The following is a 111124-nucleotide window of genomic DNA, read 5'->3' as shown; positions in this document are numbered from 1 at the left end:
CAGGCCCTCGACCACCTGCAGGTAGATCACCGAGTCGCCCTGGCGCTTGCCGAGGATCACGGTCTCGCGCGTGGCGTCGCGCAGCCGCTCGAGCACCGGCGTGGCGCGCTCGATGAACGGGTCTTTCGCGCTGATGTCGTGCATCACGTCGAACATGCGTCGCGTCGGGTAGAGCGCGCGCGGGCGACTCAGCGTGTACAGGTAGCCGCGCGCCGTCAGCGTCGAGACGATGGCGTGGCAGGTGCTCTTGGGCACGCCCACCGCCTCGGCCAGTTCGGTGAGCGACAGCGGGCGCTGGCTCGCCTGGAAGGCTTCGAAGATGTCGATCACCCGCGCGATCGCGGTCACGGTGACGCCAGTCATGGGCGCTTCTCCTGAACGGTGGAACGAGCCGGGCGACGAAATTCAGCCGCCTGAACAAACGGGATCGGCGAGCACGATCCGCGCGGTCATTCTGTCATTTGTTCGTAATGCTGAACATAGGTTCTTGTTCTCGAATAAGTCGATTCCTACGATGGGCCCACGACAGTTCGACGGAGACATACCAAGGTGCAGCAAGCCAGCCAGGACATCACAGTGGACGCACACGCCGACGGCGTGGTGTGGATCACCATCGACCGCGCCGCCAAGCACAACGCCCTCGCGGGCCGCGTGCTCACGGCGCTGGCCCAGGCGGTCGCCGCGCACGGGGCCCGGCCCGACACGCGGCTGCTCGTGCTGCGCGGCGCCGGCGAGCGTTTCTTTGCCGCCGGCGGCGACCTGGTGGAACTCTCGGAGGTGCGCGACGAGGCCGCGACCCACGCGATGGTCGAGCGCTCGCGCGGCGCGCTCGACGCCGTGCGCCGCTGCCCGGTGCCGGTGCTGGCGTACCTCAACGGCGACGCCATTGGCGGCGGGGCCGAGCTGGCACTGGCCTGCGACATGCGCCTGCAGGCCGCACATGCACGCATCGGTTTCATCCAGGCCAAGCTGGCGATCAGCACGGCCTGGGGCGGCGGGCCCGACCTGTGCCGGCTGGTGGGCGGTGCGCGCGCACTGCGCATGATGGGCCGCTGCGAAATGATCGATGCCGCGCAGGCGCTGCAGTGGGGCCTGGCCGATGCATCGATTGCAGACGGCGCCGACGGCGAAGACCTGCGCGCATTTCTCGCGCCGCTGCGCGCGCATCCGCCACAGGTGCTGCGCGGCATGAAGGCGCAGCTCATCGCGTGGCGCGAAGGGGCGTCGTACAGCGCGCGGCGCGAGGTCGAGCATGCGCAGGTGCTGGCCACCTGGCTGCACGACGACCACTGGCAGGCCTCCGACCGTTTTCTTGCGAAGGCCGCCCGATGAAGCGCGACGAGCTCATGCCCAGCGCTGCCAACGAGCCGCGCCTGTACCCCACGAGCCCGACCGGCCTCGAGGTGCCCGCCAGCGTCGGTGCCGGCGCCGTGCGGCCCGAGCACATCGGCGAGCCGGGCGCGTACCCCTTCACGCGCGGCATCTTCCCGGACGGCTACCAGGGCCGGCTGTGGACCATCCGCCAGTACTCCGGCTTCGGCACCGCCGAGGAATCGAACGAGCGCTACAAGTTCCTGCTGGCCAAGGGGCAGACGGGCCTGTCGGTGGCGCTGGACCTGCCGACCCAGTGCGGGCTCGACCCCACGCACCCGATGGCGCGCCCCGAGATCGGCAAGGTCGGCGTGTCGCTGTCGAACCTCAGCGAGGCGGAGATCCTGTTCAAGGACCTCGACCTCTCGCGCATCTCGACCTCGTTCACCATCAACGGCACGGCCGCGATCATCTATGCGATGTACCTGGCGGTGGCCGACAAGCAGGGCGTGCGGCGCGACCAGCTCACCGGCACCATCCAGAACGACATCCTCAAGGAGTACGTGGCGCGCGGCACCTGGATCTTTCCGGTGCGCCCGTCGATGCGGCTCATTGCCGACACCATCCTCTATTCGAACGAGGTCTCGCCGCGCTTCAACCCGATCAGCATTGCCGGGGCACATGTGCGCGACGCGGGCGCCACCGCTGCCGAAGAAATGGCCTACACGCTGGCCAACGGCCTGGCCTATGTGGACGAGCTGCGCGCGCGCGGCGGCGACGTCGAGAAGTTTGCCAAGCGGCTGTCGTTCTTCTTCTACGTGCACATGGACTTCTTCGACGAGATCGCGAAGTTCCGCGCCGGCCGCCGGCTGTGGGCGCGCCTCATGAAGGAGCGCTACGGCGTGCAGGACCCGAAGGCCCAGCACTTCCGCTTCGGCGTGGTGTGCGGCGGCTCGTCGCTGGTGGCGCCGCAGCCCTACAACAACGTGGTGCGCGTGGCGGTGGAAACCATGGCCGCGGTGTTCGGCGGCGCGCAGTCGATCTTCACCTGTGCCTTCGACGAAGCCTTTCAGATCCCGACCGAGTTCTCGGCCGAGCTGGCAGTGCGCACGCAGCAGATCCTGGCCTACGAAAGCGGCATCGGCCGCACCGTCGATCCGCTGGGCGGCAGCTACTTCCTGGAGCAGCACACCGACCGCATCGAAGAACAGATCGTGCGCGTGATGGACGAGATCGACGCCTACGGCGGCGTGGTGCGCGCCATCGAGGAAGGCTGGATCCAGATGCGCCTGGCCGAGCGCGGTCTGGAACGCAAGCTCGACAACGACGCCGGGCGCACCGTGGTGGTGGGGCAGAACCACTTCAAGAAGCAGAACGAAGAGGTGAAGGTCGGCGAGGTCTTCACGCTCGACCCCACCGTGGCGCAGCGCGCGCTGGAGAAGTTCCAGCGCACGCTCGACACGCGCGACAACGCGGCGGTGGCGCGCTCGCTCGCGCGGCTGTCGGCCGCATCCGCCAAGGACCGCGAGAACGTCATGCCCTACCTCGTGGAGTGCTGCCACGCCTACGCCACCGTCGGCGAGATGGTGGCCTGTCTCAAAGCCCAGTGGGGCGAATTCAAGGAGCCGGTGAACCTATGAGCACGCAGCAACCAGGCACCGCCGCGCTCGCGGCCCGGCGCATCCTGATCGGCAAGCCCGGCCTCGACGGCCACGACATCGGTGCCAAGATCATCGCCCTGACCCTGCGCAACGCCGGCGCCGAGGTGATCTACACCGGCCTGCGCCGCAGCCCGCTGCAGATCGCGCAGGTGGCGGTCGACGAAGGCGTCGATGCGGTGGGCCTGAGCATCCTGTCGGGCAGCCACAAGGAGCTGGTGTCGGAAGTGATCGCGCAGCTGCGCGAACTGAAGGCGCACGACGTGAAGGTGTTCGTCGGCGGCACCATCCCCGCCGAAGACCATGTCCACCTGCGTGCGCTCGGCGTGAGCGCGGTCTTCACGGCGGACATGCCGCTGGAGCTGGTGGTGGCGTTGCTGGCGGAGTGCCTCGCATGAGCACGGCCGGGCCGCTCGATGGCATCCGAATCATCGAAGTCGGCCACATGCTGGCTGGACCTTACTGCGGCCTGATGCTGGCCGACATGGGCGCCGAGGTCATCAAGATCGAGACGCCCGAAGGCGACATCGCCCGCAGCGTCAGCCCGCACTTCATCGGCCCGCACAACGCCTACTTCGCCAGCCTCAACCGCAGCAAGAAGAGCGTGGTGCTCGACCTGGCCAGCGTCGAGGGGCAGGAGGCGCTGGGCCGCATCGCCGAGACCTCGCACGCGGTCATCACCAACCTGCGACCGTCCGCGATCCGCAAGCTCGGCCTCACGTACGACGCGATGCGGCAGTGGAACGAGCGCATCGTCTGCGTCGCGCTCACCGGCTACGGCCTGGACGGCCCGCACGCCGACAGCCCCGCCTACGACTACGTGATCCAGGCGCTGACCGGCGTGATGGCGCTCACCGGCGACCCCGATGCACCGCCCACCAAGGCCGGCTATTCGGCCGTCGACAACTCGGCGGGGCTCGTGGCCGCGGTCGGCTTGCTGGCCAAGATCGTGCAGGGCCAGGGCGGGCAGGTCGATGTCGCGATGTACGACGTGATGCTCTCGCAGCTCAACTACCTGGCCGGCGCCGTGCTCAACGCGGGCGAGACCATGGCGCGCCAAGCCGACTCGTCGCACCCGTACGTGGTGCCGGCGCAGATCTTCCCGACCGCCGATGGCTGGCTCACGCTGTTCATCACGCACGACAAGTTCTGGAAGATCTTCTGCGACGAGGTCGGCCATTCCGAATGGACCACCGACGCGCGCTTTTGCACCATGGCCGGCCGGCGCGCGCACCGCACAGAGGTCATCGCCGCCATCGCGCAGCTGTTGCGCGGCGCGCCGGCGGCCGAGTGGGTGCGGCGGCTGGTGCCGCTGGGTGTGGTGGCGGCCGAGGTCGGCACGCTGAACGACGCGCTGTGCGGCGACATCGCCACCGCGCGGCGGCTGGTGGTGTCGCTGGGTGACGGCAGCCTGCCGCTGCAGGCCGTGGCCAGCCCGATCCGCTTCGACGGCTTCACGCCGCGCTACGGCCTCCCGCCGCTGCTCAACGAGCATGCGGACGAGGTGCTGGGGAAGGTGATCGCATGAACGTGACGCCGCTCGACCGCTGGGCGCTGAGCCGCGAACTCACGCGGCTGGCGAACGCCGACCCGATGGCGCTGGCGCGCGAGCCGCTGCGCGATCCGCCGGCACATGCGGCGCGGCGCGTCGGCATCACCGGCGCCCCCGGCGCAGGCAAGAGCACGCTGGTCGGCCACCTCGCGCAGTTACGGGCGCCGCGCGGGCGCCTCGGCGTGCTGGCCGTGGACCCGAGCAGCCCGAAGAGCGGCGGCGCCATCCTCGGCGACCGCGTGCGCATGGACGAACTCGCGGGCAATGCGCAGCTGTACATCCGCTCGCTCGGCTCGCGCCGCACCGGCGACGGGCTGGCCGACAACCTGCCCGAGATGCTGGAGCTGATGGACCGCTTCGGCTTCGACGATGTGCTGCTCGAAACCGTCGGCGTCGGCCAGGCCGAGCATGCAGTGCGCGCGCAGGTCGACACGATGGTGCTGGTGCTGCTGCCCGACAGCGGCGACATCGTGCAGGCCATGAAGGCCGGCATCATGGAAATGGCCGACATCTTCGTGGTCCACAAGGCGGACCTGCCGGGCGCGCAGCGCATGGCGACCGACATCCGTCGCATCGCCACGATGGCGCGCCACGCGCCCGGCGACTGGGTGCCGCCCATCCTGCTGAGCGCGGCCGGCGACCCGGCATCGCTGCAGGCGCTGTCGGACACCATCGACCGGCACCAGGCCTGGCACGCGCAGGCGCCCGGGGTGCGCGCGCTCGCCCGCGCGCGGCGCGCACGCTACCGGCTGCGTCGCCTGCTGGAGCTGCGCATCGGGCAGTTCATCGCGCAGCAGGACGGTGCTTTTTTCGATACGCCCATCGCCGAGCAACTGGCGCAGGCCGTGGCTGCGTTGCCGCATGCGGAGGAGACCCCATGCTGAGACGTGACCTGATGCTTGCAGCCGGTGCGCTGCCCTGCGGCCTGCTGTCGGCGCCCGCCGCCGTGGCGACCGAGACCGCCTTTCCGTCCAAGCCCGTACGCATCGTCGTGCCGCAGACGCCGGGCGGCGCGTCCGACGTGCTGGCGCGCATCGTCGGCCAGAAGCTCGGCGAGAAGTGGGGCCAGCCGGTGATCATCGAAAACCGTGCGGGTGCGGGCGGCAATGTCGGCATGGAAGCCGTCGCCACCGCACCGGCCGACGGGCACGTGCTGCTGATGAGCTACGTGGGAACCCAGGCCATCAACGGTGCGCTGTACCCCAAGCTGCCCTTTGACCCGGTAGCCGACTTCGCCCCTGTGGCCATTCTTGCCACGCTGCCCTTCGTGCTGGTGACGCGTGCCGATGCGCCCTGGCGCAGCGTTCCCGAGCTCATCGAGGTCGCGGGGCGTGAGCGGGTTACCTACGGCTCGGCGGGAAATGGCTCGGTGAACCACTTGCTGGGCGAGATGTTCAACACCGCGGCCCATCGGCAGCTGGTCCACATTCCCTATCGGGGTGCGGCGCCGGCCCTGCAGGGGTTGATGGGCGGACAGATCGACCTGGTGTTCGCGAGCCTGCCATCGGTGGCCGCGATGCTGCGTGCCGGAACCTTGCGCGCCGTGGCCGTCACGAGTGCGCGCCGCGCGGCGGCCTTTCCCGAGATCGCCACGGTCGCCGAAGCGGGCCTTCGCGATTTCGACGTGAACCCGTGGTTCGGCCTGATGGCACCGAAGCGCACACCGGCCGAGACCGTGCGCCGCCTCAACGCCGACGTGAACGAGGTGCTGCGCAACCGCGAGATCGTGGCCAGTTTCTCGGCGCAGGGCGCCGAGCCTGCGCCGACCTCGCCCGAAGCGTTCGGCCAGCGCCTGCGCACCGATGCGGTGACGTGGAGTGCCGTAGTGCGTCGCTCCGGCGCACGCGTGGATTGAGGAAGCCGCATGAAGCGCGAAGCCATCCGCACGCTCAAGAAGTCGCTGCGCACCGGCGGAGAAGCGCACGCATCGCCGCAGCAGGCCCAGGACGCCCGCGCGGCGGCGCTGGCGCTGCTGGAGCGCAGCGTCGCCATGCGGCACGACCGTCTGGCGATCCAGCGGCTGCTCGATGCCGTGCGCCTGCGCGCGCCCGTCGCACCCGCGCTCTGGGCGCACTGCGAGGCCGTGGCGGCCCGCATTCGGGGGCCCGTGCGGCCGCAGATGTTGCAACTGCTGCGCCACCAGTCGGCGCAGCACGCCAGCCATGGGAGCCCCGCAGCGGACCGATAGCGTTCGAAACCTACGACAGAAGAAGGAGACAAAAAAATGCAAAAGCATTCGAAGACGACGACGACACGAGAGTTTCCGTTCACTCAGCCACTGCGCCGACGCCTCGCGGCGGCCGTGCTGGCTGCCATGGCCGCACCGGCCTTTGCGCAAGGCAACGACGACGTCGTGCGCATCGGCGTGATGGCCGACATGAGCGGCCTCTACTCCGACATGGGCGGTGCCGGCCTGGTAGAGGCCGTGAGGATGGCCGTCGCCGATGCGGGTGGCACCGTGAACGGCAAGAAGATCGAGGTGATCACCGCCAACCACTCGGCCAAGCCCGACATCGCCGCGACCAAGGCGCGCGAGTGGTTCGACACGCAGGGCGTGGACATGATCATCAGCGGGCCCAGCTCGGGCACCAGCCTGGCCATTGCCAAGATCGCGGCCGAGAAGAAGAAGGTCGTGATGGTGACCGGCGGCGTGGCGGCGCAGCTCACCAACGAAGAGTGCTCGCCCTACACCGTGCACTACCTGTACGACACCGTGGCGCTGGCGCGCGGCACCGGCGCTGCCATGACGCGACAGGGCGGCAAGAGCTGGTACTTCCTGACGGTGGACTACGCCTTCGGCGACTCGCTGGAGAAGGAGACGACGCAGGTCGTGCTGGCCAACGGCGGAAAGGTCGTCGGCAGCGTGCGGCATCCGCTGTCGGCCACCGATTTTTCGTCGTTCCTGCTGCAGGCGCAGGCCTCGAAGGCGCAGGTGCTGGGCCTGGCCAACGGCGGCGGCGACACCATCGGTGCCATCAAGGCCGCGCAGCAGTTCGGCGTCACCAAGACGATGAAGATCGCGGGCCTCATGCTCTTCATCACCGACGTGCACGCGCTCGGCCTGAAGCTCACGAGCGGCATCAACCTCACCGAGGCCTGGTACTGGGACACCGACGAGCGCTCGCGCAAGTGGTCGGCCCGCTTCTTCGAGAAGATGAAGAAGATGCCTACCAGCATGCAGGCCGCCAGCTACTCGGCCGCGCTGCAGTACCTGAAGGCCGTGGGCGCCGCCCGCACCGACGGCGCCGACGCGGTGATGACGCAGCTGCGCACGCTGAAGATCGACGACATGTACACGTCCAGCGGCCACATCCGCGGCGACGGCCGCATGGTGCACGACCTGCAGCTCATGGAGATCAAGAGCCCGGCCGAATCGAAGCGCCCGTGGGACTACTACAAGCCGGTGCAGCGCATTCCGGGCGAGCAGGCCTTCGCGTCCAAGGCGGAATCGAAGTGCAAGAACTGGAGTTGAAGCGGCGCGATGCTGCTTTGCAAGACGACCCTTTCCAACCTCACGACCCCACCACAGGAGACAAGACCATGACAGCCAACCCCCGTGCCATTCCTCCCACCGTCGCACCGTCCGAGCAGGTGAAGGCCGCCATCGCCGCCGCGAAGGAACTGCCGCTGCTCGATGTCGGCCCCTACCTCGCCGGCGAGCCCGGCGCGCTGGAACAGCTGGCCGCCGACGTGAAGCTCATTCAAGAGAACCTGGGCTTCTTCGCCATCGTGAACCATGGCATCCCGCAGTCGCTCATCGACGAGTCGTTCGCGCAGACCGCGAAGCTGTTCGAGCTGTCGATGGAAGAGAAGCTGCGCCACCGCGTCGGCTACCACCACCAGGGCTACCTGCCGCCGAAGTCGTCGATTTTGAAGTCGACCGCCATCATGGAAAAGATCGCGGTCAACACCAAGAAGGACACCAACGCGGCCTGGCTCTTCATGCGCAACCGCGACGCCGACGACCCGAAGGTGCGTGCCAACGTGCGTCACCGCGGCCTGAACCAGTGGCCCGAGAGCCTGCCGGCCTTCAAGACCGCGCTGCATGCGTACCAGACCGCGATGGAGAAACTGTCGCTCAAGCTGCTGCCCATCTACGCGCGCGCACTGGGCCTGCGCGCCGAGCACTTCGACCCGATGTTCAAGGCGCCCGAGTACTACCAGCGCTGCGCCTACTACCACCCCGAGGCGCACATGGACGAAGGCCAATACGCATTGGCGCCGCACTCCGATGGCAGCTTTCTCACGCTGCTGCCGATGACGCCGGTGCCGGGCCTGCAGGTGATGACGCCGGCCAAGGAATGGCTCAAGGTGAGCTACGTGAAGGACGCGCTCATCGTCAACACCGGGCAGGTGCTCAACCGGCTGTCGAACGACCACTTCATCGCCACGCCGCACCGCGTCGTCAACCCGCCGATGAAGCGCTACGCGCTGACCTTCTTCTTCTACCCCGACGACGACGCCAGCGTGGCGCCCATTCCCGAGTGCATCGCACCGGGCGAGCAGGCGCGCTACGACACGCGCTCGTTCTACGACTTCTTCGTGCCCTACCTGGACGACCTGTACCACTACAACGACCCCAACTTCATGAAGGAGGTCGAGCCCGCCGGCGTGACCGCACAGGCCTGAGATGAAGCGCCAGATGTTGATCGACGGCCGCTGGGTCGATGCGCTTTCGGGCGAGACCCTGCCGGTGCTCGACCCGTGCAGCGCACAGCCCTTCGGCACCCTGGCCCGCGGGCGGGCCGAAGACGTGGACCTGGCGGTGGCCGCCGCGCGCCGCGCGCTCGACGGCGCGTGGGGCCGTATGACGGCCACCGAGCGCGGGCGCATATTGCAGCGCCTCGCGCAGCTCATCCTCGCCAACGGCGAAGCGCTGGCGCAGCTCGAAGCGCGCGACACCGGCAAGCCGATGGCCGTGGCGCGCGCCGACGCGGCGGCGGTGGCGCGCTACTTCGAGTTCTACGGCGGCGCGGCCGACAAGGTGCACGGCCAGACCATTCCGTACCTCAACGGCTACAACGTGAGCGTGCTGCGCATCCCGCATGGCGTGACGGCGCACATCATTCCGTGGAACTACCCCGCGCAGATGATGGGCCGCACGCTCGCGCCCGCATTGGCGATGGGCAACGCGGCGGTGGTCAAACCGTCGGAAGACGCGTGCCTCAGCGCGCTGAAGCTGGCCGAGCTGGCGATGGAAGCTGGCCTGCCGCCGGGCGCGCTGAACATCGTGACCGGCCTGGGCACCGAAGCCGGCGCCGCGCTCACCGCGCACCCGGGCATCAACTTCGCGACCTTCACCGGTTCGCCCGAGGTCGGCATGCAGGTGCAGCAGGCCACCGCGCGCCACCACGTGCCCTGCGTGCTGGAGCTGGGCGGCAAGTCGCCGCAGATCGTGTTCGACGACGCCGACCTGGCCAAGGCCGCGCCGATCATCGTGCGTGCCATCGTGCAGAACGCGGGCCAGACCTGTTCGGCCGGCAGCCGCCTGTTGGTGCACAAGGGCATCTACGACCGCTTCGTCGACACCATCGCGACGCACTTCGCGGCGCTGAAGGTCGGCACCCCGGAGCAGGACCTCGATTGCGGGCCGATGATCAACGCGCGGCACCAGGCGCGCGTGCAGGCCATCGTGCGCGACGCGGTGGCCGAAGGCGTGCCGCGCCTGGCTGAAGGCAAGCTCGCCGACGGCCTGCCGCCCGGAGGTTTTTTTGTCGCGCCCGTGCTCTTCGGCCCGGTGCCGCGCACGCACCGGCTGGCAAGCCAGGAGATCTTCGGCCCCGTGCTCGCGGCGATGCCCTTCGACGACGAGGACGACGCGGTGCAGCTGGCCAACGCCACCGAGTACGGCCTCGTGGCCGGCGTGTGGACCGAGAACGGCAACCGCCAGGCACGCATGGCGCGGCGGCTGGCGAGCGGGCAGGTGTTCATCAACTGCTACGGCGCGGGAGGCGGTGTCGAGCTGCCCTTCGGCGGCGTGAAGAAGAGCGGCTACGGCCGCGAGAAGGGTCTGCTGGCGCTCGATGAAATGAGCACCACCAAGACCGTGGTCCATCACTACGAATAAGGAGACTCACACCATGTCGATGCTCAACCAGAAGACGGCGATCGTCACCGGGGCGGGGAGCGGCTTCGGCGCCGCCATCGCCCGCGCGTACGTCGCGGCGGGCGCGAAGGTCGTGCTGGCCGATATCAACCTGGAGGCCGCGCAGGCGGTGGCCTCGGCGCTGGGCGACAACGCGATGCCCGTGGCCTGCGACGTGACGCGCTTCGACCAGGTGCAGGCGCTGGTGGCGCAGGCCACGGCGCGTTTCGGCGGGCCCGACATCGTCGTCAACAACGCGGGCACCACGCACCGCAACCAGTCGATGCTCGACGTCGACGAGGCCACCTTCGACCGCGTGTTCTCGGTGAACGTGAAGTCGATCTATCACATGGCGCGCGCCGTCGTGCCGGTGATGAAGGCGAACGGGGGCGGCGTGATCCTCAACATCGGCTCGGTGGGCGCCATCCGGCCGCGGCCCGGCCTCACCTGGTACAACAGCTCGAAGGGCGCGGTGCGGGTCATGACGAAGTCGATGGCGGTCGAGCTCGCGCCCGACGGAATCCGCGTGAACCTCATCGCACCGGTGATGGCCGCCACCGGTCTGCTGCAGGATTTCATGGGCGTGGCCGACACGGCCGACAACCGCGCGCGCTTCGTCTCGACAATTCCGCTCGGCCGCATGTGCGACCCGGAAGACGTGGCGAACGTCGCGGTGTTCCTGGGCAGCCCGCAGGCGAACTTCCTGACCGGGGTCGAGATGCCGGTGGACGGCGGGCGGTCGATCTGAGCGTGCTGTTGCTTCAATAGGTCACCGTCACCGTGATCGTGCTGGCGTAGCCGCCCGGCGCCACGTACTGAGCCGCGGGAATGCGGCCGTAGACGGTGTAGTTGCGCGTCACCGTCGTGCCTATCACGGAGGCGGTGATGTTGTAGCTGTCCGGGACGCTGTTGAGTCCCCAGACGGCGGTTCGCGCGTTGTCGGTGTAGAGGTTGTAGCCCAGCGTGCCGCCGACCGGGCCCGTCATCTGCCGGTTGGCGATGGAGCCGGTCGGGCCCGCGTCGAGGCTGACCGTGTAGGACAGGGTCACCAACAGAGCGACCAGGGCGGTGACCTTGCCGACGACGGTGATGGTCGTGGTGTTGTCCTTGGGCGTTGCGACAGCGGGGTCGTAGTTGCCGAATGCCAGCGGCGCTGCCACGCTGACGGTGGCGGAGCAGGTGAACGCGCCCACGCCCGTGCATCCGGCCAGCGACGCGCCCGGGGCCAGCGCCAGCGCCAGCGCGGCCGTCAGCGCGGAGACGACGACACGGGTTCGCATCGGTAAGGTCCCATTGAAGGCAGTGCGCCGGCAGCGCGGTCGGGCGCGCCCAGCGTGAATCGGCAATGCCCGCTCTTCCATCGCGCCTCGAAGCGCTCGTTCGGTTGCGGGTCGTCCACCGACACGAGGCCGTTGAAACCCGACAGCAACGACGTGCCGCGCGCCGGCCGCATCACATCGATGCCCGGCGGCAGCGGCGTGCCGTCGGGCAGCAGCACCGTCACGTTTGCCACCATGTCGCGTGCGATGTCGAAGCTCGCCTGCGCCACGCCCTTGTAGCGCGGCACCACGCGCAGCACGTCGCTGCGCACCTGGGCCTCGATCGGCAGGTCGCCGTTGTCGATGCTGATGTGGTTCGGCTCGTAGGCGCGCAGGCCCGAGACGACGGCGCGGCCTTCGCTGTCGGTGGTGGTCCAGGGCTGGTTCTCCCGGTACACCTTCACGCCGGCCGCGCCGGGCACGGTCACGAGCGCGAAGGCGTCGTCCGAGGGGCGCGTGGCAAAGGGCACGCCGCCCGCGAGGCCGACCGCGCCGCTGGCGCGCACGCGCGCCGCCGTCTGGCCTTGGGCGCGCGCCACCTCGGCCGCGAGCAGGCCGTAGCGCCCGCGCAGGTCGACACCGGCTTCGCTGCGCGCGTTCTCGCCGTCGGCGGCGCGCAGCCGGTAGCCCCAGCCCGTGTCGCCGGGCGGCTGCTGCACCCACTCGGCCACGGCCGAGTGGCCGCCTGGTTTCTGCTGCTGGACAGAGAACGTGGCGTGCTGGCGCTCGCCGAGCGTGAAGGTGAGGCTCACGCTCACCGAGGTGATGGAGGGCTTGCCGTTCTGGCGCGTGTGGGCCACCGAGGTGCCGAGCCACGCATTGCCGCCGATGCCGATCGACCAGCTGGCGGTGGTCACGCCGATGTGCTCGCCAGTGGTGTAGCGCAGCCGCGTGTGGCTCGCGCCCAGCGTGCCGTAGCGGCCCAGCGAGCGGCCCGCGAACAGTTGGGTCTGTGCGTCGGTGTGCACCGGGCTGTCGTGCCAGGCGATCTGCGTGAAGCCGCGGCTCGCCACCTGCCGGCTCACCGAGAAGTTCCATTCGTCGCTGGTGCGCGTGTAGGCCGCGCGCCAGAGCCGGCCGCTGTCGCCGTCCTTGCTGCGGCTGGCGGCGCCGTGCAGCGACAGCTCGCCCAGCGTGCCCCAGACCCAGGTCACACCGGCGCCCGCGGTCTGGCTGCGTGCGCTGGCTTCGCCGCGCGCTTCGACGGTCACGCTGTCGTTCACGCCGTGGCGCCAGGTGCCGGCGACGAAGGGCGGGCCGTAGTCGAAGCTGCGCTCGCCGTAGCGCAGGCGCGTCCATCCCGCTTCGAGCGAGTAGTCGGAAAGCCCGGCGCGCAGCAGGTTCGAGCTCACGTAATAAGGCGTGGTCACCATGCGTTGCACGCCCAGCGCGTCGGTGACGGCGAAGCGCATCTCGCCCGCGCCGGTGAGCACGGGCACGTCGCTGATCGCGAACGGGCCGGCGTCGACGCGTCGCTGGTAGCGCAGCGTGTCGTTCACGTACACCTCCACCGCCGACGGCACGGCCGCACCGCCGCGCAGGCTCGGCATCGGGTAGCTGATGAAGCCGGGCTGCAGCCCGAAGCGGGTGCCGAACTGCACGCCACCGAAGCGAAAGGGCGTGGACCACGCGGCCGCCTGTGTGACCGTGTCGCCCACCGTGAGGCGCGTGAGCTGCGCGGGGTCGTCGCGGCGGAAGTAGCTGTCGAGCCGCGTCGTGCCGCGTCCGCCGAACGCCGACTGTCCGGCGACGACGCTCGTGCCCACCATGCCCCAGTCGGCCGACGCCGCCGCATCGAAGTAGCCCGAGGCGCGCGTGCCTTCGCGGTCGTGCTGCAAGGCCAGGTCGTAGTTGAGAAAAGCCCCGAAGGCCGAGGCCGACAGCGGCGGGCGGTCGTTCAGGTGCGCATGCACGGTGCCGACCGTGAACGCCTCGGCGGGCACGCTGAGGTCCACGCGCTGCGCACCTTCGTCGAGCTGCAGCTGCGCGCCGGGCAGCGCGCGCAGGTCGTAGTAGTCGGTGCCGTCGCGCTGCAGCGCCGGAGCGGCGGGCCGCACCAGGCGCCAGGCTGCGAAGTCGGCCTCGGCCGCCAGCAGCTGCGTGCCGCGCCGCAGCAGCGGGCGCGGCGCGGGCTGGGTCAGGCCGTTGATGCGCACGTCGAGGACGGCCGGCTGCACGCCATCGACCGCCTCGGCGGCGGCGGTGCTCTGTGCGCAGGCCACGCGCAGGCCCAGCCAGCCGCAGCAGACCCAGAGGCTAGCGCGGCGTGGCAGGCGCACGGGGAACGCGCACGGTGGCGGTGGATTGGGCCTCCGGCGCATCGGTGGCGGCCTCGATCTGCAGGCGGGTGTCGGGGGGCAGGGCGGGCAGCTCGATGTCGATGGCGGCCGACTGCCCCGCCAGCGCGTACTGCGACAGGCTCTTGCGCAACAGCTCGGTGCCGTCCTCGCGGCGCACCACGAGTTGCGTGACCTGGATGTGCTCGCTGCCCTGGTTCTCGAACACCAGCCGCCACGTAGCACCCGTGCTGCGCCCGGACGGCTGCAGCGACCATTGCAGCGCGCGGCGCGGCTGCAGCGGCGGCACGAATACGGGCACGCCGATGCGCAGCAGCGTCTGCACTTTCGCGCCCTCGCCGCCGTCCGCCGGCAGGGCCTGGTCGCGCGGCAGTTGGCGAAGAAAGACGCGGTAGCTGCGCTCCGCGGCGTCGGCCGGCACCTGCAGCCCGAGGCGCACGATCTGCCGTCCGCCCGGCGGCAGGCGGAAGATGGCCGGGTTGACCAGCACATCGCGCGTGGGCTCGTAGGCATCGCGTCCGTCCTGCTGCGACCACGCCACCACCTCGGCCTGCACGGCGACCTCGGTGTCTTCGGCGTTGCCCATGGTGAGCGAGGCGACCGGGCGCTGCGACGTGAGCACGATGCGCAGCGGCGCCACGCTGAGGCTGGTCGCGGCAGCGGGAAGAGGCGCCAGCAGCAGGCCCGCCCACAGGGCGGACCCCAGCAGGAAGGTACGGCGCATGCCGTGGAGGCTGGGAGTCAAGCCGGTCAGTAGGTCAGCGTGACCGTGATCGTGTCGCTGTAGTCGGTGGCCGGCGCCGCGGCGTACTGCGCCGTGGGAATCAGGCCGTAGATCGTCTGCGGCTGGATCACCCCGTTGCCGACGTAGCCGGTGCCGGCGATGCTGTCGTCCCAGTTGTTCAGGTGTGCGCTGTCCTTGAACAGGCCATAGTTCAGCGTGTTGTTGCCGGCGGCCGCCAAGGTGCTGGTCATCAGGCGGTTCGTCACCGTCCCGCCGCCCGCGCTCAGGCCGATCGAGTAGGGCGTGCCGAAGGTGCAGGTGACATTAAGGCTGGTGGTGCCGGCCAGCGCGGTGGCCGAGGCCGGGTCGTAAGGCCCGAACGCCAGCGTGGCCGGCGTGCTCATCAGGCAGGCCTTGAGCACGGTGGCCGTGACCTGGAAGGTCGTGGTCGCGCTGGCTGCTTGCGCGGACGGTGCCAGTGCGAGCAGGGCGCCGACGGGCAGCACGGTGCGGGCCAAGGCGCGAAGGAGAGGGTGAGACAGGTGGCGCATCGGACGGGACCTTTCATCGGTGGACTGGAAACCCAGGAACGACAACGAAAATCCACCCACCGGTTTCGGTAGCGGGCAATCCCTTTCTAACCAATCTCCCCCCCGTGGGACAGGGGACATACATCAGCGTCCCAAAGTGGCTACAGATTTTTCTGATACCGGGAAAACCCACGAATGCTTTCAGCCTACAGCCCGCATGCCGGCACGCGACGCCATCTGTTGTCTGCGATTTGTTGTCTGCGTGCGGTTGTGCGCGCTGTGTATAGAAGGGTTTACATTTACGCCCTGGAAGGCGCCCGCCGGCGCCATTGCAACCTTGCCCGCGAGGTCCACGAACCGTGATCGCCGAAACACATGCTGACGCCGCGCCTGCGAGCCTCGCCTCGGGGTTCACCATGGCGTTCCAGCCCATCGTGGACCTGGGCCGCCGCGAGATCTATGCGCACGAGGCGCTGGTGCGCGGCCTGTCGGGCGAAGGCGCCGCCGAGGTGCTCGGGCGCGTCGATCCGGTCGACCGCTTCGCCTTCCACGAAGCCTGCCGCGTCAAAGCGATCGAGATCGCCGCGCGCCTGGGCATGAAATCCCGCCTCAGCCTCAACGTCATGCCCAACGACGTCGCGGGGCAGACCGAGTGCTTCCGCACCGCCATGGCCGCGGCCAAGCGCTGCAAGTTTCCGGTGCGTCAGCTGATGTTCGAGATCACCGAGGGCGAGCGCGTGCGCGACCTGCACGGCCTGGCCGCCACCTTCAACAGCTTCAAGCGCCACGGTTTCACCTCGGCCATCGACGACTTCGGCGCGGCCTACGCGGGCTTCGAGCTGCTGGCCGCGTTCCAGCCCGACGTGGTGAAGATCGACCTGAGCCTGATTCGCGGCATCCATGCCGACCCGGTGCGGCTCACCATCGTGCGGGGCTTTGTCGCCACCTGCGACGAGCTGCAGATCCGCGTGATCGCCGAAGGCGTCGAGGCGGCCGAAGAGGTGCGCGCCTTGCGCGAGATCGGCGTGGAACTGTTCCAAGGCTACCTGTTCGCACGCCCGGCCATTGCCACGCTGCCGGCGGTGGCGTGGGACGCCGCCGCCTGAGCTGAGCCTCCTCCCGCGTCAGACGTTGCTCGTCGCGCGCACTTCTTCGAGCGTGGTCCGGCCCGCCAGCACCTTCTCGATGCCGTCCTGACGCAGCGTGCGCATGCCTTCGCGCATGGCGGCGTCCTGCAGTTCCTCGGCGCGCGCGCCGCCCTGCACCAGCCGGCGCAGGCCCTTCGACATCACCATGAGCTCGTGGATGCCCACGCGGCCCTTGAAGCCGGTGTCGTTGCAGTGCTTGCAGCCGGTGCTCGTGTAGGTCTGCAGCTGGCCGTCGCGCCCGTAGCGCTGCAGCCATTCGGCGCGCACAGCGTCGCGTGCGGCGGGCGTGTCTTGTGCGCCGAAGGCGTGCATGTAGTCGGCCAGCAGTTCCTCGACCGCCTCGCGTGTCGCGGGGCGGCTCTGCACGCACTGCGGGCACAGGCAGCGCACCAGCCGCTGCGCCAGCACGGCCAGCAGCGAGTCGGCGAAGTTGAACGGGTCCATGCCCATGTCGAGCAGGCGCGTCACGGTTTCGGGCGCGCTGTTGGTGTGCAGCGTCGACAGCACGAGGTGGCCGGTGAGCGAGGCCTCGATGGCGGTCTTGGCGGTCTCGGCGTCGCGGATCTCGCCGACCATGATCACGTCGGGGTCGGCGCGCACGAAGGCGCGCAGCGCCTTGGCAAAGGTCCAGTCGATGCGTGGGTTGACCTGCACCTGGCGCAGGCCCGGCTGCGTGATTTCAATGGGGTCTTCGGCCGTCCAGATCTTGCGCTCGGGCGTGTTGATGCGCATGAGCGCCGAGTGCAGCGTGGTGGTCTTGCCCGAGCCGGTGGGGCCCACGCACAGCACCATGCCGTAGGGCCGGTCGACCGCCTGCGACAGCTGCGCCAGGTTGCGCTCCGACAAGCCCAGCGCGTCCAGCGCGATGGGCTTGGCCGAGGCCAGGATGCGCATCACCACGTCTTCCAAACCGTTGTTGGTGGGGATGGTCGCCACGCGCAGCTCGATGCGGTGCTGCGGCGAATACTTCGAGAAGTTGATCTTGCCGTCCTGGGGCTTGCGCTTTTCGCTGATGTCCAGGTCGCACATGATCTTCACGCGCGCGATCACCGCGTTGCGATAGCTGGGCGGCAGCTCCAGGTAGGTGTAGAGCCGGCCGTCGCGCCGAAAGCGGATGCGCGTTTTTTCCTGCCCCGGGTCGCTCTCGATGTGGATGTCGGAGGCGCCCTCGCGGTGGGCCTCCAGGATCATGCTGTTGATCATGCGCACCAGCGAGTTGTCCGACTGCTCGACGGGCGCCTCGCCGGCGGCGGGCGCGGCGGCCGATTCTTCCTTCTCGAGCGTCTTCAGCAGCGTGCTGGTGCCCGTCATGTCGAACTCGAGCGGACGCGCCGGGTCGTTCATGTCGATCACCGGGCGTTCGGCCGCCACCTGGCCGAGTTTCTCGTAGGCCTTGTGCAGCACGCCGTCCAGGTCGAGGCACTGGCCCAGCACGGGGAGCACCTTCATCTGCGCGATGAACTCCACCTCGTCGATCACCGCGTGCTGGTTGACCGGGTCGTCGAGCGCGAGCACCAGGCGCCCGCCGTGCAGCATGAGCGGCATGACCTGCAGACGCCGCGCGGCCTCGTGGCTGACCTTGCGCAGCGCGTCGGCCGCGGCCGGAAACACATGCAGGTTCACGAGCGGGTAGCCCATCTTGCGCACCAGCGCGGTCTGCAGCTGGCCGCGGCTTACGACGCCCATGCGCACCAGCGTTTCGCCCAGCGGCACGGTGGGCTCGCGCTGCTGCTGCTGGAGCGCCGCGTCGAGTTGCGTCTGCGTGACCATGCCCAGCGACATCAGCGCCTGGCCGATGCGCGCGATCGGCATGCGGCTTTGCAGGTCGAGCTCCTGCACGAGCTGTTCGGGCATGACGACTTCGGTGGCTGCCATGGATCGATCTCCTGGTGGTTGTAGGGGGCGCGGCGGGTGGGGTGTGTCGACGCTAACGGAAAAACGCGAAACGGTTGCGGCCCTGCGACTTGGCATCGTAGAGCGCCGTGTCTGCGCGCGCGAGCAATTCGCCGGCGCCGACGCTGGCATCGACCGTCTCGAGGAACACGACGCCGATGCTGGTCGTGACGTCCAGCCGCCGGCCGTCCACATGGAACACCGGCGCCTCGATGTGCGCGACGATCTTCTGCGCCACGCCCGCCACCGCGTCCGTCGAGTACACGTTCTCGAGCACGATCACGAACTCGTCGCCGGCCAGGCGCACCACGGTGTCGGTCTCGCGCACGCTGGCGCGCAGGCGGCGCGCGTACTCGGCCAGCACGCCATCGCCGATGGCGTGGCCGAGCGTGTCGTTGATCGATTTGAAATGGTCGATGTCCAGGAACATCAGCGCGATGCCGCCTGCGGTGCGGCGCGCGCGCAGCATGGCCGCGGGCAGCTGTTCGTTGAAGGCCAGCCGGTTCGGCAGGCCGGTCAGCACGTCCATGCGCGCCAGTTCGATGAGCTTGCGCTCGGCCTCCTTCAGCGCCGTCACGTTGAAGGCCATGAGGTAGAAGCCCACCACCTCGCCCGCCAGGTCCTTGTCGGGAATCAGGTTCACTTGGAAGTGCCCCTCGCGGTCGTGGATGGGCGCCTGCACCGGATAGTGCGTTGGCTTGCCGGCGAGCACCGTGGGCAGGTGGGGCAGGTGCTGCGCATACATGGCCTCGCCCAGGGCAGAGCGCATCGTCACGCCGTCCAGCGGCTGGCGTTCGCCCAGGCCGGCCATCTGCCGTGCGCGGCTGTTGCCGTACAGGCAGTTCTCGTCGCGGTCGAAGTAGCCCACCAGCGCCGGGATGTTGTCGGTCACGTCGCGCAGGCGCTTTTCCTGCTGCGTGAGGGCGCGGCGGATGTTCACTTCGTCGGTGATGTCGAAGGTCATCGCGAACACGCCGTGCACCATGCCCTCGGCATCCTGGTCGGGGATGTAGTGGGCCTTGAAGGTGCGCTCGCCGATGCCCAGCGCCGCGTCGCCGGCCTTTTCGATGATCACCGTCTCGCCCGCCAGCGCGCGCTCCATGTAGGGCCGCACCACCGCGAAATCGGCCTCGCCCCGCACGGCCGGCATCCAGCGGCCGACCAGCGCGGTGTCGCGGTGCAGCGCCTGCACCTTGGCGTTGACGAAGGTGTAGTACAGCCCGGCATCGACATGCGAGACCAGCGCGGGGATGTTGTCGGCAATGGTGCGGATCTGCGCCTCGCTGTGCGCCAGCTCGAGCTCGATGTGCTTGCGCTGCGTGATGTCGAAGGTCATCGCGTAGTAGCCGCACACCTGCCCCTGCGGGTCGAGCTCGGGAATGAAGTCGGTCTGGAAGAAGTGCTCTTCCTCGTCGCGGTGCGCGGCGCCGCGCCGCTCGAAGGACACGGCTTCGCCGGCCCGCACGCGCCGCAGGTTGTGCTCGAGCATCGGGTCGTCGTGCAGCCCGCTCATGCTCTGCACGGGCTGGCCCACGAGCTCTTCGGCGCTGTAGCCCAGCTCTTCGCACAGCCGCGCGTTCACGAAGGTGTAGCGGCCCTGCGCGTCGGCGTGCGAGATCATGGCCGGCAGGTTGTCGGTGATGTCGCGCAGGAACTTCTCGCTCGCCTGGCGCTGCTGCATGAGCCGGTCGAAGGTGCGCGAGAGGTCGCCAATCTCGTCGTCCGGGTGGGTGCGCGCCTCGGTCGCCCGATCGGGGGCCGCGTGGGCGTCGAGCATGTGGCGGTGCAACTCGGTGACCGGGCGCAGCAGCCGCCGCACCACGGCCAGCGCCAACGCGCCGGCCAGCAGCGCCAGCACGATGGCGCCGATCCACGCGGTGCGCTCGATGGAGTCGATGCGCGCAAAGGCCTCGTGGCGCGGGTACATCGAGCCGATGATCCAGTCGGCCTGGCGGATGCGCTTGAAGGCATACAGGCCGGGCACGCCCGCGTGGTTGACGCCTTCGAGGGTGCCTTCGAAGCCCGAGAGCGCGCGGTCGAGATCGGGTGCGTCGTCGGCCATCGCCACGTTGGCCTGCTTGAGCACGCGGTCGGCCAGCGGGTGGTCGAGCACGACGCCGTCGGCGGTGGTGATGAACACGTAGCCGGTCTGGCCGAAGCGCACGTCGGCCAGCTCGCCCAGGATGTTGCGGTCCTTCAGGTTGATGGAGCCCGAGATCACGAACTGCACCTGGCCGTCGCGGTCGCGCACGGGCTCGGTGATGGCCACCTGCGCCAGGCCGCTGAGCCGGTTGCGGTAAGGCTCGGAGATCACGCCCGTGCGGGACGTGAGCGTGTCCTTGAAGTACGCGCGGTCCTTGATGTTCAGCTTGTGCAGCTGGTCGGGGCCGTTCATGTTGGCGACCAGGTCGCCGTCGGTGTCAAGCATCGCGACGTTGTCGAAGGCCGCGCGCAGCGAGGGGTGCTGCGTCAGAAAACCCTGCAGCGGCACGTCACTCGTGAAGTCGTGCGAGGCCACGCTCTCGGCCAGCGTCTTCAGCAGCACGCGCCGGCTGGCGAACTTCTGGTCCACCGCGCTCGCGATGGCCGACAGCCGTGCGAACTCCTCGTTGGCGATCGAGGCCTGCATGCGGTCCTTGACCAGGTGCAGCGCCACCGTGGCGATGATGAAAGTGGTGGCCAGCACGATGGCTGCAACGCCGACGCTGAGGCGCGTGTTCAGGCTGATGCGGGGTTTCCCGGTCGCGAAAAATTTCATGGGCGTCGTGCAGGCAGCGCAGCGAAGCGGGGGCCACCGGCCGGCCAAGAGGGCACGGCTCACACCCTTCGCGCGTTGCGCAGCTAGTGTGTCAGAAAGTGCGCGAAATGCGCGCCATTCAGGTGCATCTCGCGGGGTTCCAGGGCGCCGGACTGTCGCGCAGGCGCACGACAGAAGCCAATGGTATTACTCGACGCGCGGCGGCGGCTCCGACCGGGCGGCCGCGGGCGAGCGGGTCGGCGCAATGAGCACCATCGCGCCGTCCTGCCCGCGCCGCACGCGCAGGCGGGTGCCGTCGAGCAGCCGGTCGAGTGCCGCGTCGGCGGCGATCTTTCCCTTGATGCCCCGGGTCGAAAGGTCCTTGACGTCTTCCATCTTGTAGATGAGCTGCACGCCCGACTGCGCGATGTAGGCGTCGAGCGCGGGCCGCAGCTCGCCGCTCTTCACGTCGAACTCGCGCGCGTGGGCGAAGGCCAGCCCCGTCGCCAGCAGGCCGGCGGCGGCAACGAGGGCAAGGCGAGGGCGGTTGATGAAGAGGGCAAGGAGGGTGGGGGTCTGCCTCCGGATTCGAATCATGTCGGTCTGTTTTCCGCGTATTGGTTTTTCTTCTGCCCCCGGTGAGACGAGTTCGCGGGCACTTTCCGGTAACGGGGCAAGGGGGAAAAGCCCTTGGACCCGGCCTTCTAGAATTTGGGGAACCACCGCCGGGCACGGAAATTGGAAGAAATTTCGCCGGCGGGCCTGTGCGCGTTACCGGAAATCTTCGGGCCGTTCGTCTCACTGTCTGTCGCCAATCCCGGCGGCCTGCCGTTCTCCTTTCGGCCCTTCAATTTCCAGGAGCGCTTCGTGGTTCTCAGTGACTTGGATGCCTGGTTCGTCAGCGAGGTGCTGCCGATGGAAGCCGCGCTCACGCGTTTCCTTCGCCGCAACTGGCGCGACGACGCCGAAGTGCCCGACCTGCGGCAGGACGTCTACGTGCGCATTTATGAGTCCGCCTCCAAATCCATGCCCGACCAGGTCAAACCTTTCGTTTTTGCCACCGCGCGCAACCTGCTGATCGACCGCGCCCGGCGCGCGCAGATCGTTTCCATCGAGATCATTGCCGACCTCGACGCGCTCGATTTCTCCGCCGACGAGCTCACGCCCGAGCGCCACGCCGCCGGCCGCGGCGAGCTGCGGCTGTTGCAGACCGCGCTCGACGCGCTGCCGTCCAAGTGCCGCCGCGTGATCGAGATGCGCAAGATCGACGGGCTCTCGCAGCGCGAGGTCGCCACCCAACTGGGCATCACCGAGGACACGGTCGAGCGGCAGGTGTCGCGCGGCGTGCGCGCCCTGGCCGACGCGCTACTGTCGGGCGGCGTGCAGCTGGACACCAAGGCCTTCGGGCGAGCGCAGAACGAGCGGAGGCTTTCCACATGAGCGACGCCCAGCGCATTGAATCTTTGGCCGCCGACTGGCTGGCCCGCCGCGACAGCGGCGCATGGACCGACACCGACCAGCAGCAGCTGGACGCCTGGATCGCCGCGTCGATCGCCCACCGCGTGGCCTGGCTGCGGCTGTCCAGCGCCTGGGAGCGTGGCGACCGGCTGGGCGCACTGCGCACGCCGGAGATTCCCATCCCCGCGCCGGCGCCCGCACCCGCGCCGGCGCCCGCACCCGCACCGCAGGCCGCACGTCCGCCTCAACGCCTGTCGCGCTTCTCGCTGCAACGCATCGCCGCCGGCGTGCTGGTGGCCGCCGCCGGCACCGCCTGGCTCGGCTGGCAGTACACGCAAGAAGAACGCGGCCAGCACTACGCCACGGCCGTGGGCGCGCGCCAATCGGTCGCGCTGTCCGACGGCTCCAGGCTCACGCTGAACACCGCCACGCAGCTGCGCACGGCCGTGAACGACAGCGGGCGCAAGGTGTGGCTCGACGCGGGCGAGGCCTACTTCGACATTGCGCACGACAAGGACCATCCCTTTGTCGTCATGGCCGGCGACCGGCGCATCACCGTGCTGGGTACACGCTTTCTCGTGCGGCGCCAGGGCGACCAGGTGAACGTGACGGTGGAAGAAGGGCGCGTGCAGATCGCCGCGGCCAGGCCCGATGCAAAAAGCGCCGAGCCTACCGTGCTCACGCGCAACCAGGCGGCCGTCACGCATGCCGACAACGTGCTCGTGATGTCGAAGGCGCCCAAGCAGGTCGACGACGAACTGCGCTGGCGCGAAGGCAAGCTCGTGTTCGACCAGACCACGCTGGGCGACGCGGCGGCGCAGTTCAACCGCTACAACCTGCGCAAGCTCGTGATCGCCGACCCGGTCGTCGCACAGGTGCGCATCGGCGGCAGCTTCGATGCGAACAACATGAGCGGCTTCGTGGCCCTTCTCAAGCAGGGCTTCGGCCTCGCTGCGCAAGAGAACGGCAACGAAATCAGAATTTCGAATTAGAAAATTACCGGAATGTGACGGGGCATTCGTCTCAGTGGGTACCCAAACAAATAACCACGCTGGAGAGACACCCATGAATCGCATCGCGCCCCGCACCGGTCTGCCGTCCAAGAAGAAGCGAACGTACGGGGCCCTGCGCCCATGGGTCATCGGCGGCGCATGGGCGCTGGCGAGCGGCATGGCTGCACACGCGCAGACGCAGGCTCCGACGCAAGGTTTCGATGTGAGCGGCGGCGATCTCAAGACCGCACTCGACGCCTACATCGCGCAGGGCGGCGTGCAGCTGCTCTACAAGGTCGACGACGTGAAGGGCGTGGCCACACGCGGTGTGAAGGGTGCGCTCTCGCCGCAGGACGCGCTGGCGCAGCTGCTCGAAGGCACGCCGCTGCGCACGCGCCGCAGTGACGACGGCGCCATCGTGATCTACACGGCCGCCGCGGCAACGAAGCCGGTGGCCGACGAGGCACCGCAGTCGCTCGACAGCGTCACCATCACCGCCACGCGCCGCCGCGAGCCGGTGCGCGAAATTCCGATGCAGGTCAACGTGATGAAGGCGCAGGCGCTGGAGCGCGCGGGCGCCAAGAACCTGGCCGACTACGTGGCCGAGCAACCGGGCGTGAACCTCACCAGCAGCGGCAGCGTGGGCGGCACGCTCACCATGCGCGGGCTGACCACCGGCCCGGTGCAGGGCATCGCGACCGTGGGCGTGTACGTGGACGACGTGGCCACCGGCCTGAGTTCGGCCGGCGCCAACGGCGGCAACACGCCGCTGGACATGGGCATGCTCGACCTGAGCCACATCGAAGTGCTGCGCGGCCCGCAGGGCACGCTGTACGGCGCCGGCGCCATGAGCGGCGTGCTCAAGTACGTGACCAACCAGCCCGACACCATGGAGTTCGCCGGCTCGGTGAAATTCGGCACCTCGTGGACGCAGGGCGGCGGCCCGGGCTTCATGACCGGCGCCGTGCTCAACGTGCCGATCAAGGAAGACGTGGCGGCCATCCGCTTCGCCGCCTTCACCGACCAGGTCGGCGGCACCTACGACGCCACGGGCCCGGCGCGCGGGCGCAATGTCGACCGTGGCCATACCGACGGCGGCCGCGTCTCGCTGCTGCTCACGCCCACGCGCGAACTCACGGTGCGCCTCACGGGCACGGTGCAGGACGTGCATCGCAAGGGCCTGGGTTTCGAAGAGATGGACAAGCGCACGCTGCGCCCCTGGAACCGGGAGCGCTCGCGCCAGTTGTCGGCCAACGAGTCGTACAGCAACCTCACGCAGCTGTTCGGGCTGGACGTGGAGTACGACTTCGGCTGGGCCCGCCTGAACTCGATCACCTCCGCGCAGGACGTGAAGATCAACAACACCGTCGACGTCACCGGCCGCTACGGGCCGATGCTGAGCGCGCTGCGCATTCCCGTGGCCTCGGTGCCGATCAACAGCACCGTGGAACAGCACCGCGTCAGCCAGGAGTTCCGCCTGACCTCGCGCTCGGGCACGACCATCGAGTGGCTGGCGGGCCTGTACCTGAACCGCGAGCGCGGCAGCAACAACGGCGTCATGGACGCTAACCTGATCGGGGGACGCAGCCTCGGCCTGTTGACGTCGACGCAGTCGTCGCGCTACCGCGAAGAAGCGGCCTATGGCGACATCACCTGGAACGTGACGCCCAGGTTCTCGCTCACCGGCGGCCTGCGCCTGGCGCGCAACAAGCAGGAATACGCCAGCCGCCAGACCGGCCAGCTCGTCGGTTCGGTCGCCGCCAATGCCGCCGGCAACTCGTCGGAAAGTCCGACCACCTACCTCGCCGCCGCCAAGTACACACTGTCGGACACGAGCACCATGTACTTCCGCGCGGCCAGCGGCTACCGCCCCGGCGGTCCCAACGTGCTGAAGCCCGACACCGACCGCCGCGTCGTGCAGCCGGCATACGACTCCGACTCGCTGTGGAGCTACGAGCTGGGCTACAAGGCCGACCTGCTGGACCGCACGCTGTCGCTGGAAGCGGCGCTGTATGACATCGAGTGGAGCGGCGTGCAGCAGCCCACGCGCAGCGGCGCCTTTGTGTTCGTCACCAACGCGGGGGCGGCCCGCATCAAGGGCAGCGAGCTCACGCTCAACTGGAAGCCCAACAAGGAGTGGCGCTTCACCGCCAATGCCGCGGCCGTCGATGCGCGCCTGACCGAGGATGCCAAGGGCCTGGACGCCAAGGCCGGCACGCGGCTGCCGCACACGCCGCGCTTTGCGGCCACGCTGGGTTTGACGCGCAACTTCAGCCTGGCCGACCACCCGGCCTATGTCGGCATCAGCGCGCGCTACACCGGCAAGCGCGATGCGGGCTACCGCGGCAGCGCGGCCCTGCCGAGCATCACCATGCCGGCCTACACGCTGGTCGACCTGCAGGCGGGCATCGACTTCAAGCGCTTCAGCGTCTCGGCTTACGTGCGCAACCTGACGAACAAGCGCGGCATCGTGTCGATCGAAACCGGCCTCAACGTGAACCCGAACCTGGTGACTGCGGCGCTCGTGCCGGCGCGCACCATCGGCGTGAACGTCAACGTTCCGTTCTGACATGTCGGGCCTCCCACCGTTCGCGGCACCGATGCCGCTGGATGCGGCCGCCCCTGCGGCCCTGGAAACGACCCGCAAGGCGCCCACCAGCGCCTGGTATGCGCTGGTGGTGCTCATCATCGCGACGGTGCTGGGCTCGATCGACAAGGTCATCCTCACGCTGCTGACGGAGCCGATCCGCCAGACGCTGTCGCTCTCCGACACGCAGCTCGGGCTGCTGCAGGGCGCGGGCATCGTGCTGTTCACCGGCATCGCCACCTTGCCGCTGGGCTGGCTCAGCGACCGCTACGACCGGCGCGTGGTGCTCGCGGCCTGCGTGGTGCTGTGGAGTGCCGCCACCGCCATGCGCGGCACGGCCATGGACTACGGCGTGCTGTTCGTCGCCTCCGTCGGCCTGGGCGTGGGCGAGGCGGGCCTCACGCCCATCACCAACAGCATGATCCCCGACCTGTTCCCGCGGGCGCAGCGGGTGCTGGCGAATGCGGTGTTCGCGCTGTCGGCCATCTTCGGCAGTGCGCTCGGCGCGCTGCTGGGCGGCACCATCGTGCACCTCACCGACGACCTGCGGCCCTGGCTGCCCGTCGCGATGCAGCAGCTCGAAGCCTGGCGCCTGACCTTCTTCGTGCTGGCCTCCGCCGGCATTCCGGTGACGCTGCTGGTGCTGTCGATCCGGCGCACGCCGCGCGGCGGTGTCCAGGAAGCCAAGCCCGGTGCGCCGGCCACTGCGAGCGCCGATGCGCCCGGTGCCACGACCCTTCGCGAGCACCTGCGCCGGCACTGGCGCACTTTCGCGGGCCTGGTGGTCGGCGTGGGCCTGACCAGCGTGGGCCTGAGCTCGCTGGGCACCTGGCTGCCGATCGTCACGGCGCGCACCTACGGCGTCACGCCCGTGCAGATGGGGCAGGGCATGGGCCTGGCCTTCCTGTGCGGCACGGTGGCCGGCGGCCTGCTGGGCGTGCTGTCGATGCGCTACGTGCAGCCGCGCATGGGGCCGGCCGCGGCGCTGCGCCTGATCATGCTGGGCAATCTCTCGGCGGCGCTGATGTCGACGCTGCTGCTGTTCACGAGTTCGGCCAACCACAACTTCGCGCTGCTGGGGCTGCTGGTGGTGCCGCTCATCGGCAGTGCCGTGCTGCTGCCCAACGTGCTGCAGGACGCGGCGCCGCCGCACCTGCGCTCGCGCACCATCGCGCTGCTCACGATGGCCAGCCTGCCCTTCGGCGTGGTGGGTCCGTTGATGGTCGGCATGTTGTCGGACGCCCTCAAGTCGATGCCCAACGGGTTGGCGGTGTCCATCGTCGCGACCACGCTGGTCGGCGGCAGCCTGGGTGCCATGGTGCTGCGCGCCACCGAAGGCCCCTTCGTTCGCCTGATGCGCGAAGCGAAGCCGAACTGAGCCGAGCCTGCTGCTTCGAGATTCCGCTCTTCCCTTTCATCGTTCGTTGTTCCTCCATGTCACAACCACACCTTTCCGCCTCTCTTCCTGACACCGCGTCCGCACTGGCCGCCATCGATGCGCTGGTGGCGCCCCTGAACCGCAGCGACGCGCCCGGCCTGGTGCTGGCCATCGCACAGCATGGCCGCCTGCTGTACCGCCGCGCCGTCGGCATGGCCAGCCTGGAGATGGGCGTGGCGCTCACGCCGACCACGCGCATGCGCATCGCCTCCACCAGCAAGCACTTCACGGCCATGGCCGTGCTGCTGCTGGCCGAAGACGGCCTGCTCGACGTGGAAGACCCGGTGCAGAAGTACCTGCCCGAGCTGCCGCAGCTGAGCGCCAACGGCCCCACGCTGCGCCACCTGCTCACGCACACCAGCGGCTGGCGCGGCCACGACGAGCTGTGGGCCATTGCGCACGGCCTCACGTTCACCTTGCCCGGCCCGGGCCTGCCCGCCATGGCGCGCCAGAGCGAGCTCAACTTCGAGCCCGGCACACACATGGTCTACAGCAACGGCGGCTACTTCCTGCTGGCCAAGATCGTCGAGCGCGTGAGCGGCCTGAGCTTCAACGACTTCCTGAAGGCGCGCCTGTTCGGCCCGCTGGGCATGCCTGACACCTCGTCGGTGCAGACCGACCTCGACGTGGTTCCCGGCCTGGCCGGCCTGTACATGCCCGCGCCCGGCGGCGGCTGGCGCCGCGGCCTGTACCCGTGCGAACTCGACGGCGGCGGCTCGCTGGTGTCGACGGCGGACGACATGCTGCGCTGGCTTGCGCACATGCACGGCAGCGAAAAGATCGTGGGCAGCGCGAAGAGCTGGGCACTGCTGTCGGCGCCCACCACGCTGTCGTCGGGCTCCCAGGTGAACTACGGCTTCGGGCTGGCGCGCCACCCGTACCGCGGCGTTGAAATCGTCCACCACGCGGGCGCCGTGCTCGGCGCGCAGTCGCAGATGATCAGCGTGCCCAGCCACGGGCTGGACATCATCGCCATGGTGAACGGCGCGCCCGTGTCGCCGGGGTCGCTGACCCTCAAGGTGATCGAGCTGCTGCTGGGCGACGCGCTCGCGCCGCCCGAGGTGCGCCCGCTGGCCAGCGCCTTCCCCGCGCTGCCCGGCCAGCGCTACCACGCACCCTCCACGGGCGGCTTGCTGAGCTTCTCGGACGTGGGTGGCAAGCTGGCGATGTCGTGGCAGGCCGGCGAGGCCAAGCCCTTGAACCAGGGCGACGGCAAGCTGTGGCTGGGCCTGCAGGACCTGCCGACGAACGACCTCGTGCTCGACACCGCCGACCTCGACCCGCAACGCGCACCCGATGCCTTCGTGCTGCACGAAGGCGGCCAGCCGCGCCGCTTCGAGCGCCTGCCCGAGACCGCGCCCGATGCCGTGTCGCTCGCCGAGCAGCTGTGCGGCGACTACACCAGCCCCGACCTCGACGCCACCGCGCAGATGGCGCTGGTGGACGGCAAGCTGCGGCTCACCGTGCAGGGCCGCCACGGCCAGCACGCGTGCGTGCTGACGCCGCTGTCGGCCGACGTGATGACGCTCGTCTCGGTCGACCCGGTGCTGTCCCAGATGGGCAAATCGGTTCTCAACGTGGAACGCAAGGGCGGCCGGGTCGTGGGACTGCTGTTCGCCACGACGCGCTCGCGAAACATCCACCTTGCCCGCCAGGAGCCCCGCGCATGAAGTTCTTCACCACCCTGTTCGCCACCGAGACCAACACCTTTGTCTCGGCCCCCACCGGCCTGGGAAGCTACGAGGAATACGGCATCTTCCGCGGCGATGCCAGCACGCGCGACGCGGCCGGCTACGGCCTGTATGCGGTGGAAGTGCGCCGGCAGCTCGCCGCCGAAGGCCATGAAACCGTCGAGAGCCTGCTGGCCTTTGCGCAGCCGCTGGGTCGCACCGTGCGCAGCGTGTACGAGCGCCTGCGCGACGAAATTCTGGACGACCTGCGCAAGGCCGGCCCGGTCGACGGCGTGATCCTCGTGCTGCACGGCGCGATGGTGGCCGACGGCTACGACGACTGCGAAGGCGATGTGATCTCGCGCGTGCGCGACATCGTCGGGCCGAACGTGCCGATCGGCGTCTCGCTCGACCTGCACTGCCACTTCACGCAGAAGATGCTGAACGCGGCCGACGCGATCATTTGCTACAAGGAATATCCGCACACCGACGCGTTCGATCGCCTGACCGAGCTGATCCGCATCGTGGTCGACACCGCGCAGGGCCGCGTGCGGCCCGTGACGGCCGTGCACGACTGCCGCATGGTCGGCAAGTGGCACACCACGCGCGAACCGATGGCCGGTTTCGTGCGCCGCATGCAGGACGCCGAAAAGCAGCCGGGCGTGCTCTCGGTGTCGCTGGGCCATGGCTTCCCGTGGGCCGACGTGCCCGAGTCGGGCGCCAAGATGTGGGTGGTGACCGACAACGACCCCGCGCTGGCCGCGAAGCTCGCCGAAGAACTGGGCCACGCCTTCTGGGACCTGCGCCACGAAACCGGCGTGCCCTCGCTCTCGATCGAGGAAACGCTCGCCCGCGCCATGGCCACGCCCGACGGCCCGGTCGTCATTGCCGACACCGCCGACAACCCCGGCGGCGGCGCCACCAGCGACAGCACCTTCATGCTGCGCGCCGTGGTCGAGCGCGGCATCGGCGACGTGGCCTTCGGCGGCGTGTGGGACCTGGGCGCGGTGCAGCTGTGCCGCGACGCGGGCGAGGGCGCGAGCTTCGAGCTGCGCCTGGGCGGCAAGTGCGGCCCGGCTTCGGGCGACCCGATCGACCTGCACGTGACCGTCAAGCGCGTGGTGGAGGCGCATTCGCAGGGCGGCCTCTCGGGCGTGCGCACGCCCATGGGTCCGTGCGTGTGGGTGCAGGCCGCCGACGGCGTGGACATCGTCCTCATCAGCAAGCGCAACCAGGTCATCGGCGCCGACCTCTTCACGGGCCTGGGCATCGACCTCACGGCCAAGAAGCTGGTCATCGTGAAGTCGGCGCAGCACTTCCATGCGGAGTTCGGCCCCATCGCCAAGTCGGTGCTGTATGTGTCGACGCCGGCCTCGCTGAGCACCGACTTCGCCAACCTGCCGTACCGCGTGCGCGACCTTGACTACTGGCCGCGTGTGGAGCAGCCCGGACGCCCGTATCACATGGCCGCGCCCGGCGAGCTCTACACCATCGACGGCCGTGCGATGCACCTGCAGCGCAGCGGTCCCGTGCCCGCCAGCGCCGCGCAGCCCACGCTCGTGATCGAAGCCGGCGGCGGCTGTGCCTCGCCGACCTATGCGCGGCTGCAGCAGGCGCTCGCGGCGAAGCACCCGGTCATCAGCTACGACCGCGCCGGCATGGGCTGGAGCGAAGCCGACGACGCACCCTTCGACGGCGAGCGCAACGCGCACCGCCTGCATGCGCTGCTCGAAGCGGCCGGCGTGACGGGCCCGATCGTGCTCGTCGGCCACTCGCTCGGCGGCCTGCTGAACCGGGTCTACGCGGGCCTGTATCCGCAGCAGGTGGCCGGCGTCGTGATGCTCGATGCGAGCCACCCCGAGCAGTTCACGATGTACGAGCACCCGCCCGAAACGCAGTTCGCGGCCGAGCGCGAGAAGCGCGCGAACTTCCAGGCCGGCGGCCCGCCGCCGCCGGAGCAGGCGCCCATCGAGGCCCTGTTCGCCGACATGCCGCAGGTGCTGCGCCAGATGAAAGCGACCTACACGCCCGAAGCGCTCGACGCCATGCTGGCCGAGGTGCGCGGCCTGCCGCACGTCGCGCGCCAGGCCGCCGCGTCACCCGACTTCGGTGCGCGTCCGCTCGCCGTGCTGTGGGCCAAGCAGCAGCCGCTGCCGGCCGGCGCCGACCCGGCGATCGCCGCAGTGCAGGCGCGCTGGCCCGCGTTCCAGGAGGCGCATGCGGCGCTGTCGACGCAACGCCGCCTGGCCTGCATCGAAGGCGCCGCGCACATGACGCTGGTGCTGCTGCCGCCGCTGGTGCAGCGCGTGGCCGAAGAAATCGACACCGTGATGGCGCAGGTCGCGTCCGGAACCGGCCGATGACGCCCCTGGCCGAACTCACCACGCCCGCGCTGCTGCTCGACGTCGGCGTGCTCGAACGCAACTGCGAGGCGATGGCGCAGCGCGCGGCGCGCCACGGCGTGGCGCTGCGCCCGCACCTGAAAACCGCCAAGTCGGTCGAAGTGGCGCGGCGCGCCACGCGCGGGCAGGCCGGCGGGCTCACGGTGTCGACCGTGGCCGAGGTCGCCTACTTCGCGCGCCACGGTTTCACCGACCTGACCTACGCCGTCGGCATCGACGCCAACAAGATCGAAGCGCTGCACGACATCCAGCGCACGCACGGCGCGCGCGTGACGCTGCTGGCCGATTCGATCGAGGCCGTGCAGGCGGCCGGGGCGCGCGCACGAACGCTGGGCGCCAGCTTTCGCGTGCTGCTCGAGATCGACACGGGCGGCGGCCGCGGCGGCGTCGGCCCGCACGACGACGAGCTGCTCTCGCTCGCGCGCGAAGTGCAGCGCAGCGAATCGCTGCTGCTCGCCGGCGTGCTCACGCATGCGGGCCACAGCTACCACGTGCAGGGCGGCACGGCGATCCGTGCCATCGCCGAGGCCGAACGCGCCGGCGCCGTGCATGCGGCCGAGCGGCTGCGCGCGGTCGGCATTCCGGTCGAGGTGGTGAGCGTGGGCTCCACGCCCACGGCCGTGTGCGCGCAGACGCTCGAAGGCGTCACCGAGATGCGCCCCGGCGTCTACACCTTCTGCGACCTCGACCAGGTGGCGCGCGGCATCTGCGGCGTGGAAGACATCGCGCTGTCGGTGCTGGCCACCGTGATCGGCCACAACCCGCGCTCGCGCCGCGTGCTGATCGACGCGGGCGCGCTCGCGCTGTCGAAAGACCAGTCGGCGGCCGAGTTCCGCAGCGGCCTGGGCTTCGGGCTGGTGTGCCAGGCCGAGGGCACCGTGCCGCTGCCCGGCCTGTGCGTGGCCGAGCTGCACCAGGAGCATGGCCTCATCGCCTGCGAGGGTGATGAAGAAGCAGAGGCGATGTTCCGCGCGCTGCCCGTCGGCGCCCGCGTGCGCGTGCTGCCGCACCACGCCTGCATGACGGCCGCGCCCTACGACCGCTACCACGTGGTGGAAGGCGCCGGCAGCGGCGTGCAGGCGGTCTGGGACAAGGCGCGCGGCTGGTACGCCGGCGCCTGAAGCGAATCCATTTTTTTCGGAGAAGACAACGATGACGAAGACATTCCTTGCACGGCTGGCGGCGGTGGCCGCGCCTTTCGTTCTGGCCTTCGGCCTGGGCAGCGCGCCGCAACTGGCAGGCGCCCAGACGCCGGCGACACCGCAGGCTACCGCGAGTGCTGCCGCCGCGCCGGCGCCCGTGGCGGTGCCCGAGAAGCCCGCCGCACCCGCTGCCGCACATGCCGCCACGGCCAAGGTCGACAACCCCTACGGCGTCGGCGCGCTCTGGTCGCAGAGCGATGCCGTCGCCAAGGCCGTGCTCGCCATCCTGGCGATCATGTCGATGGGCAGCTGGTACGTGATCGTCACCAAGCTGCTCGAGCAGATGCGCATGGGCCGCCAGGCGCGCGCGGTCGACAACGAGTTCTGGAACGCGGGCACCGTGCAGGCCGGCACCTCGCGGCTGGCCGAGGGCAGCCCGTTCCGTTTCATTGCCGACGCCGGCATGCAGGCCACGCAGAAGCACGACGGCCTGCGCGGCAAGGTCGACTTTGCCGACTTCGTCGACCTGTGCATCCACCGCGCCACCGAGCGCGTGCAGCGGCGCCTGAGCAACGGCATGTCGCTGCTGGCCACCGTGGGTTCGACGGCGCCGTTCGTCGGCCTGTTCGGCACGGTCTGGGGCATCTACCACGCGCTCACCGCCATCGGCGTGGCCGGGCAGGCATCGATCGACAAGGTGGCCGGCCCGGTGGGCGAGGCGCTCATCATGACCGCCATCGGCCTGGCCGTGGCCGTGCCCGCGGTGCTGGGCTACAACTGGCTCCTGCGCCGCAACATCACCGTGATGGACGACGTGCGCGAGTTCAGCGGCGAGCTGCACTCCGTGATCCTGGCCGGCAGCGCCGCGGCCTGACGCCCGCACGCACACGCAAGCGGACTGCGCCATGGCGATGAACATCCCGGCTTCCGGGGGAGACGAGGAACAGGCCATCGCGGCCATCAACACCACGCCGCTGGTCGACGTGATGCTGGTGCTGCTGATCATCTTCCTCATCACCATTCCGGTGGTCAATTACTCGGTGCCCGTCGCGGTGCCGAAAGAACGCAACGAGGTGCGCGAGAGCAAGCCCGAGACCGTCGTGATCTCGGTGGATGCCAGCGGCCGCACCTACTGGTACGACACGCCGGTGCAGGGCACGCCCGCGCTGGTCGCGCGGCTCACCAAGGTGGCGGCCCTGAACCCGCAGCCCGAGGTGCACATCCGCGGCGACTGGCATTCCGACTACGAACCGGTGGGCCGGATCATCTACGCCTGCCAGGCGGCCGGGATCGCCAAGGTGGGCTTCATCACCGAGCCGCCGGCGCGCAACTGACGAGCAGACAGCGAGACAAGCCATGCCAAGAAAAGAAAAGCAGGGGCGGCGCAGCAGCGCGCCCTCCGACGAGCCCCTGATGGACATCAACACCACGCCGCTCATCGACGTGATGCTGGTGCTGCTGATCATGCTGATCATCACCATCCCGATCCAGCTGCATTCGGTGAACCTGAACATGCCCACAGGCAACCCGCCGCCCAGCGACCTCAAGCCCGAGGTGCTGCGCATCGACATCGATGCGCTCAGCGTCGTGCAGTGGAACGGCGAGCCGCTGACCGACCGCACGGAGATGGAACGGCGCTTCGAGCAGGTCGCCGCGCAGGCCGTGCAGCCCGAGGTGCATCTGCGGCCCGACCGGCGCGCCAAGTACGAAGTGGTGGCCGGCGTGATGGCCTCGGCGCAGCGCACGGGCGTGAGCAAGCTGGGCATCGTGGGCGCGGAGCAGTTCATCCCATGAAGCGCTCCCGCAAGGATTTCAACCCCAAGTCCCGCTTCGGGCCCGTCGGCATCGCCGTGATGGTGCTGTTCCACGTCGGCGTGGGCTATGCGCTCGTGTCGGGGCTCGCACGCCAGACGGTCGAGCTGATCAAGAAGCCGATGGACGCGACCATCATCAGCGAGATCAAGCCGCCACCGCCGCCCCCTCCACCGCCGCCCCCGCCGCCGAAGAAGATCGTGCGGCAGGAAACGCCCAAGCCGCCGCCACCGCCGCGCCCGGCCTACGTGCCGCCGCCGGCCGTGACGCCGCCCGCCACCTCGGCGCCCGCGATCACCGCCGTGCAGAACACCGAGCCCACGCCGCCGCCGCCGGCCGCACCGCCGGCGCCTCCCGCGCCGCCGGCCCCGCCGAAGGCGACCACCACCGACATCGCGGTGGCCTGCCCGCGGCAGGTCAAGCCCGAGATGCCGCGCAAGGCGATGGACGAAGGCATCGGCGGCGTGGTCAAGGCCGAGGTTCGCATCAAGGGCGGCCATGTGCAGGAGGTGCGCTTCCTGTCGGGGCCGCGCGTGTACCACTCGGCCGTGCGTGCCGCGGTGATGCGCTACGAGTGCCAGACCACGGGCGATGCCGAGGTGCTGGCGACGCAGGAGTTCGTCTTCCGCATCGAATAGCGCGCAGGAGTCGAGCCGGTCTCACTTCTTCAGGGAGGCCGGCCCATGGCGAGCGCGCGCAGCACGGCGGCCGTGCGCGTCTCGACGCCCAGCTTCACGTAGACATGCTCCAGGTGCTTGTGCACGGTCCGGGGGCTGATCGTGAGCAGGGCGGCGATTTCGGCGTCGGTCTTGCCTTGCGAGAGCCAGTGCATGACATCGCCCTCGCGCGGCGTGAGGCCGGCGGGCAGGGCATCGGGCAACGGCGCCGGGTCGCGGCAGGCCAGTTGGTACAGGAAGGCCACCGCCATCGCATGCTCCAGCCCCACGCGCCGGCAGTAGTCGGCCTGCAGGGCGGCGCGGCGGAATTCGCGCCGGCCCGGCGCCTTGGCGATGCGGCGGGTGGTGCGCAGGCGATGCGCGTCAGCGCCGCGATGCCGCACGGGTGAATCCCCGGACTCCAGCTTGTCCAGCAGGCGAAGTGCGCTCGCCCAATCGTTGCGCGACAGGTGCGTCATGGCATGCCTTTCACGGTGCATACGCATTGCTGCGTATGGCGCCCGCACGCATCGAGAGACAGGATGCTCGCAGGCCCTTTGCCGCGAATTCAGTATAGGCACGCAAGGGCCGCGCAAGTCGCCTGCCGACGAAGGGGATACACATGGCCATCGACGAAACACGGCTTAACGCCTTCATGGGTAACTTCGTCCACGACCTCGGGGCCGTGATGCACGCGGCCACCATCGTCGTCGGCGACCAGCTGGGCCTGTACAAGGCGCTGGCCGAAGGCCCCTGTACCGTGGAGGCGCTGGCCCGCCGCACCGAGACCGACCCGCGCTACCTGCGCGAATGGCTCTCGGCCCAGGCCGCCAGCGGCTACGTCGAATACGACCCGAAAGGCGAGCTGTTCTCGATGACCGAGGAACAGGCCTTTGCGCTGGCCGAAGAGGGCAGCCCGGCCTTCGTGCCCGGCGCCTTCCAGATCGCCGTGGCGCAGTTCAAGGTCATTCCCAAGATGCTCCAGGCCATGCGCACGGGCCTGGGCATCGGCTGGCACGAGCACGACGCGGCCCTGTTCCATGGCACCGAGCGCTTCTTCCGGCCCGGCTACGCGGCCAACCTGGTGAGCCAGTGGATTCCGGCGCTCGAAGGCATCGAGCCGCTGCTGAAAAGCGGCGCGCGCGTGGCCGATGTGGGCTGCGGGCACGGGGCCTCGACGCTGCTGATGGCGCAGGCCTATCCCGAATCCAGCTTCGTGGGCTTCGATTACCACGCGCCGTCGATCGAGCGCGCGCGCGAAACCGCGCGCAAGGCCGGCGTCGACGATGAAAAGCGCCTGCGCTTCGAGGTCGCGAGCGCCAAGGATTTCCCCGGTGAAGACTACGACCTGGTTGCCGTCTTCGACTGCCTGCACGACATGGGCGACCCGGTCGGCGCGGCGGCGCACGTGCGGCAAGCCCTCAAGCCGCAGGGCACGTGGATGATCGTCGAGCCCTTTGCCAACGACCGGCTGGAGGACAACATCAATCCGGTGGGGCGCGTGTTCTATTCGGCCTCGAGCTTCATCTGCACACCGGCCTCGCGTTCGCAGGAAGTGGGCCTGTGCCTGGGTGCGCAGGCCGGCGAAGTGCGCCTGCGCGACGTCGTCTCGCAGGGCGGCTTCTCGCACTTCCGCCGCGCCAGCGAAACGCCCTTCAACCTGATCTTCGAAGCACGTCCATAAGGACACATGAAGGAGCCGCCATGTCACGCCAATACATCGACTGCCGCGAGTATCCGAGCACGATGAACTGCAGTGTCGCGCTCTGCGCCGATTCCGAAGGCGAACTGCTCGATGCCGCCGTCCAGCACGCCGTGGCCGTTCACGGCCACACCGACACGCCCGAACTGCGCCAGCAGCTGGCGAGCATGTTCAAGGCCGGCACGCCGCCGGTGGAGCTCGCGAAGACGCCCGCCTGACGGACTGACTGAAGGTCCTGCGCGGCCCCGGCCGCCGTCACGAACCTTGATGCAGATCAAACGCTTGCATCGGCAAGGCCCTTAGCCTGCCCCGATGCAAGCTTCCGCCGCGCTCGCGCCGTTTCCGTCCCCGCCATCGTCCGCCAGCGGCGACGCCCGCGCGGACGCGTGGCAGCTGCTCGACGACCCCGCCGAGTGGGCCATGTTCGGTCGCCTCGTCGATGCCGACACGGGCCGCTGGGAATCGCATGTCGCGGTCGAGGGCATGCACTGCGCGGGCTGCGCCTTCACCGTCGAGGCCGCGCTGGCGCAGGTGCCCGGCGTGGTCGAGGTGCAGGTGAATGCTGCGAGCCGGCGCGCGCGTGTCGTGTGGTCGGCCGCGGCCACGCGGCCTTCGCGCTGGTTCGAGGCCAGCGCGCGCGTGGGCTACCCCTTGCTGCCGGCCGGCAGCCGCACTGCGCGCGAGACGCGCACGCGCGAACTGCGCATGGCGCTGTGGCGCTGGCTGGTCGCGGGCTTCTGCATGATGCAGGTGATGATGTACGCCTACCCGGCCTACGTCGCGCGCCCCGGCGACATGACGGCCGATGCGGCCCAGCTGCTGCGCTGGGCCTCGTGGGTGCTCAGCCTGCCCGTGGTGCTGTTCTCGTGCGGGCCGTTCTTTCGCAGCGCCTGGCGCGACCTGCGCATCGGGCGCATCGGCATGGACCTGCCCGTGACCTTCGGCGTGGTCATCACCTTCGTGGTCAGCACCGCCGCCACCTTCGACCCCACGGGGCCGCTGGGGCACGAGGTCTACTTCGACTCGCTGACGATGTTCGTCTTCTTCCTGCTCACGGGCCGCTGGCTCGAGGCGCGGCTGCGCGACCGCACGGCCGGCGCGCTCGAGGCGCTGATGCACCGGCTGCCCGACGGCGTTGAACGCCTCGGGCCCGACGGTGCGTGGACCCGCGTGGCGGTGCGCCGGCTTGCGACGGGCGACGTGGTGCGCGTGCGACCCGGCGAGGCCTTTCCGGCCGACGGCACGGTGATCGACGGCGACACCACCGCCGACGAGGCGCTGCTCACCGGCGAGTCGCGCCCCGTGCCGCGCCCCTGCGGCGACCGCGTGCTCGCGGGCAGCCACAACCTCTCGGCCGTGGTGCAGGTGCGCATCGCGTCGGTGGGCGAGGGCACGCGCTTCGCGCAGATCGTGCGGCTCATGGAAAACGCCGCACTCGACAAGCCGCGCCTGGCCCGGCTCGCCGACCGCATCGCGCGCCCCTTTCTCATTGCCGTGCTGGCCTGCGCGTTCGGCGCGGGCGCGCTGTGGTGGTCGGTCGATCCCGGCAAGGCGCTGATGGTCGCGGTGGCGGTGCTGATCGTCACCTGCCCCTGCGCGCTGTCGCTCGCCACGCCGGCCGCGATGCTGGCGAGCGCGGGCGCCCTGGCGCGCGGCGGCGTGCTCACGTCGAACCTGCAGGCGCTCGAAGCATTGGCCGGCGTCGACACCGTGGTGTTCGACAAGACCGGCACGCTCACGGGCGACACGCCGCGCCTGGAACGCGTGTACTGCCGCCAGGGCCTGCGCCCCGGCGATGCGCTGGAGATCGGCGCGGCGCTCGGCACGCTGTCGCTGCACCCGGCCGCGCGCGCGCTCGTGAATGCGTGGCAAGCGCAGTTCCGCGCGCCGCCGGCCTGGTCGGCGACGCAGCTGCGCGAGACGGTGGGGCAGGGCGTGGCTGCGCTGCTGCACCGGCGGGACGCAGTCGATGGCCACGGCGCGCGCCCCGTGCGCCTGGGCTCCGCGTCGTTCTGCGAAGTGCCGCCGCTGGACGTCGATGCGGCGCAGATCCACCTGAGCGACAACGAAGGCTGGATCGCCAGCTTCGTGCTCGCTGAAGAGCTGCGTCCCGATGCGGCGCAAGCCGTGGCCGCATTGCAGGCGCAGGGCCTGTCGGTGCGCCTGCTGTCGGGCGACCGCGAGAACGCGGCGCGTGCCATCGGCGCGCAGGCCGGCATCGCGGCGGTGCAGGGCGATTGCGCACCCGAGGACAAGCTCGAGGTGCTGTGGCAGCTGCAGGCGGCCGGGCGCGAGGTGGCGATGGTCGGCGATGGCTTGAACGACGGCCCGAGCCTGGCGCGCGCCAACGCCTCGTTCGCCTTCGGCCATGCCGTGCCGCTGTCGCGCGCACGTTCCGACTTCGTGGTGCTCGGCGATGCGTTGCAGGCCATTCCCGCGGCCGTGGCGCAGGCGCGCCGCACGCTGCGCGTGGTGCGCCAGAACCTGTTCTGGGCCGCGGCCTACAACGCCGTGTGCGTGCCGCTGGCCGTGGTGGGCTGGCTGCCGCCCTGGCTCGCGGGGCTGGGCATGGCCGCGAGCTCGCTGCTCGTGGTGCTCAACGCGGCGCGCCTCGCCGCGCCGGCGAAAGTGGCGAAAGCGGCGGTGGCCTGATGGACGTGCTGTTCCTGCTCGTGCCGCTGTCGGTGGTGCTGGTGCTCGCGATTCTGGGCGGGCTCTGGTGGGCTATCGAGCGTGGCCAGTTCGAGGACATCGAGGTCGAAGGCGACCGCATCCTGAACAACGACTGATGGTTTGATCTGCATCAAGCCTGCCCGCGTGATGCCGGCAGACACTGCCCGGAAACCACATTCACGGGCACCACGATGCAGCAGACCACGCACCCTCCAGCGGCCATCTACGACGACACCGTCGTCCGGCAGTTCGCACTCATGTCGGTGGTCTGGGGGGTGGTCGGCATGCTGGTCGGCGTGATCATCGCCTCGCAGCTGACCTGGCCCGATCTCAACTTCGGCATTCCCTGGCTCAGCTACGGTCGCCTGCGTCCGCTGCACACCAACGCGGTGATCTTCGCGTTCGGCGGCTGCGCGCTCATGGCCACGAGCTTCCACGTGGTGCAGCGCACCTGCCAGGTCCGCTTGTTCGCACCGGCACTGGCTTCTTTCGTGTTCTGGGGCTGGCAGCTGGTGATCGTTGCCGCGGCCGTCAGCCTGCCGCTGGGCTACACCAGCGGCAAGGAATACGCCGAGCTCGAATGGCCCATCGACATCCTGATCGCGGTGGTCTGGGTGGCCTACGCCATCGTGTTCTTCGGCACCATCGGCCTGCGCAAGGTGCGCCACATCTACGTGGCCAACTGGTTCTACGGCGCGTTCATCATCGCGGTGGCGCTGCTGCACATCGTCAACAGCGCGGCCATTCCGGCCGGCTGGATGAAGAGCTATTCGGCCTACGCCGGCGTGCAGGACGCGATGGTGCAGTGGTGGTACGGCCACAACGCCGTGGGCTTCTTCCTCACGGCCGGCTTCCTGGGAATGATGTACTACTACATCCCCAAGCAGGCGGGGCGTCCGGTGTACTCATACCGGCTGTCGATCGTGCACTTCTGGGCGCTGATCTTCACCTACATGTGGGCCGGCCCGCACCACCTGCACTACACCGCGCTGCCCGACTGGACGCAATCGCTGGGCATGGTGTTCTCGCTGATCCTGCTCGCGCCCAGCTGGGGCGGCATGATCAACGGCGTGATGACGCTGTCGGGCGCCTGGCACAAGCTGCGCACCGACCCGATCCTGCGCTTCCTGATCGTCTCGCTGTCGTTCTACGGCATGTCGACTTTCGAGGGCCCGATGATGTCGATCAAGACCGTCAACGCCCTGAGCCACTACACAGACTGGACCGTGGGCCACGTGCACTCCGGCGCGCTGGGCTGGGTGGGCTTCATCACCATGGGCTCGCTGTACTACCTGATCCCGCGCATGTACGGCCGCATCGCCATGTACAGCGTGCGCGCCATCGACCTGCACTTCTGGATGGCCACCATCGGCATCGTGCTGTACATCGCCGCGATGTGGATCGCCGGCGTGATGCAGGGCCTCATGTGGCGCGAGATCAATGCCGACGGCACGCTGACTTACACCTTCGTCGAGAGCGTGAAGGCCACCTTCCCCTACTACCTGGTGCGCGTGATCGGCGGCGTGCTGTACCTGGGCGGCATGCTGGTCATGGCCTGGAACGTCTGGATGACCGTGATCAGCGGCCGCTCGGTGCGCGCCGAGATCCCGGCCGTTGCCGCCGCCCACGCCTGAAGCCACTGAGGACGCACGATGAACGCACCTGACAACAAGACCCCCGCGCCCGCCGCCACCGGCTTCACGCACGAGAAGGTCGAGACCAACAACCTGCTGATGATCGTGCTGATCCTGCTGGTGGTGGCCATCGGCGGCCTCGTGGAGATCGTGCCGCTGTTCTTCCAGAAGTCGACCACCGAGGCGGTGCAGGGCGTGAAGCCGCTCACGCCGCTGCAGCTGGCCGGGCGCGACGTGTACCTGCGCGAGGGTTGCTACAACTGCCACTCGCAGATGATCCGCCCCTTCCGCTCGGAGACGCTGCGCTACGGCCATTACTCGGTGGCCGGCGAGTTCGTGTACGACCACCCCTTTCAGTGGGGCAGCAAGCGCACCGGCCCCGACCTGCACCGCGTGGGCGGGCGCTACAGCGACGAGTGGCACCGCATCCACCTGAACAACCCGCGCGACCTCGTGCCCGAGTCGAACATGCCGGCCTACCCGTGGCTGGAGAAGGGGCTGGTCGACGGCGGCAGCATCGCCACCCACATGCGCGCGCTGCGCAAGGTCGGCGTGCCCTACACCGACGAAGAGATCGCCAAGGCCGCCGACGAGGTGGCCGGAAAGACCGACATGGACGCCACCGTGGCCTACCTGCAGTCGCTGGGCCTGGCGCTCAAGTAAGAAGAAAGAACAGGCAACGCCCCATGACCGACATCACCACCCTGCGCATCGCCGCGACCATCGCCTGCTTCGTCGTCTTCATCGGCATCGTGGCCTGGGCCTGCGCGCGCCGCAACACGCAACGCTTCGCCGAAGCGGCCCGGTTGCCGTTCGAGCAGGACTGAAGGGACACACCGCGATGAGCGATTTCATTAGTAACTTCTGGTCCAGCTATGTGGCCGTGGCCTCGCTGCTGAGCATCCTCGGCTGCGCGCTGCTGCTGTGGCTCACGGCGCGCAAGCGCGTGCCCTCGGACGCCGACAACACCACTGGCCACGTGTGGGACGAAGACCTGCGCGAAGCCAACAACCCGTTGCCGCTGTGGTGGGTGGGCCTGTTCGTGCTGACCATCGTCTTCTCGCTCGGCTACCTGGCCGTGTTCCCGGGCCTGGGGAGCTTTCGCGGCACGAACGACTGGAGCTCGCGCGGCGAGTACCAGGCCGACGTGGCCAAGGCCACGCAGGCGCTGGAGCCCGTGTATGCGCGCTACACACCCATGTCGATCGAGGAGGCCGCGCGCGACCCGCAGGCCCATGCCATCGGCGAGCGCTTGTTCATGAACAACTGCGCGCAGTGCCACGGCTCCGACGCGCGCGGCAGCAAGGGCTTTCCGAACCTCACCGACGCCGACTGGCTGCACGGCGGCACGCCCGACAAGATCGTCGAATCGATCACACACGGCCGCACCGGCGTCATGCCGCCGGCCGCCGCCATGGTCGGCTCGCCCGACGACGTGAAGAACGTCGCCAACTACGTGCTGAGCCTGTCGGGCGAGCCGCACGACTCGCTGCGCGCGGGCCTGGGCAAGTCGAAGTTCGCGGCCTGCGCGGCCTGCCACGGCATCGGCGGCGTGGGCAACGCCGCGATGGGCGCCCCGCGCCTGAACGACCGCATCTGGCTGCACGGCTACGGCGAGACCGCCATCGTGCAGATCATCAACGAGGGCAAGCACAGCACCATGCCCGCGCAGGACGGCCGCCTGACCGAGGCGCAGATCAAGCTGCTGGCCTCGTACGTGTGGGGCATGTCCAACCCACCTGCCGCGACGCCATGAGGCGCAAGACCGTCATTCCCATCGTCAGCGCACCGCCTGCCGCTGCGCCGGAGGTCGGTCTCTACGAGGCGACGAAGAAGATCTACCCGCGCAGCGTGCAGGGCCTGTTCGCGCGCTGGCGCTGGGCCATGGTCTTCCTCACGCAGCTGGTGTTCTACGGCATGCCCTGGGTCGAATGGGGCGAGCGGCAGATGGTGCTGTTCGACCTCGCCGCGCGGCGCTTCTACATCTTCGGGCTGGTGCTGTACCCGCAAGACCTGATCTACCTGTCGGGCCTGCTGGTGGTGAGCGCGCTGGCGCTCTTTCTCTTCACCGCCGTGGCCGGCCGCCTGTGGTGCGGCTATGCCTGCCCGCAGACCGTGTACACCGAGATGTTCTTGTGGGTCGAGCAGCGCATCGAAGGCAACCGCAGCGCACGCATCCGCCTCGATGCCGGCGCGCTCTCTGTCGAGAAGCTCGGAAAGAAGGCCCTCAAGCACAGCGTCTGGATCGTCATTGCGCTGTGGACCGGCTTTACGTTCGTGGGCTACTTCACGCCCATCCGCGAGTTGGGCTCGGCCCTGCTGCAGCTGCAGATGGGGTCGTGGGAAGTGTTCTGGGTGTTCTTCTACGGCTTTGCCACGTACGGCAACGCCGGCTTCATGCGCGAGCAGGTCTGCAAGTACATGTGCCCCTACGCGCGCTTTCAGAGCGCGATGTTCGACCGCGACACGCTCATCGTCAGCTACGACCCGCAGCGCGGCGAGCCGCGCGCACCGCGCCGCAAGACCGTCGATCCGCGCAGCGTCGCATTGGGCGACTGCATCGACTGCAGCCTGTGCGTGCAGGTGTGCCCCACCGGCATCGACATCCGTCAGGGCCTGCAGTACGAGTGCATCGGCTGCGGTCTGTGCGTGGACGCCTGCGATTCCGTGATGGACAAGATGGGCTACGCGCCGCGCCTCATCCGCTACGACACGCAGAACGGCATGGAGGCCGGCTGGTCGCGCCGCCAGCTCTGGCGCCGCGTGCTGCGACCGCGTGTGCTCGTCTACACGGCGTTGCTCGCGCTGCTGGTGGCGGGCCTGCTCGCCAGCCTGGTCGCGCGCACGCCGCTGAAGGTCGACGTGGTGCGCGACCGCGCCTCGCTGGCGCGCATCGTCGAGGGCGGGCGGCTGGAGAACGTCTATCGCCTGCAGATCATGAATGCGACCGAGCGCACGCAGCACTACCGCATCGCCGCGCGCGGCATCGACGGGCTGAGCGTTGTGTCGCCCGAGGAAGCCATCGAGGTCGAGCCCGCGCAGGCGCGCTGGGTGGCTGTGCGGCTGCAGGTGCCTTATGGCGCCGCGCCGGCCGGTTCGCACACGGTGCACTTCGACATCCGCGAGGCGGATGGCGCGGCGCAGGTTTCCGAAAAAGCGGTCTTCCTGGTGCCGCGCTGAAAGGTCTTCCCATGAACGATGCCCTGCCGATGAACGAGCCCGCGACCTCCGGCCCCTGGTGGCGCTACCCGCTGGTCTGGCTGGTGATTGCGGGGCCCGCAGCCGTCGTGCTTGCCAGCATCGCGACCGTCTGGCTGGCGCTGCGCACGCCCGAGGTGCTGGTGTCGGAGGACTACTACCGCGAAGGCATCGAGATCAACCGCACGCTGGCCGACAAGAAGCGCATGCCGGCGCAGGCCGGGCGCAACCACGCGGCCACGCCCGAGAGCGACGTGCCGGTTCCCAAGCGGGGTGCGCAGTGAGTGCCATGCGCCGGGTCGCCGGCATCCTGTGGCCGTCGTTCCTCGTCGCCTGTGGCATGGAGGTGCTGGTGTTCGCGATGATCGATCCGGTCCACACCTACTGCGGTGCAGACGCGCTGAGCCTGTCGCGCCAGGGCATCTACACCGTGTCCTTCTTCGTGTTCTGGCTGATGGCAGCGGCATCGAGCGCGTGCACCACGTTGCTGGCCCTGCCGTCAGAGAAAGAGACTGCTTCATGACGCTTCCTCTCGCGTGTGTTCCCGATGCCCCATCCGTGCTGCCCGTCGAGCTGCTGCGCCGCTTCGACGTGCCCGGGCCGCGCTACACCTCGTACCCGACGGCCGACCGCTTTGTCGACAGCTTCGGCGCCGGCGACTACGCGCAGGCGCTGCACCAGCGGCGTGATGCGGACACGGCCGGCGAGCCGCTGTCGCTGTACGTGCACATCCCGTTCTGCGAATCGCTGTGCTACTACTGCGCCTGCAACAAGGTCGTCACCAAGCACCGCGAGCGCGGAGGCGCGTACCTCGACTACCTCGCGCGCGAGGTGGCGCTGCAGGTCGCGCAGCTGGGGCCCGATGCACCCGTCGGCCAGCTGCACCTGGGCGGCGGCACGCCGACTTTCCTGGACGATGAAGAACTGGGCGAGCTGGTCGCGATGCTGCGCCGCGCGTTCACCTTCGTGCCGGGCGGCGAGCAGTCGATCGAGATCGATCCGCGCACCGTCGATGCGAAACGCCTCGCGGCACTGGCCGCGCTCGGCTTCAACCGCCTGAGCTTCGGCGTGCAGGACTTCGACCCCGCCGTGCAGCAGGCCGTGCACCGCATCCAGCCGGCAGAACAGGTCTTCGCGCTGATGGACACCGCACGCGCGCTGGGCTTTCGCTCGATCAATGTCGACTTGATCTACGGCCTGCCGCGCCAGAACGACGCCTCGTTCGAGCGCACGCTGGTGCAGATTCGCGAACTTCGGCCCGATCGCATCGCGCTGTACGCCTACGCCCATCTGCCGGAGCGCTTCAAGCCACAGCGCCGCATCGCGGCTGACGAGTTGCCCGATGCGCCCACGCGCGTACGCATGCTCGGCCGCGCGATTGCCGCGCTCACCGAGGCCGGTTATGTCTACATCGGCATGGACCACTTCGCGCTGCCCGACGATCCGCTGGCCGTGGCCAAGCGCGAGGGCCGCCTGCACCGCGACTTCCAGGGTTACAGCACCCAGCCCGACGGCGACCTCGTCGCGCTCGGCGTGTCGGCCATCGGCCGCGTGGGCGCCACCTACAGCCAGAACGCGAAGACGCTGGAAGCGTATTACGCGCTGCTCGACCAGGGTGAGTTGCCCGTGGTCAAGGGGTTGGCGCTGTCGGACGATGACGTGCTGCGCCGCGAAGTGATCATGGCGTTGATGTGCCGGGGCCGCATCGACTTCGACGCCGTCGAGGCCGCGCACGGCATCGCTTTTTCGGACTACTTCGCTCCCGAGCGCGCCGCGCTGGCGCCGATGGCCGAGCAGGGGCTGGTGCGGCTGTCGCCGCGCGCCATCGAGGTCACCGACGCTGGCTGGTTCCTCGTACGCGCGGTGGCGATGGTGTTCGACCGCTACTGCGCCGCCACCCGCACGCGCTTCTCGCGCGTCGTTTGATTCGATGGACTCACCCGCACTCGCCGGTGCCGCGCTGCTCATGGGGCTCGCGGGCGGTCCGCATTGCGTGGCGATGTGCGGCGCGGTGTCGAGCGCGGTGATCCGCATCGTGCCGGTGGGCGGGTCCTTGCAGGCCACGCACGCCATCGCACCGGTCGCCTTTCACCTCGGCCGCATGGCGAGCTACGCCGCGGCCGGCGCCATCGCCGCCGCGAGCCTTCACGGATTGGGCGCAGCGAGTGCTCAGGTCGCGGCCTGGCGCCCGCTGTGGGTGATGCTGCATGTGTTTGTGCTCGCCTGGGGCGTGATGCTCGCCGTCGCGGGCCGCCAGCCGCTGTGGGCGCAGCGCGCCGGGCGCGCGCTCGAAGCGCGCCTGCGGCCGATGGCTGGCGGCTCGGTGTTGGGTGTGCTGGCCACGGGCACGCTCTGGGTCGCGATGCCCTGCGGCCTGCTCTATTCGGCGCTGATGCTGGCCGCGTTAGGCAACGGCCCGTGGCAGGGCGCATCGACGATGGCGCTGTTCGCGCTGGGCAGCAGTGTGTCGTTGCTCGCCGCGCCATGGCTGTGGCAGCGCCTGCGCGGGTGGGGCGACAGCGGCACGCGGCAGGCCTGGGGCGCGCGGCTGGCGGGGGTGCTGCTGGCGGCGGTGGCAGCGCAGGCGCTGTGGATGGACCTGAGCCATCGCATTGCCGACTGGTGCGGCTGAGGCGCTGTCGCGCGGTCTCGTCAGGCGATGCTCTCGATCAGCAACGCCTGCAGCACAAAGCGTCGGTTGTCCGCCGCGGCCGTTCGCTCGCCGAGCAGGCCCGCGAGCGCGGCCGTGGGATGGCTGTCTGCCGCTGCGCCGTCGTGCACCGGAATGCCCGCGTGCTGGCCGATCTGCCGCACCAGCGCCGCGTCGATGCCCTCGCAGGCCACGGCGTCGTACAGCCGGCCGAGCATGCGCGCCGTGTGCTGCAGCTCCTGCACCGGCGTGGCGGGTGACAGGCTGGAGCGCATCGTCGCCACCTGCGCGCCCAGCTCCTCGGCGGCCTGACGCAGCAGGGCCAGCGCGGCGCTGTCGCCGGTCTCGCTGAGCAGGCCGAGGTTCTTGCCGCGCAGCAGCCGCGGCGGCGCGGTGCCGTCGAGCGCGGCGCGCTGGAGCAGGCGCGCACGGCCCAGCAGGCTGGCTTCTTTCTGGGGCGACAGCGCAGCGGCGAAGGGGTGCATGGCAAGGTTCGACATGTGTCTCGCGGAGGCTAGCCAGCCTTGTCTTTCCTGCCTTGACGCACATCAAGGCCGGCGCCGCTGTTACACGCCGGACACAGAGCATTCACCCGACGTTACGCACCGATGCGGGCCGTTGTCACTGCGGGGCCTCGCGCTTCCTAGCATCGAGACATCGCCTGATCGCAGGCGAAAAAGATACACAAGACAGAACGCCGAGGAATCCCCATGCTCACGAGTGCCCGCCCCAATCCCCTCCTGCCGCTTCGGCCCCTTCCGACGGTGCAGAAGGAGGACGCGGGCCGGCGCACGGCCGAGCGCCTGCGCGTGCTGGCCGAGCAGCTGCAACCGCAGCGTCGCATGGTGCACACGGGCGACGTGATCTACCAGGCCGGTGAGCGCTTTGGCAACCTCTACATCCTGAACTCGGGCTTCTTCAAGATCGTGAATCTCTCGGCCGACGGCCGCGAGCAGGTGGTGGGCCTCAAGTTCCGCGGCGACTGGCTGGGCTTCGACGGCATCGCGGGCCAGCGCTACGTGTGCGACGCCGTGGCGATGGACACGGGCGAGGTCTGGGTCGTGCCTTACGAATCGCTGCTGACGGCCTGCACCGCGCACCCCGCGCTGCTGCAGATGCTGCACGCCGCGATGAGCCGCGAGATCGCGCACGACCGCGACTCGCTGATGTCGGTGTGCACCTTGCCGGCCGACGCGCGCGTGGCCGACTTCCTGCGCTACTGGGCCGAGTCGCTGGCCGACCGCGGCATGCGCACCGACGAGATCACGCTGCGCATGACGCGCGCCGAGATCGGCAACTACCTGGGCATGACGCTCGAAAGCGTGAGTCGCGCGCTCTCGCGCCTGGCGCGCGACAAGGTCATCGGCTTTGCCACCAAGGGCCGGCGCGAAGTGCAGATTCCCGATGTGGGCGCGCTGTCGGCTTTCGTGCAGCGCTGCCTGGCGCCGGCACCTGCAATGCTTCAGTAACGAGCGACGTTCCTCACTCGCGCGCAGCCAGCAGCGCCCGCGCCATCGCACGCGCCAGCTCGCTGCGTGAATACGGCTTGCGCAGCAGCTCCCAGCCCGGGGGCGCTTCGCGGTCGGCGTCGAGCAGCTCCGCCGAGAACCCCGACATCAGCAGCACCGCGAGCCGCGGTTGGCGTTGCACCGCCTCGGCGGCCAGCCGCGTGCCGCGCATGCCGGGGCCGAGCGCGATGTCGCTCAGCAGCAGGTCGAAGGGCGTGGCTTCTGCGGCCATCGCGGGCAAGGCCTGTTCGGCATTGGCAGCGGTCGCGACCTCGCAGCCCAGCGTGGTGAGGAAGGTGTGGACGACCTGGCGCACCTCGGCGTCGTCTTCGACGAGCATCACGCGCAGGCCCGGTGCCAGCGTGGCCTCGGCTTCGATCTCCATGGACTCTTCATCGACAGGTGCCGCGGTGCTCGCCGCGTCGGCCTCGACCTGCGGCAGGTAGAGCGTGACGGTGGTGCCGCCGTTGACCTTGCTGTCGATGGCGATGGCGCCGCGCGATTGCTTCACGAAGCCGTACACCGTGCTCAGGCCCAGGCCGGTGCCGCGTCCGGCGTCCTTGGTGGTGAAGAAGGGCTCGAAGATGTGTTCCATGACCGCGTCGGTCATGCCGGTGCCGCTGTCGGCAATGGAGAGCGCCACGAAGCGGCGGCCGGCATCGGCATCGCTCAGTTCCTGGCGCACGGTGGCGGGCAGGGCGTCGCAGGCCTCGGCGCGGAAATGCAGGCGCCCGCCCTCGGGCATGGCGTCGCGTGCGTTGATGGCGATGTTCAGCAGCGCCGATTCGAGCTGGCCCGGGTCGGCGCGCACGGCGGGGCAGGGGTCGGCGGCGTCGATCTCGATCTGGATGCGCTGGTCGAGCGTGCGGCGCAGCATGTCGGTGAGCGAGTGCAGCATCTGCCGCACGTCGACCGCGTCGGGCTGCAGCATCTGGCGCCGCGAGAAGGCCAGCAGCTTGCCCGTGAGTTCGGCGCCGCGCCGGCTGGCGCGCGCCGCGGCGGCCACGAGCTGCTGCGCGTAGCCGTCGGCCGCGAGCTGCGGCAGCTCTTCGAGCACCTGCAGGTTGCCCTGGATGATGGTCAGCAGGTTGTTGAAGTCGTGCGCGATGCCGCCGGTGAGCTGGCCTACGCTCTCCAGGCGCTGCGCGTGGTTCAGCGCCTCTTCGGTCTGCACGCGCTGCAGACTGGTGGCCAGCAGGCTCGCCACCGATTCGAGAAAGCGGATTTCCTCGTCGCCGAAGCGCCGCGCGGCCGTGGCGCGCACCGACAGCATGCCGGTCACGCGGCCCCGGTCGGACAGCGGCACGGCCAGCGCGCTCACCAGTCCGGCCTCGAGGTACGCGGGCGGCACGGCGAAGCGCCGCTCTTCGCGGTAGTCGGTCACCACGACGGGGCAGCCTTGCGAGAGCACGTAGCCCGGTTGCGTGTCGGGCCGGTTGGCGATGCGCAGGCCGACGCTTTCGTCGGCGAGCAGGCCCACGCCGCTCGCGAGGCGGAATTCGCGCTGGCTGCCGTCGAGCAGCCACACCATCGCGACCTCGACCTGCAGCGCGGTCGCGACGATGTCGGGCACCTGCGCCAGCACCACCTGCAGGTCGCGCGTGTCGACGGCCAGTCGGCCCAGCTGCGCGAGGTGCTCGCTGTAGCGCGCGCGCTGCAGCGCCTGCTTCACGCGCGGGTAGGCGCCGATGTCGCGGATCGCGGCCACCACGAAGGGCAGGCCCTGGTTCTGCAGCGGGCTCAGCGCGATCTCGACCATCACCTCGCTGCCGTCCTTGCGCTTGGCGACGAGCTCCATGTCGGTGCCCATCGGGCGCGGACGCGGCGCACGGCCATAGGCTTCGCGGAACGCGGCGTGGCGCGGGCGGATGCTGTCGGGCACCAGCGCTTCGACGCTCAGGCCCACCAGTTCGTCGGCCGCGTAGCCGAGCATGGCGGCGGCCGACGGGTTGGCCAGCACGATGCGGCCCGACTGGTCGACCACCAGCAGCGAATCGGGGTACGCGGCGAACAGCGAGCGGAACACGCTGCCTTCCTCGACGCCCGAGGGCAGGCCGGGGATGGAGGGCGGTGTTGTTCCGTCAGCCATGGGTGACCGGCGGCACGAGGATGTAGCCCGCGCCGCGCACCGACTTGATGAGCTGCGGATCGTCGGCGTTGGCCTCGATCTTCTTGCGCAGCCGGCCGACCTGCACGTCGATCGTGCGGTCGAAGGGCGCGGCCTCGCGACCGCGCGTCTGCTCGAGCAGGAAGTCGCGCGAGAGCACGCGGCCCGGGTGCCGCGCGAAGGCGCACAGCAGGTCGAACTCGCCGGTGGTCAGCGGCACGGCCTCGCCCTGCGCGTTGCTGAGGCTGCGCGCGGCGGTGTCCAGTCGCCAGCCCGCGAAGCGCAGGCGCTCGGGCGGAGTGGGTGCGGCGACAGCAGCAGCGGGTGCTTCGGGCGTCAGGCGGCGCAGCACGGCCTTCACACGTGCGACCAGCTCGCGCAGGTCGAAGGGCTTGGTCACGTAGTCGTCGGCGCCCACTTCGAGGCCTACCACCTTGTCGACCGGGTCGCCGCGGCCGGTGACGATCACGAGGCCGCAGCGCCAGTTCTCGCGCATGTGGCGGGCGATCGAAAAACCGTCTTCGCCCGGCAGGCCGAGGTCGAGCAGCACGAGGTCGGCGGGGTCGGCGGCCATGAGCGCCCGCAGCGCCGCGCCGTCGTGGATCTGGGTGACGCGAAAGCCGTGGCTCTGGAGGTAGTTGGCCAGCAGCAGCGTGATGTCGACCTCGTCGTCGAGCACCGCGATGTGGGGGGCAGAAGTCATGCGGGGGCTGGGAGAAAAAACGCCGGCGCCACGGGGAGGGCGCATGGAGCCGGGAAGCGTAGCACGCAAGCCGCGCGCGTGGCAGCTGTGGCGCCCGCCGTTGATCTGGCGCAAGGCCTGCGGGCGGGGCGCTTCCGAGAATCGCGGCCACTGTCCACCGTGTCTGAAGGGTACGTACGCATGGCATCTTTTCTTCTCTCCGGCGCGCTCGATCTTCCGTGGTGGGGCGTGCTGCTGGCCGCACTGGCGCTAACGCACGTCACCATCGCCTCGGTCACCATTTTTCTGCACCGCCACCAGGCGCACCGCGCGCTCGACCTGCACCCCATTGCGAGCCACTTCTTCCGCTTCTGGCTCTGGATGACGACGGGCATGGTCACCAAGCAATGGGCTGCCGTGCACCGCAAGCACCACGCCAAGTGCGACACGCCCGAAGACCCGCACAGCCCGCAGGTGGTGGGCCTGAAGCGCGTGCTCTGGGGCGGCGTGCTGCTGTACGTGGCCGAGGCGCGCAACCTCGAAACGCTGAGCCGCTACGGCCACGGCACGCCCGACGACTGGCTCGAGCGCCGGCTCTACACGCGCTACCAGACGCTGGGCATCACCTGCATGGGCCTGATCGACATGGCGCTCTTCGGCGTGCTGCCGGGCGCGCTGGTGCTGGTGGTGCAGATCGCATGGATTCCGTTCTGGGCCGCCGGCGTGGTCAACGGCATCGGCCACTTCTGGGGCTACCGCAACTGGCCGGCGTCGGACGCGAGCACGAACATCTTTCCCATCGGCCTCTTGATCGGCGGCGAGGAGCTGCACAACAACCACCACGCGTTCCCGACCTCGGCCAAGCTGTCGAACAAGTGGTTCGAGTTCGACATCGGCTGGGTCTACATCCGCGCGCTGCAGGCCGTGGGGCTGGCGAAGGTGAAGCACCTGGCGCCGAAGCCGCGCCTCACGGCACCGCGTGCCACCGTCGATTTGCTCACGGTGCAGGCGGTGATCCGGCACCACTACGACGTGCTGTCGAACTACTCGCGCTCGCTGAAGCAGGCCTGCACCGAAGAGCTGGCCCGGGTGCATGCGCTCGCGCCGAACAAGGCCCGCGCACTGCGCGCCGCGCGGCCCTGGCTCGGCAAGGAAGAAAAGGCGCTCGACGCCACGCGCCATGCCCAACTCACGCAAGCGCTGGTGGCCTCGCAGGCCCTGGAGACCATGTACGCGATGCGGCGTGAACTGACGGCGCTGTGGAGCCGTTCGGGCGCGACCGGCGAACAGCTCGTGAAGCGTCTGCAGGACTGGTGCGAACGTGCCGAAGCCAGCGGCATCGCGCCGTTGGCGGCCTTTGCGGTGCGGCTGCGTTCCTACGCCTGAGGCCGGCCTTCGCCGGTGCCGTCAGGCCTGCCCGACCTGCACCACCACATCGAGCGGGATGGCCCGGCGCAGCGCCGTGCCCACGGGGGAGTGCGTCTCGGCCCACTGCACGAGGTCGCGCAGGTCCTGCTCTGGCACACCTTCCGCAGCAATTCGCACCGCGACGTGGATGCGGCTGGGGCCGGCGGGCACGGAGGCCGGCTCGCCGAGCAGGCCGCGGCTGTCCGACTGGCTGCCGACCACCACTTCGAGGGTCGTCAACGTGATGCCGAGTTGGGCCGCCCGCATCGCGATCACGGTCGTTTCGCAACTCGCCAGGGCCGCGCGCATGAACCAGCCGGGCGATGGCGCTTCAGCGTTGCCTCCGATGGCCTTCGGCATGTCGGTCTCGAGAGATTCCCCCGTGGGCCCGGTCACGCGAAAGCGCAGGCCCGACACCAGCGTGGCCACGGCCGGTTTGTCCTGGGTCAGGGCGTCCTGGGGATGCGTCGCAAAGTGGCTCGCGAGGGTGTCCATGGACTGCCGGATGTGCTGGGATGAGCTCATGGCGCTGCTCCTTGAAACGGGGAACGGGCGGGGGGTTCTCGCGCGAAAGAAGAGAAAGAAGCCGCGAGCGCTGCGGCTCATTCTGGGCGCGGCGCCGGGCCCCGTCAAACCCGCAGGGGCCGTCCTTGCTCCTTACTGGTTCGCCACCATGCCGTCCGGCAGGCTGAAGCGTTCGTAGTCTCCCTTGGCCGCGATTTCAGGCGCGCGGATCAGCAGCACCGGCACCGGCGCCAGCCGCAGGATGTGCTCTGCGTTGCTGCCCATGGCCCAGCGACTCAGGCCGCGTCGGCCGTGCGTGCCGAGCACGATGAGGTCGGCCTTCGAATCGATGGCCTCGGTCACCACCTGGTCGTGGACCGCGCCGGCCTTGAAGCCGTCGCGCAGCACGGTGTCGGCCTCGACGCCTTCGGCCTGCGCCTGGGCGCGTGCCTTCTCGAGCAGCGCCACGGCGTCGGTGCGCAGTGTCGCGAGCCAGTCGCTCGAATGGCCCGCGTAGACGCCGACGCCGAGCGCGAACGAGAGTTCATCGAGGATGTGGACCAGCCGCAGGCGCCCACCCGTGAGCTTGGCCAGGCGGATGGCTTCGGCCAGGCCTTCGCCGGACGTGGAACTGCCGTCGATCGGAACCAGGATGTGTTGGTACATGGTGAGGAACCCCCAGGAGTGCGTTGAAGAAAAGAGGATGCCGTTCCAGTCTGGGCGTGGCCGCATGCGCGGGCCTTGATCTGGAGCAAGCCCGTGCGGCCTCGGGCTTGCGACCCTTGGGGCCTTCGAAGAAAGAAGGAGACCGTCCATGACCCATGCCGCCGTCCGGATCATTCGCCAGGAGCATTCCGCGCTGGCGGCCATGCTGCGTTCCATCGTGATGCTGCTCGAGCAGCACCGCCGCAAGGGCACGATGCCCGACTTCGCGACGCTGCGTGCGATGCTGTTCTACGTGGACGAGTTTCCCGAGAAGCGCCACCACCCGAAGGAAACCGAGCTGCTCTTTCCCCGGCTGCGCGCCTGCACGCCGATCTCGCGCGACCTGATGGACAAGCTCGACAACGACCATGCCTGGGGCGAACGCAAGATCCGCCACGTCGAGCACGCGCTGCTCGCGTTCGAGATGCTCGGCGAGCCGCGCCGCGTGGCCTTCGAACAGGCGATGAACGAGTACGTGAGCTTCTACCTGGAGCACATGGCACACGAGGAGCGCGAGATTCTTCCGCTGGCCGAGCGCGTGCTCGGCGAGGACGACTGGCGCGAACTCGACGCGGCCTTCAGCGAGAACCGCGATCTGTTCTCCAGCCACCCTGCGCCCGACGAGGTCTACGCCGCGCTCTTCACGCGCATCGTCAACGTGGTGCCTGCGCCGATCGGGCTGGGGCCGGCGCTGTAACAACGGTGTGCCTGCGGATCGCTTAGGCTCGGCCTGACACATTCAGGACAAAACGAGACCGCGAGATGGACATCGATCAGATCAAGGGAAGGCTGGACTTCCTTCGCGAGGCCGAGCGCCTCAAGAGCGTGCTGCGCAGCGCGCACACCGCCTCGGGCCGCACCGAGAGCACGGCAGAGCACAGCTGGCGCCTGTGCCTGATGGCCATGGCCTTCGAGGACGAGTTGGCCGACCTCGACCTGCTCAAGGTGCTGAAGATGTGCGTCGTGCACGACCTGGGCGAGGCGATCCACGGCGACATCCCCGCCATCGTGCAAGGCGCGCACCCCGACAAGAGCGCGCAGGAGCGCGAAGACCTGCAGGTGCTCACGCGCACGCTCGATGCGCCGCTGCGCGCGGGCATCCTCGCGCTGTGGGACGAGTACGAGAAAGCCGAGACGCCCGAAGCGCAGGCGGTGAAGGCGCTCGACAAGCTCGAGACCCTGCTGCAGCACAACCAGGGCGCGAACCCGCCGGACTTCGACTACGAATTCAACCTCGGCTACGGCCAGAAGCACACCGGCACGCGGCCGCTGTTTCGTGCCATGCGGGCGTTGGTGGATGCCGACACGCAGAAGAAGGTGGGGGCCGCGCGGCGGGCGGAGGCGGGGCCGGTGGTTCGCCCCGAGCAGCCGGGCGACGAGGCTGCCATCCGGCAACTGACGGTGGCCGCGTTTGCCGAGGCACCGCATGCCGACGGCACCGAACACCTCATCGTCGACGCCTTGCGCGCGGCCGATCAGCTCACGCTGTCGCTCGTGGTCGAGGAAGGCGGCGAGATCGTCGGCCATGTCGCGCTGTCGCCCGTGGCAATCTCCGATGGCACGACCGGCTGGTACGGCCTGGGGCCGATCTCGTTGGCGCCTGCGCGCCAGGGGCAGGGCATCGGCCGGCTGCTGATGGACGCCGCGCTGGCGGGCCTGCGCGACACCGGCGCGCAAGGCTGCGTGCTGCTGGGCGACCCGGCCTTCTATGGCCGCTTCGGCTTCGTCGTGCGGCCCGGCCTGGTGCTACCGGGCGTGCCGCCGGAGTATTTCCAGGCCGTGTCGTTCCACGGCGCGTGGCCGGTCGGCGAGGTGCGGTACCACGCGGCGTTCGGTGTCGGTGCCTGACGCACGGGCCCGGGGCGCGAGCCGTTCATAATCGCCCCCGTCATGCCTGCCCGCCACCTGCCTTCGGACTCTGCCCATGCGCCGCGCGTGAAGCGCGCGCAGACCTCGGTGTCCGCGCGTTCCGCGACCCCCGAACCGCCCCGCCGCCGCATCCATGACGGTGGCGCCTCCCGCAGCCTTGCGGGCTTCACCGCGATGGAAAGCAGCGCAGCACCGGCCCGCGCGCCGACTGCGGCGCGCCCGCGCAACTGGCGCACCACGCTGCTGGGCGTGGCACTTGGCCTGGTGATCGCGATGTTGTTGCTCATGAAATGGCTGCTCGACTACCAGGTCGAGTCCGCCGAAGCGCGCCATGTGCAGGAAGCGCAGGCGCGCACGCAGGCCGCGCGTTGCTTCGGCCGCGATGCCGGGCCGTCGTGCCCGCCGGCCGGCCGCACGGTCGTCGAGACCGTCGAGTCGGCAGCGACGAGATAACCCCGCGCACCGCGTGCGCGGTGCCTCGTTCGTTCAGTTCAGCGCAGCACCAGCACCGGAATGTGCGAGTGCGTGAGCACGTGCAGCGTCTCGCTGCCCAGCAGCAGCCGTGCGAGGCTGCGGCGCCCGTGCGACGCCATCACGATCAGGTCGCAGTCCTGGTTCTTGGCAGTGTTGATGATGGCCTCGGCCACCTGGTTCGACTTCATGACCACCGAATCGGCGCGGCGCACGCCCTTGGCCAGCGCAGTGTCGCGCACCGCATCGGCCACGCGCTGGGCCGCCTGCTCGACGTGTTTCTGGTTGGCTTCGAAATCCGTCTGGTTCAGCAGCATCGAGCCTTCGAAGTAGCCATACGGCTGGATGTGCGCGACGTTGACGCTGACCAGCTCGGCACCGGTCAGCAACGCGAGGTCGATGGCCGTGGCCACCGCCTTGTCCGACAGCGGCGAGCCGTCGGTTGCGACGAGAACACGCTTGTACATGGCAGGCTCCTTGGCCCCCGGCACCGCGGGTGCCTTGCCATTCCAGTCTAGGTCGCGCGGGCGGCACATTCAAGGCCGACCCAGCGCGTCCTTCCTGTGCGTCAGCTGCTCGTGCTGTGGCGACGTCCCAGTGCGAACACCGAGTTCGGCGCGTCGACCACGAAGGGCTTGCGCACCGGCGAGCCGACGACGGCCGTGGTGCGGCGTGCGGCCGCGCTGGTGGCGGGCTGCACGCCCTTGGCCTTCTGTTCGTCGACCAGGCTCTGCAGCGTGATCGAGCGCAGGAACTCGACGGCGCGCAGGTTCACGGAGGCCCAGAGGTCGTCGATCTCGCAGCGGCCGGGCTCGTTGTCCGAACCGGCGGCACGCGGGCGGATCTTGCTGGCGCCCAGGTCTTCGATGGTGAGCACGACGTCGGCCACGGTGATCTCCGCGGCCTTGCGGCTGAGCGAGTAGCCGCCGCCGGGGCCGCGGGTGGATTCGACCAGCCCGTTGCGGCGCAGCTTGGCGAACAGCAGTTCCAGGTACGAGAGCGAGACCTGCTGGCGCAGGCTGATCGAGGCCAGCGTGACGGGGCCCGAGCGGCCGTGCAGGGCGATGTCGATCATCGCGGTGACCGCGAAGCGGCCCTTGGTGGTGAGGCGCATGGTGTTTCCTTCCTTGCTTGTCGTTCTGTGTGCGCTTACTCGTCCCGGCCGCCGGCGATGCCCAGCAGGGCCAGCAGCGACTGGAACACGTTGTACAGGCTCAGGTACACGCCCAGCGTGGCCGAGATGTAGTTGGTTTCGAGGCCGTCCTTCACGCGCTTCAGGTCGTGCAGGATGAAGGCCGAGAAGATGCCGATGGCGGCGACCGACAGCGTCATCATCAGCGCGCTCGACTGGATGAAGACGTTGGCGATGCCCACCACCAGCAGGCCGATGGCGCCGACGAAGAGCCACTTGCCCATGGCCGAGATGTCGCGCTTGATGACCGTCGAGAGCATGGCCATGCCCAGGAAGATGCCGCCGGTGCCGGCGAAGGCAGTCATCACCAGGCTGGCGCCGTTGGACAGGCCGAGCACGCTGCCGACCAGGCGCGACAGCATCAGGCCCATGAAGAAGGTGAAGGCCAGCAGCACGGGCACGCCGGCAGCGGAGTTCTTGGTCTTCTCGATGGCGTACATGAAGCCGAAGGCGCCGCCGAGAAACACCATGATGCCGATGCCTGGCGACATGGCGCGCGTGAGGCCGGTGGCCACGCCGAGCCAGGCGCCCAGCACGGTGGGTACCATCGACAGCGCGAGCAGCCAGTAGGTGTTGCGCAGAACGCGGTTGCGTTCCTGGACCGAGGCCAACGGTGCGCCGAAGCTGGAGGGGTAGGCCGATGGGCTGGAGTTCATCAAAAAATCCTGAAAAGAGAGAGGGCCGGACGGGTCGCATGACACGTGCGGCAGGGCCGTCAGACGGCTGAAAAAGAAGGGGCAGGGGCGTCGCGTGAAACAGGCGACGGGCCGGATGGGTGAGCGCAAACGCCCGGACTTTTCAGTCCTCAGGCGTTCGCTCGCCGCCGCGCGGCCTCAGGCGGCGAGAAGGGCGTGGAGTCGGGGTGGCCGCTTGGGCCGGTCGAGCAGGGGCGAGACCACCGAGGTGGACCCCAGCCGCGGCGGTTGCGCGGAGAGCACCAGCAGGTTGCGTGCGTGGGGGCGGGCGTCGAGCAGTTCGGCGTGCTCGGAGCCGGCTTCGTCCATGGCGGACGGGTCTTCGGCAGAAGACGTTTTGCCGATGTCCTTGTCACCGCCATCGGCCAGCGCGACGGCGAGCGTCACGACGGTCTGGCGTTCACCGGACGACGTCACATGGGTGCCGCCCACCAGCCCGTGCGCAAGCACGGCGAAGCCGTAGCAGGACAGCATGAAAGCGAGGACGGTAGCGGCAAACCAGCGGGACATGTAGGGGTATTTTACCCGCCCCCACGGATCGGGCCCGGCGGGCGCGAATTCATCCGACCTGCGCGCACGGGTGTTGCCATCGTCCATCGGGTGGAACGCTGCAGGCAAATTTCGCCGACTACCGGACTTCGGGGCGCGCTTTTACGCTGACGGTCATGCATCGGGGCCATTTTTTTCCCCGGCATTCAACCTCACAAAGGAAGCCTCCCATGTCCAAGCCCTACACCCGTCTCGACAAGAACGATGTCGCCGTGCTGCTGGTCGACCACCAGACCGGCCTGCTCTCGCTGGTGCGCGACATCGACCCCGACAAGTTCAAGAACAACGTGCTGGCCCTGGCCGACATCGCCAGCTACTTCAAGCTGCCGACGGTGCTGACCACCAGCTTCGAGAACGGCCCCAACGGCCCGCTCGTGCCCGAGCTGAAAGCCCAGTTTCCCGACGCGCCCTACATTCCCCGGCCCGGCCAGATCAACGCCTGGGACAACGAGGACTTCGTCAAGGCCGTGAAGGCCACGGGCAAGAAGCAGTTGCTGATTGCCGGCGTGGTCACCGAGGTCTGCGTGGCCTTCCCGGCGCTGTCGGCGTTGGCCGAGGGCTTCGACGTATTCGTCGTCACCGATGCATCGGGCACCTTCAACGACGTGACGCGCCAGGCCGCGTGGGACCGCATGTCGGCCGCCGGCGCGCAGCTGATGTCGTGGTTCGGCGTGGCCTGCGAGCTGCACCGCGACTGGCGCAACGACATCGAGGGGCTGGGGACGCTGTTCTCCAACCACATCCCCGACTACCGCAACCTCATCACCAGCTACACCCAGCTGACCCAAGGAAAGTGAGCACCCCATGACCATTCCCAACAACGTCGCCAACTTCAACGGCGCCAAGCCCGTCATCGACCCGGACGATGCCGTGATGCTGCTCATCGACCACCAGAGCGGCCTGTTCCAGACCGTGAAGGACATGCCGATGACCGAGCTGCGCTCCAACGTCACCACGCTGGCCAAGGTCGCGACGCTGGCGAAGATCCCGGTCATCACCACCGCCTCGGTGCCGCAGGGCCCCAACGGGCCGCTGATTCCCGAAGTGCACAAGTACGCGCCGCATGCGCAGTACGTGGCGCGCAAGGGCGAGATCAACGCCTGGGACAACCCCGAGTTCGTGGCCGCCGTGAAGGCTACCGGGCGCGGCACGCTGATCATTGCCGGCACCATCACCAGCGTGTGCATGGCCTTCCCGAGCATCTCGGCGGTGTACGACGGCTACCGCGTGTTCGCGGTGGTCGACGCTTCGGGCACGTACTCGAAGATGGCGCAGGAGATCACGCTGGCGCGCGTGGTGCAGGCCGGCGTGGTGCCGATCGACACCGCGGGCGTGTGCTCCGAAGTGCAGAAGACCTGGCACCGCGACGACGCCGCGCAATGGGCCGAGGCCTACAGCGCCGTGTTCCCGCCCTACCAGCTGCTGATCGAGAGCTACATGAAGGCGCAGGAGGTCGTGACGAACAGCGAACAGCTGGATTCGCAGCGCGCTTGATCCATTGATCGCATCCCCGATGCGACACTGACGAACGCCGCGCCGCACGCGAAAAAAAGTGCGGCGCGGCTTTCCCAATTCAACGCACGGCAAGGAGCCTCGCATGGACAGTCCCCGCATCCTGATCATTCCCGGCAGCGCCCGCGACGGCTCGCTCAACCGCCAGCTGGCGGCTGTCGCTGCCGCCACCGCGCGCGCGGCAGGCCTGCAGGTGACGGAGATGGACCTGCGCGCGCTCGCGCTGCCCGTGTACGACGGCGACCTCGAGGCCGCCTCGGGCGTGCCGGCCGGGGCACTCGCGCTGCGGCGCGCCATCGCAGCGAGCGACGGCGTGCTGATCGTCACGCCCGAGTACAACGGCTTTCCCACGCCGCTGGTCATCAACGCCTTCAGCTGGCTCTCGCGCATTCCGCCGGGCGACGGCCACGCAGGCGGGCTGGCCGCCACGGCCAACAAGCCGGCCGCGCTGCTGTCGGCCTCGCCGGGCCCGTTGGGCGCGCTGCGCTCGATGAACTTCCTGCGCCAGTACCTGCAGATGGCCTTCGCCATGCTGGTGGCGCCGCAGCAGTTCGCGCTCGGGCGTGCGAACGAGGCCTTCGATGCCGACGGCGCGCTGAAGGACGCGCGCGCCGCGCAGTCGGTGCAGAAGGTGGTGGCGGCGCTGGCCGCGCTTGCGACGGCGTTGCCCACCCCCCATTGATTCGCGCAGGGGCGGCGTTCGTGCTGTCGCGCGAACGACCGTCCCGATCCGCATCGCGACGTATCTTCGACCGCACATTGGAAGAAGGACGAGACGACATGCAATTCGAATTCACGCCCCGGGTGCTCGCGCTGCGCGCCGAGCTGCTCCAGTTCATGGACGAACACGTCTACCCGAACGAGAAGCGCCGCGAGGAAGAGCTGGCCGCCAACGCCCGCGCCGGCCGCCCGTATGCCGAGCTGCCGATGATGGCCGGCCTCAAGGCCAAGGCGCGCGAGCGCGGCCTGTGGAACCTGTTCCTGCCCGAAGCCGAACACGGCCCCGGCCTCACCAACGTCGAGTACGCGCCGCTGTGCGAGATCATGGGCCGGCGCTACTGGAGCGCAGAAATCTTCAACTGCTCCGCGCCCGACACCGGCAACATGGAAGTGCTGGCGCGCTACGGCACCAAGGCGCAGCAGGAGCGCTGGCTCACGCCGCTGCTGGCCGGCGAGATCCGCTCGTCGTTCGCCATGACCGAGCCCGAGGTGGCCTCGAGCGACGCCACCAACATCCGCTGCAGCATCCGCCGCGAAGGCGACGAGTACGTCATCAACGGGCGCAAGTGGTACATCACCGGCGCCATGAACGAGCGCTGCGAAATCTTCGTGCTGATGGGCAAGACCGACCCCGACAACGCCGACCGCCACAAGCAGCAGTCGATGGTGCTCGTGCCGAAGAACACGCCCGGCATCACCATCGTGCGCGACATGCAGCTGCTGGGCATGTACGACCCGCCCTTCGGTCACCCCGAGATCGTGTTCGACAACGTGCGCGTGCCGGTCGAGAACATCCTGCTGGGCGAGGGCCGCGGTTTCGAGATTGCGCAAGGCCGCCTTGGCCCCGGACGCATCCACCACTGCATGCGCGCCATCGGCATGGCCGAGGCCGCGCTGGAGATGATGTGCCAGCGCCTCGTGTCGCGCGTGGCCTTCCACAAGCCGCTGTCGGAGCAGGGCGTGTGGCGCGAGCGCATTGCCGAGTCGCGCATGCTCATCGAACAGTCGCGCTGGATGGTGCTCCACGCGGCCTACCGCATGGACACCGTGGGCAACAAGGTCGCCGCGAAGGAAATCGCGATGATCAAGGTGCTCACGCCGAACAACTGCGTGAAGGTGATCGACTGGGCCATGCAGGCCTTCGGCGCGATGGGCCTGAGCCAGGACACGCTGCTCACGCACTTCTACGCCTACGAGCGCCACCTGCGCGTGGCCGACGGCCCCGACGAAGTGCACCGCAACGCGATCGCGAAGCAGGAGCTGGCGGCGTACCAGTAACGGCAACGCCGCCGCCGCGAGCGCGTCAGTCGACGCGCTTCGCGCGCTCCAGCATGGCGTGCAGCAGCACGTTGCAGCCGGCTGTCAGATGGTCGGGCTGCGCGTCTTCGATCTCGTTGTGGCTGATGCCGTCCTTGCAAGGCACGAAGATCATGCCGGCCGGTGCCAGCCGCGCGGCATAGATCGCGTCGTGGCCCGCGCCCGAGACCACGTCCATGCTTGAGTAACCGAGCTTCTCGGTGGCGCGGCGCACCGCGTCCACGCAGTCGGGGTGGAAAGGGCAGGGCGGGATGTACGACACGCGCTCGATGGTCACGTCCAGCCCGGTCTCGCGGCCGGTGCGCTCGACGAACGCGAGGATCTCGCCGTGCATGCGGTCGAGCAGCTCGTCGTTCACGTTGCGCAGGTCGACCGAGAATTTCACCTGCCCCGGAATCACATTGCGGCTGTTCGGGTGCACCTGCACCATGCCGACCGTGCCGCGTCCGTACGGCTGGTAGCGCATCGCGATGGCCACCACCTCCTGCATGATCCGCGTCGCCACCTGCAGCGCGTCGCGGCGCAGGTGCATGGGCGTCGGGCCCGCATGCGCTTCCATGCCGGTCACCACGCAGTCGTACCAGGAGAGGCCCAGCACCGCCGGCACCACGCCGATCACCTTGCCCGCGTCTTCCAGCACCGGCCCCTGCTCGATGTGCGCCTCGAAGTAGGCGCCGATGGGGTGCTCGCCCGGCGTCTGGCTGCCGACGTAGCCGATGCGCTCCAGCTCTTCGCGCACCGTCTTGCCTTCGGTGTCTTTTGCGGCATAGGCGTGTTCCAGGCTGAAGGCGCCGCAGAAGACGCCCGAGCCCATCATCACCGGCACGAAGCGCGAGCCTTCCTCGTTGGTCCAGAACGCGACCTCGATGGGGGCTTCGGTGCGGATGCCCTGGTCGTTCAGCGTGCGCACCACTTCCAGCGCCGACAGCACGCCGTAGTTGCCGTCGAACTTGCCGCCGGTGGGCTGCGTGTCGATGTGGCTGCCCGACACGATGGGCGGCAGCGCGGGGTGGGTGCCTTCGCGGCGCATGAAGACGTTGCCGATCTTGTCGACCGTGATGCTCAGGCCGGCTTCCTTGCCCCACGAGACCACGAGGTCGCGGCCCTGCTTGTCGAGGTCGGTGAGCGCCAGCCGCTTGACGCCGCCCTTGGGCGTGGCGCCGATGCGCGCCAGCTCCATCAGCGAGTTCCACAGGCGCTCGCCGTTGATCGTCAGCACCTGTGTGTCCACTGCTGCATTCATGTATGACTCCTTGGGGATTCAGCGCGCCACGGCCGTGGGCGCGTGCTGCTGCTTGAAGCGTTCCAGCGCGGTGAACATCGGCGCGAAGGGCGGGCGCTTGAGGTAGCGGCCGGTGCCCGGTTCGGCGCGCAGGTCGCCGTCGCGGTAGACCCAGCGGCCCGCGCTGACGGTGTGGCGCGGCAGGCCCGTGACTTCGCGGCCCTCGAAGATGTTGAAGTCGCTCTTCGAGTGCTGCGTCTTCACCGACAGCGTCTTGGTGGCCTTCGGGTCCCACACCACGAGGTCGGCGTCGGCACCGGGCTGGATGACGCCCTTGCGCGGGTACAGGTTGAACAGCTGCGCCGCGTTGGTGGAGGTGATGCGCACGAACTCCGACGGCGTGAGACGGCCGGCGTTGACGCCCGCATCCCACAGCACGGCCATGCGCTCCTCGACGCCACCGCAGCCGTTGGGGATCTTCGTGAAGTCGTTGCGGCCGGCGGCCTTCTGCTCGGCGCAGAAGGTGCAATGGTCGGTCGCCGTGGTGTGCAGGTTGCCGCCCTGCAGGCCGCGCCACAGCATGGCCTGGTTCTCGCGCGAGCGGAAGGGCGGGCTCATCACGTGGGCGGCGGCGCGCGCAAAGTCGGGGTCGCGGTAGGCGCTCTCGTCGACCACCAGGTGGCCGGCCAGCACTTCGCCGTACACACGCTGGCCGCGCGCGCGGGCACGGGTGATGGCGTCGAGCGCTTCGCCGCACGACACGTGCACCACGTAGATCGGCACGCCCAGCACGTCGGCGATGGCAATGGCGCGGTTGGCGGCTTCGGCCTCGACCATCGGCGGGCGCGACAGCGGATGGCCTTCGGGCCCGCGAATGCCCTGCGCCAGCAACTGTTGCTGCAGCATCGCGACCAGCTCGCCGTTTTCCGCGTGCACCGTGGGCATGGCGCCGAGCTCGAGCGAGCGCTGGAAGCTCTTCACCAGGATCTCGTCGTCGGCCATGATCGCGTTCTTGTAGGCCATGAAGTGCTTGAAGCTGTTCACGCCGTGCTCCTGCACCAGCGTGCCCATGTCCTTGTGCACGCTGTCGTTCCACCAGGTCACGGCCACGTGAAAGCTGTAGTCGCCAGCGGATTTTTCGGCCCAGCCGCGCCACATGCGAAAGGCGTCCATCAGCGACTGCTGCGGGTCGGGAATCACGAAGTCGATGATGCTGGTGGTGCCACCGGCCAGGCCGGCCGCCGTGCCGCTGAAGAAGTCATCGGCCGCCACGGTGCCCATGAAGGGCAGCTGCATGTGGGTGTGCGGGTCGATGCCGCCGGGCATCACGTAGGCGCCGCCGGCATCGACGACTTCGGTACCGGGCGGCACCTGCAGGTCGGTGCCGACCTGGAGGATCTTGTCCCCCTGGCAGAGCACGTCGGCACGGTGCTCGGCATCGGCGTTGACCACCGTGCCACCGCGAATGAGAACGGTCATGGCGTGGGTTCCTTTGCGTTGTTTCAGCTGGGGTTCTTGAGGGGTGGAGTCATGCCCTGAAGCTGTGGCGCACGCGCCTTCATCAGACCCATATAGACCACAGCTGACAGCACCACGCCGACGAACCAGGCGTAGGTGTAGATCGTCTTGAAGAACTCGGGCATCGTCGGCACAGCCGACGGAAAGGCCGCGTTCAGGAAGCCCGGAATGTTCGGCAGCACGCCGACGACGAAGGCGATGACGGCCGCCATGTTCCAGCCGTTGCCGTAGCTGTACGCGCCGTTTTCGCGGTAGAGCGCGTCGACGTCCAGCTCCTTGCGGCGGATGAGGTAATAGTCGGCAATCAGGATGCCGGCCACGGGACCGAGCAGCGCCGAGTAGCCGATGAGCCAGGTGAAGATGTAGCCCTGTGTGGTCTCCAGCACCTTCCACGGCATCATCACGATGGCGATGCCGGCGGTGATGTAGCCGCCCGTGCGGTACGAAATCTTCTTCGGGTTGAGGGCCGAGAAGTCGTATGCCGGGCCCACGAGGTTGGCCGCCAGGTTCACGCTCACCGTGTCGATCAGCAGGACGATGAGCGCGATGAGCACCGCGGCGCCGGTCATGCGGCTGGCCAGGTCCACCGGGTCCCACAGCGCCTTGCCGTAGATGACCACCGTGGCCGAGGTGACCATTACGGCCATCATCGCGAGCAGGCCCATGGGCGCGGGCAGGCCGATCACCTGGCCCACCACCTGGTCGCGCTGCGAACGAGAGAAGCGCGTGAAGTCGGGGATGTTCAGCGCCAGCGTGGCCCAGAAGCCCACCATGGCCGTGAGCGACGGCCAGAACACGGCCCAGAACATGCCGGCCTTCTTGCCGCCCGCTTCGAACTGCGAAGGCTGGTCGAAGATCGGGCCGAGGCCGCCCGCGCGCTGCACGGCCCAGTAGAGCAGGGCAATGCACACGATGATCTTGAGCGGCGCGGTGTAGGTTTCGAGACGGCGGATCGACTCGATGCCGTGCACCACGAAGTACAGCTGGATCGCCCAGAAGACCAGGAAGCACACGAGCTGTGCGCCGTTGATGCCGAGCATCGGCAGCTTGTCGCCGCCCAGTTGCTGGCCCATGAGAACGCCGACCAGCGTGTAGATCATCTGGCCGCCGAACCAGGTCTGGATGCCGTACCAGCCGCAGGCCACGATGGCGCGCAGCAATGCCGGCAACCGCGCGCCGCGCGTGCCGAACGAAGCGCGCGCCATCACCGCATACGGAATGCCGTACTTCGCGCCCGCATGCCCGATGAGCAGCATCGGCACAAGCACGATGGCGTTGCCGAGGAACACGGTCAGCACCGCCTGCCCCCACGACATGCCGCCTTCGATGAGGCTGGCGGCCAGCATGTAGGCGGGGATGCACATCACCATGCCCACCCAGAGCGCGGCGAAGTGGTACCAGCGCCACGTTCGCTGTGCCAGCGTGGTGGGCGCGAGGTCTTCGTTCCAGAGGTTGGCTGTGGGGCTGCCGCTTTGCGATGAGGTGTTCATGGTGTTTGTTCCTGCATGGGGCTGGGCTGGGAAGGGGACTCACGCGGCGCAGGCACGATCCGTGCCGACCCGGCGGATCAGTGCGGGCTGGCTTCGGCGACGCGCAACGGGTTGTTGGGGTGCGTGGTCCAGTTGGCGTAGTGACCGGCGACGGGGTGGCCGGTGCGCGCATCGGTTTCGCCGGCCTTCAGCGTGCGCATCGACAGCGCGCCGGGCACCGGGCAGATCGACACGCACAGGTTGCAGCCGACGCACTCTTCTTCCTTCACCTCGAAGAAGCGCATGCCGTCTTTCGTCGCGCTGATGGCCTGGTGCGAGGTGTCTTCGCACACCACGTGGCAGCGGCCGCACTGGATGCACAGGTCCTGGTGGATCACCGCCTTGTCGACGTGGTTCAGGTTGAGCTGCTGCCAGTCGGTGATGCTGCCGACCGCGCGGCCGCGCATCTGTTCGAGGTTGGCGTAGCCCTTCTGGTCCATGAAGTTGGAGAGGCCGTCGCACAGGTCCTGCACGATCTTGAAGCCATAGACCATGGCGGCAGTGCACACCTGCACCGAGCCGCTGCCCAGCGCGATGAACTCGGCCGCGTCGCGCCAGGTCGAGACGCCGCCGATGCCCGAGATGGGCAGGCCGGCGGTCTGCGGATCGCGCGCGATTTCGGCCACCATGTGCAGCGCGATCGGCTTGGCGCCGGGGCCGCAGTAGCCGCCGTGCGAGCCCTTGCCGTCGGTGTGCGGGAACATCGCCATCGCATCGAGGTCGACGCCCATGATCGAGTTGATGGTGTTGATGAGGCTCACCGCATCGGCGCCGCCCTTCTTGGCGGCGCGTGCGGCGGGGCGGATGTCGGCCACATTGGGCGTGAGCTTCACGATCACCGGCAGCTTCGAGTAGTGCTTGCACCACTCGGCCACCATCTGGATGTATTCGGGCACCTGGCCCACGGCCGCGCCCATGCCGCGTTCGCTCATGCCGTGCGGGCAGCCGAAGTTCAACTCGATGCCGTCGCAGCCCGTGTCTTCGACCATCGGCAGGATGTTCTTCCAGGCTTCTTCGGTGCACGGCACCATGATTGATGCCACCAGCGCGCGGTCGGGCCAGTTGCGCTTCACGCGCGTCATCTCGTCGAGGTTGGTGCGCAGCGGCCGGTCGGAGATCAGCTCGATGTTGTTGAAGCCCGTCACGCGGCGGTCGGCCGCATACGACACGGCATAGCGCGGGCCGTGCACGTTGACCACGTTCGGGTCTTCGCCCACGGTCTTCCAGACCACGCCGCCCCAGCCGGCCTCGAAGGCGCGCACCACGTTGATCTCTTTATCGGTCGGCGGCGCCGAGGCCAGCCAGAAAGGGTTGGGGCTGCGGATGCCCACGAAGTCGATGCTCAGGTCTGCCATGTGAATTGCTCCTGTCGCGCCGCGGCGCGCACGGATGAGAGGTGAGAAAGGAAGAGAGGGCGCTGTCGCGTCAGGCGGCGCGCAGGTGGCGGTCGATGGACAGCGCGGCCTGCTTGCCGTCTTCCACCGCCTCGACCGTGAGGTCGCGCCCGCCGAAGCGCGCGTCGCCGCCGGCCCAGACCTTGGGGCGCGAGCTGCGGCATTCGGCATCGGTGTCGATGCGCCCGCCTTGCAGCCGCACACCGCTGTCTTCCAGCACGGTCGCGACAAAGCTCTGGCCGATGGCGCACAGCACCATGTCGGCCTGCAGCGCGAGGGCCTCGCCGGTCTCGACCAGCTTGCCGTCGACCAGCGCGGTACGCGCGAAGTCGATGCCGCGCAGCACGCCGCCCTTGGCGCGCAGGGCCTTGGGTGCGGCCCAGTGGATGATGCGCACGCCGTTCTCCTTGGCCCAGCTCTGCTCGTCGATCGAGGCGCCCATGGCCTCGGCGCCGCGCCGGTAGACGATGCTCACGTCTTCCGCGCCGAGCTTGCGCGACTGCACGGCCGCATCCACCGCGGTCATGCCGCCGCCGATCACCACCACGTGGCGGCCGATCGCCACGTCGGCCGGCGAGGCGGCCTGGCGCAGCTCGGCGATGAAGTCCACCGCGTCGCGCACGCCGGTCTGCTCGCCCAGGCCCAGCGCGTTCACGCCGGCCAGGCCGAGGCCCAGGAACACTGCGTCGTAGTCGGTGGCGAGCGCGTCCAGGTGCAGCTCGCGGCCCAGCGCCTGGTTGTTGCGCACCTCGATGCCGCCGACCGACAGCAGCCATTCGATCTCGCGCTGCGCGAAGCCGTCCACTGTCTTGTAGCTGGCCAGGCCGTACTCGTTCAGGCCGCCGAGCTTGGGGCGCGCGTCGAACAGCGTCACCTGGTGGCCCAGCACCGCGAGGCGGTGCGCGCAGGCCAGGCCGGCCGGGCCCGCACCGACGACGGCAATGCGCTTGCCGGTATCGGCCGCGCGCACGAACAGCGGTGCGCCGGGCGCGTCGAAGAAGGCATCGGTCGCGTGGCGCTGCAGCAGGCCGATCTCGACCGGCTTGCTCTCGTTGCTGTTGCGCACGCAGGCCTGCTCGCACAGCACTTCGGTGGGGCAGACGCGGGCGCACATGCCGCCCAGCGGGTTCTCTTCGAGGATGGTGCGCGCCGCGCCGCGCAGGTTGCCGTCGGCAATGCGGCGGATGAAGGTCGGGATGTCGATGCCCGTGGGGCAGGCCGTCTGGCAGGGCGCGTCGAAGCAGTAGTAGCAGCGCTCGGCCTCGATGTTGGCTTGCACCACGTTCAGCGGCGGGTGGGCGTCGCAGAAGTTCTTGGCGTACTGCGCGGGGTCGAGACGGCCGGCGCGCACATCGGAGGCAATGTGCGCGCTGGGCGCGACGGGATTCATCGTGCTGCTCATGGGCTTTCAAGCTCCAGGTCGTGGTGGGGTAACCGTGTGCGACATGAGAGATCGAGCTCTCATGAAGTTTGACCAAGTGGTCGAATGTCGCGATGATTCAGCAAACGAGGGGTGCCGCCCATACACAGTTGGCGCGGCGCACAAGAAAGTGTTTGCCGCTGCCGACCATGCTGTTTGGTGCACTCCCCAGCACAGTTGCCAAGGGCAAACCCTGTCCAGACAGGCCGCATGCGTTTCTCAAGGAGACCCGGTGATGCAGAGTTCAAGCAACGCGTCGGCGCTGCGCCAGACGGCGCCGGCCGGTGCCGGTTGGATGCAGGGCCTGATGGGCGACATGGACGAAGCCGCGCCCGGCCTCGGCCTGGCGCAGCGCCTCGTGGTGGGCGTCGAGCTGCGCGTCATCGACGGGCGTCTGGCACCCGGCACCAAGATGCCTTCGGTGCGCGCGCTGGCCGGCAAGCTGGGCATCAGCACCTTCACGGTCACCGAGTCGTACAGCGCCTTGCGCGCGCGCTCGGTGCTGGCCTCGCGACCGGGGAGCGGCTACTACGTGCTGCACCGGCCCGCGCCTGCGCCGGACGCTGCGGCACCGCCCGCGGCCGAGGCGCACGCGGACCCCGACAGGCCGCCACCGGCCGAGTACCGTGGCGACGAACTGGTGCGCGAGGCCATGCGCCGCGTGGCCCGGGCGACCCCCGAATGGGACGACGGCGCCAGGCCCGGGCTCGGACTGGTGCGACTGCGCGAGCGCATCGCCGCACGCCATCGCGCCGAGCTGCCCGCACTCGGTCCGCAGCAGGTGATGACCGCCGCCGGCAGCCTCGGCGCCGCGATGTGCCTGCTGCAGGCGTGGACCGCGCCCGGCGATGCGGTGCTGATCGAGTCGCCCGCGTCGCGCCAGCTGCGGCGGCTGATTCACACGCTGGGCCGGGGCACGCTGGAAGTGCCGCGGCGTGGCGGCTGCCTCGACATTGCCGCACTCGACGAGCAGGCCGCCTTGCTGCCTGCGGAGGGCAGGCGCCGGCTGCTGTTCGTGTCGACGGCCGTGTCCAATCCGCTGGGCGTGTGCATGACGCCGCAAGGCGCGCACCAGGCGCTGCAAGCCGCCGAGCGGCACGACCTGCGCGTCATCGAGCTGGATGCGTGGCGCGGGCTCTCGCCGCTGCAGGCGCCCAGCCTGGCGGCCATGGACGGCCTGCAGCGCGTGGCGCAGGTCGGCAGCGTCTCGGCCACGTTGTCGGCCCGGCTGCGGCTCGCGCATGTGCTGTTGCCGCAGCGCTGGACCGACGACCCCGCGCTGCGCTGCCTGCACACCACGCTCGGGCCGAGCGAGTTCGAGGAGCGCGTGGCCTGCGAAGTGCTGGCCGATGCCGGCCACGCGCGCTTCCTGCAGCGGCTCAACACGTCCTTGAAGATCGCCGGCGAGCGCACCCTGTCGCTGTTGACCGGGGCGGGCCTGCAGGCGCTGTGCGTGCCCGATGGCGGCCCTTTCCTCTGCGCCGGCTGGCCGGCCGGCAGCGAGCCGCGGCCGTCGAGCGATGCGGTGTTGCTGGAGGCGCGCAAGCAGGGCCTGCCGCTCACCGCCGCCGCGGACTTCTGCACCACGCCGCAGCCCTTCGCGTGGTTCCGGTTCAACGTCACGCAGTGCGGCGACGAGCGACTGGTGCGCTTCCTGGCGCGGATCAAGAACCCATGAGTGCTGCGCAGCGCCGTTCCAGGCAAGCGCGCAGCGCGGAGGTCATTCGATGAGCATTGCGCCACGTCCCCCCGCGGTGAAGCGCCAGGCGCGCCGCCAGAACCTGGAGAGCGCGATCCTCGCCGTCGCGCAGGAGTGCTTTGCGCTGCACGGCTATGGCGGCGTGTCGGTCGACGACATCGCAGCCGATGCGGGCGTTTCCAAGCAGAGCCTGCTGTATTACTTTCCCTCGAAGAAGGCGCTGTACCGGCGTGTTTTCAACGACGTGCTGGATTCGTGGCTGTCGAACCTGAACAGCCTCGCCGATGCAGACCTCGATCCGCACGCGGCGCTGGAGCGCTACGTCACGCAGAAGCTCAAGTTCTCCTACGACCACCCTTCGGGTTCGCGGCTGTTCGCGCAGGAAATCATCTCGCAGGCACCGCAGTGCGCTGACGATATCCAGGCCAAGCTGGTGCCCGCCTTTCGGGCCGAGGCGGCCGTGCTGCAACGCTGGATGGCGGGCGGCGACATCGATCCGCTGCCGGTGCCGCACCTGCTCTTCACGCTGTGGGCCATGACCCAGACTTATGCCGACTTCGCCTGGCAGATGCGGATGCTGCTCGGCAAGCAGGCGCTGGAGCCGGAAGATTTCGACCAGGCGCGCGAGACGATCATGCGGATGCTGGAAGGGGCGCTGAGCTTGTCGCGGCCCGCGACATCGGCGGTGGTGGCGAGCCCGCCGTGGAACGGCTGAGCGCTGCTTCCACAGGAAACAAGGGCGTTCAATGCGCCGCGTCGGCCGGCGCTTCCCACGCAAAGCCCACGCCATACACCGACCGTATCCAGTCGTGCGCGGGCGTCACCGCGCCGAGCTTGCGGCGCAGGTTCTTCACGTGGCTGTCGATGGCGCGCTCGGTCACGTCCACGGTGTCGTCGTAGGCCAGCTCCAGCAGCCGGGCGCGCGAGAAGATGCGGCCCGGGTGTCGCGACAGCACCTGCAGCAGCCCGAACTCGCGGCGCGTGAGGTTCAGCGGCGTGCCGTCGAGCGAGGCGCGCCAGTGCACGTCGTCGAGCACGAGGCCCGGTGTGTCGTCCGAAGTAGTCGGCTGTCCCGGCACGGAAGCGGGCGCGGTGCGGCGCAGCACGGCGCGCACGCGCGCCACCAGCTCGCGCGGCGAGAAAGGCTTGCACACGTAGTCGTCGGCACCCAGCTCCAGGCCGAGCAGGCGGTCGACCTCTTCGATACGCGCGGTGAGCATGATGATCGGATGGGCCGTGTGCTCGCGCGCGCGGCGCAGCACCTCGATGCCATCCAGGCGCGGCAGCATGATGTCGAGCAGCGTCAGGTCGGGCGGTGCGGCGACGATGCGTTCGAGCGCGCTCTGACCGTCGGCGAAGTGTTCGGTGTCGTAGCCGGCGTGGCGCAGGTAGTCCTGCACCACGGAGGCGATGTCGAGTTCGTCCTCAACGATCACGATGCGTGTCATGCGGAGGCCGCCAGGGGAAGGGTGATGGTCATGCGCAGGCCGCCCAGCGGCGAGGGCGCCGCCTCGATGCTGCCGCCGTGCGCCTCGAGGGTCGCGCGGCAGATCGACAGGCCCAGCCCCGAGCCGCCGAGCGCGCGGCTGCGCGAGGTCTCGCCGCGGAACAGGCGGTCGAAGAGCCGCGGAATTTCGTCGTCGGGCACGCCCGGTGCGCTGTCGTCGAACACCAGCGTGAGGCAGTTGCCCGTCCATGCGCCCTCGACGGTCGCATCGATGCGCAGTATGCCGCCGGCATCGGTGTAGGCCAGCGTGTTCTCGAGCAGGTTCATGAAGACCTGGTGCAGCCGGTGCGCATCGCCGTCGATCACCGGCTGGGCCGAGGCGGCGATGCGGTCGATGGCGTCGCGATCGACCGCGATGCCGCGCTGCGCGAAGCGGTCGCGCGTGTGGTCGAGCGCCTCCTTCAGCAGCGACAGCGGATACACCGGCGCCTTCAGCAGGTCGCTCTGGGGCTCGCGCATGCTGCTGCGCAGGTCGTCGACCAGCTGGCCGAGACGGATCACCTGCCGGTGCATGCGCAGCGCGGTGCGTTCGTCGAAGGTGCGCACGCCGTCTTGCAGTGCTTCGATCTCCGCGCGCATCGCCGCCAGCGGCGTGCGCAGCTCGTGCGCCGCGTCGGCCAGCCAGGCACGGCGCGAGGCTTCGACGGTGTCCAGGCGCTGCGCCATGTCGTTGAAGGTCTTGCCCAGCAGCGCGAGTTCGTCCGATCCGTGGACCGCGACGCGCGTCGAGAGCCGCCCGCGCGCCACGTCTTGCGCGGCCTGCGTGAGCGCGTCGATCGGCTTGAACCAGCGGCGCGCCAGCAGCCACGACAGCACGAGCGCGAAGGCCAGGCCGCACAAGCCCGTGAGCGCGATCACGCCCGATTGCTGCGCGAGAAAGGCGCGGTCGGCCTCGCTTTCGAGGCCCTGCACGGGGGCCAGGGCGAGGTAGCCCACGACGGTACGCCCGCGCCGGATGGGCAGGCGCGCGGCGGTGGCCAGGTCGAGGGTGGCGCCGACCACCCATGCACCTTGCGCGTCGAGCAGGGCCAGGCGGCGGTAGATCGAATCGGGCGGGCCGGACAGGCCGGGAAAGAAGCCCGGCGGCGGCATCGCGAAGCGCCGGGGCAGCAGGTCGAGCTGTGGTGGCGGGGGCGGCGGCGAGGCGGTGTTCGAGAGGCCACTGGAGGACTCGGCCTGCTGCGCGTTGTCGCCTGACGTGCGGCGCTCGTACCAGGGAGGCAGGCGCCGGTCGTCGGGCGTGGTGGCGCCGTCGATCACCAGCGCCAGCTGGCCCATCTGCAGGCGGTGCCAGGCTTCGTCGTTGTCGCGCAGCTTCTTCCAGTCGCCGTTGGCGGTGTAGTGCTTCAGCAGGAGCTGAGAGAGCCAGTCCATGCGGCGGATCTCGATCTCGGCCACGTAGGCGCCCAGGCCCCGCTGCAGCGCGACGATCGAAAAGCCCACGAAGCTGAGCAGCAGCACGATCAGCAGGGCGGCCAGCGCCAGGAAGATCTTGCGGGAGAGTGTCAGGCGCGGCATGGGCTCGGCGGCGGAGGCATGGCCGCATTCTGCGGCATGCGTTTCGGGGGCGGGGACGTCATAGGCAAGCCGTCGATCATGGCTGCGGATTGGGGAGGAATCTGGGAGAGGCGCCTTCCCGCCGCTCTCCCACATTTCTCCCGATTCGGATCGCACGATGCGGGCCATGACACCGGACACGCACCGCTCCCGCCCGCCCCTTGCCTTCCACGCGCTGGCCGCCGCCGCGCTCGCCTGGGCCCCGTCGGGGCACGCGGCGCCCGCGGCGACACCACCGGCCGACACCGGCGTCGACCTGCTGCTGTTCCTGCTGGCGGCGCTGTTCTGGGTTGTCGCGCATGTGTGGACGCTGCTCGTGGTCTGGGCCGAAGCGAGGGCCTCGGGCGTGCGAGCACCTGCCAAGAAGGAGGCTGCCCATGGCCGATGAAGCGATCGGACGCCGGGGCCTGCTGGCCGTGATCGGTGCGGCCGCCGCTGGCCCGGCCGTGGTGCGCGAGGAAGGCCGGTACTGTGTCGCGCCACGCACGCTCGAAGGCATCGCCCGCATCCGCGCGCTCGTGCCGCCGCGCACCGAAGGCTGAGCGGTGCTGCGCATGCCGCTCCCGTCCTTCGCGCCCGGTCCCCGGTGGGTGACGCCGCGCGCCGCGATGCGCGCGCTGGCGCACACCTGCGCGGGCTGCCTGGCCTTCTGCAGCTTGGCGCTGGGCATCAGCGTCGCGGCACGCGGCGCCTGCGCGGAAGCCCGGCAGGCCGAGGTGCGCAACTCGCGCCTGGCGACGCTGGCGCCGATCCTGCAAAGCCGCCGTGAAAGCCGCACGCCGCGCGGCCACGGCCCCTGCAAGACCCGGTCCGCCCTCAGCCCGGCCGCTCCGCGAAGCTGAACCCCACGCCGTAGACCGAGCGAATCCAGCCGTGCGAGGGCGACACGGCCGCGAGCTTGCGGCGCAGGTTCTTGATGTGTCCGTCGACCGCGCGCTCGTTCACGTCGAGCGCCTCGGGGAACGCCGCTTCGAGCAGCTTCGAGCGCGTGAACACCCGGCCCGGTTCCCGCGAGAGCGCGCGCAGCAACAGCAGCTCGCGGCGCGTGAGCGCCAGCGCCCGCCCCTCCAGCCATGCATCGCCCCTCGCGCTGTCGAAGGCCACGGAAGGCGAGGGCATGCCCACGTGCAAGTCGCGCTGCGCGTGTCGGCGCAGCACCGTGTGCACGCGCGCCACCACCTCGCGCGGCGAGAAGGGCTTGCAGACATAGTCGTCGGCGCCCAGGTCGAGCCCGCGCAACCGGTCGGCCTCGTGCGCGCGCGCCGTCAGCACGATGATCGGGTGGTCGCTGCGCGAGCGCACCTGCTCGATCACCTGCAGCCCGTCGATGCGCGGCAGCACCACGTCGAGCAGGGTGAGCGCCAGCGGCGAGTGAGGCGCATGCAGGATGCGGTCGAGCGCGGCGGCGCCGTCGCCGAGCTGCTCGACCTCGTGGCCCGCGCGGTGCAGCAGGTCCAGCAGCACCGACGCGATGTCGCGTCCGTGTTCCACCAGCAGGATGCGGCTCATGGTCTTGCGGGTCGGTTCAGAAGGACGTGCCGATCTGGAACTGGAAGCGCTGTGTGCGGTCGGCGGCGATGCCATTGGCCGTGTCCTCCTTCTGGTAGACGATCGGCACCGCATACGCCAGGCGCAGCGGGCCCAACGGCGAGATCCAGCTGATGCCCAGGCCGGCCGAGGCGCGCAGGCGGTTCTGCGCCTTCCACTGCGCGTCGGTCATGCTGGCCGTGCGTTCGGCGAACACGTTGCCCGCATCGAAGAAGGTGTACAGGCGCAGCGACTTGTCGTTGCCCGCGCCGGGGAAGGGCGTGGTCAGCTCCATGTTGAAGATCGCCTTGCGCGTGCCGCCCAGCGAACCGCCGGTGACCGCGTCGGTCGGGCCCAGCGAGTTCTGCTCGAAGCCGCGGATCGAGCCGAGCCCGCCCGCGTAGAAGTTCTTGAAGACCGGGAAGCTGCTGCCGCCCAGCGCCTTCGCGTAGCCGAGCTGGCCGTTGAAGGCCAGCGTGTACTGCTTGGACAGCGGCATGTACTGCTGGTACTGGTAGTTGGTCTTCAGGTAGCGCAACTCGCTGCCCACGCCCAGCTCGAGGTTGGCGCTCTGCAGGCGCCCGCGCGTGGGCACCAGGGCGCTGTCGCGGTCGTCGCGCGACCAGCCCACCGTCGCGGGGATGCCCACCACGTTCTTGCCCGCGCACACCACGCTCGGCGCGGTGCCGGTGCACTGGAAGTAGTCGAGGTAGGCCTGCGGCGTGGCCGTGTAGACATACGAGCCGTTGACCAGCGTGTACGAACCGTTGGTGCCGGGCGTGAACGCATAGCGCTCCACGCCGATGCCCAGGTACACCGTGTCCAGCTCGTTCACCGGCAGCCCGAAGCGCACCGAGCCGCCGTCGCTCGCGAGCTTGTAGTTGCCGTCGGCCTCGTAGTAGGGCCGCGTGGTGGTGTGGAAGAGGTTGAAGGTGCGCGAGATGCCGCCCGTCGTGAAGTACGGGTCGGTGGCCGTAAGCGACACCGAGCGGTTGTACGAGCCGGTGTTGACCTGCAGCCCGAGGTAATTGCCCGAGCCGAACACGTTCTCCTGTGTGATGCCGAAGCTCAGCGAGATCTTGTCGGTCGACGAGTAGCCCGCGCCCAGCTGCAGCGCGCCCGTGGGCTTCTCGGCCACGGTGACGTTCAGGTCGACCTGGTCGTTGCTGCCCGGCACTTCGGTGGTCTCGACGTTCACCTCGGTGAAGAAGCCCAGGCGGTCGACGCGGTCGCGCGAGAGCCTGATCTTCGTGCCGTCGTACCAGGCGCCTTCGTACTGGCGGAACTCGCGGCGGATCACTTCGTCGCGCGTGCGCGCATTGCCGCCGATGTTCAGCCGCCGCACATAGGCGCGCCGCCCGGGCTCGGCGTTCAGCACCATCACCACGCGGCGCTGGGCGCGGTCGATCTCGGGCTCGGCCTTCACGCGCGCGAAGGCGTAGCCGAAGGTGCCGAAGTGGTCGGCGAAGGCCTTGGTGGTGGCCACCACGTCTTCGCCGTTGTAGGGCGCGCCGGGGCGCACGGTGACGAGCGACTTGAACTCGTCCTCGCGCCCCAGGTAGTTGCCTGCCAGCTTCACGCCGGCCACGGCGAACTTCTCGCCCTCGCTGATGTTCACCGTGAGTTCGAGCGTCTGCCGGTCGGGCGAGATCGCGACCTGCGTGGACTCGATGCGGAACTCGAGGTAGCCACGCGTCAGGTAGAACGAGCGCAGCGTTTCCAGGTCGGCGTCGAACTTGGCGCGCGCGTACTTGTTCGACTTCGTGTACCAGGCCAGCCAGCCGCCGCTGTCCTGGTCGAACAGGTCGAGCAGTGTGCGTTCGTCAAAAGCTTGCTGTCCGACCACGCGCACCCGCGTGATGCGCGCCGGCTCGCCCTCGGTCACGCTGAACGTGAGGTTGACGCGGTTGCGCTCCAGCGGGGTGACGGTGGTGACCACCTGCGCGTTGTAGAGGCTGCGGCCGATGTACTGGCGCTTGAGTTCCTGCTCCGCGCGGTCGGCCAGTGCCTTGTCGTAGGGCCGGCCTTCGGCCAACCCGATGTCGCGCAGCGCCTTCTGCAGTGCGGTCTTGTCGAATTCCTTGGTGCCGGCGAAGTTGACATCGGCCACGGTGGGGCGCTCTTCGACGATGACGACGAGCACACGGCCGTTGACGTCGATGCGCACGTCCTTGAAGAGCCCGAGGTCGAACAGCGCGCGAATGGCCGCGCTGCCGCGGTCGTTGCTGTAGGTGTCGCCGGCCTTCAGGCCGAGGGTCGCGAACACCGTGCCGGCTTCGACACGCTGCAGGCCTTCGAGGCGGATGTCCTGCACGGTGAACGGGTCGGCGGCCTGTGCCGGGCAGGCCGCCATCGCGAGGCACAACGCAGCAAGGGCGGCGAGAGACTTGGGAGGAATCATCATCACCGCATGGTCTTCACCAATGTCGGAGGAATGTGGGACGCCCTCCCACCCGCAGGGCCGGGTGGCAAGCAGTCGCTATTGCAACCCCATCGCGTTCACCGTCGGCCACGACACCGCAGGCCGTTCGATGCGTTCGCGGCAGTTCTGCGCATGCGTCTCCAGCGACAGATCGCCCTGGATCTCGAGCAGTCGCCGCACCGTGCGATCGACCGCGTGCGCGTCGAGCAGCGGATACGTTCGCGCCGTTCGCCCGTTGTTGCGCACCAGCCGCGCGATGTACGGCAGGTCTTGCTGCGTGATCACGGCGGCGGGCATCACGCCTTCGAGTTCCACACCTTCGCAAGGCAGCAGCACGAAGTACTGCAGCCGCAGGTCGTCCGGCAGCAGGCTGCGCAGCTGCGTCGTCTTGCGCCCGCCTTGCCAGGCCGGGTCTTTCACCTCACGCGCCCGCGTGCAGCCATGCAGTCGAAGAAACCAGCGCGGCGGCGCCTCGTCGGACTTCTTGCGATAGACAAACGCATTGCGCCACGCCTTGATCTCGAACAGGTAGACGCCCGTCTCGCACACGATCACCGCGTCGATGCGCGCGGTGGGAACGGCGCAACCGGAAGGCATCGGGATGATGAGGTTGCGAAGAATGCGCAGGTGGGAAAAGGCGGGGCTGAATGCGGTGGCGAGCTGCTGCACACCGAGCGACGCGGCGACCGCGCTTTGCTGCAAAACAATGGTCATGTCGGACTCCTTCGGAGCGGTGAGCATTGCTGGGCTTTTGGGAGACTTCTGGTATGTGCTGCGTTGGCTTCGATGAATACGCACCCGGCAGGCGGTGCGGCGCGGGCGGCCCCACTGTGCCGGCCCTTCGGGCTGCCCTGCGGTGCTCGCGTTTCGGCGGCACAGAGGGGCCGACCGCACCGCACCGCCCACCGGGCGCTTGTGGGGGCGTGAGCGCAAAACAACATACGGTCGCGATCGCGCTTCGTCCACCAGATTCCTCCAATTTTGAACAGGACCATCCGGTCAGCGGCTCGATGAAGAGCAGCTGCAAACCCCGGAGAAACCTGAATGAAGAAATCCCTCACGGCACTCGCCGCGCTGGCCGTCACCGGCCTGGCCTCTGCCCAATCGTCGGTCACCCTGTTCGGCGTCGTCGATGCCGGCGTGAGCTACCAGAGCGCCACGTCGCGCAACCCCGTCACCGGCACCACCAGCAAGCAAAGCCAATGGAGCCTGGCCAACTCGGGCTACAACTCCAGCCGCATCGGCTTTCGCGGCACGGAAGACCTGGGCGGCGGGCTGGCCGCGAGCTTCTGGCTCGAAGCGCCGATCAGCAACGACGACGGCGCGAACGGCATCGCCAACTTCAACCGCCGGTCCACCGTCAGCCTGTCGGGCGGCTTCGGCGAAGTGCGGCTGGGCCGCGACTACACGGCCACGTTCTGGAACGACACGGTGTTCGACCCGTTCGGCACCAACGGCTCGGGCTCGAGCTTGATCAACACGGTGAGCGGCAGCACCGCGCTGGGCAACACGAACTACGTGCGCGCCAGCAACATGGTCGGCTACTTTTTGCCGCCGAACTTCGGCGGCTTCTACGGCCAGCTGCAGTACAGCCTGAACGAGAACACGAAGACCAGCGCCACCGACACCACGGCCGCCACCAGCAGCAGTGCCGGCCGCTATGTCGGCGGGCGTTTCGGCTATGCGAACGGGCCGCTGGACATCGCACTGGCGGTGGGCCAGAACGTCGCGGCCGACACCATCACGCTCACGCGCAAGGTGCAGACCATCAACCTCGGTGCGTCATACGACTTCGGTCCGATCAAGCTCTTTGGCGAGCTGTCGAACGTGAAGAACAAGTTCGACCTCGCGGCGCTGAGCGACCGCCATGACAGCTACAACGGCTACCTGATCGGCGCGAGCATGCCGGTGGGCGCGGGCCTGATCCGCGCGTCGTACTCGACCGTGCGCTACAACGAAGGCGCGGTCGGCGTGACAGGTGACGATCCGCGTGCGAACAAGCTCGCGATCGGCTACGTGCACAACCTGTCGAAGCGCACCGCGCTGTACGCCACCGTGGCGCGCGTGAGCAACCGCAACGATGCGAACTACACGGGCAGCCTCACGGCCGCGAGCACCACGGGCTACGGCAGCACAGGCGTGGGCTACACGGGCCTGCCGCGTTCGTCGACCGGCTACGACTTCGGCATCCGCCACGCGTTCTGATCGGCCCCGTTCGCGTGAGGCGGCGCTGCCGGCGCACGCGAACGGTCCGTGCCGTCGAACATGCAATGCATCGATTCACATGATCCGAATTCACCACCTCGCAGGCGTGCTGGCAGCGCTCGGCCTGTCGGGCTGCATCGTGCTGCCGCCGCCTCTCTTTCCACCCGGGCCACCGCCGGGGTTTCGCGGCGAGGGGCCGCCGCCCCCGCCACGGTGCGGAGGACCTGCCGGCTGTGCGCGGCCAGCCTTTCCCGAAACGCGCTGAGGGACTGTCGACCATGTACGGCAGCCAGCTCGGCCTGATCATTGCCACGGTCATCGGCCTCGGCTTGGTCGGCGTGCTCGCGCTGATGGGCGCACTGTTTTTCGCCAATGCTCGCGCGGCTGCGCATGCCCGTGGCCTCGCCCAGCAGGCCCGCACCGAGCTGCATCAGCAACTGGCGGACAGCCGTGTGCAGGACCTGCGGCCATTGCTCGGCGCTGAATCTGGCGATGCAACAGCGCTGCGCCTCGATGTAGACCTGCCTGCAGAGGCAGTGCCGGTCTTCGGCATCCCGTCGGAGCTGCGCGAGCTGCTGGCCAAGGTGGCCGCGCATGCCGCGCGCGTGATGGCGGCGGGGGCGACGCTGCAGGTGCGCGCGCGCATCGAAGGCACGCAGGCGGTCATTCACTGGCGCGATCTCAACGCAGAGGGCGAACGCCCACCGTTGGCGCGCTTCTTCGATGCGCTCGACACCGCCTCGCTGGCCAGTGCGCGCATCTGCGAACGCATCGCGGGGCGCCACGGCGGGCGCATCTACTCGGCGCCGGACGACGGCGGCGTGCTTGGCCTGACGCTGCGCCTGCCGCTCTACGCGCCAGTGGCCGCCGGATCAGTCGACTGAGGTGCGCGTCGGCCCTGACGCGGGCGGCGGTGCCGATACGCCCGAGAATTCGAGGGCTTCGAGCGCCTCGTATTCCACCGCCAGGAAGTCCACCAGCTTGCGCACCGACGGCAGCAGGCCGCGGCGCGACGGGAACACCGCGTGCACGATGCCGCTGCGTGGCGCCCATTGCGGCAGTGCGTCGACGAGGCGGCCGGCCTGCAGGTCGTCGCGCACCATCATGGTCGGCATCTTGGCCACGCCCACGCCTTGCAGGGCGGCATGCCGCAGCGCGGCCATGTCGTCGGTCACCAGACGCGGCTGGTGGCGCACCTCGGCGCTCGCGCCGTCGGGGCCTTCGAGCGACCAGGTGTGGTGCGGCTGGGCCGGGCCGAGGTCGAGGCTGGGCAGCAGGCCGATGTCGGCGGGGCTGGCCGGTGCCGTGAGGCCTTCGAGCAGCCGCGGGTGGGCCACCAGCCGCTGCGTGCTGTGGCCCAGCACCTTCATCACCAGGTCGGTGTCTTCGAGCGGCGGAAAGCGCACGCGCAGCGCGAGGTCGAAGCCCTCGCGGATCACGTCGACGCGGCGGTTGGTGCTTTCGAGCTGCACGGTCACGCGCGGGCACTCGGTCATGAAGCGGGCGAGCATTTCGGCCACCTGGTAGTACACCAGCGCCGGCGGGCAGGACAGCCGCACCAGCCCCTGCGGCTGGGCCTGCAGGCGGTCGATGGCCTCCTGCGCGGCGTCGGCCTCGACCAGCATGGCGACGCAGTGCTCGTAGTACTGGCGGCCGATGTCGGTGACGCTGAAACGGCGCGTGGAACGCTGGATGAGGCGCACGCCCAGCCGCTCTTCGAGCAGCGCGATGCGCCGGCTCAGGCTCGACTTGGGCACGCTCAGGGCGCGGCCGGCCGGGGCAAAACCGCCGTGGTCGACCACCTGGGCGTAGTAGTAGAGATCGTTCAGGTCGCGCATGGCTGGGGGGCCTCCGTGCCGTTGATCGTTCGTCAAATGGAACGATGAGGGCGAATTCTGGCATCTACTCAAAGCATCGTTGCGGCCCCATCCTTGATGCATGGCTTTCCCGCACCGGGCGAGCCGCCAGATGGAAAGGAAAGACCCCATGAAGAAGATCCTCGGCACCTACAGCGCCCCGCGCCCGCACTGGGTCGGCGACGGCTTTCCTGTGCGCTCGCTGTTCAGCTACGACACGCTGGGCCGCCACGCCGGCCCCTTTTTGCTGCTGGACTACGCCGGTCCGGCCCAGTTCACGCCGACCGCACGGCCGCGCGGCGTGGGCCAGCACCCGCACCGCGGCTTCGAGACCGTGACCATCGTCTACAAGGGCGAGGTGTCGCACCGCGACTCGACCGGGCAGGGCGGCACCATCGGCCCCGGCGACGTGCAATGGATGACCGCCGGCGCGGGCATCCTGCACGAGGAGTTCCATTCCGAAGCGTTCACGCGCGACGGCGGCGAGCTCGAGATGGTGCAGCTGTGGGTCAACCTCCCCGCCAAGGACAAGATGGCCACGCCCGGCTACCAGGCCATCGTCGATGCGCAGATTCCGTCGGTGCCGCTGCCTGAAGGCGCGGGCAGCGTGCGCGTGATTGCGGGCGGCTACCTCGGCAACAAGGGACCGGCCCGCACCTTCACGCCCATCGACGTGTGGGACCTGCGGCTGAACCAGGGCGCGCAGGTGACGCTGCCGGTGCCCGAAGGCCATGCCGCCGCCATCGTGGTGCTGCGCGGCACGGTGCAGGTGAACGGCGAGACGGTCGTGCGCGACGCGCAGATGGTGCTGCTCGACCGCGCGGGCGATGCGCTCACGATCGATGCGAACAACGACGCGGTGGTGCTGCTGCTGAGCGGCGAGCCGATCGACGAACCCATCGTCGGGCACGGCCCGTTCGTGATGAACACGCGCGACGAGATCGTGCAGGCGATGAAGGACTTCGGCAGCGGGAAGTTCGGGCAGATGCCGGAAGCGGTCGCGCACTGAGCGCGACGCCAGGTTCGCCGCCGCCTTGATTGAAAGATCAGGCGGCGGTGAGCATGCCGCGTTCCTCGATGAAGGCCACCACCTCGGCGACGCCTGTGTGCGTCTTGAGGTTGGTCATCACATAGGGGCGCTGGCGGCGCATGCGCTGGGTGTCCTGTTCCATCACATCGAGGTTCGCGCCGACGTAGGGCGCGAGGTCGGTCTTGTTGATGACGAACAGGTCGCTCTTGGTGATGCCGGGACCGCCCTTGCGCGGGATCTTTTCGCCGGCCGCCACGTCGATCACGTAGATGGTGAGGTCCGACAGCTCGGGGCTGAAGGTGGCCGCGAGGTTGTCGCCGCCCGATTCGACGAACACGATGTCGGCGTCGGGAAAGTCTTCGAGCATGCGGTCGATGGCCTCGAGGTTGATCGAGGCGTCTTCGCGGATTGCCGTGTGCGGGCAGCCGCCGGTTTCCACGCCCATGATGCGCTCGGCCGGCAGCGCGCCGGCCACCGTGAGCAGGCGCTGGTCTTCCTTGGTGTAGATGTCGTTGGTGATGGCGACGAGGTCGTACTTGTCGCGCATCGCCTTGCAGAGCATTTCGAGCAGCGTGGTCTTGCCCGAGCCGACGGGGCCGCCGATGCCCACGCGCAGCGGCGGGAGCTTCTTGGTGCGGTTCGGGATGTGGTGCAGGGCGGAGGTCATGGGCGGAAAAGTCCGGTTCGGTCAGCTTCGGAAGAGGCGGGAATATTGTGTTTCATGGCGGGCCGACAACACGGCCAGCAGGGGCGCGAAGGCCTGGCGCTCGTCGTCGCTCAGGGTCATCGCACGGTCGACGGCCGCAGGAATTTCGTTCGCGAGCCGCGCCAGGATGCGCTGGCCCGCGCTCTGGCCGAGCGGCACGGCCTTGACGGCGGCGGCGACCATGTTCTCGGCCCAGCCGAAGGCGAAGGCCAGGCAGCCGTCTTGCACGGTCGCTTCGGTGCGGCTGGCCGCGAACGCGAAGGCCACGGGGTAGGTCGCGGGCAGGCCGGCGAAGATCTCAGCCGTGTCGGCATGGTGCAGCTTCAGCCACTCGACGAAGGAGCGGCCCATCTGCTCGGTCTGCAGGAAGAACTCGGCGGATTCGCGGGTGTGCAGCACCCAGTCGTTGAGGGTGCGGATGCGCTGTGCGTCTCCTGCGCGCCAGGCGGCGATGGCCTGGGCTGCCAATGCAAGGTCGCCGCGGGCGAAGCTCAGGTGCAGCTGGTCGGAGAGCCACTCGGTGGCACTGGCCTCGGAATTGATGCCGGCCCATTCGACCGCGGCTTCGATGCCTTCGGAGTACGAGAAGCCGCCGACCGGCAGGGCGGGGGAGGCGAGCCAGATGAGCTGGAGGAGGCTGTGGGGGGTTGGCATTTGTTTACTGGCGTGCGCCGCTGTTCGGGGCGTGTGCGCAGGCCACCGGGTACTTCCCTCCGCGAATGTCCCCCGGGCTTCGCCCTCCTCCTTGATTTCGCTGCGGGAAGCACCCAGTGTCCTGCGCACGGGAAGGGCGGTGGGTCATTTCAATGCGAGTGGCCGTGATCGTCGTCGAGCAGTTCGGGGGCGAGCACGAGTGGCTTCGGGCCGCTCTTGCCGTGGGAATGTCCGTGGTCATGGTCATGGTCATGGCCGTGGTCGTGACTGTGGCCGCCGTGCGAGTGCCCTTGCGATCCGTACGCGCCGCCTTCGGGCTCGAAGGCTTCCTCGACCGCGACGACGATCAGGTGCATCGAGCGCAGCATGTCGGCCAGCACGTGGTCGGGTTCGATCTTCAGGTGATCGGGCTTGAGCTCGATCGGCACATGCCGGTTGCCCAGGTGGTAGGCGGCGCGCGTCAGGTCGAAGGGCGTGCCGTGGGCCGTGCAGTGCGTGATGCGCAGCACCGGCTGCGGCGCCGCGATCACACGCACGAGTGAGCCGTCTTCCGCGACCAGCACGTCGCCGCCGCGCACCGCGGTGCCGCGCGGCAGGAAGATGCCGATCTGCCGGCCCTGCGAGTCGGTGGCGTCGAAACGGCTTTTCTGGCGCACGTCCCAGTCGAGTTCGACGGTGGCGGCACGCTTGAGCAGCACGGGCGCGAGGCCGCGGCCCTGGGGCATGAGTTTGTTGGCGGTGAGCATGGCGGGTTGCGACTCCAAGTTTGACCGGCTAATATAACGTTTGTTATAACTTTTGTTCTTCGGAGCGAAATCATGTCCGCTATCAAAGTCACTCAGATCGGCAATTCGGTTGGCGTCATCCTGCCCAAGGAATTGCTGTCGAGCATGAATGTGGGCAAGGGCGACACGCTTTACGTCACGAAGGCCTCGAACGGCGGCTTCAACATCACGCCGTACGACGAAGCATTCGAGCAGCAAATGGAAGCGGCGCGACGCGTCATGAAGAAGCGCCGCAACGTCCTGCGTGAGCTCGCCAAATGACGGCCGCCAACCAGCCTTGGGTGTGGCTCAGTGCCAAACTCATGGCGTTGGTGCACGAGGAACAACTCGCCGAACACGGCGGGCCCGCGGGAATTCGCGACGAAGGCATGCTCGCTTCTGCGATGGGTCGGCCTCAGCATCGGGCGCTGTACGAATCCCCCGATGCCGCGGCGCTGGCCGCCTGCTACGCGTTTGGCATCGCGCGCAACCATCCCTTCGTGGATGGCAACAAGCGGACGGCATTCGTGGCGATGGAGGTGTTTCTCGACCTCAATGGATTCGAGTTCACTGCGTCGGACGAGGATTGCGTGCTCAAAGTGCTTGCACTCGCGGCCGGTGAGGTCGAGGAGGAAACTTTCGCTCAATGGATTCGCGATCACGTGGTGCCGCAACAGGCCTGACATTCAGAACAGGAAGTACCGCTGCGCCATCGGCAGCACCTTGGCCGGCTCGCAGGTCAGCAGGTGGCCGTCGGCGCGCACCGCGTAGGTCTGCGCGTCGATCTCCATCTTCGGCGTGTAGCCGTTGTGGATCAGGTCCTGCTTGCGCACGTTGCGGATGTTCTTTACCGCGCTGAGGTGCTTGCTCAGGCCGTAGCGTTCCTTTATGCCCGCGGCCAGTCCGGCCTGCGAGACGAAGGTCAGCGAGCTCTTGGCCAGCGAGCCGCCGTAGGCGCCGAACATCGGCCGGAAGTGCACCGGCTGCGGCGTGGGAATCGACGCGCTGGGGTCGCCCATCGCGGCCATCGCGATGGTGCCGCCCTTGATGATGGTGAAGGGCTTCACGCCGAAGAAGGCCGGCTTCCAGACCACGAGGTCGGCCCACTTGCCGACTTCGATCGAACCGACTTCGTGCGCAATGCCGTGCGCGAGGGCCGGGTTGATCGTGTACTTGGCGACGTAGCGCCGCACGCGGAAGTTGTCGTTGCGTTCGCTGTCTTCGGGCAGCGCGCCGCGCTGCTGCTTCATCTTGTGCGCGGTCTGCCAGGTGCGGATCACCACCTCGCCGACACGGCCCATGGCCTGGCTGTCGGAGCTGAACATGCTGATCGCGCCCAGGTCGTGCAGCACGTCTTCGGCGGCGATGGTTTCCTTGCGGATGCGCGATTCGGCAAAGGCCAGGTCTTCGGCGATGCCGGCATCGAGGTGGTGGCACACCATGAGCATGTCGACGTGCTCGTCGAGCGTGTTCACGGTGTAGGGCATCGTCGGGTTGGTCGACGAGGGCAGAAAGTTGGCCTCGCCCACCACGCGCAGGATGTCGGGCGCATGGCCGCCACCCGCGCCCTCGGTGTGGAAGGCGCAGATGGCGCGCCCGCCCACGGCGGCAATGGTGTTCTCGACAAAGCCCGATTCGTTGAGCGTGTCGCTGTGGATCGCCACCTGCGTGTCGGTGGCGTCGGCCACGTCCAGGCAGTTGCTGATGGCCGCGGGCGTGGTGCCCCAGTCTTCATGCAGCTTCAAGCCCATGACGCCGGCCTCGATCTGCTCGTGCAGCGCGTCGGGCAGGCTGGCGTTGCCCTTGCCGAGGAAGCCCAGGTTCATCGGGAACGCATCGGCCGCCTGCAGCATGCGTTCGATGTGCCAGGGGCCGGGTGTGGCGGTGGTCGCGAAGGTGCCGGTGGCCGGGCCGGTGCCGCCGCCGAGCATGGTCGTCACGCCCGAGGCCAGCGCCTCCTCGATCTGCTGCGGACAGATGAAGTGGATGTGGCTGTCGATGCCGCCCGCGGTGACGATGGTGCCTTCGCAGCTGATGATCTCGGTGCCCGGGCCGATGACGATGTCCACGCCCGGTTGCACGTCGGGGTTGCCGGCCTTGCCGATGGCGGCGATGCGGCCATCTTTCAGGCCGATGTCGGCTTTGACGATGCCCCAGTGGTCGAGGATGAGGGCGTTGGTCATGACCGTGTCGACGGCGCCCTGGGCGCGCGTGCGCTGCGACTGCGCCATGCCGTCGCGGATCGTCTTGCCGCCGCCGAACTTCACCTCTTCGCCGTAGCCGCCGGCACGCAGCGTGTAGTCGGCTTCCACTTCGATCAGCAGGTCGGTGTCCGCGAGACGGACCCGGTCGCCCACGGTGGGGCCGAAGATTTCTGCGTAGGCGCGTCGCCCGATGGTGGCCATGTTTTAGAGCTTTCCTTGAACCAGGCCGCGAAAGCCGTAGACGATGCGATCGCCGGAAAAATCGACCAGCGCGACCGTGCGCTGCTGGCCTGGCTCGAAGCGCACCGCGGCGCCCGAGGCGATGTTCAGCCGCATGCCGCGCGCGGCAGCGCGGTCGAAGTCGAGCGCGCCGTTGGTTTCGGCAAAGTGGTAGTGCGAGCCGACCTGAATCGGCCGGTCGGCCGTGTTGCGCACGACCAGCGTGAGGGCGCGGCGGCCGGGGTTGAGCGTGTGCTCGCCGTCGTCGATGAGGAGTTCGCCGGGCGTCATGGCCGCCTCAGACCGCCTGGGCCAGCAGCGTGGCGCCGAGGGCAACGACGGCGGCACCGGCCACGCGCGGCAGCCACGCGTTGGCATGGCGCAGTGCCCAGCCCAGCGCAATGCCGGCCGCGTGCAGCAGCAGCGTGGCGCTGACCATGCCGGCCAGCGTGAGGGCGGCGCCGTGCTCGCCCGCCAGCTCGTGGCCGTGCGCCACGCCGTGGAAGACGGCGAACAGGCCCGCGACGGCCATGGCGACGTCGGCCGGCAGGTGCACGCGCGTGGCGACCAGGAGGCCCAGCACCAGCAGCGACGCGGCGATCATCGGCTCGACGGCCGGGAGCTGCACGCCGGCCAGCCCGGCCAGCGCACCCGCGAGCAGCATGCCCGCGAAGGCCAATGGCGCCCACAGCAGGTCGGGCCAGGCGCGGCGCGCGACCAGCGCGCTCCACAGGCCGACCGCGACCATCGCCGCGAGGTGGTCGGCGCCGGTCAGCGGGTGCATGAAGCCGGTCACGAAGCCGTGGTGCACGCCGCCGTCGACGCCGGTGTGGGCGCTGGCGGCCAGCGGCAGCAGGAGGGTGACGAGCAAGGCGGAGGTCTTTGCGAAGCGCATGGCGGGATCTTTCTCTTCTTGTGGCGGAGGTTCTTCAGACGATCGGCTGGTGGACGGTCACGAGCTTGGTGCCGTCGGGAAAGCTGGCTTCGACCTGGATGTCGGGAATCATGTCGGCGATGCCGTCCATCACGTCGGCGCGGGTGAGCACGCTGCGGCCCTCGCTCATCAGCTCGGCAACGCTCTTGCCGTCGCGGGCGCCTTCCATCACGGCGGCGGTGATCAGCGCGATGGCTTCGGGGTAGTTGAGCTTGAGCCCGCGCGCCTTGCGGCGTTCGGCCAGCAGGGCGGCCGTGAAGATCAGCAGCTTGTCTTTTTCGCGCGGGGTCAGTTCCATGGCGGCGGCTTCGTCGGGTGGCGGTCGGTGATTATGGGCAAGCCAATCTCTTTGCAACAGTCGTGCCCTGTTCGCCAAATGCCGTACTCGGTGGCACGGAAGCTGCACCGAAACGGTGTGAGTTCCGCCGAATCCCCCCTCCTTCCCGACGACGCGCCCCAGCGCATCGTGAAGGTGCGGCGCGACTACAACAGCTGGGTCGCGAGCGAAACGCTGGAGGACTACGCGCTGCGCTACACGCCGCAGCGCTTTCGCAAATGGTCCGAATGGCGGGTGGCCAACACGGCGTTCGGGGCGGCGTCGTTCCTGGTGCTGGAGGCGGTCGGCGCCACGCTGCTGGTGCAGTACGGTTTTGCCAATGCCTTCTGGGCGATCCTCGTCACGGGGCTCATCATCTTCTTGGCGGGGCTGCCGATCAGCGTGTACGCGGCGCGCTACGGGCTGGACATGGACCTGCTCACGCGTGGCGCGGGCTTTGGCTACATCGGCTCCACGCTCACCTCGCTGATCTACGCGAGCTTCACCTTCATCTTCTTTGCGCTCGAGGCGGCCGTGATGGCCTATGCGCTCGAGCTGGCGCTGGGCATTCCGCCGGTGTGGGGCTACCTGGTGTGCGCGCTGGTGGTGATTCCGCTGGTCACGCACGGGGTGTCGGTGATCAGCCGGCTGCAGCTGTGGACACAGCCGCTGTGGCTGCTGATGCTGGTGGTGCCCTTTGTCTTCGTGCTCGTGCGCGATCCTGGTGCGTTCGCGGGCATCACGCACTACAGCGGGGCGAAGTCGGGCGCCCAGGGATTCAACTTGCACCTGTTCGGTGCTGCGCTGACGGTCGGCATCGCGCTCATCACGCAGATGGGCGAGCAGGCCGACTACCTGCGTTTCATGCCCGCGCGCACCGCGGGCTCGGCGCGCCGCTGGTGGGCCGGCGTGCTGGCGGGCGGGCCGGGCTGGGTGGTGCTCGGCGTGGTCAAGATGCTGGGCGGGGCGGCGCTGGCCTACCTGGCGATCACGCACATGGTGCCGGTCGAGCGCGCGGTCGATCCGAATCAGATGTACCTGGCGGCCTACGAGTACGTGTTCCCGAACTACGGCTGGGCGGTGGCGGCGACGGCGCTGTTCGTGGTGATCTCGCAGCTGAAGATCAACGTGACGAACGCTTATGCGGGCTCGTTGGCCTGGAGCAATTTCTTCTCGCGCGTGGCGCACAGCCACCCGGGGCGCGTGGTGTGGGTGGTGTTCAACGCGCTCATCGCCTTCATGCTGATGGAGATGAACGTGTTCGAGGCGCTGGGCGACGTGCTGGGCCTGTTCGCCAACATCGCCATCGCCTGGATGATGGCCGTGGTGGCCGACCTGGTCATCAACAAGCCGCTGGGGCTGTCGCCGCCGGGCATCGAGTTCAAGCGCGCGCACCTGTGGGACATCAACCCCGTGGGCGTGGGCGCGATGGCGCTGGCGTCGGTGCTGTCGATCACGGCGCACCTGGGCGTGTTCGGGCCGCTGGCGCAGGCCTTCTCGGCGCTGATCGCGCTCGGCACGGCACTGGTCGCCTCGCCGCTGCTGGCGTGGGCCACGGGCGGCAAGTACTACCTCGCGCGGACCTCCGATGTGGGCGGCTCGGTGCTGTTCGCGCCGGCCGCGGGCGGGCGCAAGGTGCGCTGGGCGCGGGTCGAATCGGCGCCAGACGACGGCGGCAGCTACCAGCGGTTGAAGGTGCAGCACTGCGTGATCTGCGAGCGCGAGTACGAAGGGCCCGACATGGCGCACTGCCCGGCCTACCAGGGCGCGATCTGCTCGCTGTGCTGCACGCTCGACGCGCGCTGCGGCGACCTGTGCAAGCCGCACGCGAGCCTGTCGGCGCAGTGGTCTGGCGTGCTGCGCTGGCTGCTGCCGCGCCGCAGCTGGCGCTACCTCGACACGGGGCTCGGGCACTTCCTGCTGCTGATGCTGGTGATCGTGCCGCTGCTGGCGGTGGTGTTCGGCGTGCTCTACCAGCAGGAGCTGCGGGCCCTGAGCGAGGGCGCGCTGGCGCTGGCGGCGCAGGCCGACGTGGCCGGGGCGCTGGCGGCCGTGCAGCAGGCGTCGCTGCGCTCGGGTTTTCTGAAGGCCTACATGGCGTTGCTGGTCATCGCGGGCATCGTCGCGTGGTGGCTGGTGCTGGCGCACCAGAGCCGCAAGGTGGCGCAGGAAGAATCAAATCGCCAGACCCATCTGTTGGTGCGAGAGATCGCCCTGCACCGCGAAACCGACCGCGCATTGCAGGACGCCAAGCAAAGCGCCGAAGAAGCCCGTGAGATTGCCGAGCACGCCAAGCTCGCGGCCGACCAGGCGCGGCGCGCGGCGGACCTCGCGAACCAGGCCAAGAGCCGCTACATCAGCGCCATCAGCCACGAGCTGCGCACGCCGCTCAACAGCATCCTGGGCTACGCGCAGCTCATGGGCGAAGACCACTCGGTGCCGCCGCACCGCCAGCAGGCGGTGGCCGTCATCAAGCGTGGCGGCGAGCACCTGCTGTCGCTCATCGAGGGCACGCTGGCCATCGCCCACATCGAGGCCGGCAAGCTCACGCTCGACGCGCGGCCCATGCGCTTTGCCGACGCCATGCGCGAGCTGGCCGACATGTTCGAGCTGCAGGCGGCCGAGAAGGGCCTGCGCTTTCGCTTCGAGGCGGCCGGTGCGTTGCCCGACGTGGTGCGCGCCGACGAGAAGCGCGTGAGCCAGATCCTCATCAACCTGCTGGGCAACGCGATCAAGTTCACGGCGGCGGGGCAGGTGACCTTGCGCATTTCCTATGCACGCGAGTTCGCCGCCATCGAGATCGAAGACACCGGGCCGGGCATGACGGACGCCGACATCGAGCGCATCTTCGAGCCCTTTGCGCGCGGCCACGCGGCGGTGTCGTCGGCGCCCGGCGCAGGCCTGGGCCTGACCATCGCGAAGATGCTGACCGACCTGATGGGCGGCGAGATGAAGGTGCGCAGCACGCCGGGAGAGGGCTCGCTGTTCTGCGTGCGGCTGTTCCTGCCGCGGGTGCACGAGGCGGTGGCGGGTGTCGTGCGCATCGCACCAGTGCCGCGCGCGCGGCGCGGCTACGAGGGCGCGCGGCGGCGCCTGCTGGTGGTCGACAACGAGGAGGCCGACCGCGAGCTGCTGGGCCATGTGCTCGCGCCGCTGGGCTTCGAGCTGCGCAGCGCGGCCAGCGGGCACGACGCGCTGGACCTCATCGCCGCGGGCTACCGGCCCGACGCCATGTTCGTCGACCTCGCGATGCCCGGCATCGACGGCTGGGAGACCATCCGCCGCGCGCGCAAGCTGGGGCTCGCCGAAGCGTCGGTGGCCATCGTCTCGGCCAACGCCTTCGACAAGGGGCTCGACAACGACGTGGGCATTGCGCCCGAAGACTTCTTCGTCAAGCCCGTGCGCCATACCGAACTGCTCGACTGGCTGGAGCGCCGGCTCGCCCTGCAATGGACCGACACCGCCGCGCGGCCCGCGCCCGCCGTGGCCGCGCCGCGCGCGATGCAGCCACCGTCGCTGGCGCGCCTGCGTGCACTCGACGAAGCGGTGAGCCTGGGCTACTTTCGCGGCATCATGAACCAGCTCGACGACATCGACGCCGCGCAGCCCCAGTGCGCCGCGTGGACCGAGGCCCAGCGTGCGCTGGCCCGCCAGTTCCAGTTCGAGGCCATGGGCCGCGCACTGGCCGAAGCCGCCGAGGGCGCCGCATGACTCTTTTGTCTCCACCGACCATGCTCACTTCGCCGCTCGCCCGCACGCTGCGTGAACAGCAGGGCGCCCACGGCGACCTGGTGCTGATCGTCGACGACGTGCCCGACAACCTCGCCGTGCTGCACGACGCGCTCGACGAATCGGGCTACACCGTGCTCATCGCCACCAACGGCGAGCAGGCGCTGCAGCGCGCCGCGCAGGCGCGCCCCGACATCGTGCTGCTCGACGCCATGATGCCGGGCATCGATGGCTTCGAGGTGGCGCGCCGGCTCAAGGCCGATGCGGCCACCGCGCACATTCCCATCGTGTTCATGACCGGCCTCACCGAGACCGAGCACCTCGTGGCCGCGCTCGAGGCGGGCGGCGTCGACTACGTCACCAAGCCGATCAAGCCGAAGGAGGTGCTGGCGCGCATGAACGTGCACCTGCAGGGCGCCCGCCGCGCGCGGCAGGAGGCGCACCAGGCCGGGCAGGCGCGCAACGCACTCGACGCCTTCGGCTACGCGAGCATCACGGTGCGGCTGCCCGAGGGACGGCTGATCTGGCAGACGGCGCTGGCGCGCGACCTGCTGTCGCGCTACTGCGAAACGCAGGCGCCCGAGACGCCGCCGGCCGTGCTTGACTGGCTGCGCCAGCACGCGCCCGAAGCCCGCGCGCGGGGCATCGAGCCGCCCGCGCTGGTCATCGCGCAGGGCGCGCGCAGCCTGAGCCTGCGGCTGCACCGCCAGACCGGCGAGGACGATGCCGGCGACGAATGGATGATCGTCATGCGCGAGGTGTCCGACACCGCCGTCATCGAGGCCATGAGCCTGAGCCTGAAGCTCACGGCACGCGAGGCCGAGGTGCTGTACTGGGTCGTCAAGGGCAAGACCAACAAGGACATCGGCGAGATCCTCGGCAGCAGCCCGGCCACCGCCAAGAAGCACCTGGAGCGCGTGTACGTGAAGCTGGGCGTCGAGACGCGCACGGCAGCGGCGGGCGTGGCGATCAAGCGCATCCGCGAGCTGCAGCCGCAGTTCGAGTTCTGAAGGGTGCGAGAGCGGCGGCGCGTCATGGCGTGGACTTTCCGGCTTCCTAGAATGAGGCAGGGCTCTCTGAGGGAAGCACGAGATGAAGAACAACAACAAACGCGCCGCACGCCTGCTGCTCGTTGCATGCGCGGCGCTGCCGGGCCTCGGCGCGCAGGCCGCCGGCCACTTCGATGTCGACGATGCCGGCACGCTCGATCCCGGCCAGTGCCAGTACGAAACCTGGTGGGGCCGCAGCGGCGCCGAGCCGGTCACGACGGGCTTCCATGTCGGACCGGCCTGCCGGGTCGGCCCGGTCGAGCTGGGGCTGAACGTCGACCGGCTCTCGGCGCAGGGCGTCCACTCGGTCACGGGCGGCCCGCAACTCAAATGGACCTTTGCCGGGACGGCCGCCGACGCGCCGTTCAGCGCCGCCGTGTCGATGGGCGCGGTGGCCGACCTGCGGCGCGGCGGTCGCTGGGGCGGCCAGCTGGTCGTGCCGCTCACCTGGCGGCCCACCGAGAGCCTGCAGTTCCACGCCAACCTGGGCGCCGACTGGGCGCTGGGCACCGGCGCGCGCACGCCGCGCGGCGGCCTGGCGGTGGAGTGGGCGCTGAACGATGCCGTGTCGCTGATCGCGGAGCGCCACCGGGCAGGGGGCGTGTGGACCTCGCGCGTGGGCGGCCGCTTCAGCCTGACGCCGCTGATCAGCCTCGACATCAGCACGTCGCGCACTGGGCCGCAGGGCGTGCGCGGCGTGGTGATCGGGCTGAACCACGAATTCACCTGGAAATAAGTGAAGAGAAACTGAAATCCACTGCAATGGGATGAACTCCCGTATCGTGGATTTGGTTGATTTTGAATAAGATTCCGTCACATTTATTAACGAGTCAACGATCCGTGACCCCATCGCCCGTTCTGGACTTCAAGTTCACCGCACCGCCGGAGAGCCCCGCGCAGACCTTCCTGCCGGGCCGGCCGGCCGGGGTGCTCGGCCGCTCGTTCACGCCGGAGCGCAATCCGCGCTTGCAGGGTTTGCAGTGCCTGCGCTGCGACACGCTGTACCCGGTCACGCTCGCCAACGACGGCTGCCCGGCCTGCCGGCAGGCCGGCTTTCACGTCGGGCTGCGCGCGAGCTACCGGCCCGGCGGCGCGGACGTGGTGCCGATGCCGTATGTGCAGGGCTTTTCGCTCGGCGAGGGGAACACGCCGCAGCACGATATGCCCGAGCTGGCGCAGCAGTTCGGCGTGGCGCGTCTGAGCATCAAGGACGAATCGCGTAACCCCACCGGCTCGCCCAAAGACCGGCTGACCGCGATGGGCGTGGCGCAGGCGCTGGACGCCGGCGCCCACACGCTGGTGCTGGCCTCGTCGGGCAACACGGCGGTGTCGGCGGCGCACTACGCCTGGGCCGCGGGGCTTGGCTGCGAAGTGGCCACGTACGAGGCGATGCCCGCGACCTATGCGCGCCAGCTCGACGCACTGGGCGCGCGGCGCTACGTGTTCGCGGACAACACCGGCCGCTGGGGCTTCGTGCGCGAACGCTCGCAGTACCCCGGCTATTTCGCGCTCTCCAACTACCGCCTGCCGGCGCTCGGCAGCGCACCCTTGGGCGTGGAGGGCTACAAGGCCATCGCCGAAGAGTGCCTGCAGGACGGCGGCCTGCCCGACCACGTCGTGGTGCCGACCGGGCGCGGCGACATGGCCTGGGGCATCTACGCCGGCTTTCGCGACCTGCTGGCGGCGGGGCGCATCGCGCGCCTGCCGCGGATGTGGCTGGTCGAGCCTTTCCCGCGGCTGTCGCGCGTGCTCGGGGGCGGGGCGCTCAACGGCAGCTATCCCGGTCGCACGGCGCAGCTGTCGAGCGCGGGCGCGACCGTCACGTATCTGCAATGGCAGGCCGCTACGGCCAGCGGCGGCGGCGCCGTGGTGGTGGGCGACGACGAGGCTCGCGCGGCGCGGCGGCTGCTCACCGCGGCCGGCGTGAGCGCCGAGCTGGCGGCGGCGGCGGGCCTGGGGGCGGTGCGGCAACTGCGCGAGGCCGAGACCATCGCGGCCGATGCGCACGTCGTGCTGGTGCTGACCTCCGACGCGTCGAGCGATCCGAGCTGGCCCGATCGCGCTGTTGCCGCTTGAAGCGGTGTGCGGCCCCGGGGCTCAGCGCCCCGTGTACACCTTGATGCGGATCGTCGCGACGTCCCAGCCCCGGTTCTTCAGGCGCGTGACCAGCATCGGCGACAGCTGGCGCAGCTTGGCGGCCGCAGCGCTGCCCTTGACCAGCAGGCACCACACGTCGCCCTCGGCCGGCCCCGGCTGGATGGCCGCGCGCATGGCTGGCGGAATCAACCCTTCGATGGCTTTCAGCCGCTCCGCGGTGTCCCGCGCGCGCGCCATCAGGCTCCCCAGGGTGGGGGCGCCTGCCGCAGCTTCGTGCAGTGAAATGGCGGGGGGAAGTCGGCGATACATGGGTAATCCAGGGGTTAGAAACAAGACAGCTAAAATGCCCGGTTTGCCGACGCTTGCGTCGGCGTTTGTTCCGGAACGGGGCCATCCGACTTCGAGACTTGCCAAGCTTGCATTCGAAGAAGGTGCGCCCAACTGCTTTCACCATATCTTAGGGAATCCGGTCGCAGTGCCTGTCGTGTCAGGTGCCCGCCCCTCTCCACGCCCATGGCAACCAACTTCCTGACCCAGATCTTCGGCAGTCGCAACGACCGGCTCCTCAAGCAGTATCGCAAGACGGTGACGCGCATCAATGCGCTCGAACCCGAGTTCGAAAAGCTCAGCGACGACGCGCTGCGCGCCAAGACGCAGGAATTCAAGGACCGCGTCGCCAAGGGCGAAAGCCTCGACGACCTGTTGCCCGAAGCCTTCGCCACCGTGCGTGAAGGTTCCAAGCGCGTCATGAAGATGCGCCACTTCGACGTCCAGCTGCTCGGTGGCATGGCGCTGCACAACGGCAAGATCTCCGAAATGCGCACCGGCGAAGGCAAGACGCTGACCGCCACGCTGCCCGTGTACCTGAACGCGCTGTCCGGCAAGGGCGTGCACGTGGTCACGGTGAACGACTACCTGGCCAATCGCGACGCGACCTGGATGGGCCGCCTGTACAACTTCCTGGGCCTGTCGGTCGGCATCAACCTGCCGCAGATGCCGCGCGAAGAGAAGCAGGGCGCCTACGGCAGCGACATCACGTACGGCACCAACAACGAGTACGGCTTCGACTACCTGCGCGACAACATGGTCTACGAGCCCGGCGACCGGGTGCAGCGTGGCCTGAACTTCGCGATCGTCGACGAGGTGGACTCCATCCTGATCGACGAGGCCCGCACGCCGCTGATCATCAGCGGCCAGGCCGAAGACCACACCGACCTGTACCTGGCGATCAACAAGGTGGTGCCGCTGCTCACGAAGCAGGAAGGCGAAGCCGATCCGCGCACGGGCGAGGGCGTCACGGTGCCCGGCGACTTCACGGTCGACGAGAAAACCCACCAGGTGTTCCTGACCGAAGACGGCCACGAGAACGCCGAGCGCATCCTGGGCGAACTGAAGCTGATTCCCGAAGGCGCGTCGCTGTACGACCCGGCCAACATCACGCTGATGCATCACCTGAATGCCGCGCTGCGTGCCCGCCACCTGTACCACCGCGACCAGCACTACGTGGTGCAGCAGGGCGAAGTGGTCATCGTCGACGAATTCACCGGCCGCCTCATGAGCGGTCGCCGCTGGAGCGACGGCCTGCACCAGGCCGTCGAAGCCAAGGAAGGCGTCGAGATCCAGGCCGAGAACCAGACGCTGGCCTCGATCACCTTCCAGAACTACTTCCGCCTGTACGGCAAGCTGGCCGGCATGACCGGCACGGCCGACACCGAGGCCTACGAGTTCCAGGAAATCTACGGTCTCGAGACCACGATCATTCCGCCGAACCGCATCAGCAAGCGCGACGACCAGCTCGACCGCGTCTACAAGACGACGCGCGAGAAGTACGAAGCGGCCATCCAGGACATCCGCGAGTGCTACGAGCGCGGCCAGCCGGTGCTGGTGGGCACCTCGTCGATCGAAAACTCGGAAATCATCGACGCCCTGCTCGAGAAGGCAGGCCTGCCGCACCAGGTGCTGAACGCCAAGCAGCACGCCCGCGAAGCCGACATCGTGGCGCAGGCCGGTCGCACGAAGATGATCACCATCGCGACCAACATGGCCGGCCGCGGCACTGACATCGTGCTGGGCGGCAACATCGAGAAGATGATCGAGGCGATCGAGAACGACGAAGGTCGCGACGCCGCCACCAAAGAGGCCGACATCGCCCACGTGCGCGCCGAATGGACCAAGGACCACGAGTTCGTGAAGTCGCTGGGCGGCCTGCGCATCATTGCCACCGAACGCCACGAATCGCGCCGCATCGACAACCAGTTGCGCGGCCGTTCGGGCCGCCAGGGCGACCCGGGTTCGTCGCGCTTCTACCTGAGCCTGGACGATCCGCTGATGCGCATCTTCGCGGGCGACCGCGTGAAGGCGATCATGGACCGCCTGAAGATGCCCGACGGCGAAGCCATCGAGGCCGGCATCGTCACGCGCAGCATCGAGAGCGCGCAGCGCAAGGTCGAGGCGCGCAACTTCGACATCCGCAAGCAGCTGCTCGAGTACGACGACGTGTCGAACGACCAGCGCAAGGTGATCTACCAGCAGCGCAACGACATCCTCGACGCGGCCGACCTCACGGCGCAGATCGCCGCGTTGCGCGAAGGCTGCTTCACCGATCTCGCGCGCCAGTACGTGCCGCGCGAATCGGTCGAAGAGCAGTGGGACCTCGAGAATCTCGAGAAGAGCCTGTTCAGCGAGTGGGGCATCGACATGCCGCTCAAGCAGCAGGTCGAGGCCGCCGATGCCATCTCCGACGAAGAAGTGGTCGAGAAGATCGTGGCCTACGCCAACGAGAGCTTCGACGCCAAGGTCACGCTGATCGGCCAGGAGAACTTCACCCAGTTCGAGCGCATGGTGCTGCTGCAGAGCATCGACACCCACTGGCGCGAACACCTGGCCTCGCTCGACTACCTGCGCCAGGGCATCCACCTGCGCGGCTACGCGCAGAAGCAGCCCAAGCAGGAATACAAGCGCGAGGCCTTCGAACTCTTCGGCCAGCTGCTCGACTCGGTGAAGAACGAAGTCACGCGCCAGCTCATGACGGTGCGCGTGCAGTCGGGCGAACAACTCGAGCAGGCGGCCGAAGAAATGGAAAGCCGCGGCGAGAACGTCTCGAACATCACCTACACCGCGCCCACCGAGACGGGCGAGGTCGAAGTGCGCGTCGACGAAGAGAACCAGCGCCGTCTCGCGGCCGTCGGCACGGGCGCCCTGAGCGCCGAAGCCGCCGCCTTTGCGCGCGTCGGCCGCAACGACCCCTGCCCCTGCGGCAGCGGCAAGAAGTACAAGCAGTGCCACGGCAAGCTGAGCTGAAGCCCCGCACCTTTCATTGAGAGAAATTCCATGCCCGTGAACCTGTCCGCTCCCGATCCCGCCGCCCTGTTCGCGGTGCCCGGCGTCCGCATCGGCGTGGCCGAAGCCGGCGTGCGCAAGGCCAACCGCAAGGACCTGACCGTCGTGCTGATCGACGAAGGTTCGGCGGTCGGCGGCGTGTTCACGCAGAACCGTTTCTGCGCCGCGCCCGTGCAGGTCTGCCGCGACCACCTGGCGGCCAACTACGGCATCCGCGCGATGGTGATCAACACCGGCAATGCCAACGCCGGCACCGGCGAAGACGGCCTGATGCGCACGCGCTCGACCTGCATCGCGCTGGCGCGCCACCTGGAGCTGGCACCCGAGCAGATCCTGCCGTTCTCGACCGGCGTGATCATGGAGCCGCTGCCCGTGGACCGCATCGAAGCCGGCCTGCCGGCCGCGCTGGCCGACGCGTCGGAGAACAACTGGGGCCGTGCCGCCGAAGGCATCATGACCACCGACACGATCCCGAAGGCGTTCAGCCGTCAGGTGCAGATCGGCGGTGCCACGGTCACCATCACCGGCATCAGCAAGGGCGCCGGCATGATCCGCCCGAACATGGCGACCATGCTCGGCTTCATGGCGACCGACGCGAAGATCGACCCGTCGCTGATCCAGCCGCTGGCCAAGCAGCTGGCCGATGCCTCGTTCAACCGCGTGACCATCGACGGCGACACCTCGACCAACGACTCGTTCGTGGTCATCGCCACGCAGAAGGCCGCGCACGCGACCATCACCTCGCTCGACTCGGCCGACGGCCAGGCGCTCGTGGCCGCGATGCGCGACGTGGCCCGCCTGCTGGCGCAAGCCATCGTGCGCGACGGCGAAGGCGCGACCAAGTTCATCACCATCCAGGTCGACGGCGGCAAGGACACGGCCGAGTGCCGTCAGGTGGCGTACGCCGTGGCGCATTCGCCGCTGGTCAAGACCGCTTTCTTCGCCAGCGACCCGAACCTGGGCCGCATCCTGGCGGCCGTCGGCTATGCCGGCATTGCCGACCTCGACCAGACCGGCATCGACCTGTTCCTGGACGGCGTGCACGTGGCCGTGAAGGGCGGGCGCAACCCGTCGTACCGCGAGGAAGACGGCCAGCGCGTGATGAAGCAGAGCGAAATCACCGTGCGCATCGGCCTGGGCCGCGGCACCGCCAGCGAAACCGTGTGGACCTGCGACTTCAGCCACGAGTACGTGACCATCAACGCCGACTACCGGTCATGAACGAGCAGTTTCAGAAGCTGATCGAGCGCGCCGAGCAGCTCATCGGCCGCATCGAATCGATCCTGCCGCAACCGCTGTCGGCCCCTCCCGACTGGAATGCATCGATCGCCTGGCGCTACCGCCGTCGCAACTCCGGCCATGGCGTGCTGGAGCCCGTGAAGCACGTGGCCACGATGGCGCTCGATTCGCTCAAGGAAATCGACGTCCAGAAGGAAAAGATCGAGCGCAACACGCGCCAGTTCGTCGAAGGCAAGCCGGCCAACAACGTGCTGCTGACCGGCGCACGCGGCACGGGCAAGTCGTCGCTGATTCGCGCCTGCCTGCAGGCCTATGCACCGCAGGGCCTGCGCCTGATCGAAGTCGACAAGGCCGAACTGGTCGACCTGCCGGACATCGTCGAGGTGGTGTCGCAGCGTCCCGAGAAGTTCATCGTCTTCAGCGACGACCTGAGCTTCGACGAGGGCGAGCCGGGCTACAAGGCGCTCAAGTCGATCCTTGACGGCTCGATTGCCGCCTCGACGCCCAACGTGCTGATCTACGCGACCAGCAACCGGCGCCACCTGCTGCCCGAGTACATGAAGGACAACCTCACGTACAAGCACACGGACGACGGCGAGGTGCATCCGGGCGAAGTGATCGAAGAGAAGATTTCGCTGTCGGAACGCTTCGGCCTCTGGGTGAGCTTCTATCCCTTCAGCCAGAACGAATACCTGACGATCGTGGGCCAGTGGCTCTCGTCGTTCGGCGTCGACGACGCAGCCATTGCGGCGGCACGGCCCGAGGCGCTCGTGTGGGCGCTGGAGCGCGGCTCGCGCAGCGGTCGCGTGGCCTACCAGTTCGCGCGTGACTACGCAGGGCGGGCCGGCGCGTGAGCGAGACGCCACGCAAGCACACCGAAGTGGCCGTCGGCGTGCTGATCCGGTTGGCCGACGATGCGCTGCTGCTCACCACGCGGCCCGAAGGCAAGGCCTACGCGGGCTACTGGGAGTTTCCGGGCGGCAAGATCGAGGCCGGTGAAACGGTTGAAGAAGCCCTGCGCCGCGAGCTGCAGGAAGAACTGGGCATCACCATCGGCGGTGCCGAGGTCTGGAAGGTCACGGAGCACGACTACCCGCACGCGCTGGTGCGCCTGCACTGGTGCAAGGTGACGGACTGGACCGGCGAATTCGAAATGCGCGAGAGCCAGGCCATGGCCTGGCAGCAACTGCCGCTCGACGTGGCGCCGGTGTTGCCGGGCGCGCTGCCGGTGCTGGCGTGGCTGGTCGAGGAGCGCGGCCTGCCCGCGTCGGCCGCCGAGGCGGTGTCGACCGTCGCCTGACGACGCACGGCACGACCGTGGTCGAGAAGTAAGAGATATGCATCCCAAGTACCGTGCCGACATCGACGGCTTGCGCGCCGTGGCCGTGGCCTCGGTGGTCATCTTCCACGCGTTTCCGAAGCTGCTGCCCGGCGGCTTTATCGGCGTCGACATCTTCTTCGTGATCTCGGGCTTCCTGATCACGACGATCATCATGCAGAGCCACGCGGCCGGCGATTTCAGCTACCGCGATTTCTATGCGCGGCGCATTCGCCGCATCTTCCCGGCGCTGATGCTGGTGCTGACGGGCGTGCTCGCCTTCGGCTGGTACGTGCTGCTGAACAAGGAATTCCTCGAGCTGGGCAAGCAGGCGCTGGGCGGCGTGGGCTTCGTGGCCAACTTCGTCTTCTGGAGCGAGGCCGGCTACTTCGACACGGCCGCCGAGACCAAGCCGCTGCTGCACCTGTGGTCGTTGGGCATCGAAGAGCAGTTCTACATTTTCTGGCCGCTGCTGCTCGGCCTGGCCTGGCGTCGGCGCTGGCCGATCGTGCGGGTGTTGTGGGTGCTGGCGGTGGTGTCGTTCCTCATCAACGTGACGACGATCCACCCGTTTCGCACGGCCGCCTTCTACTCGCCGGCCTCGCGCTTCTGGGAGCTGATGGTGGGCGGCATCCTGGCCTGCATGCGGCTCAAGCCGTCGGTGCCGAACGTCTGGCGCAGCCATGTGCAGTCGGTGCTGGGCGTGGGCCTGATCGTGCTCGGCCTCGTGATGATCCGCAGCGACAAGGCCTTCCCCGGCTGGTGGGCACTGCTGCCGACCTTGGGCGCGGTGAGCTGCATCGCGGCCGGCCCGACGGGCGTGCTGAACAAGTATTTCCTCTCGAACCGCGCGATGGTGTGGATCGGCCTCATCAGCTATCCGCTGTACCTGTGGCACTGGCCGCTGCTGGTGTACGCGCGGATCGTCAAGGGCGCGGAGCCGTCGGTGGGCACGCGCGTGACGATGGTGGTGTCGAGCGTGCTGCTGGCCTGGCTGACCTACCGCTTCATCGAACGGTTCACGCGCGCCCGCCTCGGCGTGGGCATGCTGCGCACGCTCGTGGGAACGGGTGCCTTCGTGGCCGTGGCCGGCGTGGCCGTGATGAATGGCCTGCCGGCGCGCCACAACAGCGAGCTGCTGCAGAAGGTGACCGATGCGACGGTGGACGGCGACTACTACAGTGGCTTCTCCTCGGAAAACGTCGGACCGTACGCGGTGAACCGCATCGGCAACGGCGCCCGCAAGGTGCTGCTGATCGGCGACAGCCACGTCATCGAATACGGCCCCCGTGCCGCAGAGCTGGCGCGCATCGCGCCCGAGCGCATGGCGACCACGTACTTCTTCACCTACGGCGCATGCCCGGCGATTCCGAACGTCTTCGCCGAGCAGAACCCCGGCTGCGGCCCGGCCCGCGACCAGTGGATGGCGATGGCGCGCGACCCACAGATCGACACCGTGGTGATCGGGAGCTGCTGGAACTGCTACTTCACGGGCGAGTTCCCGCTGGACTACGTGCTGCGCGAGAACGGCGCGTCGCTCTCCCTGACCCGCGGCGATCGCGCCGGCATCGAGCCCTCGCTGGTGGCGCTGCAGGCGTGGGTGACCGAGCTGGTCAAGCAGAAGAAAAAGGTTTATCTGTTGCTCGACAACGCGCTGGGCGACGATTTCGAACCTCGCCGCATGATCGAGGGCAGCCGCCTGCGCACGCTGACGGTGGTGGGGAATTCGCCGACAGCGCCTGCGCCCGCCGACCAGTTGAAGCTCAACCAGCGGCTCCTGCAGATCGCGGCTGCCAGCGGTGCGGAAGCGATCGACGTGCTGGGCGCCCTGTGCAAGGACGGCCAGTGCCCGCGGACGATGCCCGACGGTGCGCCGGCCTACAAGGACCACGGCCATCTGCGGCCTGCGTTCACGCGGCAGTTCGCGACTTACCTGGACAAGGTGTTCCTGGAAGAGGGCGTGCAGCCCGCGACGGCCAACTGACGGCGAGCCCGCAGCCTGGGGCTGCGGTGCCGGGCAACCCAGGCTATTGCGTCAGCTTGGGATCGCCGAAAGGCTCTTCGTCGGGCGGCGCTTCGGCGGGCATCCTGAACTCCTCGCTGGCCCAGGCGCCGAAGTCGATGCCCTTGCAGCGTGCGCTGCAGAACGGCCGGAACGGGTTGCGCTCGGCGTAGATGCTGTCGCCGCCGCAGTTCGGGCAGCGGACGATGCGTTCGTCTTCTTTCTTCTTGCTCACACCGGGCCTCATGCGCAGAGGGTCAGTTCGAAGGGGGTGTCTTGTGTGCTCGCGTGCAGGCGGTCGTCGGCTTCGTGCCGCATGAGCCGCACGGAGACCATGAGTCGGTTGCCGCTGATTTCCGGGACGAGGCCCAGCTTGGGATCGATGCGCAGTCGCAGCAGCTGGAAGCTGCGCCCCTGCGGCAGGTTCTGCTGGAACTGCCCATGCGTGGCGATCACCTTGTAGGGCACGTCGGCGTCGCGCAGCAGCTTGAGCAGCAGGTAGATCGACGAGGCCAGTGGCGACAGCGTGTTCGACCAGCGCTCCAGGTCGGCGCGGCGGCTGGGCGGTGCGCGGTGCTGCCACGCGTAGTAGGCGGGCAGGTCGAATTCGCAGGTGCCGCCCGGAATGCCGGCGCGGCTGCGGATGCTCATGAGCCACTCGTTCTCGGTGAGTGACTGTCCCGCCTTGCCGGCCACGCCGTTGAGCGCGCTGAAGTTGCGTTCGAGCTGGTCGACGACCTGGTTCAGCACCGTCTCGGCGATGGCCGGATTGCCCCGGTAGCTGTTGAAGACGTTCTTGTGCTTGTCGAGGTCGCGCAGCACGTCGGCCTTGAGGTCGGCGCGCGCCGCCACATCCATGATCTCGAAAATCGTGACCAGGGCGTAGTGGTGCGAAAGCGGCGATTCCGAGGGCACCAGTTCCCCGAGGCGGCGGAACAGATGCTCCAGCCTCAGGTACGTGCGGATGCGCTCGTTGAAGGGGTACTCGTAGAGGATCACGCGTATTTGTCGGTTTCCTGTCGCGGAATCATAACTTCAGGGCGATTTCGAAGGGGGTGTGGGCATCACTTCGCGCACGGCGGCCAGCATGCGCTCGCCGAGTGCGAGCTGTCCGTGCATGGACATGTGCGTGTCGTTCGAGAAGTAGAAGTCGCGGATCTGCGTGTGCTTTTCGCGGGTGAAGGCGTAAAGGTCGGGGCCGAGCTTCGCGTCGCGGAAGCCGCTTTCGAAGTCTTTCGAGAAGTCGGGCTTGATGTAGACCGTCGTCTTGTTGGGCACCACCATCCACAGGATCGGGAGGGTGCTGTGCGCCTGGGTGAAGGTCTTCATTCGCGCCAGCGTCTCGGGGGTCAACGGGCCATTGTCTTCGTCTTCCTGGAAGAACGGCATCCGGTCGCACTGGCGATGCGAGAAGAATTTGCAACCGTCGGGTACTTTCCTTACCCAGGTGTCACGGTCGAAATAGGTGTCTACCGGCGAGTTCTTGGCCTTCCAGGTGTGGTAGTAGGTGACGACGCCGGTCATGTACTGCACTTCCCAGTTGGGCGCGAAGGCCGGCACGGTCTCGTCGGGCTCGATCAGGGGCTCGGGCTTGGCGCTGTAGGGGAAGATGGTCTTGCCGTCCTTGCAGCGCTCGCTGTAGCGCATGCGCATGTCCAGCAGGCGCTCCACGCTCTCGATGATGACCAGCTTGCCCTTGAAGCCGGAGTCGTGGACCCACTGGCTGAAGTCGCCGCACAGCGATTCGCCGTACTGGCCCCAGTAGGAGGTCGAGACGCGGTAGCCGGCCTTGGCGAGCACGGACTGCCAGCGGTGCGTCATGGAGAAGCTGTCGCCGACGACCATCACGTCCGCCTGTTCGATGGGCGTGCTGGCGAGGTAGACAGGGTCGACCTTGGGCGGCGGGTCGCGCCAGCCGAATTCGCGTTCGGACAGGCGTCCGATGCGCGTGAGGTCGCCGTAGGGGACCGGACTGGTGAGCGAAATGATCCACAGGGCCATCAGGACGAAGTAGCCGATGAGGAAGAAGCGCAGCCAGACTTTCGCGGGCGTCGTCGTCGTCATGTCGAATCAGAATTGGAAATAGAGGAAGGGGCTGTAGCCGCCCAGCTTCGAAACGCACCACGCGAACAGTGCGAAGGTACCGATGGCGAGCACCGCGGTCGACAGGCGGGCCATCACCGGGCGGCCGGCCATCGACTTCGGATGGGGAATCCAGCGCTCCAGCGTGATGGTCGGCGGCAGCGTCAGGCAGATGACGATCGCCACCAGCATGAGCTGGAAGAATTCGGGCTTGCGGAACGGCACCTTGCCGAACTCGCTGAACGCCGACGCCGGCGCGCCATGCATGCCCAGCATGCCCTTGTAGATGGACATGGCCGTGGTCATGCCGTCGGCGCGGAAGACGATCCAGGCCACCACCACGCACAGGAAGGTCAGCAGCCAGCCCAGCACGCGCGCGATGCGGCCCGGGGTGGCGTTGCGACGCACCTTGGCATTCCAGAGGTGGTTGATCATCAGGAACGCGCCGTGCATCGCACCCCAGACCACGTAGGTCCAGGCCGCGCCGTGCCACAGGCCGCCCAGCAGCATCGTGAGGAACAGGTTCAGGTAGCGCCGCGCCGGGCCCTTGCGGTTGCCGCCCAGCGGCACGTAGAGGTAGTCGCGCAGGAAGGTCGACAGCGAGATGTGCCAGCGGCGCCAGAACTCGATGATGTTGGTCGACTTGTAGGGCGAGCGGAAGTTGAGCGGCAGCTGCACACCCAGGCACATCGAGAGGCCGACGGCCATGTCCGAGTAGCCCGAGAAGTCGAAATAGATCTGCAGCGTGTAGGCCAGCGCACCGAACCATGCGGTGTACAGCGTGGGCTCGATGCCCTTGTGAACGCCGTTGAACATCAGGTCGGCGTACTGCCCCATGGGGTCGGCGATCAGCAGTTTCTTGGCCAGGCCGAAGACGAAGATCGCAATGCCGATGGCGACCTTGTTCGGGTCCACGCGGTAGGTCGCGGGGTTCGCGAACTGCGGCATCATCTGCGCGTGATGCAGCACCGGACCCGCGATCAGGTGCGGGAAGTAGGTGACGAACAGCATGTAGTGGATGAAGCTGCGCTCGTGCACCTTGCCCTGCCAGCAGTCGACCAGGAACGCGATCTGCGTGAAGGTATAGAACGAGATGCCGATTGGCAGCACGATGTGCACCAGGTCGATCGGCGTGAAACCCGCTGCGACCAGCCCGGCGTCGACGTTTTCCAGGAAGAAATTGGTGTACTTGAAGACGGCGAGCACGCCCAGGTTGATCACCAGCGCGGTGATCAGCAGCGTCTTGCGCTTGCGGTCGTTGCGGCCCGGCGCGGGTGTCAGCTGCAGGCCGAACCAGTAGTTGACGCAGATCGAGCCCAGCAGCAGCGGCAGGGCCTGCACGCTCCACCAGCCGTAGAAGAACAGCGAGGCCAGTCCGAGGAAGCCGGCGGCGGCGCGGGTGTTGCGCTTGCCGATCAGGAAGAACCCGATCAGGACCAGCGGGAAATAGACAAAAATGAAGGGATACGAGTTGAAAAGCATCTCGGGGAGGGCACTGCAGTGGCGAGCGCCTTTTTGTCGTAATCGTTATAGAGCCGCCGGGGCGGCTGGTCTCCGATTATCGCGTGGTGGTCGCAGCCCACAGCTTCCAGAGACCCCGCACCTCGGTGCCTAGTTCCGCGAGCGTCAGTGATTCGTTGTAAATCACGGCGTCGGCGGCGGCCCGGCGTGCCTTGCGCGGGGCCTGCTGAGCGATCACGGCGCGCACCGCTTCGGATGCCCAGCCCGAGCGCGTGACCACGCGTTGCAGTTGTGTTTCTTCCCGGGCATCGACCACCAGCACGTGGTCCACGAGGGCGCGCCAGCGGCCGGATTCGACCAGCAGGGGCACATCGAACACAACGACCGCATCGTCGCCGGCCGCCGCTGCCTGGCGCTGGGTTTCGGTGCCGATCAGCGGGTGCAAGATGGCTTCGAGCCGGGTCTTGGCGTCGGCGTCGGTGAACACCAACTGGCGCATGGCGGCCCGGTCGAGGCTGCCGTCGGGGGCGATGACGGAAGGGCCGAACGCGGCTTCGAGGGCGGGCATCGCGATGCCGCCGGGCTGCGCGATGCTGCGTGCGATGGCGTCGGTATCGACCAGCACGGCCCCTTCGGCCACCAGCAGCGCTGCGACCGTGCTTTTGCCGCTGCCGATGCCGCCGGTCAGGCCGATGCGCTTCACCGCCATGCCGTTGTCGTTGTCAGAGGGCCAAGGCCCCGAAAGGGAAGGCGAAAGGAATCCACTGCTTCACGACGGCGGGACCGGCCACGAGGCAGATCAGGCCGGCACCGGCCAGGAAGGGGCCGAAGGCGATGGGGATGTCCTTGTGGGCCAGCTTGCCCGCAAAGCGCAGCGTGAGGCCGATCACGGCGCCCACCACCGAAGACACGAGGATGATCGCGATGAGGTAGTCGGCGCCGAGCCAGGCGCCCAATGCGGCGAGCAGTTTGAAGTCCCCATGTCCCATGCCTTCCTTGCCTGTGGCCAAGCGGTAGCCATGGTACACAAGCCACAGGCTCAGATAGCCGAAGACGGCGCCCCAGACGGCAGCGCTCAGGCTGACGCCGGTCCAGCCCATGGCGGCACCGATCAGGCCCAGCCAGAGCAGCGGATAGTTCAACGCATCGGGCAGGAACTGCGTGTCGAAGTCGATCAGGAACTGGCAGATCAGCACGGCGCCGAAGGCCGCCCAGAGCGCGCCCGTCGGGGTGATGCCGAAACGGTGCGCGCACAGGGCGAACAGTGCGCCCGTGATCAGCTCGACGAGGGGGTAGCGGGGGCTGATCGAGGTCTTGCAGTTGGCGCATCGGCCGCGCAGCAGAAGGTAGCTCAGCACCGGGATGTTCTGGTACCAGCGGATCTGATGGCCGCAGGCGCCGCAGCGCGAAGCCGGGCGCGACAGGTCGAAAGGTGGCAGCTTCTCGATAGCTTCGGCTGCCTTGTCGGCCGCCGCTTCGAGACCCGCGGGCGGCACCGACTTCGGGCCGAAGACCAGCGACCAGAGCGAGGGCATGTCCTCCGATGACATGAGGTTGGCGACCGCATCGCTCAGCCAGCCCCGGTACATCATGACGGGGGTGCGGTAGATCACCACATTCAGGAAGCTGCCGATCAATAGCCCCAGCACACCGGCCAATGCGGTGTCGAACCCTTGCGACACCAGCATCAGACGACCTGGCCGAGCTTGAAGATGGGCAGATACATCGACACTACGATGCCACCGATGATGACGCCCAGGAACACGATGATGATGGGCTCCATCAGGCTGGAGAGGCCGGCGACCATGTCGTCGACCTCGGACTCGTAGAAGTCTGCGGCCTTGCCGAGCATGTGGTCGATGGAGCCCGATTCTTCGCCGATGGCGGTCATCTGGATCACCATCGAGGGGAACAGGTTGACGTTGGTCATGGCCGTCGTCAGGCTGGTGCCGGTCGAGACTTCCTGCTGGATCTTGGCGGTGGCGTCGCCGTACACCGAGTTGCCCGAGGCACCGCCCACCGAGTCGAGGGCCTCGACCAGTGGCACGCCAGCTGCGAACATGGTGGCGAGCGTGCGGGTCCAGCGGGCGATGCAGGACTTCTCGATCAGCGTGCCGAAGATCGGAAGGCGCAGCAGCAGGCGGTCCATGACTTTCTGGACGCGTTCGTTGCGCTTCCAAGCCTGAAGGAAGAAGTAGATGCCGCCGCCGAGTACGCCGAAGATCAACCACCAGTAAGACACAAAAAACTCGCTGATCGCCATCACGATCAGTGTCGGCGCGGGCAAGTCGGCGCCGAACGAAGTGAACACCTCCTTGAATGCTGGGATCACGAAGATCATGATGATCGCCACCACGATGAAGGCCACAACGACCACCGAAGTCGGGTACATCAGTGCCGACTTGATCTTCGACTTGATCGCCTCGGTCTTCTCCATGTAGGTGGCCAGGCGATCGAGCAGGTCCTCCAGAATACCGGCGGCCTCGCCGGCTTCCACCAGGTTGCAATACAGGTTGTCGAAGTACTTCGGAAACTTGCGGAAGGCAGCCGACAGCGACGTGCCGGTCTCGACATCGCTGCGGATGTCGTTCAGCAGCTTGGCGACGCTCGGGTTGGCGTTGCCGCGGCCGACGATGTCGAAGGACTGCAGCAGCGGCACGCCGGCTTTCATCATGGTCGCGAGCTGGCGCGTGAAGATCGCAATGTCCTTGGGCTTGATCGACTTGCCCGAGCGCATGCGGCGCTTCTTGATCTTGGACGCCAGCACGCCCTGGCGACGCAGCGCCGCCTGGACCTGGTTCTCTCCGGCCGCGCGAAGCTCGCCACGTACCAGCTTGCCGTTGCGGTCCTTGCCTTCCCATTCGAAGACGAATTCCTTGTGCGTGACCTGGGAGCGGGAGGATGCCACTGTTGCCATTCGATCTCCGGTTCAGTGTGTTCGTTATAGGTTGGTGCAGGCCACGACTTCTTCGAGCGAAGTGAGGCCCTGCATGACTTTGCGAAGGCCGGACTGGCGCAGCGAGCGCACGCCTTCGGCTTCGGATTGGTTCGCGATGTCCAGCGCACTGCCGTCGCGCAGGATGATTTCCTGGATGGCTTCCGTAATCGGCATCACCTGGTAGATGCCGACCCGGCCCTTGTAGCCGCCGCTGCAGGCGGCGCAGCCGACCGGGCGGTATGGCTTCCAGGTGCCGTTGATGTCTTCCTCGTTGAAGCCGGCTTCGAGCAGAGCCTCACGCGGGATGTCGATCGGCACACGGCACAGCATGCACAGCCGGCGCGCAAGGCGCTGCGCGGTGATCAGGATCACGCTCGACGCGATGTTGAACGGTGCGATGCCCATGTTGCGCATGCGCGTGAGGGTGGTCGGGGCGTCATTGGTGTGCAGCGTCGACAGCACCAAGTGGCCGGTCTGGGCGGCCTTGATCGAGATGTCGGCGGTTTCGAGGTCGCGGATTTCGCCGACCATGATGATGTCGGGATCCTGCCGCAGGAAGGCGCGCAGCGCGGCCGCGAAGGTGAGGCCGGCCTTCTCGTTGACGTTGACCTGGTTGACGCCGGGCAGGTTGATTTCCGACGGGTCTTCCGCCGTTGCGATGTTGACGCCCGGCTGATTCAG

Annotated in this window: 109 protein-coding genes and 1 pseudogene (2 of these 110 cut by a window edge); 65 read left to right on the top strand and 45 right to left on the bottom strand. The window is 68.7% G+C overall.

The window, feature by feature from the left end; all coding sequences use genetic code 11:
- A protein-coding gene (locus tag IG196_RS24685; protein ID WP_101488879.1) for an IclR family transcriptional regulator crosses the window boundary here: on the bottom strand, positions 1–363 show its 5' portion. The gene continues 390 nt to the left of window position 1, outside the view; 363 of the gene's 753 nt are visible here — the first part of the coding sequence; the start codon lies at positions 361–363; its stop codon lies beyond the left edge, outside the window.
- Between the two features lie 213 nt (positions 364–576).
- On the opposite strand from IG196_RS24685, the gene IG196_RS24680 reads away from it, so the two are divergent.
- The 11 genes from IG196_RS24680 (at position 577) to IG196_RS24630 (ending at position 11354) form a co-directional block, all read left to right on the top strand.
- Complete coding sequence (locus IG196_RS24680) at positions 577–1332, top strand: enoyl-CoA hydratase/isomerase family protein (protein WP_225616782.1); 756 nt, start codon at positions 577–579, stop codon at positions 1330–1332.
- Positions 1329–2951, top strand: a complete 1623-nt coding sequence (locus IG196_RS24675; protein ID WP_192193415.1) for a methylmalonyl-CoA mutase — start codon at positions 1329–1331, stop codon at positions 2949–2951. The genes IG196_RS24680 and IG196_RS24675 overlap by 4 nt, the downstream gene beginning before the upstream one ends.
- Positions 2948–3367, top strand: coding sequence for a cobalamin B12-binding domain-containing protein (locus IG196_RS24670; RefSeq protein ID WP_192193414.1), 420 nt, complete (start codon positions 2948–2950; stop codon positions 3365–3367). The genes IG196_RS24675 and IG196_RS24670 overlap by 4 nt, the downstream gene beginning before the upstream one ends.
- Entirely contained in the window at positions 3364–4497 is a 1134-nt protein-coding gene (locus IG196_RS24665) for a CaiB/BaiF CoA transferase family protein (protein WP_192193413.1), read from the top strand. The genes IG196_RS24670 and IG196_RS24665 overlap by 4 nt, the downstream gene beginning before the upstream one ends.
- Positions 4494–5405, top strand: coding sequence for an ArgK/MeaB family GTPase (locus IG196_RS24660; protein ID WP_192193412.1), 912 nt, complete (start codon positions 4494–4496; stop codon positions 5403–5405). The genes IG196_RS24665 and IG196_RS24660 overlap by 4 nt, the downstream gene beginning before the upstream one ends.
- Positions 5399–6376: a Bug family tripartite tricarboxylate transporter substrate binding protein gene (locus IG196_RS24655; RefSeq protein ID WP_225616781.1), complete on the top strand. Its 978-nt coding sequence runs from the start codon at positions 5399–5401 to the stop codon at positions 6374–6376. The genes IG196_RS24660 and IG196_RS24655 overlap by 7 nt, the downstream gene beginning before the upstream one ends.
- Before the next feature lie 9 nt (positions 6377–6385).
- Positions 6386–6709 carry a hypothetical protein gene (locus tag IG196_RS24650; RefSeq protein WP_192193411.1) on the top strand — a complete coding sequence of 108 codons (324 nt, stop codon included), beginning with the start codon at positions 6386–6388 and terminating at the stop codon, positions 6707–6709.
- Positions 6710–6835: 126 nt separating this feature from the next.
- Positions 6836–7993, top strand: a complete 1158-nt coding sequence (locus tag IG196_RS24645) for an ABC transporter substrate-binding protein (protein WP_412556396.1) — start codon at positions 6836–6838, stop codon at positions 7991–7993.
- 68 nt (positions 7994–8061) lie between these two features.
- Positions 8062–9150 (top strand): isopenicillin N synthase family dioxygenase, encoded by a 1089-nt coding sequence (locus tag IG196_RS24640; protein WP_192193409.1) that lies wholly within the window; start codon positions 8062–8064, stop codon positions 9148–9150.
- Position 9151: 1 nt separating this feature from the next.
- Positions 9152–10588, top strand: a complete 1437-nt coding sequence (locus IG196_RS24635) for an aldehyde dehydrogenase family protein (protein ID WP_192193408.1) — start codon at positions 9152–9154, stop codon at positions 10586–10588.
- A 13-nt stretch (positions 10589–10601) separates the two neighbouring features.
- Positions 10602–11354: an SDR family oxidoreductase gene (locus IG196_RS24630; RefSeq protein ID WP_192193407.1), complete on the top strand. Its 753-nt coding sequence runs from the start codon at positions 10602–10604 to the stop codon at positions 11352–11354.
- 13 nt (positions 11355–11367) lie between these two features.
- Here IG196_RS24630 and IG196_RS24625 read toward each other — a convergent pair whose 3' ends face one another.
- From IG196_RS24625 to IG196_RS24610, 4 genes are read right to left on the bottom strand one after another with little or no spacing between them, the layout of a single operon-like run.
- Positions 11368–11886, bottom strand: coding sequence for a spore coat U domain-containing protein (locus IG196_RS24625; protein ID WP_192193406.1), 519 nt, complete (start codon positions 11884–11886; stop codon positions 11368–11370).
- Positions 11856–14204, bottom strand: coding sequence for a fimbria/pilus outer membrane usher protein (locus IG196_RS24620; RefSeq protein WP_192193405.1), 2349 nt, complete (start codon positions 14202–14204; stop codon positions 11856–11858). The genes IG196_RS24625 and IG196_RS24620 overlap by 31 nt, the downstream gene beginning before the upstream one ends.
- Positions 14182–14967, bottom strand: a complete 786-nt coding sequence (locus IG196_RS24615) for a molecular chaperone (protein WP_192193404.1) — start codon at positions 14965–14967, stop codon at positions 14182–14184. Before IG196_RS24615 ends, IG196_RS24620 begins: the two co-directional genes overlap by 23 nt.
- A 5-nt stretch (positions 14968–14972) precedes the next feature.
- Entirely contained in the window at positions 14973–15464 is a 492-nt protein-coding gene (locus IG196_RS24610) for a spore coat U domain-containing protein (protein WP_225616780.1), read from the bottom strand.
- Between the two features lie 371 nt (positions 15465–15835).
- On the opposite strand from IG196_RS24610, the gene IG196_RS24605 reads away from it, so the two are divergent.
- Positions 15836–16582, top strand: a complete 747-nt coding sequence (locus IG196_RS24605) for an EAL domain-containing protein (protein WP_225616779.1) — start codon at positions 15836–15838, stop codon at positions 16580–16582.
- An 18-nt stretch (positions 16583–16600) separates the two neighbouring features.
- On the opposite strand, the gene IG196_RS24600 is transcribed toward IG196_RS24605, so the two are convergent.
- From IG196_RS24600 to IG196_RS24590, 3 genes are all read right to left on the bottom strand, one after another.
- Positions 16601–18499: a GspE/PulE family protein gene (locus IG196_RS24600; protein ID WP_192193402.1), complete on the bottom strand. Its 1899-nt coding sequence runs from the start codon at positions 18497–18499 to the stop codon at positions 16601–16603.
- A 52-nt stretch (positions 18500–18551) separates the two neighbouring features.
- Positions 18552–21275, bottom strand: a complete 2724-nt coding sequence (locus IG196_RS24595) for a diguanylate cyclase domain-containing protein (protein ID WP_192193401.1) — start codon at positions 21273–21275, stop codon at positions 18552–18554.
- 186 nt (positions 21276–21461) lie between these two features.
- Positions 21462–21851, bottom strand: coding sequence for an STN domain-containing protein (locus tag IG196_RS24590; RefSeq protein ID WP_192193400.1), 390 nt, complete (start codon positions 21849–21851; stop codon positions 21462–21464).
- 270 nt (positions 21852–22121) lie between these two features.
- Here IG196_RS24590 and IG196_RS24585 point away from each other — a divergent pair, with 270 nt between their 5' ends.
- The 11 genes from IG196_RS24585 (at position 22122) to IG196_RS24535 (ending at position 35393) form a co-directional block, all read left to right on the top strand.
- The gene (locus IG196_RS24585; protein ID WP_225616778.1) at positions 22122–22694 is read left to right on the top strand and encodes an RNA polymerase sigma factor; all 573 of its coding nucleotides are present in this window, start codon (positions 22122–22124) and stop codon (positions 22692–22694) included.
- Complete coding sequence (locus IG196_RS24580; protein WP_192193399.1) at positions 22691–23704, top strand: FecR family protein; 1014 nt, start codon at positions 22691–22693, stop codon at positions 23702–23704. Before IG196_RS24585 ends, IG196_RS24580 begins: the two co-directional genes overlap by 4 nt.
- 73 nt (positions 23705–23777) lie before the next feature.
- Positions 23778–26273 carry a TonB-dependent receptor domain-containing protein gene (locus tag IG196_RS24575; protein ID WP_192193398.1) on the top strand — a complete coding sequence of 832 codons (2496 nt, stop codon included), beginning with the start codon at positions 23778–23780 and terminating at the stop codon, positions 26271–26273.
- 1 nt (position 26274) lies between these two features.
- Positions 26275–27669 (top strand): MFS transporter, encoded by a 1395-nt coding sequence (locus tag IG196_RS24570; protein WP_192193397.1) that lies wholly within the window; start codon positions 26275–26277, stop codon positions 27667–27669.
- Between the two features lie 56 nt (positions 27670–27725).
- Complete coding sequence (locus IG196_RS24565; protein WP_192193396.1) at positions 27726–29399, top strand: serine hydrolase domain-containing protein; 1674 nt, start codon at positions 27726–27728, stop codon at positions 29397–29399.
- On the top strand, positions 29396–31762 hold the full coding sequence (locus IG196_RS24560; protein WP_192193395.1) for an alpha/beta fold hydrolase: 2367 nt from the start codon (positions 29396–29398) through the stop codon (positions 31760–31762). Before IG196_RS24565 ends, IG196_RS24560 begins: the two co-directional genes overlap by 4 nt.
- Positions 31759–32922, top strand: a complete 1164-nt coding sequence (locus IG196_RS24555; protein WP_192193394.1) for an alanine racemase — start codon at positions 31759–31761, stop codon at positions 32920–32922. The genes IG196_RS24560 and IG196_RS24555 overlap by 4 nt, the downstream gene beginning before the upstream one ends.
- Positions 32923–32953: 31 nt before the next feature.
- The gene (locus tag IG196_RS24550; protein WP_192193393.1) at positions 32954–33817 is read left to right on the top strand and encodes a MotA/TolQ/ExbB proton channel family protein; all 864 of its coding nucleotides are present in this window, start codon (positions 32954–32956) and stop codon (positions 33815–33817) included.
- A gap of 31 nt (positions 33818–33848) precedes the next feature.
- A complete protein-coding gene (locus IG196_RS24545) occupies positions 33849–34277 on the top strand; it encodes an ExbD/TolR family protein (RefSeq protein ID WP_101488902.1) in 429 nt (142 codons plus the stop codon).
- Between the two features lie 22 nt (positions 34278–34299).
- On the top strand, positions 34300–34737 hold the full coding sequence (locus IG196_RS24540) for an ExbD/TolR family protein (RefSeq protein WP_192193392.1): 438 nt from the start codon (positions 34300–34302) through the stop codon (positions 34735–34737).
- Positions 34734–35393: an energy transducer TonB gene (locus IG196_RS24535; protein WP_180838858.1), complete on the top strand. Its 660-nt coding sequence runs from the start codon at positions 34734–34736 to the stop codon at positions 35391–35393. Before IG196_RS24540 ends, IG196_RS24535 begins: the two co-directional genes overlap by 4 nt.
- A 29-nt stretch (positions 35394–35422) precedes the next feature.
- Here IG196_RS24535 and IG196_RS32305 read toward each other — a convergent pair whose 3' ends face one another.
- Positions 35423–35890 carry a helix-turn-helix transcriptional regulator gene (locus tag IG196_RS32305; RefSeq protein ID WP_192193391.1) on the bottom strand — a complete coding sequence of 156 codons (468 nt, stop codon included), beginning with the start codon at positions 35888–35890 and terminating at the stop codon, positions 35423–35425.
- 143 nt (positions 35891–36033) lie between these two features.
- Between IG196_RS32305 and IG196_RS24525 the strand changes: the two genes are divergently transcribed.
- The 13 genes from IG196_RS24525 (at position 36034) to IG196_RS24465 (ending at position 47250) form a co-directional block, all read left to right on the top strand.
- Positions 36034–37095: a class I SAM-dependent methyltransferase gene (locus IG196_RS24525; RefSeq protein ID WP_192193390.1), complete on the top strand. Its 1062-nt coding sequence runs from the start codon at positions 36034–36036 to the stop codon at positions 37093–37095.
- Between the two features lie 20 nt (positions 37096–37115).
- A complete protein-coding gene (locus IG196_RS24520; RefSeq protein ID WP_101488906.1) occupies positions 37116–37331 on the top strand; it encodes a DUF1059 domain-containing protein in 216 nt (71 codons plus the stop codon).
- A gap of 94 nt (positions 37332–37425) precedes the next feature.
- Entirely contained in the window at positions 37426–39765 is a 2340-nt protein-coding gene (locus IG196_RS24515) for a heavy metal translocating P-type ATPase (RefSeq protein WP_192193389.1), read from the top strand.
- Complete coding sequence (gene ccoS / locus IG196_RS24510; protein WP_062481719.1) at positions 39765–39902, top strand: cbb3-type cytochrome oxidase assembly protein CcoS; 138 nt, start codon at positions 39765–39767, stop codon at positions 39900–39902. The genes IG196_RS24515 and ccoS overlap by 1 nt, the downstream gene beginning before the upstream one ends.
- 75 nt (positions 39903–39977) lie before the next feature.
- Positions 39978–41420, top strand: a complete 1443-nt coding sequence (gene ccoN, locus IG196_RS24505) for a cytochrome-c oxidase, cbb3-type subunit I (protein ID WP_192193388.1) — start codon at positions 39978–39980, stop codon at positions 41418–41420.
- An 18-nt stretch (positions 41421–41438) separates the two neighbouring features.
- Entirely contained in the window at positions 41439–42083 is a 645-nt protein-coding gene (gene ccoO, locus IG196_RS24500; protein ID WP_192193387.1) for a cytochrome-c oxidase, cbb3-type subunit II, read from the top strand.
- Positions 42084–42106: 23 nt separating this feature from the next.
- Positions 42107–42247 carry a cbb3-type cytochrome oxidase subunit 3 gene (locus tag IG196_RS24495; protein ID WP_101488910.1) on the top strand — a complete coding sequence of 47 codons (141 nt, stop codon included), beginning with the start codon at positions 42107–42109 and terminating at the stop codon, positions 42245–42247.
- A 14-nt stretch (positions 42248–42261) separates the two neighbouring features.
- Positions 42262–43176 (top strand): cytochrome-c oxidase, cbb3-type subunit III, encoded by a 915-nt coding sequence (gene ccoP / locus IG196_RS24490; RefSeq protein WP_192193386.1) that lies wholly within the window; start codon positions 42262–42264, stop codon positions 43174–43176.
- A complete protein-coding gene (gene ccoG, locus IG196_RS24485; protein ID WP_192193385.1) occupies positions 43173–44600 on the top strand; it encodes a cytochrome c oxidase accessory protein CcoG in 1428 nt (475 codons plus the stop codon). Before ccoP ends, ccoG begins: the two co-directional genes overlap by 4 nt.
- A gap of 11 nt (positions 44601–44611) precedes the next feature.
- Positions 44612–44902, top strand: a complete 291-nt coding sequence (locus IG196_RS24480; protein WP_192193384.1) for a FixH family protein — start codon at positions 44612–44614, stop codon at positions 44900–44902.
- A 5-nt stretch (positions 44903–44907) separates the two neighbouring features.
- Positions 44908–45141 (top strand): hypothetical protein, encoded by a 234-nt coding sequence (locus tag IG196_RS24475; protein WP_225616777.1) that lies wholly within the window; start codon positions 44908–44910, stop codon positions 45139–45141.
- Positions 45138–46544: an oxygen-independent coproporphyrinogen III oxidase gene (gene hemN, locus IG196_RS24470; RefSeq protein WP_192193382.1), complete on the top strand. Its 1407-nt coding sequence runs from the start codon at positions 45138–45140 to the stop codon at positions 46542–46544. Before IG196_RS24475 ends, hemN begins: the two co-directional genes overlap by 4 nt.
- 4 nt (positions 46545–46548) lie before the next feature.
- Complete coding sequence (locus IG196_RS24465) at positions 46549–47250, top strand: sulfite exporter TauE/SafE family protein (protein WP_192193381.1); 702 nt, start codon at positions 46549–46551, stop codon at positions 47248–47250.
- 20 nt (positions 47251–47270) lie between these two features.
- On the opposite strand, the gene IG196_RS24460 is transcribed toward IG196_RS24465, so the two are convergent.
- Entirely contained in the window at positions 47271–47768 is a 498-nt protein-coding gene (locus IG196_RS24460; protein ID WP_192193380.1) for an ornithine carbamoyltransferase, read from the bottom strand.
- Positions 47769–47978: 210 nt separating this feature from the next.
- Between IG196_RS24460 and IG196_RS24455 the strand changes: the two genes are divergently transcribed.
- The gene (locus tag IG196_RS24455; RefSeq protein ID WP_192193379.1) at positions 47979–48737 is read left to right on the top strand and encodes a Crp/Fnr family transcriptional regulator; all 759 of its coding nucleotides are present in this window, start codon (positions 47979–47981) and stop codon (positions 48735–48737) included.
- Between the two features lie 13 nt (positions 48738–48750).
- Here the strand turns inward: IG196_RS24455 and IG196_RS24450 are convergent, their stop codons facing one another.
- Both IG196_RS24450 and IG196_RS24445 read right to left on the bottom strand, forming a co-directional pair.
- Complete coding sequence (locus tag IG196_RS24450; protein WP_192193378.1) at positions 48751–50865, bottom strand: PAS domain S-box protein; 2115 nt, start codon at positions 50863–50865, stop codon at positions 48751–48753.
- Positions 50858–51586: a winged helix-turn-helix domain-containing protein gene (locus IG196_RS24445; RefSeq protein WP_192193377.1), complete on the bottom strand. Its 729-nt coding sequence runs from the start codon at positions 51584–51586 to the stop codon at positions 50858–50860. Before IG196_RS24445 ends, IG196_RS24450 begins: the two co-directional genes overlap by 8 nt.
- A 180-nt stretch (positions 51587–51766) precedes the next feature.
- On the opposite strand from IG196_RS24445, the gene IG196_RS24440 reads away from it, so the two are divergent.
- Entirely contained in the window at positions 51767–52951 is a 1185-nt protein-coding gene (locus IG196_RS24440; RefSeq protein WP_192193376.1) for a fatty acid desaturase, read from the top strand.
- 21 nt (positions 52952–52972) lie between these two features.
- Here IG196_RS24440 and IG196_RS24435 read toward each other — a convergent pair whose 3' ends face one another.
- Together IG196_RS24435 and IG196_RS24430 are read right to left on the bottom strand one after the other, a co-directional pair.
- Positions 52973–53497: an OsmC family protein gene (locus IG196_RS24435; protein ID WP_192193375.1), complete on the bottom strand. Its 525-nt coding sequence runs from the start codon at positions 53495–53497 to the stop codon at positions 52973–52975.
- A 132-nt stretch (positions 53498–53629) separates the two neighbouring features.
- Positions 53630–54142 carry a universal stress protein gene (locus tag IG196_RS24430; protein WP_192193374.1) on the bottom strand — a complete coding sequence of 171 codons (513 nt, stop codon included), beginning with the start codon at positions 54140–54142 and terminating at the stop codon, positions 53630–53632.
- Positions 54143–54290: 148 nt separating this feature from the next.
- Here IG196_RS24430 and IG196_RS24425 point away from each other — a divergent pair, with 148 nt between their 5' ends.
- The 4 genes and pseudogenes from IG196_RS24425 to IG196_RS24415 all read left to right on the top strand — a co-directional run bounded on the left by IG196_RS24425 (position 54291) and on the right by IG196_RS24415 (position 56503).
- The gene (locus tag IG196_RS24425; protein WP_192193373.1) at positions 54291–54878 is read left to right on the top strand and encodes a hemerythrin domain-containing protein; all 588 of its coding nucleotides are present in this window, start codon (positions 54291–54293) and stop codon (positions 54876–54878) included.
- Between the two features lie 65 nt (positions 54879–54943).
- Positions 54944–55507 (top strand): annotated as a pseudogene (locus tag IG196_RS32145) (HD domain-containing protein); the annotation flags it as partial.
- A gap of 24 nt (positions 55508–55531) precedes the next feature.
- Complete coding sequence (locus IG196_RS32140; RefSeq protein WP_225617099.1) at positions 55532–56029, top strand: GNAT family N-acetyltransferase; 498 nt, start codon at positions 55532–55534, stop codon at positions 56027–56029.
- Between the two features lie 42 nt (positions 56030–56071).
- Entirely contained in the window at positions 56072–56503 is a 432-nt protein-coding gene (locus IG196_RS24415) for a hypothetical protein (protein WP_192193371.1), read from the top strand.
- Positions 56504–56541: 38 nt separating this feature from the next.
- On the opposite strand, the gene IG196_RS24410 is transcribed toward IG196_RS24415, so the two are convergent.
- The 4 genes from IG196_RS24410 to IG196_RS24395 all read right to left on the bottom strand — a co-directional run bounded on the left by IG196_RS24410 (position 56542) and on the right by IG196_RS24395 (position 59005).
- A complete protein-coding gene (locus tag IG196_RS24410) occupies positions 56542–56988 on the bottom strand; it encodes a universal stress protein (RefSeq protein ID WP_101488927.1) in 447 nt (148 codons plus the stop codon).
- 101 nt (positions 56989–57089) lie between these two features.
- Positions 57090–57635, bottom strand: a complete 546-nt coding sequence (locus IG196_RS24405) for an Rrf2 family transcriptional regulator (protein WP_099792448.1) — start codon at positions 57633–57635, stop codon at positions 57090–57092.
- A gap of 35 nt (positions 57636–57670) precedes the next feature.
- On the bottom strand, positions 57671–58369 hold the full coding sequence (locus IG196_RS24400) for a Bax inhibitor-1/YccA family protein (protein WP_192193370.1): 699 nt from the start codon (positions 58367–58369) through the stop codon (positions 57671–57673).
- Between the two features lie 177 nt (positions 58370–58546).
- Positions 58547–59005 (bottom strand): hypothetical protein, encoded by a 459-nt coding sequence (locus IG196_RS24395; protein WP_225616776.1) that lies wholly within the window; start codon positions 59003–59005, stop codon positions 58547–58549.
- A 122-nt stretch (positions 59006–59127) separates the two neighbouring features.
- On the opposite strand from IG196_RS24395, the gene ycaC reads away from it, so the two are divergent.
- From ycaC to IG196_RS24375, 4 genes are all read left to right on the top strand, one after another.
- Entirely contained in the window at positions 59128–59754 is a 627-nt protein-coding gene (gene ycaC / locus IG196_RS24390) for an isochorismate family cysteine hydrolase YcaC (RefSeq protein WP_062479957.1), read from the top strand.
- 7 nt (positions 59755–59761) lie between these two features.
- Positions 59762–60451 (top strand): isochorismatase family protein, encoded by a 690-nt coding sequence (locus IG196_RS24385; protein ID WP_192193369.1) that lies wholly within the window; start codon positions 59762–59764, stop codon positions 60449–60451.
- 103 nt (positions 60452–60554) lie between these two features.
- Positions 60555–61151: an NADPH-dependent FMN reductase gene (locus IG196_RS24380; RefSeq protein WP_192193368.1), complete on the top strand. Its 597-nt coding sequence runs from the start codon at positions 60555–60557 to the stop codon at positions 61149–61151.
- 98 nt (positions 61152–61249) lie between these two features.
- A complete protein-coding gene (locus tag IG196_RS24375; RefSeq protein WP_192193367.1) occupies positions 61250–62467 on the top strand; it encodes an acyl-CoA dehydrogenase family protein in 1218 nt (405 codons plus the stop codon).
- Positions 62468–62492: 25 nt separating this feature from the next.
- Here IG196_RS24375 and IG196_RS24370 read toward each other — a convergent pair whose 3' ends face one another.
- The 5 genes from IG196_RS24370 to IG196_RS24350 form a co-directional block, all read right to left on the bottom strand.
- Positions 62493–63749 carry a Zn-dependent hydrolase gene (locus IG196_RS24370; protein WP_192193366.1) on the bottom strand — a complete coding sequence of 419 codons (1257 nt, stop codon included), beginning with the start codon at positions 63747–63749 and terminating at the stop codon, positions 62493–62495.
- An 18-nt stretch (positions 63750–63767) separates the two neighbouring features.
- The gene (gene hydA / locus IG196_RS24365) at positions 63768–65207 is read right to left on the bottom strand and encodes a dihydropyrimidinase (RefSeq protein WP_192193365.1); all 1440 of its coding nucleotides are present in this window, start codon (positions 65205–65207) and stop codon (positions 63768–63770) included.
- 23 nt (positions 65208–65230) lie between these two features.
- Positions 65231–66736 (bottom strand): NCS1 family nucleobase:cation symporter-1, encoded by a 1506-nt coding sequence (locus tag IG196_RS24360; protein WP_192193364.1) that lies wholly within the window; start codon positions 66734–66736, stop codon positions 65231–65233.
- Between the two features lie 77 nt (positions 66737–66813).
- A complete protein-coding gene (gene preA, locus IG196_RS24355) occupies positions 66814–68130 on the bottom strand; it encodes an NAD-dependent dihydropyrimidine dehydrogenase subunit PreA (protein ID WP_192193363.1) in 1317 nt (438 codons plus the stop codon).
- Positions 68131–68200: 70 nt separating this feature from the next.
- Positions 68201–69571, bottom strand: coding sequence for an NAD(P)-dependent oxidoreductase (locus IG196_RS24350; protein ID WP_412556355.1), 1371 nt, complete (start codon positions 69569–69571; stop codon positions 68201–68203).
- Positions 69572–69824: 253 nt separating this feature from the next.
- Here IG196_RS24350 and IG196_RS24345 point away from each other — a divergent pair, with 253 nt between their 5' ends.
- Both IG196_RS24345 and IG196_RS24340 read left to right on the top strand, forming a co-directional pair.
- Positions 69825–71267 carry a PLP-dependent aminotransferase family protein gene (locus IG196_RS24345; protein ID WP_192193362.1) on the top strand — a complete coding sequence of 481 codons (1443 nt, stop codon included), beginning with the start codon at positions 69825–69827 and terminating at the stop codon, positions 71265–71267.
- Between the two features lie 49 nt (positions 71268–71316).
- Complete coding sequence (locus IG196_RS24340) at positions 71317–72003, top strand: TetR family transcriptional regulator C-terminal domain-containing protein (protein ID WP_192193361.1); 687 nt, start codon at positions 71317–71319, stop codon at positions 72001–72003.
- Positions 72004–72031: 28 nt separating this feature from the next.
- Here IG196_RS24340 and IG196_RS24335 read toward each other — a convergent pair whose 3' ends face one another.
- Both IG196_RS24335 and IG196_RS24330 read right to left on the bottom strand, forming a co-directional pair.
- Complete coding sequence (locus tag IG196_RS24335) at positions 72032–72736, bottom strand: response regulator (protein ID WP_192193360.1); 705 nt, start codon at positions 72734–72736, stop codon at positions 72032–72034.
- Positions 72733–74313: an ATP-binding protein gene (locus IG196_RS24330; protein WP_192193359.1), complete on the bottom strand. Its 1581-nt coding sequence runs from the start codon at positions 74311–74313 to the stop codon at positions 72733–72735. Before IG196_RS24330 ends, IG196_RS24335 begins: the two co-directional genes overlap by 4 nt.
- 166 nt (positions 74314–74479) lie before the next feature.
- Here IG196_RS24330 and IG196_RS24325 point away from each other — a divergent pair, with 166 nt between their 5' ends.
- From IG196_RS24325 to IG196_RS24315, 3 genes are read left to right on the top strand one after another with little or no spacing between them, the layout of a single operon-like run.
- Complete coding sequence (locus tag IG196_RS24325; RefSeq protein ID WP_225616775.1) at positions 74480–74740, top strand: hypothetical protein; 261 nt, start codon at positions 74480–74482, stop codon at positions 74738–74740.
- Positions 74730–74894: a hypothetical protein gene (locus tag IG196_RS24320; protein WP_192193357.1), complete on the top strand. Its 165-nt coding sequence runs from the start codon at positions 74730–74732 to the stop codon at positions 74892–74894. The genes IG196_RS24325 and IG196_RS24320 overlap by 11 nt, the downstream gene beginning before the upstream one ends.
- 12 nt (positions 74895–74906) lie before the next feature.
- A complete protein-coding gene (locus IG196_RS24315; protein ID WP_192193356.1) occupies positions 74907–75194 on the top strand; it encodes a hypothetical protein in 288 nt (95 codons plus the stop codon).
- Here IG196_RS24315 and IG196_RS24310 read toward each other — a convergent pair.
- The 3 genes from IG196_RS24310 to IG196_RS24300 all read right to left on the bottom strand — a co-directional run bounded on the left by IG196_RS24310 (position 75169) and on the right by IG196_RS24300 (position 79015).
- The gene (locus IG196_RS24310; RefSeq protein ID WP_192193355.1) at positions 75169–75861 is read right to left on the bottom strand and encodes a response regulator; all 693 of its coding nucleotides are present in this window, start codon (positions 75859–75861) and stop codon (positions 75169–75171) included. The genes IG196_RS24315 and IG196_RS24310 overlap by 26 nt on opposite strands.
- Positions 75862–75877: 16 nt before the next feature.
- Positions 75878–78283, bottom strand: coding sequence for an outer membrane protein assembly factor BamA (gene bamA / locus IG196_RS24305; RefSeq protein ID WP_412556354.1), 2406 nt, complete (start codon positions 78281–78283; stop codon positions 75878–75880).
- A 75-nt stretch (positions 78284–78358) separates the two neighbouring features.
- Entirely contained in the window at positions 78359–79015 is a 657-nt protein-coding gene (locus IG196_RS24300) for a nuclease-related domain-containing protein (protein WP_192193354.1), read from the bottom strand.
- A gap of 330 nt (positions 79016–79345) precedes the next feature.
- On the opposite strand from IG196_RS24300, the gene IG196_RS24295 reads away from it, so the two are divergent.
- Together IG196_RS24295 and IG196_RS24290 are read left to right on the top strand one after the other, a co-directional pair.
- Entirely contained in the window at positions 79346–80506 is a 1161-nt protein-coding gene (locus IG196_RS24295) for a porin (protein WP_192193353.1), read from the top strand.
- A gap of 278 nt (positions 80507–80784) precedes the next feature.
- Entirely contained in the window at positions 80785–81390 is a 606-nt protein-coding gene (locus IG196_RS24290; RefSeq protein ID WP_192193352.1) for an ATP-binding protein, read from the top strand.
- Here IG196_RS24290 and IG196_RS24285 read toward each other — a convergent pair.
- The gene (locus tag IG196_RS24285; protein WP_192193351.1) at positions 81379–82344 is read right to left on the bottom strand and encodes a LysR family transcriptional regulator; all 966 of its coding nucleotides are present in this window, start codon (positions 82342–82344) and stop codon (positions 81379–81381) included. The two genes, IG196_RS24290 and IG196_RS24285, sit on opposite strands and share 12 nt — an antisense overlap.
- Before the next feature lie 148 nt (positions 82345–82492).
- On the opposite strand from IG196_RS24285, the gene IG196_RS24280 reads away from it, so the two are divergent.
- Complete coding sequence (locus IG196_RS24280) at positions 82493–83371, top strand: pirin family protein (RefSeq protein WP_192193350.1); 879 nt, start codon at positions 82493–82495, stop codon at positions 83369–83371.
- Positions 83372–83408: 37 nt separating this feature from the next.
- Here IG196_RS24280 and ureG read toward each other — a convergent pair whose 3' ends face one another.
- The 3 genes from ureG to ureE form a co-directional block, all read right to left on the bottom strand.
- Complete coding sequence (gene ureG / locus IG196_RS24275; protein WP_101488952.1) at positions 83409–84059, bottom strand: urease accessory protein UreG; 651 nt, start codon at positions 84057–84059, stop codon at positions 83409–83411.
- A gap of 21 nt (positions 84060–84080) precedes the next feature.
- Positions 84081–84752 carry an urease accessory protein UreF gene (locus IG196_RS24270; protein ID WP_192193349.1) on the bottom strand — a complete coding sequence of 224 codons (672 nt, stop codon included), beginning with the start codon at positions 84750–84752 and terminating at the stop codon, positions 84081–84083.
- A gap of 149 nt (positions 84753–84901) precedes the next feature.
- Positions 84902–85498: an urease accessory protein UreE gene (gene ureE / locus IG196_RS24265; protein ID WP_192193348.1), complete on the bottom strand. Its 597-nt coding sequence runs from the start codon at positions 85496–85498 to the stop codon at positions 84902–84904.
- A gap of 72 nt (positions 85499–85570) precedes the next feature.
- Between ureE and IG196_RS24260 the strand changes: the two genes are divergently transcribed.
- A complete protein-coding gene (locus IG196_RS24260) occupies positions 85571–85798 on the top strand; it encodes an AbrB/MazE/SpoVT family DNA-binding domain-containing protein (protein ID WP_153280319.1) in 228 nt (75 codons plus the stop codon).
- Positions 85795–86199: a type II toxin-antitoxin system death-on-curing family toxin gene (locus IG196_RS24255; RefSeq protein ID WP_192193347.1), complete on the top strand. Its 405-nt coding sequence runs from the start codon at positions 85795–85797 to the stop codon at positions 86197–86199. Before IG196_RS24260 ends, IG196_RS24255 begins: the two co-directional genes overlap by 4 nt.
- A 3-nt stretch (positions 86200–86202) precedes the next feature.
- Here IG196_RS24255 and ureC read toward each other — a convergent pair whose 3' ends face one another.
- Genes ureC through IG196_RS24235 form a run of 4 tightly spaced genes read right to left on the bottom strand, consistent with a single transcriptional unit; the run spans position 86203 to position 89171 of the window.
- Positions 86203–87921: an urease subunit alpha gene (ureC, locus tag IG196_RS24250; RefSeq protein ID WP_192193346.1), complete on the bottom strand. Its 1719-nt coding sequence runs from the start codon at positions 87919–87921 to the stop codon at positions 86203–86205.
- A 3-nt stretch (positions 87922–87924) separates the two neighbouring features.
- On the bottom strand, positions 87925–88230 hold the full coding sequence (locus IG196_RS24245; protein ID WP_192193345.1) for an urease subunit beta: 306 nt from the start codon (positions 88228–88230) through the stop codon (positions 87925–87927).
- 7 nt (positions 88231–88237) lie between these two features.
- Positions 88238–88834, bottom strand: coding sequence for a HupE/UreJ family protein (locus tag IG196_RS24240; protein ID WP_192193344.1), 597 nt, complete (start codon positions 88832–88834; stop codon positions 88238–88240).
- Between the two features lie 34 nt (positions 88835–88868).
- Positions 88869–89171, bottom strand: a complete 303-nt coding sequence (locus IG196_RS24235; RefSeq protein WP_101488960.1) for an urease subunit gamma — start codon at positions 89169–89171, stop codon at positions 88869–88871.
- 78 nt (positions 89172–89249) lie between these two features.
- Between IG196_RS24235 and IG196_RS24230 the strand changes: the two genes are divergently transcribed.
- From IG196_RS24230 to IG196_RS24215, 4 genes are all read left to right on the top strand, one after another.
- Positions 89250–92900 carry an ATP-binding protein gene (locus IG196_RS24230; RefSeq protein WP_225616774.1) on the top strand — a complete coding sequence of 1217 codons (3651 nt, stop codon included), beginning with the start codon at positions 89250–89252 and terminating at the stop codon, positions 92898–92900.
- Positions 92901–92920: 20 nt separating this feature from the next.
- A complete protein-coding gene (locus tag IG196_RS24225; RefSeq protein ID WP_101490217.1) occupies positions 92921–93928 on the top strand; it encodes a response regulator transcription factor in 1008 nt (335 codons plus the stop codon).
- Positions 93929–94010: 82 nt separating this feature from the next.
- Positions 94011–94703: a hypothetical protein gene (locus tag IG196_RS24220; RefSeq protein WP_192193343.1), complete on the top strand. Its 693-nt coding sequence runs from the start codon at positions 94011–94013 to the stop codon at positions 94701–94703.
- 104 nt (positions 94704–94807) lie between these two features.
- Positions 94808–96043, top strand: coding sequence for a pyridoxal-phosphate dependent enzyme (locus IG196_RS24215; RefSeq protein WP_192193342.1), 1236 nt, complete (start codon positions 94808–94810; stop codon positions 96041–96043).
- A gap of 21 nt (positions 96044–96064) precedes the next feature.
- Here the strand turns inward: IG196_RS24215 and IG196_RS24210 are convergent, their stop codons facing one another.
- Positions 96065–96373, bottom strand: coding sequence for a DciA family protein (locus IG196_RS24210; protein WP_056578205.1), 309 nt, complete (start codon positions 96371–96373; stop codon positions 96065–96067).
- Positions 96374–96577: 204 nt separating this feature from the next.
- Here IG196_RS24210 and secA point away from each other — a divergent pair, with 204 nt between their 5' ends.
- The 5 genes from secA to IG196_RS24185 are packed head-to-tail and all read left to right on the top strand — an operon-like array spanning position 96578 to position 103944.
- A complete protein-coding gene (secA, locus tag IG196_RS24205) occupies positions 96578–99364 on the top strand; it encodes a preprotein translocase subunit SecA (RefSeq protein WP_192193341.1) in 2787 nt (928 codons plus the stop codon).
- Positions 99365–99394: 30 nt separating this feature from the next.
- On the top strand, positions 99395–100624 hold the full coding sequence (gene argJ, locus IG196_RS24200; protein ID WP_192193340.1) for a bifunctional glutamate N-acetyltransferase/amino-acid acetyltransferase ArgJ: 1230 nt from the start codon (positions 99395–99397) through the stop codon (positions 100622–100624).
- On the top strand, positions 100621–101496 hold the full coding sequence (locus tag IG196_RS24195) for an ATP-binding protein (RefSeq protein ID WP_099792377.1): 876 nt from the start codon (positions 100621–100623) through the stop codon (positions 101494–101496). The genes argJ and IG196_RS24195 overlap by 4 nt, the downstream gene beginning before the upstream one ends.
- Entirely contained in the window at positions 101493–101942 is a 450-nt protein-coding gene (locus IG196_RS24190; protein WP_192193339.1) for an NUDIX domain-containing protein, read from the top strand. The genes IG196_RS24195 and IG196_RS24190 overlap by 4 nt, the downstream gene beginning before the upstream one ends.
- Positions 101943–101979: 37 nt before the next feature.
- Entirely contained in the window at positions 101980–103944 is a 1965-nt protein-coding gene (locus IG196_RS24185) for an acyltransferase family protein (RefSeq protein ID WP_192193338.1), read from the top strand.
- Positions 103945–103987: 43 nt separating this feature from the next.
- On the opposite strand, the gene IG196_RS24180 is transcribed toward IG196_RS24185, so the two are convergent.
- From IG196_RS24180 to pilB, 8 genes are all read right to left on the bottom strand, one after another.
- Positions 103988–104197 carry a DNA gyrase inhibitor YacG gene (locus IG196_RS24180; RefSeq protein ID WP_374221081.1) on the bottom strand — a complete coding sequence of 70 codons (210 nt, stop codon included), beginning with the start codon at positions 104195–104197 and terminating at the stop codon, positions 103988–103990.
- 8 nt (positions 104198–104205) lie between these two features.
- Positions 104206–104961, bottom strand: coding sequence for a cell division protein ZapD (zapD, locus tag IG196_RS24175; RefSeq protein ID WP_101488967.1), 756 nt, complete (start codon positions 104959–104961; stop codon positions 104206–104208).
- Positions 104962–104997: 36 nt separating this feature from the next.
- Entirely contained in the window at positions 104998–106026 is a 1029-nt protein-coding gene (locus IG196_RS24170) for a hypothetical protein (RefSeq protein WP_192193337.1), read from the bottom strand.
- A 6-nt stretch (positions 106027–106032) separates the two neighbouring features.
- On the bottom strand, positions 106033–107526 hold the full coding sequence (locus IG196_RS24165; protein ID WP_192193336.1) for an MBOAT family O-acyltransferase: 1494 nt from the start codon (positions 107524–107526) through the stop codon (positions 106033–106035).
- 76 nt (positions 107527–107602) lie between these two features.
- Positions 107603–108214, bottom strand: a complete 612-nt coding sequence (gene coaE, locus IG196_RS24160) for a dephospho-CoA kinase (protein ID WP_192193335.1) — start codon at positions 108212–108214, stop codon at positions 107603–107605.
- A 13-nt stretch (positions 108215–108227) separates the two neighbouring features.
- The gene (locus IG196_RS24155) at positions 108228–109193 is read right to left on the bottom strand and encodes a prepilin peptidase (RefSeq protein ID WP_192193334.1); all 966 of its coding nucleotides are present in this window, start codon (positions 109191–109193) and stop codon (positions 108228–108230) included.
- Complete coding sequence (locus tag IG196_RS24150; RefSeq protein WP_192193333.1) at positions 109193–110422, bottom strand: type II secretion system F family protein; 1230 nt, start codon at positions 110420–110422, stop codon at positions 109193–109195. Before IG196_RS24150 ends, IG196_RS24155 begins: the two co-directional genes overlap by 1 nt.
- A gap of 24 nt (positions 110423–110446) precedes the next feature.
- A protein-coding gene (gene pilB, locus IG196_RS24145) for a type IV-A pilus assembly ATPase PilB (RefSeq protein WP_101488972.1) crosses the window boundary here: on the bottom strand, positions 110447–111124 show its 3' end. It continues 1056 nt past the right edge of the window; the window shows 678 of its 1734 coding nt (coding positions 1057–1734); the start codon falls outside the window, past its right edge — the gene reads right to left on this strand; the stop codon is at positions 110447–110449.

It is taken from the genome of Variovorax sp. 38R (genome assembly GCF_014843395.1).
In the GTDB taxonomy this organism is placed as follows: domain Bacteria; phylum Pseudomonadota; class Gammaproteobacteria; order Burkholderiales; family Burkholderiaceae_C; genus Variovorax; species Variovorax paradoxus_H.
This window is presented reverse-complemented; position numbering and strand designations above follow the sequence as displayed.

Excerpts from the sequence above, each read along its gene's own strand:
- IG196_RS24675 (WP_192193415.1), top strand. The coding sequence starts at position 1,329 with ATGAAGCGCGACGAGCTCATGCCCAGCGCTGCCAACGAGCCGCGCCTG.
- IG196_RS24670 (WP_192193414.1), top strand. The coding sequence starts at position 2,948 with ATGAGCACGCAGCAACCAGGCACCGCCGCGCTCGCGGCCCGGCGCATC.
- IG196_RS24665 (WP_192193413.1), top strand. The coding sequence starts at position 3,364 with ATGAGCACGGCCGGGCCGCTCGATGGCATCCGAATCATCGAAGTCGGC.
- IG196_RS24660 (WP_192193412.1), top strand. The coding sequence starts at position 4,494 with ATGAACGTGACGCCGCTCGACCGCTGGGCGCTGAGCCGCGAACTCACG.
- IG196_RS24655 (WP_225616781.1), top strand. The coding sequence starts at position 5,399 with ATGCTGAGACGTGACCTGATGCTTGCAGCCGGTGCGCTGCCCTGCGGC.
- IG196_RS24650 (WP_192193411.1), top strand. The coding sequence starts at position 6,386 with ATGAAGCGCGAAGCCATCCGCACGCTCAAGAAGTCGCTGCGCACCGGC.
- IG196_RS24645 (WP_412556396.1), top strand. The coding sequence starts at position 6,836 with ATGGCCGCACCGGCCTTTGCGCAAGGCAACGACGACGTCGTGCGCATC.
- IG196_RS24640 (WP_192193409.1), top strand. The coding sequence starts at position 8,062 with ATGACAGCCAACCCCCGTGCCATTCCTCCCACCGTCGCACCGTCCGAG.
- IG196_RS24635 (WP_192193408.1), top strand. The coding sequence starts at position 9,152 with ATGAAGCGCCAGATGTTGATCGACGGCCGCTGGGTCGATGCGCTTTCG.
- IG196_RS24630 (WP_192193407.1), top strand. The coding sequence starts at position 10,602 with ATGTCGATGCTCAACCAGAAGACGGCGATCGTCACCGGGGCGGGGAGC.
- IG196_RS24625 (WP_192193406.1), bottom strand. The coding sequence starts at position 11,886 with ATGCGAACCCGTGTCGTCGTCTCCGCGCTGACGGCCGCGCTGGCGCTG.
- IG196_RS24600 (WP_192193402.1), bottom strand. The coding sequence starts at position 18,499 with ATGGCAGCCACCGAAGTCGTCATGCCCGAACAGCTCGTGCAGGAGCTC.
- IG196_RS24595 (WP_192193401.1), bottom strand. The coding sequence starts at position 21,275 with ATGAAATTTTTCGCGACCGGGAAACCCCGCATCAGCCTGAACACGCGC.
- IG196_RS24590 (WP_192193400.1), bottom strand. The coding sequence starts at position 21,851 with ATGATTCGAATCCGGAGGCAGACCCCCACCCTCCTTGCCCTCTTCATC.
- IG196_RS24580 (WP_192193399.1), top strand. The coding sequence starts at position 22,691 with ATGAGCGACGCCCAGCGCATTGAATCTTTGGCCGCCGACTGGCTGGCC.
- IG196_RS24575 (WP_192193398.1), top strand. The coding sequence starts at position 23,778 with ATGAATCGCATCGCGCCCCGCACCGGTCTGCCGTCCAAGAAGAAGCGA.
- IG196_RS24570 (WP_192193397.1), top strand. The coding sequence starts at position 26,275 with ATGTCGGGCCTCCCACCGTTCGCGGCACCGATGCCGCTGGATGCGGCC.
- IG196_RS24565 (WP_192193396.1), top strand. The coding sequence starts at position 27,726 with ATGTCACAACCACACCTTTCCGCCTCTCTTCCTGACACCGCGTCCGCA.
- IG196_RS24560 (WP_192193395.1), top strand. The coding sequence starts at position 29,396 with ATGAAGTTCTTCACCACCCTGTTCGCCACCGAGACCAACACCTTTGTC.
- IG196_RS24555 (WP_192193394.1), top strand. The coding sequence starts at position 31,759 with ATGACGCCCCTGGCCGAACTCACCACGCCCGCGCTGCTGCTCGACGTC.
- IG196_RS24550 (WP_192193393.1), top strand. The coding sequence starts at position 32,954 with ATGACGAAGACATTCCTTGCACGGCTGGCGGCGGTGGCCGCGCCTTTC.
- IG196_RS24545 (WP_101488902.1), top strand. The coding sequence starts at position 33,849 with ATGGCGATGAACATCCCGGCTTCCGGGGGAGACGAGGAACAGGCCATC.
- IG196_RS24540 (WP_192193392.1), top strand. The coding sequence starts at position 34,300 with ATGCCAAGAAAAGAAAAGCAGGGGCGGCGCAGCAGCGCGCCCTCCGAC.
- IG196_RS24535 (WP_180838858.1), top strand. The coding sequence starts at position 34,734 with ATGAAGCGCTCCCGCAAGGATTTCAACCCCAAGTCCCGCTTCGGGCCC.
- IG196_RS32305 (WP_192193391.1), bottom strand. The coding sequence starts at position 35,890 with ATGACGCACCTGTCGCGCAACGATTGGGCGAGCGCACTTCGCCTGCTG.
- IG196_RS24525 (WP_192193390.1), top strand. The coding sequence starts at position 36,034 with ATGGCCATCGACGAAACACGGCTTAACGCCTTCATGGGTAACTTCGTC.
- IG196_RS24520 (WP_101488906.1), top strand. The coding sequence starts at position 37,116 with ATGTCACGCCAATACATCGACTGCCGCGAGTATCCGAGCACGATGAAC.
- IG196_RS24515 (WP_192193389.1), top strand. The coding sequence starts at position 37,426 with ATGCAAGCTTCCGCCGCGCTCGCGCCGTTTCCGTCCCCGCCATCGTCC.
- ccoS (WP_062481719.1), top strand. The coding sequence starts at position 39,765 with ATGGACGTGCTGTTCCTGCTCGTGCCGCTGTCGGTGGTGCTGGTGCTC.
- ccoN (WP_192193388.1), top strand. The coding sequence starts at position 39,978 with ATGCAGCAGACCACGCACCCTCCAGCGGCCATCTACGACGACACCGTC.
- ccoO (WP_192193387.1), top strand. The coding sequence starts at position 41,439 with ATGAACGCACCTGACAACAAGACCCCCGCGCCCGCCGCCACCGGCTTC.
- IG196_RS24495 (WP_101488910.1), top strand. The coding sequence starts at position 42,107 with ATGACCGACATCACCACCCTGCGCATCGCCGCGACCATCGCCTGCTTC.
- ccoP (WP_192193386.1), top strand. The coding sequence starts at position 42,262 with ATGAGCGATTTCATTAGTAACTTCTGGTCCAGCTATGTGGCCGTGGCC.
- ccoG (WP_192193385.1), top strand. The coding sequence starts at position 43,173 with ATGAGGCGCAAGACCGTCATTCCCATCGTCAGCGCACCGCCTGCCGCT.
- IG196_RS24480 (WP_192193384.1), top strand. The coding sequence starts at position 44,612 with ATGAACGATGCCCTGCCGATGAACGAGCCCGCGACCTCCGGCCCCTGG.
- IG196_RS24475 (WP_225616777.1), top strand. The coding sequence starts at position 44,908 with ATGCGCCGGGTCGCCGGCATCCTGTGGCCGTCGTTCCTCGTCGCCTGT.
- hemN (WP_192193382.1), top strand. The coding sequence starts at position 45,138 with ATGACGCTTCCTCTCGCGTGTGTTCCCGATGCCCCATCCGTGCTGCCC.
- IG196_RS24465 (WP_192193381.1), top strand. The coding sequence starts at position 46,549 with ATGGACTCACCCGCACTCGCCGGTGCCGCGCTGCTCATGGGGCTCGCG.
- IG196_RS24460 (WP_192193380.1), bottom strand. The coding sequence starts at position 47,768 with ATGTCGAACCTTGCCATGCACCCCTTCGCCGCTGCGCTGTCGCCCCAG.
- IG196_RS24455 (WP_192193379.1), top strand. The coding sequence starts at position 47,979 with ATGCTCACGAGTGCCCGCCCCAATCCCCTCCTGCCGCTTCGGCCCCTT.
- IG196_RS24450 (WP_192193378.1), bottom strand. The coding sequence starts at position 50,865 with ATGGCTGACGGAACAACACCGCCCTCCATCCCCGGCCTGCCCTCGGGC.
- IG196_RS24445 (WP_192193377.1), bottom strand. The coding sequence starts at position 51,586 with ATGACTTCTGCCCCCCACATCGCGGTGCTCGACGACGAGGTCGACATC.
- IG196_RS24440 (WP_192193376.1), top strand. The coding sequence starts at position 51,767 with ATGGCATCTTTTCTTCTCTCCGGCGCGCTCGATCTTCCGTGGTGGGGC.
- IG196_RS24435 (WP_192193375.1), bottom strand. The coding sequence starts at position 53,497 with ATGAGCTCATCCCAGCACATCCGGCAGTCCATGGACACCCTCGCGAGC.
- IG196_RS24430 (WP_192193374.1), bottom strand. The coding sequence starts at position 54,142 with ATGTACCAACACATCCTGGTTCCGATCGACGGCAGTTCCACGTCCGGC.
- IG196_RS24425 (WP_192193373.1), top strand. The coding sequence starts at position 54,291 with ATGACCCATGCCGCCGTCCGGATCATTCGCCAGGAGCATTCCGCGCTG.
- IG196_RS24415 (WP_192193371.1), top strand. The coding sequence starts at position 56,072 with ATGCCTGCCCGCCACCTGCCTTCGGACTCTGCCCATGCGCCGCGCGTG.
- IG196_RS24410 (WP_101488927.1), bottom strand. The coding sequence starts at position 56,988 with ATGTACAAGCGTGTTCTCGTCGCAACCGACGGCTCGCCGCTGTCGGAC.
- IG196_RS24405 (WP_099792448.1), bottom strand. The coding sequence starts at position 57,635 with ATGCGCCTCACCACCAAGGGCCGCTTCGCGGTCACCGCGATGATCGAC.
- IG196_RS24400 (WP_192193370.1), bottom strand. The coding sequence starts at position 58,369 with ATGAACTCCAGCCCATCGGCCTACCCCTCCAGCTTCGGCGCACCGTTG.
- IG196_RS24395 (WP_225616776.1), bottom strand. The coding sequence starts at position 59,005 with ATGGACGATGGCAACACCCGTGCGCGCAGGTCGGATGAATTCGCGCCC.
- ycaC (WP_062479957.1), top strand. The coding sequence starts at position 59,128 with ATGTCCAAGCCCTACACCCGTCTCGACAAGAACGATGTCGCCGTGCTG.
- IG196_RS24385 (WP_192193369.1), top strand. The coding sequence starts at position 59,762 with ATGACCATTCCCAACAACGTCGCCAACTTCAACGGCGCCAAGCCCGTC.
- IG196_RS24380 (WP_192193368.1), top strand. The coding sequence starts at position 60,555 with ATGGACAGTCCCCGCATCCTGATCATTCCCGGCAGCGCCCGCGACGGC.
- IG196_RS24375 (WP_192193367.1), top strand. The coding sequence starts at position 61,250 with ATGCAATTCGAATTCACGCCCCGGGTGCTCGCGCTGCGCGCCGAGCTG.
- IG196_RS24370 (WP_192193366.1), bottom strand. The coding sequence starts at position 63,749 with ATGAATGCAGCAGTGGACACACAGGTGCTGACGATCAACGGCGAGCGC.
- hydA (WP_192193365.1), bottom strand. The coding sequence starts at position 65,207 with ATGACCGTTCTCATTCGCGGTGGCACGGTGGTCAACGCCGATGCCGAG.
- IG196_RS24360 (WP_192193364.1), bottom strand. The coding sequence starts at position 66,736 with ATGAACACCTCATCGCAAAGCGGCAGCCCCACAGCCAACCTCTGGAAC.
- preA (WP_192193363.1), bottom strand. The coding sequence starts at position 68,130 with ATGGCAGACCTGAGCATCGACTTCGTGGGCATCCGCAGCCCCAACCCT.
- IG196_RS24350 (WP_412556355.1), bottom strand. The coding sequence starts at position 69,571 with ATGAGCAGCACGATGAATCCCGTCGCGCCCAGCGCGCACATTGCCTCC.
- IG196_RS24345 (WP_192193362.1), top strand. The coding sequence starts at position 69,825 with ATGCAGAGTTCAAGCAACGCGTCGGCGCTGCGCCAGACGGCGCCGGCC.
- IG196_RS24340 (WP_192193361.1), top strand. The coding sequence starts at position 71,317 with ATGAGCATTGCGCCACGTCCCCCCGCGGTGAAGCGCCAGGCGCGCCGC.
- IG196_RS24335 (WP_192193360.1), bottom strand. The coding sequence starts at position 72,736 with ATGACACGCATCGTGATCGTTGAGGACGAACTCGACATCGCCTCCGTG.
- IG196_RS24330 (WP_192193359.1), bottom strand. The coding sequence starts at position 74,313 with ATGCCGCGCCTGACACTCTCCCGCAAGATCTTCCTGGCGCTGGCCGCC.
- IG196_RS24325 (WP_225616775.1), top strand. The coding sequence starts at position 74,480 with ATGACACCGGACACGCACCGCTCCCGCCCGCCCCTTGCCTTCCACGCG.
- IG196_RS24320 (WP_192193357.1), top strand. The coding sequence starts at position 74,730 with ATGGCCGATGAAGCGATCGGACGCCGGGGCCTGCTGGCCGTGATCGGT.
- IG196_RS24315 (WP_192193356.1), top strand. The coding sequence starts at position 74,907 with ATGCCGCTCCCGTCCTTCGCGCCCGGTCCCCGGTGGGTGACGCCGCGC.
- IG196_RS24310 (WP_192193355.1), bottom strand. The coding sequence starts at position 75,861 with ATGAGCCGCATCCTGCTGGTGGAACACGGACGCGACATCGCGTCGGTG.
- bamA (WP_412556354.1), bottom strand. The coding sequence starts at position 78,283 with ATGATGATTCCTCCCAAGTCTCTCGCCGCCCTTGCTGCGTTGTGCCTC.
- IG196_RS24300 (WP_192193354.1), bottom strand. The coding sequence starts at position 79,015 with ATGACCATTGTTTTGCAGCAAAGCGCGGTCGCCGCGTCGCTCGGTGTG.
- IG196_RS24295 (WP_192193353.1), top strand. The coding sequence starts at position 79,346 with ATGAAGAAATCCCTCACGGCACTCGCCGCGCTGGCCGTCACCGGCCTG.
- IG196_RS24290 (WP_192193352.1), top strand. The coding sequence starts at position 80,785 with ATGTACGGCAGCCAGCTCGGCCTGATCATTGCCACGGTCATCGGCCTC.
- IG196_RS24285 (WP_192193351.1), bottom strand. The coding sequence starts at position 82,344 with ATGCGCGACCTGAACGATCTCTACTACTACGCCCAGGTGGTCGACCAC.
- IG196_RS24280 (WP_192193350.1), top strand. The coding sequence starts at position 82,493 with ATGAAGAAGATCCTCGGCACCTACAGCGCCCCGCGCCCGCACTGGGTC.
- ureG (WP_101488952.1), bottom strand. The coding sequence starts at position 84,059 with ATGACCTCCGCCCTGCACCACATCCCGAACCGCACCAAGAAGCTCCCG.
- IG196_RS24270 (WP_192193349.1), bottom strand. The coding sequence starts at position 84,752 with ATGCCAACCCCCCACAGCCTCCTCCAGCTCATCTGGCTCGCCTCCCCC.
- ureE (WP_192193348.1), bottom strand. The coding sequence starts at position 85,498 with ATGCTCACCGCCAACAAACTCATGCCCCAGGGCCGCGGCCTCGCGCCC.
- IG196_RS24260 (WP_153280319.1), top strand. The coding sequence starts at position 85,571 with ATGTCCGCTATCAAAGTCACTCAGATCGGCAATTCGGTTGGCGTCATC.
- IG196_RS24255 (WP_192193347.1), top strand. The coding sequence starts at position 85,795 with ATGACGGCCGCCAACCAGCCTTGGGTGTGGCTCAGTGCCAAACTCATG.
- ureC (WP_192193346.1), bottom strand. The coding sequence starts at position 87,921 with ATGGCCACCATCGGGCGACGCGCCTACGCAGAAATCTTCGGCCCCACC.
- IG196_RS24245 (WP_192193345.1), bottom strand. The coding sequence starts at position 88,230 with ATGACGCCCGGCGAACTCCTCATCGACGACGGCGAGCACACGCTCAAC.
- IG196_RS24240 (WP_192193344.1), bottom strand. The coding sequence starts at position 88,834 with ATGCGCTTCGCAAAGACCTCCGCCTTGCTCGTCACCCTCCTGCTGCCG.
- IG196_RS24235 (WP_101488960.1), bottom strand. The coding sequence starts at position 89,171 with ATGGAACTGACCCCGCGCGAAAAAGACAAGCTGCTGATCTTCACGGCC.
- IG196_RS24230 (WP_225616774.1), top strand. The coding sequence starts at position 89,250 with ATGCCGTACTCGGTGGCACGGAAGCTGCACCGAAACGGTGTGAGTTCC.
- IG196_RS24225 (WP_101490217.1), top strand. The coding sequence starts at position 92,921 with ATGCTCACTTCGCCGCTCGCCCGCACGCTGCGTGAACAGCAGGGCGCC.
- IG196_RS24220 (WP_192193343.1), top strand. The coding sequence starts at position 94,011 with ATGAAGAACAACAACAAACGCGCCGCACGCCTGCTGCTCGTTGCATGC.
- IG196_RS24210 (WP_056578205.1), bottom strand. The coding sequence starts at position 96,373 with ATGTATCGCCGACTTCCCCCCGCCATTTCACTGCACGAAGCTGCGGCA.
- secA (WP_192193341.1), top strand. The coding sequence starts at position 96,578 with ATGGCAACCAACTTCCTGACCCAGATCTTCGGCAGTCGCAACGACCGG.
- argJ (WP_192193340.1), top strand. The coding sequence starts at position 99,395 with ATGCCCGTGAACCTGTCCGCTCCCGATCCCGCCGCCCTGTTCGCGGTG.
- IG196_RS24195 (WP_099792377.1), top strand. The coding sequence starts at position 100,621 with ATGAACGAGCAGTTTCAGAAGCTGATCGAGCGCGCCGAGCAGCTCATC.
- IG196_RS24185 (WP_192193338.1), top strand. The coding sequence starts at position 101,980 with ATGCATCCCAAGTACCGTGCCGACATCGACGGCTTGCGCGCCGTGGCC.
- IG196_RS24170 (WP_192193337.1), bottom strand. The coding sequence starts at position 106,026 with ATGACGACGACGACGCCCGCGAAAGTCTGGCTGCGCTTCTTCCTCATC.
- IG196_RS24165 (WP_192193336.1), bottom strand. The coding sequence starts at position 107,526 with ATGCTTTTCAACTCGTATCCCTTCATTTTTGTCTATTTCCCGCTGGTC.
- coaE (WP_192193335.1), bottom strand. The coding sequence starts at position 108,214 with ATGGCGGTGAAGCGCATCGGCCTGACCGGCGGCATCGGCAGCGGCAAA.
- IG196_RS24155 (WP_192193334.1), bottom strand. The coding sequence starts at position 109,193 with ATGCTGGTGTCGCAAGGGTTCGACACCGCATTGGCCGGTGTGCTGGGG.
- IG196_RS24150 (WP_192193333.1), bottom strand. The coding sequence starts at position 110,422 with ATGGCAACAGTGGCATCCTCCCGCTCCCAGGTCACGCACAAGGAATTC.